This is a genomic window from Tindallia californiensis (genome assembly GCF_900107405.1).
GTDB classification, from domain to species: Bacteria; Bacillota; Clostridia; order Peptostreptococcales; family Tindalliaceae; genus Tindallia; species Tindallia californiensis.
The window spans coordinates 57672-173014 of sequence record NZ_FNPV01000002.1 but is presented as its reverse complement, the minus strand read 5'-3'; the positions used below and the strand labels follow the sequence as shown (position 1 = coordinate 173014).

Genomic DNA, 115343 nt, shown 5'->3' with positions numbered 1-115343 from the left:
GGGTATATGTAAATTCAGTAACGATAAGAAATGAGGAAGAAATGTTACTGTTTCCAAATATGTTTTTAGGATTATCTTCTTATCCGTACAAAGATAAAGAATGTGGAAAATTTATTTATGAGTGTGAATTGATAAAGTTCTATTAAGGGTTAATTAGATTTACAGAAAAATAAAAAATTCAAAATAGCCTAATCAGAAATAAAGGCTCGATAAGACGGAATCAATTGCAAAATCGCATAAATACAGGGAAAAATGAGGATTATGAAGATGTGTAAAATAGCCTAAGTATTTCATGTTGAGACGGTGGTATTGATGTCAAGAAAATAAAGAAGTGTGCTCGGGGAAGGCTTGATATAAGCCTTTTCGGGGTTTTTAGTGATAAATAAGTTTGTTAGAAAAACGATGATTTTTTACTCTGCGGAAACTAGTCCAAGAGGGGCTAAATGCCCCGTACAGAACGGATTAGATGTCAGTGTCCCCGTACATAACAGATTGAATGTCAGAGGGTCCGTACAGAGCAGAATGGATGTTTCGGTTGAAAGTTTAGGATTGAAAGAACAAGTTTTATAAAATAGAATGGTATTATAAAGGGGGGGAAGGTTTTGAAAGAGATTATTATAACGGATAAAAATATGATTGCGCAAAAAGTATATGATTCACCAGTAATTTTCAATGAAGTTAACAATTCTATTATTGATAGACAAAACAATATTGGAGCTCTGTTATCTGAAGTAGCATCTGGTATAAATAGCTTAAAAGATATTATTGACCCCGACAAAATTTATATAGCGAAATTCCCTAAAGATGTCCTAGATAAAATTAATAGTGGGCAGTTTGATATTATGAAAACTAAATCTGGAGATTTACTTTCGACAATAATTGATAAAACTGCTCCAGCAAATAAGAACATTGTCCATCAACTTCGGCTTGAACAAATTGATCCTACTCAATCTCAAAAGTTACAAAGTCTATCTACGAATGTTGCAAATATTGCAATTCAAAAACAGTTAGCTGATATATCTGAAATGCTTTCAGAAATTCAAGCAATTTCTAAAGATATAAAACGAGGACAAGTTATTGATAGAATTGGTTTAATTGTTTCTGGTAGGAATCAACTTGAACAGGCGTTAGAAATTTCAGAGAACAATCCGAGGAGAGAACAATTAATTCTTGGAGCAATAAGCAGCTTGAATAATGGTCGTTCTCAGCTAGAGTTGTATTTTCAAGAAGAGATGAAAAATCGTGTGTCAATACCAAATAACAAGATTCACTTGACTATTAAATGTCTCTTCGATGGCAAATTTTATGATAAAATTGATGATACTTTTAATGAACTGCAGGAGAGCTTCCAAGCATACATTTATGCAACTAATTTATTAGCAACCGCATACGAAAGATTGGGGAGTACGGAAGTGCTTCCAAAGGTATTCGAACCTGCTAAAGTACTAATTGAAAATTATGCTGAATCAATGATTCCTATGTCAAGAATTGTACTAGAAGGAAATGTTGATAATCAAAAATGTTGGTATACACATCCACATGATTATATTGACATTATAGAAAACTATAATCAGAAAGCTTTACTTAATAATGTAGATTATATATCGGTTGAAGTTCCGGGGAAGAAATTATTGGAGGAATATATATATGAGTAGATGCGTGGATTGTGGAAAAGAAAATGAAGGTTTTATTTGCGCCCACTGTTTAGCAAAGAGAGCTTCAAAGATTGGAAAAGGTGCAAAAAAAGTTGGAGGTTTTATTTTGGCCGCGGCTCCAGCTGTAATTACATTGATAGTGACTAAGGGTAAAGGAAACCCAAAAGCATAGTTTTCTATGTTGTATGATGTAACATAAAAAATAAATAAGAGAGGCACCCTACATTAACTTTGTAGAGTGCCTTACTTCATTCTATTCTTTAATATCAACGGTCAGTCCAGATTTGAACTCCACAGTGAACTTATCTTCGTGAACAGAGACCTTTTCAATCAGCCTCCTTACCAGAGCCTCATCGTATTCGGTAATGATGGTGGGCTGCTCTTTGAGGAAGGCGCTCATGTCAACGATACGTTTCTTGATTTCATCCTTGCTAGCGCTGTCCACTTGGACTCTTTGTTTTTCTTCTCTCAATGAGTAGATCTCATCCGCTACATCCTCATAATCAGATTTTGTGCTGGCCAGCTTGAGAAGCTCTGCCTGTAGTTCTCCTAGGCGTTTATCGATATCGGCTAGAGTCTGATTGTTCTCCTGGCTGATTACCGTGGCGATATTGTTTTCAAGGATGGATAGGAAGGTGTCCTTCTCACCTAAGGTTTCATTAATGGCTTTTATAAGAATCTGCTCAATGCTGCTTTCTTGAACCGTGCGAGCATCGCAGAATAGTCCAGTGTTTTCAAGGCGGCTGACGCATCTCCAAACGATGGACTTCTTGCCGCGGTTATTCCAGTGGACTCTTCGGAACACTTCACCGCATGTGCCGCAAATAATCATTTGAGAGAAGCAGTGGTTGCTGCTGAAGGTTCTCTTTTTGCCATTTGGACTGGTGTGGACAATGCGCCTTCTGATCAGTTCTTCCTGGACCTGCATGAAAATTTCACGCGGGATGATGGCTTCATGGCTATTTTCCACGTAGTACTGAGGGACAAGGCCATTGTTTTTGACACGCTTCTTCGTAAGAAAGTCAACGGTATAGGTCTTCTGAAGGAGCGCATCTCCGATGTATTTTTCATTCCGGAGGATTTGATTGATGTTGCTGGTGTGCCATTTGTCTCGTCCAGCTCCGTTCTTGATGCCATCAGATTCAAGTCCTCGGGCAATCTTTAGCATGCTGGCCCCTTCAAGGTACTCTCTATAAATGCGTTTTACAATCTCAGCCTCCTCTGGAACAATGACCAGCTTCTTATTCTCATCTTTGGTGTAGCCTAGAAACCATTTGCAGTTCACTTGGATCTCGCCTTGTTGGTACCGGTATTGAAGTCCAAGCTTTACGTTCTGACTTAGTGATTGGCTCTCCTGCTGAGCTAAAGAAGCCATAATGGTAAGCATGACCTCTCCCTTGGAATCCATGGAATTGATGTTTTCCTTCTCGAAAAATACCGCGATATTCTTATCTTTAAGCTGCCTGATGTACTTCAGGCAATCTAGTGTGTTTCTGGCAAATCGGCTTATGGACTTAGTTATCACCATGTCGATATTTCCTGCCATGCATTCATCTATCAGGCGATTAAACTCTTCGCGTTTCTTGGTATTGGTTCCTGAGATACCGTCATCCGCAAATATCCCTGCCAGCTGCCAGTCTGGATGACCGCTGATGAAGGCTGTGTAGTGTTCAATTTGTGCATCGTAGCTTGTGGCCTGTTCATCACTATCAGTAGATACTCTGCAATAGGCGGCTACTCGTAGCTTGGGCTTTTCTTCATCAGGACTTTTACGTTTATGCTTCCTTGCGGGTATTACTGTTACATTCGCATTGACCGCCATTCGCATTCACCTCCGTTTCTATCAGACTGTAGGCGTATTCTGCCTGCTTAAAAGGATCATCAAACTGTTTATTTCCCTCTGCAATGAAGAAGAAGGTGGGAGCAGGAGATTCTATTAGTGCTTTCTTTTCCCATATACGTCCAAGGTTTTCAGCCCGACGCATGCGTTCTATTTCCGCAGCTTCAAAGCTAGCTTTATCAATGATTGCAGGGTAGAATCCATCTCCGACATATCTCTTGTTTTTCAGTATGTTGCCGATTCCGGCATGGAAGGCTTTAATACCTGCTTTCTTTGCAGCGGTGGCCAGTGAATCGCCAGATAGATAAGCTTCAAAGAGCATTTTTATTTTTTCTGATTTTTCCTGATCGACAACCGCTTTACCATTTTCAATTCTGTAACCGTAGGGTGTGTGGCCCATTCAATTCACCAGCCTTTCTTTCAGTGTGATTCCGCATTTCAATTCAAACCCTATTTCATCCCTTGAGAATACAATGATGTGGTCCACAAATCTGTTGAAAACATCACTCTTAAATTCTAAGAGCATGGGAGATTTGCTCGTAAACCGCAGGAGTTCATTAACAACTTTTTGAGTCTCGTCATCACTACTCAGTAACCTCATCAAAGATTCTTTTTGCTGTTTCAGGCGTTCAAGTTCATTTAATAGCTCATTGTTGCCTTTCCTATAAACTGCTGGATCAAGATAACCTTTGGATCTAAGTCCACTAAGCACATTTTGTTGCTCACCGTTTTCTTCAATTTTCTTATCGATCTCTTGAATCTTTGCAAGGCTATCTTCAGAGTTCATTCCGGTCAGACTATCCAGTAGGGGCTTTAGAACAAACTTATGTCCAAAGATGAGCTTGTTGATCATCGTGACAAAGGCATGCTCAATTCGATCCTCAGGAATAGATTTCATTGAACAACTATCGATGTCTGAAATGTGAATGGAGCAGGACCATGAGATTTTGTGCTTTCCTGAGGTCATGACCCTTCGCTTAAATTTCCCGCTGCATTCACCACAGATGATTTTTCCTGAAAAGGCGTAGCGGTTAAGGTATTTAGAGGTATTTTTCTTTATACCTTTTTCCCGGCCGCGTTGGTCAATAATGGCCTGAGCAGCCTCGAAATTATCATGGCTAATGATTGCTTCATGATGGTCCTTGAACAGGTACTGATCTTTCTCCCCATTGTTTAGGTGTCTATTGAAGGAGCTGTCAGTATAAGTCTTTTGAAAGATAGCATCACCAGTGTATTTTTCATTGGTGACCATTCCACGTATGGTAGTCGATCTCCATTTGCCACCTTTTTGAGTTGGAACTCCACGCCGGTTCAAGTCATCAGCAATTTTCTGTGTGCCTTTTCCAGATAAAATCTCAGAAAAGATAAAGCGGACAATTTCAGCCTGTTCCTTGTTGATAATCAGCTTCCCATCGACACTGTCGTAGCCGTAGGGAGGAGAAGAGATTTTGTAGGTTCCATTTTGGAATCGTCTCTGTACAGACCACTTGTTATTCTCTGAAATGGAGATGGACTCACTTTCGGCCAGTCCACTCAGGATTGACAGCATGAGTTCGCTTTCCATTGAACCTGTGTTTATGTTTTCCTTTTCAAAATAAATGAAGATGCCAAGGTCAATTAGCTTTCGAACCAGTTCCAAGCAGTCTGTAGTGTTTCTGGCAAACCGGCTGATGGACTTGGTTACGATAAAATCAATTTTCTTATCCTCACAGTCGGAAATCATCCGAAGCAGTTCAGGTCGTTTTTCTTTTTTAGTTCCTGTGATGCCTTCGTCGTAGTATAGGCCAGCAAACTCCCAATCAGGATTTGCTTTAATATAAGCTTCGTAACCCCCTGTGTTAGGATAGTTGTCATAGCCCTCCAACTAAAGTATCGTGAGTACCAAGAAGAGTTGAAGGAGGAAAAACATGGCCCGCTACAGCGAATCATTCAAAATATCCATTATGCAGAAGATGATGCCGCCTGAAAATCAGAAAGTATCCACCATTGCTCAAGAAACCGGAATGTCAGAAGCCACTTTATATAAATGGAAAAAAGAAGCCAAAGCTAAAGGCATCGTCATCCCGGATGGTGAAACTAATGCAGAGCAGTGGAGTACCCAAGATAAATTTCAAGTGGTGCTGGAAACAGCCAGCCTTAATGAAACCGAACTGGCAGAATATTGCCGGAAAAAAGGCCTTTATGTCGAACAGGTCCAGAGCTTGAAAAACGCTTGTCTACAAGCCAATGGTGGCGTGGCCATGATTATGGCATTGGATAGAGCGATAAGGAATGAAGGGAATGATGGTGGGAATTCTGTTTATGATTCGAGGGGATTTTAGTGTTTTAGCTTGCGAATGTATTGCACAACGAAATACAAAATGATATGATGTAATTATCAAGAAGGAGGCGATATATATGGCTAAAACTACAAGTATCTTTGCTCGTGTTGAGCCGGAAATAAAAGAACAAGCAGAAATGGTGTTAAATAAACTGGGGATACCTATGTCAAGTGCTGTCAATATTTTTCTAAGACAGGTAGTTATACAAAATGGACTACCATTTGATGTTAAAATTAAGCAAAATAAACCTGTTGCATTTGAAGACTTAACAACGGAAGAGTTTAATAATGAAATTGAAAAAGGCTTTAATGACTTAAAGGCCGGTAGGGTTTTATCAGCAGAGAAGGTGGCCGAGCGAATTACTAAGGAATATGGACATGAGCTATAAAATTGTCTACACCGAAGAGTCAGAGCGAGACCTTTTGAATGTTTACAGTTATATTGCTATGGATTTACAAGTGCCTGAAACTGCAAAAAATCAAATTGATAGAATAGTGAACTCAATTCATACCCTAAATGAATTACTCCTCCGCTACAAACTATACCAAGATGAACCATGGCATAGTAGAGGACTTAGAGTTCTTCCGGTTGACAATTACCTTGTATTTTACACGGTCATTGAAGAAGAAAATACAGTAGCGGTAATAAGAATAATGTATGCTGGACGAAACATTGACCTACAACTTTCAAATATAAAATTATAGTTTAAACGCCAAACTTTTAAAGGCACCTTTAACCGGGTGCTTTTTTCAGGCCCAATTTTAGGAGGTGATCACACTTGAACATACCGATTTTATCAAAGTTTTTTAACTCAAGAGCAGATCCAAAGAACAGTATGTGGGGGAGTGCTCACAGTTTTTTCTTTGGACCAACCAGTAGTGGAAAGCATGTAGACGAAAGAACGGCCATGCAAACCAGTGCAGTCTATGCCTGTGTCAGAATTTTATCGGAGACCATCGCATCCCTGCCGCTTCACATCTATATCCGTACCGAAAAAGGCAAAGAGAAAGCCCTGGACCACCCGTTATACTCTATCCTTCACGATGCACCTAACGATGAGATGACTTCTTTTGTGTTCAGAGAAACACTGATGAGTCATCTTTTATTATGAGGCAATGCCTACGCCCAGGTGATTCGAGACGGTAGGGGAAAAGTGGTAGCTCTATATCCTTTAATGCCTGACAAAATGACGGTAAAAAGAAGTGAGGGTGGAGAGATTTACTATAGCTATGACAAAGATAATGAAGAGCATATTTTAAGAAGTTTTGATGCGTTACACATTCCGGGACTTGGTTTTGACGGCCTTGTGGGACATTCTCCCATTGCCATGGCAAAACAGGCCATAGGAATGGCCATTGCAAAGAGGAATATTGATGGTGCTGTGGCGATGATTATGGCACTTGATAGAGCGATTAGAAATGAAGGCAATCATGGCGGGAAGTCTGTTTATGATTCGAGGGGTCTGCTTGTTTTTTAGGAAAATGAAATAATAAGACCTGCAAGCGACTTTGGGCGATATCTTAGATCCTAAAATTGAGGAGAATACAAACCACCATGTTACTGATGTTGTAAACTATATTAAGGGCTCGCAATGTGCAACCAAAAGATTGAGAGAACTACCGATATGCAACCGCCTTATGAAAGAGACCCATGCTATATTGCTAAAGGATGTTCGAGGGGAAGAGAAGAACCCTGGAGAATTTCGTCGAAGTCAGAACTGGATTGGGCCTTCTGGAAGTACATTAAATACGGCTCTTTACATTCCCCCAAATGTAGAAGATATGGAAGAGGCAATGGCGGGCCTAGAAAAGTTTATTAATGAGGAAGACAATTTAGATTCATTAATAAAAATAGCATTAATCCACTACCAGTTTGAGACAATACATCCTTTTTTAGATGGAAATGGAAAGATTGGACGTTTGTTAAATAATCTATTTCTGATGGAAACCGGGATTTTAAGAATTGATGTAAAAAAAAACCAGCGAAGAGTTGGGTCTTTCCTACAATGCAGTATCAAATGCGGTAAATAAAATGGTGGATTTAGGGATACTTATACAGACTCAAAATGTTCAAAGGAACAGGCTTTTTTCTTATGAAAAGTATTTGAGTATTTTGAAACAAGACACATAGTGATGTCCCACATCCACACCTGATTGGGCCTGGTAGCAAAGTGGGTAGCAATTGGTTTTTTAACGGGCTTCTGACTATGTCCCCGGTTTGCGGTAGGCTTTTTCCTGTTCTTTCAGTTCCTTTTGTTTTTGAGCCGCTTCCTGAGCAATGGTGGATACTTTCTGATTTTCAGGCGGCATCATCTTCTGCATAATGGATATTTTGAATGATTCGCTGTAGCGGGCCATGTTTTTCCTCCTCCAACTCTTCTTGGTACTCACGATACTTTAGTTGGAGGTCTATGACGACTATTCTAACACAGGGGGACTTAAATTGCCCATGACTCTAGAGTGGAGTTGTGGGTTTTATTATGGCTATGAAATTATGAGAATATTGGCAATTTTATTGTGTATATCAACCAAATGGCTTATAATATATTTTAGTAGAATATGGAGGTGCTATATGACTACGGCCGATATGATCAAACAACTTTGCGAACAAATGAATATAAGCGTTTCTGAACTTGCTAGACGTATTGGTCAGACTCCACAGAACTTTAGCAAAAAGTTAAAACGCGAAACTGTAACCTTAGATGAATTGAAAGCTATAGCAAATACATTGGATATTAAGTTTGTGCAAGCATTTATATTGCCTGACGGCGATGAAATAAAGACGGGTAATGAGTAAAGGAGGCGGTCTAGTATGATGATTAGCCCAGAATGTTACTATGAAGAGTATCTTAAAGGAAAAACTAAAGAACAGATTATGACCGCTATTCGAGGACTTAAGCAAGAAATAGGTCGCCTCAAAAACTCAATGGAAAACCCGCATGGGGGCATAAAAACTGTTATGCATCCAAGTGAAGAAACTCGCCTATACTGGACTCGTGAATACTTGGAAAAAGCCAAACAAGCTTATGTTGCAGCTGGTGGGACTTATACTTTATCAAAATCTGAAGAAAAGGCTGTTGACTTTGATGTAAACATGGATGCCATCAGCAAGATAACTTTCAGTATTGGAGGGTATTTTGGTGGCTACCGTAATTATATTGTAGAACTAACTGATGTACTGAAAGCCTATACAAAATTATGGGAACATGAAGAACCTCTCTCATTATGGGATGATGATAGCCGGGAGCCGTATACAAAGGATACTTTCATAACCGCGCTTAAAGATCTTCATATTGGTGAATGGCGCAGGCGATATTCAACTAAGCGTTTTGGATACATGGTGCTTGATGGAACACAGTGGAATTTGGAATTTGAATATAACAATGGACATAAACCAGTAAGATTTAATGGTGACAATTCATACCCTTATAACTTCGATAAATTCCAGATGTTATTTGGAATTAACGAAGCTGGGGAGGAAGACGAGGATGAGTAGATTGATTTTGTAAAGGGGAGGTTCTACTTTACGAAATTGTACTAGCAGGTCTCCTTACACTTGTACAGGGTGGAGAAGGATTTATTGCCCGAATACCTATACAAATTGCAGATAAAGCATCATCTCAGGAGGAGTTTTGGGGTTTTGCTTCTGTTGTTTTGGACAGTGAGGCAATTATTGCTGGAGCAGGAATAAAAGAAGAGCATGATTTATTGAATATAGCCATCAGGGGCAGAAATGCCCTTGGAGCAAAGGGAGATGTTTTTTGGGGAGATGCATCGGTGTTCGAAAAAAACCCGTTACTCACTTGATAGATCTTCCCTATGGCAGCTGGCAAATTGGCGCATTACCCACTGCAGGTTGGAGCTCATACTCAGTGCTTTCTGCCTCTCTTATGAGGATCTATTTAATTGTTGCCCTTGCTATACTTGCTTTTACTGCGGTAATAATTTTTTTAATAGATAAAATTAAGAAAACGGAGCATGAAAGTATCATTTTAGCCCGTAGCCTCGGAGTTTTTTTGAAACAAACAAGTGATTTTGTTTACTATAAAGATAGTAATAGCAGATTCATCTTTTGCAGTCAAACTCTAGCGGATATTACTAATCATGAGCATTGGAGGGATATGATTGGAAAGCATGATTTTGAAGTGTTTCCTCATGATACCGCTACAATTTATAATGAAGAAGAAAAACCTGTTTTTAATGAAGGGAAACCACTTCTCAACAAGGTTAATCCATATTATTTAGCAAGTAGCGAAATAGGATATGTTCAGACAAACAAATGGCCTATTTTTGACGATAACAATAAGGTGAGCGGTATCTTTGGTATTAGCAGAGATATTACCGAGCTGAAGAATGCTACAGAGGACTGGAAAAGGAACGAAATATTTTTGCCGAGGGTCCTGTGTTTACAATGGAATGGGGTTTTGAATCTTGCGATAACCTACCTTTAAGGAGTTTTTCATCCAATGTTGAGCAGATTCTTGGATATAGTCCTGAAGAGTTGTTGCACCCTGGCTTTTCTTATAGCGAACTTGTTCATCCTGATGATTTGGAGGGTGTAATTGAAAAAATTAAGCATAATGTTGAAAATAAAATTGATTCATATGAAGAGTCCTACAGGTTAAAGACTAAAATTGGTCAGTACATATGGGTTTATGAGTTTACAATATTTGTTCGAAATGAAGAAGGTAACCCAACTACTATTCGTAGCTATATGTATGATCAGAGTGAACAAAAAAAGACAGAAGAGGCACTTCGAATAGCCGAGGCAAGGCTTGAGAAAACGGCTTACGAACTGACTGAGAATATCCCAGTTGGAACATGCACAATGGTGCAGCCTGCCCATGGAGGAATGGCTAAATTCGAATTCATGAGCCGTCGTTTTCTGGAGTTGACGGGATTGACCCGAGAGGAGGCGGCTTCAGATCCATTGAAAGCCTTCGCTTGCGTCCACCCAGATGACTTCGATGATTGGGTAGCACTAAATGTCCGGACTTTTCAAGAGAAAACCTCGTTTTTCGCTGAGACGAGATTGGTTGTAAATGGTGAAACCCGATGGGTAACTGCTGAATCCATTCCACGCAGATTTCCAGATGGTACTACTGTCTGGGAAGGCGTATTGGCCGACATTACTGACAGGAAGCGTGCCAAGGAAGCATTAAGCGAAAGTGTCAGACGCTTCAACGATTTGGTTGCACATGTGTCTGTGGGGGTTTATGTTTTTTGGATCCGGGCTGATGGGTGTGATGAATTTGAGTGTGTCAGTGACGGGTGGTGTAAGATGAATCAAATCCGACGTGAAGATGTGCTGGCTAATCCTGCGATTGCTTTTGATATAATACATCCCGAAGACCTAGAGAGATTTAAGGCACTTAATAAAGAGTGTGTTCGTGAACAAAAACAGTTTTCTTGGGAAGGTAGGATAATCATCGGTGACGATGTAAGCTTTGCGCTGATTGAATCTACCCCTGTTTTTTTGACAATGGCGATAGTCGATGGTTTGGTATACAGCAAGACATTACCGAGAGGAAGAGGAACCAAGAGAAATTAAGAATATTAGCCACCATCGATGAACTAAGTCAGCTGAATAATCGTAGGCACTTTATGGAACTGTCTATGAAGGAGTTTGAAGAGGCCACTAAGAATCAGGAGGCTTTTGCGGTATTAATCTTAGATATTGATCGATTTAAGATGGTGAATGATGGTTGGGGGCACTCTGCCGGTGATGCTGTGATTCGTGAGTTGGGTGGACTTATGAAAACATGGTTTCATGAAAGTAATGTTTTAGGAAGGCTAGGTGGAGAAGAATTTGGAGTTCTTATACCAAAGTGCTCTATGGCTGAAGCTATTGATATTGCTGATGGTTTTCGTGAGGAGCTTGCTAGAACTGATATAGCCTACGATAATCAAATTATCAAGGTGACAATTAGTGTTGGGGTTAGTGTTTATACCGAAGGGGTAGAAACTTTTGGGGAAATATTACGTAGTGCCGATGAAGCTTTGTATCAATCAAAGATTGATGGGCGAAATCGTGTATCTCAGAAGGTAGCAGGTTTGAGAGAACGGTAGTAATAGTTGGCGCAGATGCCACCTCGGTTACACTGCCATTTTTTAAGTTTAGTAGCACCTTTAACTGGGTGCTTTTTTCATGTAGGTAAGGGAAATCACAGAGGGATATTCACAGAGGTATATTCACAGGGAAACAGGTATTTCCCGAAAGGTGATTCAGAAGTATATTCGAAAAGATGAAAGCAAAAAAGAAAAAACCTCCTACTTAGAAGTGGAAGATAAAAATATACGTGTTTGAATAAAGCCTTGAAAAAACACGATTGGATTATCCGAGAGGATATGATCATACCAGGAGGATTTTTGTTGCCTAAAATAGGATTTTTAATAATAAGGATGGACTTGACATGTCAAACGAAACATATTATCATATGTATATAAGAGTATACGAAAAGGGGGATGCAAATGTTATCTGTTCAAAATTTTTTAAAATTGATTTCTGATGAGAGTCGACTAAGGATATTGATGTTGCTGACTGAAACGTCACTTTGTGTCTGTGAGTTAGAAGGTATTTTAAATCTATCTCAACCTAAAGTTTCAAAAGTCTTGTCAAAATTTAGAGATCTAGGACTTGTTACGGACCATCGAAAGGGGAAATTTATTTATTATGAACTGCACCTAACAGATCCTATTCAAAAATCTATGATTGAATCATTGAAAGGACATATTAAGGATTTACCTCAGCTTTATTCAGACTATCAAAGATTAGCATTAAAAGATCAATTTTCAACATCTTGTTGTAACAATATAGAAAAAAAGGGGGATTAAGATGACACTGTTTTTAGAAATGCTATACGGCGGACTTGAATCACTTAGTAACTATGTAACTGCAAGACGTTTAATGTCTTTAACCATTGCTTTTTTCTTATCTGGAGCCATTTCACAATTTATGTCTCAGGGGGCTATTCTTAAATATTTTGGTCCTAAAGCCGATAAAAAGTTAGCTTATGTTGTGGCTTCTGTATCAGGTGCAATTTTAACGGTTTGCTCATGCTCTGTTCTTCCAATGTTTGCGAGTATACGCAAAAAAGGAGCGGGAATAGGACCGGCAATCACTTTTCTTTTTTCTGGACCGGCTATCAATGTTTTAGCAATAAGTATGACTTTTTCAGCTTTAGGTTTACAGATTGGATGGGTAAGAGTTGTTGGAGCTGTTATTTTGTCATTAATAATTGGTATAATCATGTATGCACTTTACAATAAAAGTGAGATCGTTGATGAAAATGAAGCGATGTTTAGTATCGATGATGAAAATGGCCGAACGATGAAACAAAATATCTTCTTCTTCCTGAATTTACTTGCCATTCTCATATCAGGTGTCCGTAATCCTATACCTACTTTGTTTTTATTAGCTGCTTTGATCTTTCAGCTTAAAAAGAATTTTACAGTAAATGAAATCAAAGAATGGTGTTTAGAGACGGGAAATCTTGCGAAAAAAATAGCGCCTCTATTTTTAGTTGGTATTTTTGCAGCTGGTGTTATTCAAACGATTCTACCTCATGAATTTGTAGCTCAACATGTTGGTGATAATACTTACACATCCAATTTAGTGGCATCAGTCTTTGCAGCGTTTATGTATTTTTCAACATTAACGGAGATTCCAATTGTAGAAGCTTTTATGGAAATGGATATGGCTAAAGGACCCGCAACTGCACTCTTGTTAGCTGGACCTTCACTGAGTTTACCCAATATGATTGTTATATCAAAAGTTTTAGGTAAAAAGAAAACAGGAACTTATATTGTTTTGGTTATGGTGTTTTCTGCTTTAGTAGGTTTGTTAGCAGGCCATTATATCTATTAAATCAAGGGGAGGATTTTCATGGAAATTAAAATTTTAGGTACAGGTTGCGAAAAATGTTCGGTTTTAGAGTCAAATGCAAAAGAAGCAGCTAAATTACTGGGTATGGCAGCTCAATTTGAAAAAGTTCAAGATTTATCTGATATTATGTCTTATGGCGTAATGAAAACACCTGCTCTTGTCATCGACGGCAATGTAGAGGTTATGGGCAAGTTAGCAACAGTAGAAGAAATTAAATCAATATTGGAAAAAAAATAAAACAGTAACAGATTAAAACCTGAAAGAAATTTTTAAGATTATTCTTTCAGGTTTTATATTGCAAAAAAAGAGGATTAACGAGTGCTGCAATATTGGTAGTGCTTAGAGTTTTGAAACGGTTTTAAGGTGCCCACGGGGTATCACTCATCTCCTAAGAGAAACTGTAGGAATTGGTTTTAGTGCTGGAGCAGCGGTCTTCATCTGGGCCTTCTGCTTTGTTTTTCTCTGTTTCTCAGACATAAATGGAACACTTAGTGCTAAAATCAGTACATCTGGGTATCATGATGAAGAAGAACAAATCAAGGAGGGACATTATGTGGCATGAATGGGCATTTATTTTTTTATGCTATGGCGTGATGGGGTGGATCTGGGAAACGATGTACGTTTCCATTGAAAATAAAAAATTTGTGAACCGGGGTTTTTTGCGAAGTCCTTTTATTCCGATCTACGCATTTGCTGGGATTACAATGATGCCTACCATTCAATGGTTTGCCGGAGGGATGGAAATAGAATCAGTATATCTTTTTGCGATGACAGTGGTGCTTATTGCTTCAGTGGTGGCCACATTATGGGAATACACCGTTTCTTATCTGATGGAAAAAGCCTTTGAGACTCGCTGGTGGGACTATTCTGATTTCAGATTTCATTTGAATGGTCGGATTGCGCTGGGTCCTTCCATATTTTGGGGCGTTTTTGGGATGGTGTTTTTCCTCTATATACAACCCTTTTTAATGAATTACTACGAACGGATTATGGATCCCACAGTGATTCGTTTCATGATCATTTTATATATCTTGCTAGTTGTTGATGCTGCTTATACCATTTCGGAACTGATTCAGCTTAGGGGAATCATCACGCGGTTCCATGAAGTATCTGAAATCCTGGCTAAGCAACTGGCTCTAATACAGGAAGGGCAACAGGATCTTAAAACAATGATGGCCTACAGGAGGATGAGGGGATTCAAGGATTTGGAGGAGTTTGTTGACCTTGTTCGACAGAAGAAAAACATGCTTAAGCATGAACAGGAAAGAAAATTCGAAGAGTATTCCGTCACTCTTCAAAAAGCAAAGAAAATCCAACGTTTTTACAAAAAGTACCCGAAGGCACTCACGAATAAATTACCCTACGTTTTTTATGTAATTCGAAAGCGAAAAGATAACGGAAATCACCGATCTTCAAAGGAATAGACTTCGACTACCAGCTGTTTCACAAAGCTACGGGTTTCCTGGTGGGTGATTTCTCGAAAAGAACAGTATTTATCTACCCACAGTACCAGCAAAGAAGCTTTGTATCTGGGTAATTTGTGTATGGTCAAGGGCCACATGTGCTTTTCGATAATATCTGCCTCTACAGCATTGATGTCAAAATGATGTTTCGCATTATTCAGCGCCACTTTTGGATGTTTGAATCCATGGAGCTGAATGCCAGTTTTGCTCTCAGGATTTCGCTGGTGCCAGTCGTAAAGATAAAAATCGTGTAACAAAGCACCTCGGGCCGTGGAAGAAGGATCGATGGAAAGTTTTTTTGCCAGCAGATAGCTGCGAAAAGCAACGTGAATGGAATGCTCAAGAATGGAAATATGGCGATGATGCACAAAAGAATCCAGGGTTTTAAAGGTATCGTTAGAAAGGATGTCTTTTGTTATGGACTGAAAACTCGATATGGCTGAAGTGTTTTTTTTGACTTCTTTATACATGACCAACCTTCTCCTTCCATAACCATTCCAATATCTTTAGTCCATCGCATGACGGATGATACGGGAAAGACTCACCTTTAGAATAACATGATTTATGGGATCATATCAAACTGATTACCTTTTGCTTCCAGCGATACTTTTGATGCTTTGTCCACAAATGAAAACGGAGCGATTCAATGAACACTAAACAAGCATTTGCAAAATCCCTTGAGGAGTTGCTAACGAAAAAGAACCTTGATGATATTCAAGTTAGTGAGATAGTGTTAGGCACATCTCTTTCGAGGAAGACTTTTTATCGTCACTTTAGAGATAAATATGACCTCTCTAGCTGGTACTTTTTTCAATTTTTTGAAGAAAGTTTTGGTCGTATTACAGATAATTTTACGTGGGAAGAAGCCTTACTGCGCTATCTTGAGATTTACCAAGAAAAATACAATGTTTTGAAAAATGCTTATGCAAGTCGAGATATTAACGGACTTCGTGATTACGACATACAAGTTACCAGAAAAACATATGAAAAATACCTAACTTTTAAAGGTGTTGATATAACATCTGAAACAATGCAATTTACAATTGACATAGCTTCGCGCGGTGGCACAGACATGGTGATCGAGTGGCTGCACAGTGGAATGAAAATGGATAAGAAAAAACTGGTTGCATTACTTAAGCGGACATTACCAACAGATATATTAAAGTATATTGATTAAAGACACCTCCGTAAAGTCACACATGTGTCATTCTGTGACTTTACTTTCAATGGTGCCTGCATTAAACTTTAATTATATTCAAACAAAGAAGGTGATGAAAGGAAGAAGTAGGTTGGCATTAAGTCATTCAGAGAGCATCCGGTTGGTGAGAGGTTGCTGACGTGCTGATTCGAATACATCCAGGAGCTGCTATCTGAACTTACAGTAGGATATGATGGGTACGCCCAATATAGCGTTTGAGTGCTTCGGCACTCGTTGAGGGAAATTCTGCGAAGGGTTTCCAAATTAGAGGTGGTACCGCAAATTTTGCCCTCTGTTCCGAATGGAGCAGAGGGATATTTTTATTACCCAAAAGATGCAAAGGAGTTGTAATGATGAAAATCTATGATGAACTGCTAACTCGTGGCTTGATTGCCCAAGTTACTGATGAAGAAGAAATCAGAGAACTTATCAATGAAGGGAAGGCAACATTTTATATCGGATTTGATCCAACAGCGGATTCTTTACATGTAGGTCATTTTGTGGCTTTATGCCTAATGAAACGATTGCAAATGGCGGGAAACAAACCCGTTGTTCTTTTAGGAGGTGGCACAGGATATATTGGAGATCCTTCTGGCAGAACAGATTTACGTACCATGATGACGCCTGAAACAATTCAACATAACTGCAATTGTTTTAAAAAGCAGATAGAAAAATTTATAGAATTTGATAATGATCAAGCAATTCTGGTTAATAATATTGATTGGCTATTAGATTTGAAATATATCGAACTACTACGTGAAGTAGGCGCACATTTTTCTGTAAACAATATGTTGCGAGCCGAATGTTATAAGCAGAGATTGGAAAAGGGTCTTTCATTTTTGGAATTGAACTATATGATTATGCAGTCATTTGATTTTTACCATCTGTTTAAGCATTATGGTTGTAATATGCAGTTTGGTGGTGATGATCAGTGGTCTAACATGCTTGGTGGCAGGGAATTGATTCGACGAAAATTGGGCAAAAATTCTTACGCTATGACAAATACACTATTAATGAATTCTGAAGGTAATAAGATGGGAAAAACCGCAAAAGGTGCACTTTGGCTGGATCCTAGCAGGACGTCTCCTTTTGAATTCTATCAGTACTGGCGAAATGTTGATGATGCTGACGTATTGAAGTGCATTCGTATGCTAACATTTTTACCTCTGGAACAAATTAATGAAATGGACCAATGGGAAGGTAGTCAACTAAATGAAGCGAAAGAAATCTTGGCTTTTGAATTGACAAAGTTGGTTCATAGTGAAGAGGAAGCTCAAAATGCAAAAAATACTTCTCGTGCTTTATTTACAGCAGGAACGGACATTTCAAACATGCCTTCTACTGAGATAAGAGAAGATCAACTGGTTGACGGTGTTATTGGTATCATAGATTTAATGGTTGAATGTAAACTAACTGTTTCTAAAACTGAAGCAAGGCGAGTAATTCAACAAGGGGGAGTATTACTAAATGATGTTAAAATTGATTCCATTGATCTCGTTGTTACCTCTGAGGAATTGAAAAACGGTACTAAAATTCGCAAAGGAAAGAAAATATACCATAAGGCGTTTATGAATAATTAATAAGCAAGGTACCCTGTATTGTATTTGAAGAGGAAACTAGATATCCGCTTGAAAAGATATCTCTCTTGGCGTGTAAAGACGAGCACAACAAAAGACGAAAAATAATTCTACCTATACCAGTATTTAATTTCATTATACAAAACCGATTTATCATTCAGAAAATCTATTGTACTTCGGATTTAACCCTCCTTATAATGAGGATTGGAGTAGAGGTAAAATGAGCAAAAGGAGGAAGTGACAATGAGAAAACTTTTATTGATGATGCTGATCGTGGTATTGGCATTTAGTCTTATTGCTTGTGGAGGCGATAACGGCGAGGGAGATGCAAGTGTCAACGAAGAGGTGACAGAAGCTGAAAGCAACGATGTAGAGGAAATGGATGAGAAGCAGGAGCGTCCTTTTGAAGGAACAGTACTGGAACTATCCGTTGCTTATGGAGGAGCTGATGGATCCTTTGAAGCTTTTACAGAAGAAACTGGAATTGAAATCGAATGGGTTAGTTTATCAACAGGAGCAAAGCTTTCTCAGTTACAGGCAGAAGATGGAGAGACCACAACTGATGTATGGTTTGGTGGAGGGGTAGACAGTTACTTTGCTGCAAGAGACCTAGGATACCTTTATCAGTATCGATCTCCTGAATTTGACAACATTGATGAAAAATACCTCGATCCGGAAGGTTATTTTGGAGCATTGTCCTTAGTACCCTTTGGATTTATTGTTAATGAAGAATTAATTGAAGAGCTGGGTCTGGATATGCCGGAAACCTGGGAAGACCTTGCTGACTCACAGTATGATGGAGAAATTATCATGGCGGATCCGAGTATTTCCGGAGGTCAGTATGCCATTCTTAGTGGATTGATTCAAGTAATGGGTGAAGATGCTGCTTGGGAGTACTGGGAAGCTGTTAATGAAAATGTAGACTACTATGCTCAAAGTGGTGGAGAACCACAACAGAAGGTTGCAGCAGGGGAATTTGCTATTGGATTGACGGCTATTCATGGACAAACCTTTGGTCTGATGGAAACAGCACCGGTGGTAGGAATTTTCCCATCAGAAAACATTCCGTGGATTCCTGCGCCCATTGCAATCTTTGAAAACTCAGAAAACAAAGAAGCGGCAAAGGTTTTAGTGGACTGGTACTTGTCGGAGCATGGTCAAGATATTTTGATGGAAGCAGATGCACGAATCATGGCAAATCGAAATGTAGCACCTCCTGAAGAAATGGGTACCTTAAACATGGATCAACTTATTGATTTTGATCTGGAGCGAATGGGAAGAGAACGAGAAGCAATTCTTGGAAGTTGGAAGGAACTTATTGGTGAATAAAGGATATGTAAAGAGAAGGGGAGAGCGATCTTCCCTTTCTTTTAGCGTTTTTTTTGATAAAATCTTAATAGCGGGTATTGCAGGCACTCTGTTTCTGTTTATTCTATATCCGGTAGCAGGTGTGTTGATGAGAAGCTTAAAATGGAATAGTGAATGGTCTTTGTATCACTACCGGAACTTAATGACCATACGGAACCTAGAACTGATTAGGAATAGTGTTTTTGTTGCCACGTTTTCTTCCGTCAACGCAACCCTCTTGGCTTTCTTCATCGGTGTATTTGCTCATTTCAAAAAGCGGTTTGTACGAAACGCTATCTATCGGAGCCTGATGATGACTATGATCTCTCCTCCTTTTATTTCAGCAATAGCATTATTAACGCTATTTGGACGGAGAGGTTTCATTAGCTATGGAGTTTTTGGTGTAACCCTAAATCCTTACGGATGGCATGGAATTGTTATTTTACAGAGTTTAAGTGGCGTATCGCTTTCGGCTATGATGATGATGACCGGATTATCTCAAATCGACGGCAGACTCTTTTTGGCGGCAAGAGATTTAGGAGCAAATCCTTTGAGTACGCTAAAAGAAGTGGTTTTACCTTCTATGGTACCTACCATTCTGTCTGTTTTCTTTTTACAATTTACTATGAACATTTCAGATTTTACCACGCCTATTATCATCGGAGGTCGGTATCGGGTTTTAGCCACGGAGGCTTATTTGCGAGTATATGCTCAGGCTAACTTAAATGGAGCAGCGGCAATGACTGTATTGCTACTTCCGCCGGCGATACTGGCGTTTTACTTTTACCGCAGAAATATGAAGCGGGTACATACGCTTTCAGAGAGGGCAAAAATCCTTGAAATGGAGTCATTGAATTTTAAGCTTCCCAAGGGCGTACAGATGTTGACAGGGGGAGTGGTTGCTGTTTTTTTTCTGATCAACGTAGTACAATACGGAAATCTTTTCTTTACGGCTTTCACTAGAAATGTATCTGGAACACCGGTATTCACCTTGAATCATCTTGCTGTGTTTCAAAGCAGGCATGTGGATGCACTGATCAGAACCATATATATGGCTGTAGCAGCCGCTCTGTTGTCAACGATGATAGGGGTGCTACTGTCTTATTATCACCGGAGGCGAAAGGTGAAAGGATTTGGAATTCTCGAGTTTATTGGATCCATTCCCTATATTATTCCGGGAATTTTCTTTGGTTTAGCTTACGTAGTGGTTTTTCACCGAGGACCAATTTCACTGACAGGAACACTGATCATTCTAATTCTAAACTGTACTTTTCGACATATTTCCGTAGGAAATAAAGCGGCTAATGCGGCCTTTGAGAACTTAGATCATAAAATTGAATGGGCTTCTTATGATCTGGGAGCATCAAAAATAGGATCTCTTCTAAAGGTTACTTTTCCCATTTTGCGTCCCACTTTGTTAGTAAGCTTTATCAACAGTTTTACAGCATCTATGACCACAGTAGGACCTCTGCTGTTTCTGGTGTCACCGCGAAACCTGGTGACAAGTGTTTTAATGTTTAATGAAGTCAATAGTGGAAGGTACGGACAAAGTGCTGTCATAGGAAGTGCTTTGATTTTGATTACCTTTAGTGTGAATCTGATGGCTATTCGCCTATTGAGTGCTGAAAGGAGGAGTGGGAAATGATTCTGCAGATGAAAAACATGACAAAGCTGTATGAAGAAAATAAAGGAGTAAGGGACTTTTCTCTTGAGGTGAAAAAAGGTGAATTTATTAGCCTTTTAGGTCCTTCTGGTTGCGGAAAAACCACAACCTTGAATTTGATTGGTGGGTTTATTATTCCTGACAGGGGGCACCTTTTTATTAATAAAAAGGAAATTACATCACTTCCTCCAGAAAAGCGTCCAGTGTCTACGGTGTTTCAAAATTATGCTCTTTTTCCTCACCTTTCCGTGCTTGAGAACATTGCCTTTGGAGTTCGCTATTTCAAGAAATTTCAAAAACGAAAGGCATTAGTCCATGCTAAAGAATTTGTTGATCTTGTGGGGTTGGAAGGATATGAAGATGTTAATATCGGAAATCTTAGCGGTGGTCAACAACAACGGGTAGCCCTTGCAAGATCTATAGCTACTGGAGCAGAGGTTTTGTTATTGGACGAACCTCTCAGCAATCTAGATGCATCCTTACGGGGATCACTAAGAAGGGAACTGAAAGAACTTCAGAGAAGAACGCGAGTTACTATGATTTTTGTCACTCATGACCAGGGAGAAGCTTTGAGCCTTTCGGATCGGGTAGTTGTTATGGATCATGGGAGGATTGCGCAGGTAGGAAGACCAAGTGAGATTTATGATTTTCCTAAGAGTTCGTATGTTGCTAATTTTGTAGGTAAAACCAACAAGTTAACGGATAAAAGAGGAGAGTCTTTTTTTATCCGACCAGAGGAAATTAGGTTAAAAAAGAATGAACAGAGTCCTTATCAGATAGTAGAAAAAATGTTCCTCGGTCATCAAACGGAATTGACCCTTTCTGAGATGCCTGGTGATAAAAATAGAGTTGACGTCCTTCTTTTTGGTAAAGAAGGAAGGAGTTATGAAGTGGGAGATAGGGTAGACCTACTTCTGAATACAGATGCAAAGCTGAGAGTAGGCGAAAGATAAATGCCATTGAGAAAGATTCTTGTTGACACAGAAAATTTTTTTTGGTATCATTTATTCGAAAATGATTATCATTATCATTAAATCGGCATAAATTATCGCGGCAAAATTTATGTGATGGAGATGATTTGTGTGGCAAGAATGAGAGATCCAAGAGTAAAAAAATGCAGAAGGCTAGGACTGAATGTTATTGGACTTCCAAAAGCAATGAAAAGAGCTGACAATGGACAAGCAAGAAATAACAGAAAGTTATCTACTTACGGAATTCATCTTTTGGAAAAACAAAGATTACGAGCTTATTATGAAGTGATGGAAAAACAGTTTAGGATTTATGTAAAGGCAGCTATGAAAGATGCTGGAACAACAGGAGATTTTTTAATTAAAAGATTAGAATGTCGGCTAGATAATCTAGTGTATAGGATAGGTTTTGGCAGTAGCATCAGGCAAGCAAGGCAAATGGTTGTTCATGGGCATATATTAGTTAATGGGGAAAAAGTAGATAGACCTTCATTTGCTGTTTCAGTCGGTGATGTGATATCCCTTAAAGAAAAGTCGCGCAAAAATGAGATGTTTAAAGAAAATTTTCTTATGAATCCTGTTTCGGCTTATCCCTATCTTACAAAAGATGAAGCCGGTTATTCAGCGGAGTTGACAAGATTTCCGGAGCGCTATGAAGTACCAATAGAGATTAATGATCAATTAGTGGTCGAGTTTTATTCAAAAATAATGTAGCAAATCCTTATTTCTTTAATATTTTTACCTTACGCTGACTATTTCGGATTACGGAGAGTGAAAATAATCTGAAATAGTTTTTTTAAAAGAATTAGCTGAATGAGCCATGGATTAATCAGGTGAATAATATAAGTTAGGAGAATTATCATGAAGAGAGGGCATGCAAAAGATAATTTTCATTTTTGGGAAGATCAAATAAAAAAAACAGATCATCTTTTATTTGGTGGCGATGACGAGAGAAGAATCACTTCAAAATCTATCATTATGTACATAGAAATACTTGATAGGCAAAAGGATATATTAAAATCAGGATGGAGCAGTTACGAAGATGTTGATACAGCCCATGGTTTTCTACAGTATGTGTTTATACCGACAGCTTATTATACATGGATCGAAAGACAAAGTGAAGGATTGTGGATACCTTTATCACCGTTTGATGTTCTAAAGTACGAAGTACTTAAGGGGTTTGATGGGTTAGAAGACAGAGCAATGCTCGAATCGGATAAGATGGAAAGAGCATATGAGGTTCTGAGTGATATATGGGGGACAAGTCAAGAAGAAAAGCAAATAAAACTGGAAAAATTTTGTGACGATTTCAATAAAATGTGGAACAGAGAACCGGATCAAAAAATATATGTGCGGATTTTCAAGAAGCCTGTAGAGGTATATAAACATATCTGCTGGGGGGAATTTGAAGAAGTCATTGAAGAAGAAATCTCGATGCCTATCGAAGATTTTCGATTTATATGTGAAAGTGCTTACGATCAACCCTTTATAAATAAAAACCTGATTAAAATATTGAATAACATAATCCCTCTATGGTTCTAATATTTTTAAGAGAAGAAATCTGTGGATGGATTTAACATGACATTATCACAGAATAACCACAAAAATGGAGCATATATATTGACAAGTATATATATTGATGCTAAACTAAGGTCAATGATATCGATAATCATCGATATCATTGACCTTTATCGATGTCAAGGAGGGTTTTTATGGAATATTCCTATGCTCAATACGTATCTACGATGAAAGCGATATCTGATGAAACGCGTTTAAGAATCTTGGACATGTTATCATGTGGAGAGATGTGTGCCTGCGATATATTAGAAAAACTAAGCATCTCTCAATCAACACTTAGTTATCATATGAAAATATTATCTAAAAGTGGTCTTGTTAATGCAATACGTGACGGAGCGTGGATTAGATACACGCTGAACAAACAAAAAACAGATGAGATCATTGTTTTCTTAAAAAGAATAACAACTGAAAAAGAAAATTGTATTTGTCAACTATGCAGTGATCATCAATCAAAAAGATGTTAGAAAGGGGAAGGGATTAAAATGAGGAAAGAAAAAAACAGTGGCATTCGTTTTTTTGAACGATACTTAACACTTTGGGTGACGTTATGTATGGCGATAGGAATATTGATTGGAAAATACCTGCCGAGTATTCCTCGGTTTTTAGCTCGCTTTGAATATGCAGAAGTATCAATTCCGATCGCTATTCTCATATGGTTAATGATTTATCCAATGATGTTGAAGGTGGATTTTCAAAGTCTAAAAAATGTTAGTAAAAGCCCGAAAGGTTTATATGTTACATGGATTACAAACTGGTTGATAAAACCGTTCTCGATGTATATCATTGCATATGTATTTTTCTATGTCATCTTTAAGGGGCTGATATCTCCGGAACTTGCAGAAAGCTATTTAATCGGAGCTGTTTTGCTAGGAGCAGCCCCTTGCACGGCAATGGTTTTTGTTTGGAGTCATTTAACAAAAGGGAATCCAGCGTATACCGTTGTTCAGGTTGCTACCAATAATATTATTTTAATGTTCGCCTTTACTCCGATTGTTGCTTTACTATTAGGTCTTAGTGGGGTGACGGTTCCTTGGGATACGCTTATTATTTCTGTTATATTATTCGTGGTTATTCCGTTATCAGGAGGGATATTTACTAGACAGCAAGTGATAAAAAATAGAGGAGAAGCGTATTTTAAGAATCAATTTATCCCTAAGTTTAATAATGTTACCATAGGTGGGTTATTATTAACACTAATCATTATTTTCTCTTTTCAAGGAGATGTCATTCTTCAGAATCCGTTGCATGTTGCACTAATAGCAATACCGTTAACCATACAAACGTTTTTTATTTTCTTTGTCGCCTATTTTGCAGCTAAGCTTTTGAAACTTAATCATAGCGTAGCGGCACCGGCAGGGATGATTGGTGCTTCCAATTTCTTTGAACTTGCCGTTGCTGTTGCCATTACATTATTTGGTCCTACTTCGCCAGTTGCATTAGCTACGATAGTAGGTGTTTTAGTAGAAGTGCCTGTGATGCTTACGCTTGTTAAAATTGCCAATCGAACAACCGCCTGGTTCCCTTCCGATAGGATTAAAGGAGGTGTTATGCATGAACAATACCATTAAAGTTGCTTTTATATGTGTTCATAATTCTTGTAGAAGCCAGATAGCCGAAGCTCTTGGTAAGCATTTTGCAGCAGATGTTTTTGAGAGTTACTCAGCAGGAACAGAAACAAAACCTGAAATCAATAAGGATGCTGTGCGCTTAATGAAAAAAATGTACGGGATTGATATGGAAGAAACACAGCATTCAAAGTTGATTACAGAACTTCCTGAGATCGATGTAGTAGTAAAGATGGGTTGTAATGTAGTTTGTCCCTTTGTACCAAATGATCATGAAGAAGATTGGGGTCTGGAAGATCCAACGGGGAAAAGTGATGAAGAGTTTAAAAAGGTGATAGGTACCATCGAAAAAAATATATTAACCTTGAAAGAAAAAGTCAAAAGTATGTAATGAGCAATCGAATGGATCAAAAAAGTAAATACCAGATTAAATCTTGATGTTAGCCAAGAAAAAACCCTAAAAAGTGAAGTGTCATTACTTTTTAGGGTTTTTTTATTTTAAGTATGATAAATGTATTGCTCTGAATGGGGTATAACCATAAAAAAGGTAAAATAGGTAATGAAAAAAAGCTTGATGACTAGGAAAGGGTGAGAATATGAAGATTCAAGTACAAGGGTCGGGGGTACCGGTAGTCATGATACATCAGATTGGTTCATCTTCTGATGTATGGAAATTTCAAAGAGAAGAGCTGGCGAGTTCATATCAAATAATATCTGTAGATTTGTATGGACATGGAAGCTGTCCCTCGGGAAATGGAGTGGTGAGCATTAATGAAACCGTTAAAATGCTGGGTGAAAAGTTAACGGAAATGGGTGTTAATGGTGCCGTAATGATTGGACATGGGCTTGGTGGAATCATTGCAACGGAAGTAGCCTTTCATGATCAGGTAAAAGTGGCGCGGCTAGTAGTGATTGATATGTTTCCGAAAAGAAAAGACTTGAAACTCATTCGTCAACTGGACTTAGAACAACTGGAACGAAATCGAACAGCTGTAATACAGGCTCATTACAAACAGTTGATTGAAGATGCTGATCTTAGGGATGCGGTGGTTAAAGAAGCTTTACGAACAGACGAAAAAGCATACTATTTTTATATGAAGGATATGATTGAAAATGATTTTACACAGAAGCTAAACCTTCTTCATACTCCGGTTCATTATCTTTACTCTGGTATTGCTGCAAAGAGTGAAGAAGATATCAGGAATATGCTTGATAGAATGGGGGTTAAAAATGTGCAGGACAATAAACTCCACTATTACCCCCAAAGTGGTCACTTTTTAATGTTAGAACAGCCGCGAGAACTTACAGATGATTTGAAAAAAATAATTAGTTTAGAGGATCAGAATAACTATTAGCCTAAAAAAAAGAACCCGCTTGGTTTAGCGGGTTCTTTTTTGATCTACTTATTATTGAAAACATCCCAATGCATGACTTCGCTTAAAGGACGTTTAGGAGCTACGAAAGATTCATCACTGTAACCTAAAGATACAATAGAAATAACCTCCAGATCAGCAGGTGCCTTTACAATTTCCTTTAACTGCGAGCAGAGATCGTCATAGAGTGGCAGAATCTGACAAGGTTCACCTTCGCACATAGGAATGTCATCATTTTCGTAAAACGGACCTTTGCATCCGCCTATCCAGCAACTTTTTAATCCGTATACCCGGGCGGCTACAATGATGTTCTGGGTAGCTGCCGATCCATCTTCAATATAGTATTCTGTGTCCTTTTTACATAGCACCACGATACAAGCAGGAGCATCTTTCAAAAAACCTCCATTTGAATGAACTTCAGATAAACGTTTGAGAATGTTTTTATCAGTAACAACAACAAATTCCCAAGGCTGGATATTGCGTGCGGTTGGTGCCATTCGGGCTGAATCAACTAAGTCCATTAATATTTCTTTTTCAATAGGATCGTTTTTATACGATCGTATACTTCGGATATCTTTCAAAAACGATGTTTTTTCAGCATTGATACTCATAAAATCCCCTCCGTTTACTTGTCTACTTAGAAAAATGAGAATGTATGACGATTCACACATCGATACTTATGGTTTTGATACCCTTTATGATGGTTTTTCAAAACGAAATATTATTTCTTTCTAAAAAAAACGGAGGAAAATCTTTGCTATTTGACAAATGCATTGTAAATAGCGGTTACGGCTTTTTCGAAGTCTTTGTTTTCTACTCCTACAATAATGTTAATTTCACTGGATCCCTGATCAATCATCCGAACGTTTACGCCTGATTCATATAAGGCTGTAAACAGTTTAGCGGAAATACCAGGGGTATAAGCCATGCCATGACCAACGGTTGCTACTAGTGCCATATTGGGATGCACTTCGAGCAGGTCTGGTTTACAATGTACATGAATGTCCTCGATCAGCTTATCTAACTTACCGTTGAGCTCGCTGCTTTTTATGACAAGGGATAAACTGTCAATGCCAGACGGAGTATGTTCAAAACGTATCTGATGATTTTCTAAGGTGGATAGGAGTTTACGAACAAAACTGATATCATTTTTCATAAGATTTTTTTCAATGGCAAGGACCGTGAAATCTTTTCGGCCTGCGATTCCTGTAATTGATCCGGTTGAATTAATCGGTTCGCGATAACTGACGATCATCGTTCCTGGATTTTCTGGATCATTTGTATTTTTCACATTGATGGGGATTCCTGCTTCTAAAACTGGAAAAATTGTTTCTTCGTGAAGAACTTTTGCACCCATGTAAGACAGTTCGCGTAATTCTCGATAAGTAATGGTTTCGATGGGCTTACAGTTTGGTATAATGCTAGGATCTGTGACAAGGAATCCGGATACATCTGTCCAATTCTCATAAATGGATGCACTGACTGATTTAGAAACAACAGCTCCGGTGATATCTGACCCACCTCGAGGAAATATTTTTAAGGATTTATCCGGAAGGCTACCATAAAAGCCAGGAATCACATATTTTTGGTCATCATCCAAGTAAGGTGCTATTCTTTTTTGTGTTTCCTGTAGATCGATAGATCCATTTTTGTGAAACATAATAACTTCAGCAGCATCTAAAAATTGACAGCCCAGGTAATGAGAAAGAATGATTCCATTAAGGTATTCGCCTCGACTTGCTACATAATCTAATGAAGCGCCGGAGCCAATATGGTCTTGAATGTCTTGTAAGATAGCGTGTAAATCTACGGTGACAGACAGTTCCTTAGCAATGTGTAGAAACCGTTCCGAAATCACCTTGAATATTTCGTTAAAAGGAACGTGATGAGAAACCTGCGCATGGCAAAGATACAACAAATCGGTGATTTTTATATCTTCCCGATGTCTTTTTCCGGGTGCGGAAGGGACAATGAATTTACGCTCAGGATCTTTTTCAATTATTTTTTTTACCTTTTGAAATTGGCTGGCATCACAGAGCGAACTCCCGCCAAATTTAGCAACTTTTATGTTCATTTTCAGCAGCTCCCTAATAAAGTAATATATGCATTATAATTCAAATTTTCTGAATGGGTCAATGACTTTTTTTCAAAAAAATAGATTTTCTTCACCAGAACATATCATCAATATCGCATGATTGATAGATGCCGATAGCTTTGATATACTGTTATTGTAAGATAATAGTAGCGATCAAAAAAAGGGAAGTGAGATAAATTGTGGCCTGGGTATATATATTGAAATGCAACGATAATTCCTTGTATACGGGATGGACAAATTCCTTAGAAAAGAGAATCGCAAAGCATTCAAAGGGAAATGCGTCAAAATACACAAGAGCAAGGTTGCCGGTGCGTTTGGTTTATACTGAAAAGATGGAAAACAAACAGGAAGCCTTAAAAAGAGAGTTTTCCATAAAAAAGATGTGCCGCGAGGAGAAACTGAGTTTAATAAAAAACACTGCCAGGTAAACTGGCAGTGTCATTGTTTATTCTGGTTGTCTGGAACCCATTTCTTTGTCCAGAAGGTAAAGAACATGTCCTTTGTCACCAACACGAAGGATTTTAGATAGTAATTCCTGCATAGTAGCTTCTTCTTCAACTTGTTCGTCAACAAACCAGTTTAGAAAAGAAATGGCCGGATAGTTTTTTTCTTCAACAGCAATATCCATTAGCTGATGAATCTTTTTGGTTACAAATTGTTCATGCTCAAGCGCTAACTTTATGACATCTTTAACGGATTCGAAATCACTTTGAGGTTCGTCTAAGGCTGAAATGCGCACTCGACCATTCACCTCATCGATAAAGTCGAAAAATTTCATGGCATGCATGTTTTCTTCTTGAGCCTGGATACGAAAGAAGTTTGCAAAACCCGGCAAGTCCTTGTCATTAAAGTATGCGGCCATGGAAAGGTAGTAATTGGCAGAAAACATCTCGTGTTTCACCTGTTCGTTCATTTCGTGCAATAATTTTTCTGAAAGCATTTTTTTTCCTCCTGACATATTAATGGATCATTTCATTATTTATTCTCGCAATACATATATACTCTTTTATCAACGAACTTAAACATATCTTAAACAAAAGGAGACTACCATTTTGAAATATCAATTATTGGCTACAGATATGGATGGCACCTTGCTGGACGATAAAAAAGATCTTTCTTCAGAGAATATAAGAGCGCTAGAAAAAGCACATCATAGTGGAATGATTGTTGCTATTTGTACTGGAAGGCCAATTCATACCGTTATTCCCTATCTTAGTCAGATTAATTTTCCCTGCTGGCTGATTACAAATAATGGTGCTGTGATCAGAAATCCGCAGCAAGAAATTATTGAAACTTGCTATATTAGCGATACTTCTTTGGAACAGGTGATAGCCATTCTCAGACAAGATCCAGCTTTGTATTTTCATGGTTCGAATGAAAAACAAACTTACATCAACAGTCGGATGGAGCGATTGAAAAGTCTTTATCGTTTTGAAAGAAAGAGTCATAAAGGACATGTGAAATCCTTTCTTAAAGCAATGGAAGCAACCTGGCTATCCAAAGACTACCAGGTTGTTGACTTTAAGCGTTTCGTAAGTAGTGGTTATCAGTTAACTAATATTATTGCGATTTCATCCAATACAGAATTGTTAGAGCTAAAAAGAAGCCAAATGATTCAGATGAATGATGTTTTTGTTACAAGATCAGGAAACGATAATTTAGAAATATTGGATCACAAGGCAACAAAGGGAAATGCGCTTGAAAAATTGGCTCAACGGCTAAAAATACCAAGAGAAAAAACAGTTGCAATAGGGGATCATGACAACGATATCAGCATGCTAGCTTATGCGGGTGTTGGTATTGCTGTTGAAAATGCAACTCTTTCTCTTAAAAAACATGCAGACTTAGTGGTTTGTACCAATAATCACCATGCAGTGGATGATGCACTTAAAGAAATCAATGGATAAAATAGTTACTTCGATCCAATAGACCCTACAAAAGGAATAATCTTAGTAATACGGGAAGAATGGCTGAAACAACGACAATGATCGTAGCACTCCAAATAAAAAGGCGAGTAATTTTGGATACACTGCGTTGATCCATGTAATAATGAGCCCATATCAGAACGCCGATAGAGAATAGTTGGAGAAACCTTTGATATGGTGCTAGTACTGATACATAAGAAAGACCTAGGCCGCCTAACCCGAGGGACACAAAAAGGATAGGGACCACTCAGCAAAAAGCTGAAAGAACAGCTCCTCCTATAGCACCAAGGCTAAGTAGTTTTGTTTTTAATTCTTTCATAGAGATCAAACCTTTCATTGATTCATAAAATCGATTGCTTAAAGAAATTGCTTAAAGAATGAGGTGAAACGGAAGCATATAAAACATATATACCCACTATTTCAAGAAAAAATAGTGAATCTGTCCAATAATTCATATATAATGTAAAGCAAGAACTATTAACAAAAACTTATAAATATTTCCAAAATTAAGCAGTGATCGCTTTAGGAGGCAAATCGATGAACCCAAAAGATACAGTAAAGATACTGGATATAGATTTATACCATGAGACCATCCTTGAACGTGAAATTGAAAATGATGTTGCTAAGCTTTACCCGGACGGTGTTGCGTTTGGTCTTTACGTACTTCTTCAAGAAATGGATTCTAATGCAGAGCCATTGTCTCCGGCTAATATTCTTGTCTTCACCTATGATCGAAACGATAAAATTGGAGCTGATGGGAATCATCTTATTATAACCACTAAAAGCCCAATTAATGCAAAGGTAGGAGACAGCAAAGTGGAAAGTGATTTACCTCAGATCTTAAATAGCAAGGATATTGTTGCGATGATTATTAGAGGTAAAGCAAAAAAGCCGGTATTCATTTATATGAATGAGAATCAGTACGAGATGCGAGATGCTGCGAAGCTATGGGGAAAAGTTACCGGAGAATCGGAAAGAATGATCAGGGAAGAGTTTCACTCCGAGGAACTTGAAATGGCTCAAATAGGTCCGGCTGGAGAAAATATGGTGAGATACTCATGTATTATCACGATGAAAAATCGTGCCAATGGTAGAAATGGAACAGGGGCTGTGATGGGGTCCAAAAATCTTAAAGCAATAGTATCCAGTAAGGCGATATAACGCAACAAACAAGGCGCGGCTATTTTACTCCATGAAAACTCAGTGCAGGGTGGAGGGAGGTTGTGAAAATGGAAAAAGGCGTGAGTAATGATCGTAGAAACAGACGTAAGGGAAAAGATATTTGGTTAAAAATGATTCGCTGGATAGGGATTGTTTCTTGGACTTTGATGATTCCACTGCTTATTCTGATTGATCAGGCACAACCACAGTTTGAAACTTTCTTTGATAGGTATTTTGATATTCAAGTAAGTCCAAGATGGAACTACGAAGTGTTGCGTTATGCGTTTTATTTAATGATAGTGTTGCTTATTTTGTCTTCGATAGGGCTAATCATCAATAAAAAAAGAAGCAGAAGAAAAGGTGACTATTATAGGATTAATCTTATTATTGTTTTCGTATTGTCAATACTAGGTATATTCTATTATTTTTTCAAAATACTTTGATGTGATTTTACGTATCAGAGAATAAAAGTCAGAAAGCATGTGTTGGTTAAGGCTTGGAAGGAAGGTAGTGGAGTGAATGTTTACAGTTCAAGACGGTATTAACGGTAACGAAAAAAAGGCATTACCGATTCATATCTGGCTACCGGGTTTAGAGTGGATCGAAGAGGGATGTTTACAACAGGTGCGAAATCTTTCTCTTTATCCATATGCCGTAAAGCAGATCGCTTTGATGGCTGATGTGCACCAAGGATTTGGAATGCCTATAGGAGGAGTGATGGCAACAAAAGAGGTTGTTGTTCCTAATGCGGTTGGAGTAGACATTGGTTGTGGTGTAGCGTTTTGCGAAACGAAAATTGAGATGGATAGGTTGGATAGAAATGTATTAGAAAAAATCGTTCATACAGCGATGAATCGGATTCCTCAAAGTTTTAGTCATCATAAAACACCGCAGATATCCAACTGTGTAAAAGTCTTTATGAAAGAAAACCAAGAGGAAAAACGTCATCCAACAATCTGGAGTGAATTAAATGCTTCCTTTTATCAAATGGGTACGTTGGGTGGAGGGAATCACTTTATAGAGTTTCAACAAAATAATGAAGGAAAACTTTGTTTTATGATTCATTCGGGCTCAAGAAACATTGGGTACAAAATAGCCAATTACTTTAATCAAGTTGCCCGAAAAAACAGGAAACGGTGGGAAAGCAAGGTGCCGGATAAAATGGAGTTAGATTTCATCCCTGTTAAGAGTGAGGAAGGACAATCCTATATAAAATGGATGAATCTGGCACGGGACTTTGCAAGAGAAAGCCGACTTCATATGATGAAGGCTTTATGGCAAGTTTTTAAGGAAAAAGAGAATCTGATCGTAGAAGCACCTATTTTGGATGTCCATCATAATGATGTGAATAGAGAAACTCATGATGGAGAACTATTATGGGTTCATCGCAAGGGTGCTGTAAAAGCTTCGAAAGAAGAAAAAGCCATTATTCCCGGAGCTATGGGGATGAACTCTTATATTGTAAAAGGGTTGGCAAATCCCAGGTCATTTGAATCTTGCTCCCATGGTGCCGGTAGAAATATGAGCAGAAAACAAGCAAAGAAACAGTTTAGTCAACAGCAAGTAACCGCTAAGTTGGCTGAGAAGCAAGTGATTCTTGGGAAAAGAAAAATGAATGACATAGGAGAAGAAGCTCCAGAAGCTTATAAAGATATTGGATTTGTGATGGAACAGCAAAAGGATCTGGTCTTGCCATGGCAAACACTCAGTGGAAAAGTGGTTATTAAAGGATAATATGAATGTAAAAAGAAAAGGGGGGGCTTATCATGGAAAAACAATATGTTATTTTTAAGCTTGAAAAGGAAGAATATGGTGTTGAAATAAACCATGTACAAGAGATTACAGAACACAAGACCGTAACAAGTGTTCCGAATACACCGGCATTTATTGAGGGGATTATTAACCTAAGGGGCAGTATTGTTCCAATTGTAAGCATTAAAAAACGCTTTGATCTAGCCCAAGAAGAAGTTGGGGAAGATCACCGGATTATTATTATAAATCTGGAGACAAAACAGGTTGGCTTTATTGTGGATGATGCTTCTCAAGTGTTGACGATTAGCGAAGAGCAAATCGAAAATGCTCCTGAGATCATTGCAGGGGCAGAACGGGAATATATTACCGGTATTGGAAAAGTATCTGATAAAATTATTTTGTTATTGGATTTAGAGAAAATTTTAACAGAAAATGAAAAAAATGAAATCATTGAAATGGAAGAGTAAAAAAGTAGTTTGATTGCATTAAAAAACAACAGCCTGAGGCCGTTGTTTTTTAATGCTTAATAGGCAGAGAGAGTTAAGTGTACTTTTCACCTGTCTTGTTGTACAATGAAGAAAAATGAATCTTGTAATGGTGAGGTGGAATAGATGGTAAAAGAAACAAAAGTGCGAGAACCACGAAAAATGCCTGTTGAAAACAGATTAGCCTATGGTAAGCTTTTAGGCTTGATGATCTTATCTCAAAACAAGCCGGAAGCCATGACGATGAAAGAGTTTTATCGGGCGCTAAAAAGCATTGCATTGAAAGATAGAGACAGGCAAGTAATTTTTGAATATATGATGGATCCGGATGAATCCGCTACATCCTTAACTCAACAGATGATGAAGCATCTTAATGATCAAGAAGAAAACCTTATTCGTTTTTCGCTTCTGGAAGACTTGTACCGAGTGATGAAAGCTGATTATTATGAAGACGAAGGTGAAAAAAATTTTTTTAATGAAGTCATCCATCACTTAGAAATAAAAGAGCGACATATAGAACAAGTGCGACAAACCTATGAACGAGATAATTTGTATTTGCCAGAGAATGTAAAACCATCGATTTCCAGGATGGCTATGAATCAAATTGCAAGTATTTCGGCAGGCTTGGCTACGGCTGGTATTGTTTTTTACGTTACAAACACAAAAAGAAAAAAGCAATCACCAATAGAAAAAGCAGCTACGGTTTCAACGGCACTGGTGGTTTACAAAACCGTGGAAAGTTTGGCAAACTATAAAGCAAACCATCAGCTTCGTATGCAGAAAAAATTAAAAAAAGAAAATAGCATACTACTAATAGAGCTGGAAAAAGATATTGCAAAAGATATCCGTATGATCAAACAAATCATACGGAAAAAATCCAGTCAGTTTTCCGAAACCTTTACGTGGCAGGATGTATTAGTCCTATTAGAAAAAACAAAAGCTTATTTAGAAAAATCATAAACGACCTTGGAGAAAAGATGGAGTGTTGCCTTTGGGCAATAGGAATTTCTATTAGTTGGCAGTGTTGCTTCAAAAGGGTATAATATAGATAAAGCTTAGTTCAAGCTATTTTGATACTTTTAAGGTATCTTAAAAGAGTGGAGGATTGGAAATGAAAATTGGTATTCCACGTGCTTTGTTGTATCATTACTATTATCCTTTCTGGAAAACATATCTGGATTCACTAGGCATAGAAACAATAGTCAGCAGCCCAACCAATAAATGGATTATGGATAATGGAGCGAAACATTCGGTGCCAGAAATTTGCGTTCCGATAAAAGTATACTTAGGGCATGTACTGGAGCTAATGGAAAAGAAAGTCGATTATATCTTTGTGCCGCGATTTGTATCCATTCAGAAAGGTCAGTTTTTTTGTCCGAAATTTATGGGTTTACCAGATATTATTCGACATTCTTTTCCGGAAATAGAGTCAATTTTACTTTCTCCGTATATTGAAAGCACTACGGAAGATTTAGCAACTTCAATAAAACAATATCATATTTTTGAAGAAAAATGTGATATCAGAAGGAGCGATAATCGAAAGGCCTTAAAAAAAGCGGAAGCCGTATGGAAAAAATTCAGAGAGCTTAGCTTGAAAGGATATGATATACCGGAAGCCACAGAAATGGTTATGAACGATAACTGTAGAATATTAGAAGATAGACGATCAAAAAATACAGATGGAAAATCTGAGGATATAGAAATTACCATTGGTGTATTGGGTTATGTTTATAATATTTATGATTCTGTTATTAGTTTGGATATTCTTAATCGGCTAAAAGAAATGGGTGTACGTGTTAAAACCTTCGAAATGCTTAGTGAAGATAAACTGAAAGCCCAGTTGGCCAATATGCCAAAGACACTTTTTTGGACTTTTAGTGATAAACTGTTTGCTGCCGGAAATCACTTTTATCAAGATTCTGACATTGATGGAATGATTCATGTTACAGCTTTTGGCTGTGGACCTGATTCCATGTTAGGGAAATTACTTGAATTAGATTCTACCCGATACGAAAAGCCTTTTATGACGGTTAGAATTGACGAACACTCTGGCGAAAATCATTTACAGACAAGAGTGGAAGCTTTTGTAGACATGTTAAAGCGCAAAAAAAGAAACAGCAAAAAGGGGGCACTGGCATGAAAGTGACTTTTCCTTATATGGGAACAACAGTTGTTTACAAAAAACTTCTTGAAATGCTGGGGCATGATGTGATCATGGCTCCAAAGCCAACCAGACAAACCATTAACATAGGCGTGAAATATAGTCCGGAATTTGCATGTTTTCCTCTTAAAGTAATTATGGGAAGTTACTTTGAAGCCATCCAAAAGGGAGCGGAAGTAATTATAACTTCTGGTGGCAATGGACCATGCAGAGCAGGGTTTTATGAAAAAGTACATCAGAAGATTCTTGAGTCAGAAGGATATAACGTTGATTTTATTGTCTTTGATTCCATGTTTCGAGATCCCGGTACATTTTATAAAAACATGATAAAACTCAAGGGCAAAACTCCCTGGCACCAAGTGTTGAAAGCCATGACATTTATTTATGATATGATTGGCAAATTAGATTATCTGGAAAAAATGGTTCAGGGTATTAGAGCTTACGAAAAAAATCCTGGCGAAACGACCAGGTTATGGGAAAAAATTCAGCATGATTTTGATCAGGCCTTTACGTTTCGAGCCTTAAAAGAAGCTTTTGCTAATGGAAAAGACAAATTAAAGATGATTCCGACAAAAGAGGTTGAAGAAAGTGAACGGATTAGAATTGGTATCGTTGGGGAAATTTATGTTGTAATGGAAGATTCGATCAACATGAAAATGGAGCAACTGTTAAACAGCTTGGGAGCGGAAGTAGAAAGGTCTCAGTATTTGTCCCAATGGGTAACCTACAACATGCTTCCAAAATGGATGAACTGGACCCATGAAAAGGCCGTACTTAAAAAAGGTGAGCCGTACATACCGATTTTAATAGGCGGACATGCAAAACAAAGTGTTGGGCAGATCGTAGACTATGGGCAGAGAAAATTTGATGGCGTTGTTCACTTAATGCCCTTTGGTTGCCTGCCGGAACTTGTTTCTCAAAGTATTATTCCTAAAATAAGTGAAGACTATCATATTCCTGTACTCACCATTTCTTTAGATGAGCAGACCGGAATTGCAAATAATCAAACAAGGGTAGAAGCTTTCGTGGATCTAGTGAGAGGAAAACGAAGGCAAAAGATTGAAAAACAAAAAAAGGAAATCCAAGGAAATGAACCGAAACATTGCTGTTCTTCTAACTGAAGGTGCTTTTACACGAAACTAAAATACTTTGCTACAAAAGCGTGCTTCGTTTTTGTTTGACAGGAGGATGGATCATTTGCAGGAATTATTTATGGGAGTAGATGTTGGCTCTGTTAGTACCAATATCGTTGTTATTGATCATAATGCAAAAGTAATTTCAAGCCAATACATTAGAACCAATGGACAGCCTTTAGAGACAGTCAAAACAGGCTTAAGACAGCTGAAAAAAGATTTTCCCGAAAAAGCTGTGATACGTGGTGTAGGGACAACTGGCAGTGGTCGGCAATTGGTAGGAGTTATGATTGGTGCTGATGTAATAAAGAATGAAATAACCGCACATGCAACAGCAACAGCTCATTTTGTTCCGAATGTAAGAACAATTTTTGAAATAGGTGGTCAGGATTCTAAGATTATTATCATAGAAGAACAGATGGTGGTTGACTTTGCGATGAATACAGTTTGCGCTGCTGGAACAGGTTCTTTCCTGGATCACCAGGCAGAAAGGCTTGGTATTCCCATTGATCAGTTTGGAGGAAAAGCACTTTCTGCTCAGAGAGATGTAAGGATTGCGGGAAGATGTACTGTTTTTGCTGAATCTGATATGATTGCAAAACAGCAGTTTGGTTTTTCAAAAGCGGAAATAATTAAAGGGCTTTGCGAAGCATTGGTACGAAATTATATTAACAACCTTGGTCGTGGAAAAAAATTAGAGCCACCTTTTGTATTTCAGGGGGGAGTAGCGGCAAACGAAGGGATTAAAGCGGCTTTTGAAAAAGAGATTAATCATGAAGTGATTATACCGGATCATTTTGATATAATGGGTGCCGTTGGTGCTGCCATATTGGCAAAGGATGAAATAGAAGTATCTGGTGCTCAAACAAAATTCCGTGGTTTTGCAGCGGTAGATCTTGATTTTACGCCTAGAACATTTGAATGTGAAGATTGTCCCAACCATTGTGAAGTAATTGAAGTGAAGGTTGATAATGAAGTGGTTGCCCGGTGGGGAGACCGTTGTGGAAAGTGGACCAATACAATTAAGCATATTTAAGTAACAAGTTTTGATAAACTGTGTTAAATCTGATGACATAAACGACGATTATTTCGTCGTTTTTTCTAACGGAAGGAATTTTTCTTCTTCCTCGTCAAGTAGTTGCAAACAGATGGAAACTGATATAAACTGATTTAAGGGTTCCATTAACAAAGAATTCTATAGACAGAGACATTTGAGGTGAACGTATTGATAAATGATAGTAAATTGCTGAAGAAAATTGACTTTACCCTGGTAGTGATTGTTTTGTTAATCTGTGCTTACGGGGTGGTTATTATCTCCAGCTCAACCCTGAACCATCGATTAGGAGCACCACATTTTGTAAGGAGTCAGATAAAATCAGTTGCTATTGGATTGATGGCAATGTGTTTTATGCTTTCTATAAATTATAAAACCTTAAAAAGATTGGCACTTCCAATCTATCTGATCAGCAATGCTCTTTTACTGATGGTGCTTATTATTGGTGTAGGACAGGAAGATTGGGGAGCTAGTCGCTGGATTCGTATAGGGGGCATTGGTTTTCAACCAGCCGATTTTGTTAAGATTGGACTGATTATTTGTCTTGCGAAGATTGTTGATGATCAAAAAGAATATATTAATCAGCCAGCTACCCTATTTAAGATACTGGGGTTTATGTTTGCGCCCCTTGTTTTAATTATGTTACAGCCTGATCTGGGAACGACGCTCGTTCTGGGAGCAATTATTTTTGGGGTGTTATTTATAGCGGGATTGCGTTATAAATATATCCTTATGGGAGCCGTGCTAGGCCTTTTTACCATGCCGATTTTTTGGAATCTGTTAGAGGATTACCAGCGCACTCGTATTCTTATCTTTCTTAACCCTGAGATGGACCCTATGGGGGCAGGCTATCAAATTATTCAGTCAAAAAGAGCTGTTGGTGCAGGGATGTTAAGGGGACAAGGACTCTATAGTGGAACACAGAGTCAGTATGGATTTTTACCAGAAAGACATACAGATTTTGTTTTTTCTGTGATCGCAGAAGAGTTAGGCTTTATCGGAGCATCAGTTCTTTTATTTCTCTTTATTGCAATGTTAGTAAAATGCATCTATATTGCGATGAATGCAAAAGACGATTTTGGTATGTTTTTAGTGGTAGGAGTTATCTTTATGTTGGCCTTTCATATTTTTATAAACGTTGGAATGGCGATAGGACTTATGCCTGTAACAGGAAAACCACTTCCTTTTATTAGTCATGGGGGGACATTTATGTTAACAAACTTTATGGCCATAGGCCTTGTATTAAATGTTTACATGAGGAGAGATGTCATTAATTTTTAAGATGAGACTGCTTATTTGGGGTCTGTAAAAGTAAATAAAGGTGGTGACAAGTATGAATGAAGAAATGAAGCTTTTTTTTGACGAAGTCTTAGTACTTCTGGAGGAAAAAAAATACATCCAGTTGAGGGAGCTTTTTACTGAAGCGAAGGCAGCAGATTTAGCGGAATTGATAGAAGAAGTTGCAGAAGAATATCCTAATAATACAACCATTATTTTTCGACTCTTGCCAAAAGACTTAGCCGCTGATGTGTTTTCATACTTATCACCTACACAAAAAAGGAATATTGTGGATACACTTCATGAAAATCAACTTAGAAATATTGTAGAAGAACTTAATTTTGACGATAAAATTGACTTTTTAGAAGAAATGCCGGCAAACGTGGTTAAACGTATTCTCAAGAGAGTTACAGACGATGAACGCAAGCTGATCAATCAGTTTTTAAACTATCCTGAGTTTTCGGCAGGAAGCCTTATGACCATTGAATATGTATCCTTAAAAAAAGAAATGACGGTGGCGGAAGCGTTACAACATATTCGGATGAACGGCATTGACAAAGAAACCATTTATACTTGCTATGTCTTAAATGAAACAAGAAAGCTGGAAGGAATTATATCCTTACGAAAACTAATTTTAGCCGATGATCACCTTAAGGTAGCTGAAATAATGGATGTAGATGTTATTAGCACAACGACGCTGGACGATCAGGAAGAAGTTGCTGATTTGTTTAAGAAATATGATCTAATGTCTTTACCTGTAGTAGATCGGGAAGACAGACTGGTGGGTATTATCACCATCGATGACATTGTTGATGTTATTGAACAGGAAAATACAGAAGACTTTGAAAAAATGGCTGCATTGCTACCTAGTGAAGAAGAATACATGAATACAGGCATTTTTCTTCTTGCAAGAAGAAGGATTGTCTGGCTGTTGGTTCTGATGATATCAGCTACTTTTACAGAGAATATTATTGGGAGATTTGAAGACGTTCTTAGCGCGGTAGTGATTCTGGCGGCGGCTATTCCGATGTTAATGGATACAGCAGGTAATGCAGGCAATCAGACATCCACTTTAATTATCCGGGGGATTGCCCTTGGAGAAATTGAGCTAGATGATTACCTTAAAGTGTTGTGGAAAGAGTTTCGTATCAGTATCCTTGTTGGAATCATGCTGGCAAGCGTTAATTTTGTCCGCATGCTGCTGATAAGCAATGCTTCTTTAGCAATTGCCATAACCGTATCTTTAACATTGGCACTAACGGTCATTATGGCAAAATTGTTTGGTGGGATGCTGCCTATCCTTGCAAAAAGAATGAAGCTGGACCCAGCCATTATGGCAGGTCCGCTAATTACAACCATTGTTGATGCCATGGCTCTGGTGGTCTACTTTAATATAGCAGGAATTATTCTTGGACTCTATTAGCGTCAATGGATGAAAATTAATTAACAAAAAACTTGGAAAGTCGCTTAAAGCAATGTTTGAAGGGAGGAGAATGGTAGATGAAGTTTATTACGGTAAAAGCGGACGTGAAGGAAGTGCCTGGTGTATTAACAAAAGACGGAGAGCATTTTTATACGTTCGAGCAAATTTTTGGAGAAAAGGCACCTGTTTCTGTCCTGGAATTGATTCGTCAAGAAGATGAAGAGATGGTCAATAAAGTTCGGTATTATTTGAATATACCAGATCAAAAACCATATTCATTAAGAGAATTTAAACAGCTGGCACCGATTCCCAGGCCTTTTAGAAATATTATTTGTCTTGGTCTTAACTATCAGGATCATGCAGATGAGTTGAAAACTTCCTTTGCAAAAGGAAAAACAACACCCAAGGCACCTATTTATTTTGGAAAAATGGCAACAGAAATAATTGGAACACAGGCAGAAATTAAGGTTCAGGATGAAGTGACTAAAATGATTGATTATGAAGTAGAAGTAGTGGCTATCATCGGCAAAAGAGGAAAAAACATCTCGGTTGAAGACGCTTATCAGTATATTTTTGGATATACAATCATGAACGATTTAAGTGCCAGAGATCTGCAAGCCACTCATAGTCAATGGTTACGAGGTAAAAGCCTAGACGGGTTTACCGCTATGGGTCCGGCGATTGTACACAAAGACCTGATGGATCATCCTCTGAAACTGGATCTAAGCTGTCATGTTAATGACGAGATAAGGCAACAATCTAATACAAAAAACTTTATTTTTGATCTGCCATATGTCATTAGCGATTTTTCAAAAGGGTTTACGTTAGAGCCAGGTGATATGATAGCCACTGGAACACCCTCGGGTGTTGGGATGGCCTTTGATCCTCCCAAATACTTGCAAAAAGGAGACGAAGTTATTTGCAAGGTAGAAGGTCTTGGAACGTTAAAAAATACAGTGAGATAATGAGGAGGTTTGTATGAAATGAAAATCATTGATTTTGATATTAGTCAATCAGCAAGCCTTATAACCGATGATTCCATTCAAAAATTGCAACCTCACATAAATTTAGCCCATCAATTACTTCATGAGAAAACTGGCCCTGGAAAAGAATACCTTGGTTGGTTGGAGTTGCCATCAAAAATAAACAAAGAAGAAATAGAGAGAATAAAAGAAGCTGCCCTAGCTATCAGAGAACAGTCAGATGTTTTAGTGGTAATCGGGATAGGAGGATCTTATTTAGGTGCGAGGGCTGTGTTAGAACTGCTGCAACCAAGTCGTTTGTTTGGAACCCAAAAGGGAAGGGCAAAAGAACTACAAGTAGTTTTTGCTGGACATCAGATGGATGCCGACTATTTATATCATCTAAAGCATTGGTTAAAAGGGAAAGAATTTTCAATAAATGTTATCTCGAAATCTGGAACAACCACTGAACCTGCAATTGCTTTTCGGATTTTTAGGCAGTTATTGGAAGAACGTTATGGTGATATAGAGAGTCGGAAACGAATTTACGTGACGACGGATGCTAGAAAAGGTGCTTTAAAAAACCTGGCTGATGAAAAAGGATATCAATCTTTTATTATTCCTGATGATGTTGGAGGAAGATATTCTGTTTTTACACCAGTCGGAACGTTGCCGATTGCTGCTGCTGGTATTGATATCGACGAATTGCTTTGTGGTGCAGCAAAGGCAGAGAAAAGTCTTGAAACTCCTTGTCTTAAATCCAACGCCGCTTATCGATATGCGGCGTATAGATCTTTTTTATACCAACAGGGTAAGAGCATCGAAATACTAGCAAGCTTTGATTCACAGTATCATTATTTATGCGAATGGTGGAAACAGTTATTTGGGGAAAGCGAAGGAAAAGAAAAAAAAGGAATTTTCCCCACTTCTTTGCAATACACAACCGATCTACACTCGATGGGTCAATACGTTCAAGATGGCAGAAGAATTGTCTTTGAAACGGTCATCAAAACGGAAGAAAGCAAGGAAAGTGTTTTAGTTCCTGATACAGGTGATAATAATGATGGGCTGGAATATTTGAAGAACAAGGAATTAGGGATGATAAACAACAAAGCCCTTGAAGGAACGATTATGGCACATATCGATGGAGGTGTGCCTGTAGGTATTCTTTCAGTGCCGGAAAAAAGCGCTTTTTGGATAGGCTATTTAATGTACTTTTTTCAAAAGTCCTGTGCGATCAGTGGATATATGTTAGGGGTTAATCCTTTTGATCAACCTGGTGTGGAAGATTATAAAAGAAATATGTTTTCATTACTGGGAAAACCAGGGACGGAACAATTAAGGCAGGAGTTGGAAGTAAAGTGGAAGAAGTAAATCAGGGACCAATAGGCGTTTTTGACTCCGGATATGGAGGAATAAGCGTCTTAGCAAATTTAATTGAAGCAATGCCAAAAGAATCTTTTGTTTATATCAGTGATTCGATAAATGCGCCTTATGGAGAGTTGGAGTCCCAAGAGGTATTAAACCATGCCTTAAATCATATGCGGATATTAGAAAAACAATCAGCAAAAGCTGTTGTTATTGCTTGCAACACGGCTACTAGTGCAGCGGCAACTGCCTTGCGTGCAAAATATTCATTTCCAATAATTGGGATGGAACCAGCAGTAAAGCCAGCCATAACGAAATCAAGTTCAGGTAAAATACTGGTGGCGGCTACAGGGTTAACTCTGAAAGAGCGAAAATTCGCTGCACTTGTGAAAAAGATGGACCTTCAACATAATATTGTCACATTACCATGTCACGGTTTAGTGGAAATCATCGAAGAGTATGGACCGGAATCTAAAGAAGTAACAAAAAAACTTGACGAATTGTTAGCTCCGTTACAACCCTTAAATGTTGACGGTGTTGTTTTAGGGTGCACTCATTACGTACTGATTAAAAACCAATGGAAAGCTGCTTTGCCGGAAGGAACAAGGATACACGATGGAAATGAGGGCACGGTGAAGCAAACAATGCGAATGATCATGGAAAATACAACAATAACAAAGGCTCACTCTATGGGAAAAGTATCTTTGATGGACTCGAGTCAAGATGATGAACGTCTTGAAAAAAGCAAGCAGTTGCTGCAGAATCAACTGAGAATAAATGGGATTGTTTCCAGCGACCAACTAGAAATAGAATTGAGGAAAAACAATGAATTATGTAAGTCTTGAAGATGTGACACACCAGTATGGGATACAGCCCATACTTAAAGATGTAACACTCTATATTGGTTCAGAGACAAAATTGGGAATTATTGGAGCTAACGGTACCGGTAAAACCACGTTGCTAAATATTTTAGCAGGAAAAAAAGTTCCAGATTCTGGAAATGTAAGTGTTCATCCAAATTGCCGGGTGGAAATGGTTTCTCAGGAAACAGAAGAAAAAATAGATCATACGGTTTTAGAAGCGGTGATGAAAAGTGAAAATCCGGAAATGAAGTTGCTTTCTGAGTACAATAGAGTAACGGAACAACTGCAACACTTTCCCAATAATGTACAGTACTCAGAAGAATGGCAGCGACTTCATCAGCAGATTGAAGATAAAAACCTATGGAAACTAGAAACACAAGCAAAAACGATTTTAACAAAACTAGGTTTATCTGATTATCAGATGAAAGTACAACAGCTTTCCGGTGGACAGAGAAGACGGATTTCTTTAGCACGTTCTCTAATACAGCCATCAGAACTCTTAGTGTTAGATGAACCGACGAATCATTTGGATCTGGCAATGATTTCCTGGTTGGAAGATTGGCTATGCCAGAGAAAACAAGCGCTGGTTATTGTCACTCATGATCGATACTTTTTGGATAGGGTGACGAGTTCGATCGGTGAATTGGAAGAAGGAAAATGGACACTGTTTTCTGGTGCGTATCAATATTATTTGGAAAAGAAGCAAGAAATCATTCATGATCATAAAAAAGAACAGCAACGAATGAAAACCATATTCAAAAAAGAACTTGCGTGGATTAGGCGTGGTGCTAGGGCAAGAAGCACCAAGCAAAAAGCTAGAATTGACCGATTTGAAAATCTGGAAGAAAAAATGGTCAAAGACAGTGAAAAGCAGTTGGATATTCCACTTCTGCAAAAGCGGATGGGAAAGCAAGTATTAGAGGCGAAAGAAGTATCTTTCTCTTACGAAGAGGGAAAACCAATTCTTCAAAACGTAAATTTCTTATTAAAACCAGGGGAAATAGTAGGCATTGTAGGGAAGAATGGCACAGGTAAAAGCACGTTACTGCAATTAATGGCAGGCAACCTTGAACCCATAGCTGGGACCATGAAGTGGGGAAAAACGATTAAAACGGCTTATCTTGATCAAGAAAGTAAGGATCTAAACCCAGAATTGCGTGTGCTGGAGTATGCACGGGAAGGTAGAGAATATATGACGGTTGAAGGAAACCGAAAAATCTCTGCTTCACAACTATTGGAACGATTTATGTTTAGTCAGGAAAGACAATGGACAGAAATAGGCAAACTGTCTGGTGGCGAAAAAAGAAGGCTTTATTTAATGAGACAACTGATGGAAGAGCCTAACTTTTTGTTGTTGGATGAGCCGACAAATGATTTGGATTTATATACGCTTACGTTGTTAGAGGAATACCTGCTTTCTTTTGAAGGTACTGTGATCATATCTTCGCATGATCGATATCTGCTTGACAGATTAGTAGACCGACTGTTTATTCTTGAAGGAGATGGGACAGTACAAGAATATCAAGGATCTTGCAGTGAATGGATGGAAAGACAATCATCCGAAAAATCCTCAAAGCCTGACAAGGACCAAAGGAAAAGCAAGGACTTTACAACCAATGAACGAGACAATAAAAAACGAAAAGGATTAAAACTGAGCTTCAATGAAAAAAAGGAATACGAAACCCTCGAACCGGAAATTCAAAACATAGAAAAACAAATAGAGGTTGTTGAAAACCAGATGGAAGACCAACAGACAGATTTTGCTGCGCTTCAAAATAGTATGAAAGAAAAAGAAAAATTGGAAGCTTATTTGGAAGAAAAGCTGATGCGATGGGCAGAACTAACAGAAAAAATTGAAAAAATAAATAAGGATAAGGAATAAGATGGATTTCAATCTGGACCACCAAAATGGGGCTTTGGTTTCAAAAATACCAAAGCCTTTCACATGCAGTAATACCAGAGAGTGCTATTCATTAAAAAATTTGTCAATACGAGAAAAGGGGCTAGAAAAGAAATCCTTTTTAATTAGATGATAAAGAGTGAAAAAGGAAGAATACACTTTAAGAGTTCGTTATTTGACGAAATTTAAGGTTTTGAAATGCAAGGGATTTCCGTTAAATTATACTATATATTGTATTTAAGTAAATGATCGATACTAAATAAAGGGGGCGCTAAAGGTTGGCCATATCAAAAATACAAAAGAGAAACGGTGAAATAGTAGATTTTCAAATGACCAAAATAAAGGATGCCATATTTAAGGCTGTTCAGTCAGTGGGCGGCGATGATGAGATAAGAGCTGGTGTGCTGGCAAAAAAAGTCGTCGATATTGTTAATGAAACCTGCAGGGCCAGTATACCTTCTGTTGAAGACATACAAGATCTTGTGGAAAAGGTATTGATAGAAGAAGGACACGCAAAAACAGCAAAAGCATTTATTCTGTATCGCAAGAGAAGGGAAGAGTTAAGAGAAGTAAAAAACCTTTTTATGGATGCAGAAGAAATGGTAGAAGAATATGTTAGTCTGGATGACTGGCGTGTCAATGAAAATGCAAATATGGGTTTTTCGTTACAAGGGTTAAACAATCATATTGTTGAATCGATCAGTTCTAAATATTGGCTTAATAAAATTTATCGAAAAGAGCTACGAGATGCTCATATAAGAGGAGATTTACATATTCATGATCTGGGGTTATTGGCTCCTTACTGTTGCGGATGGGATATGGAAGATTTTCTGAGAAGAGGATTTAAAGGAGCAAAAGGGAAGGTTGAGTCACGACCTCCTAAGCATTTAGAGACAGCTTTAGGACAACTGGTTAATTTATTATATACATTACAAGGTGAATCGGCAGGTGCGCAGGCTGTTTCCAGCATCGATACGTATTTAGCGCCTTTTATTTATTATGATGGATTAACATTAAGTCAGGTAAAAAAAGCGTTACAACGATTTGTCTTTAACTTAAACATTCCGACAAGAGTTGGTTTTCAAACACCATTTACCAATATTACACTAGATATAGCTCCTCACCCACTATTAAAAAATCAGCCAGCCATCATAGGAGGAAAAAATGTAGACAAGAAATACGGTGAATTCCAGAAAGAAATGGATCTGTTTAACAAAGCTTTCTGTGAAGTAATGATGGAAGGTGATGGTGCTCAGCGAGCCTTTAGCTTTCCGATTCCTACAATAAATATAACTCCTGATTTTCCATGGGAGTCAGAAGTTGCCGACTCTATTATGGAAATGACGCGGAAATTTGGAACACCTTATTTTGCTAACTTCCTGAATTCTGATATGGCACCGGAAGACATCCGAAGCATGTGTTGCCGATTGAGACTTGATAATCGCGAACTAAGAAAACGTGGCGGCGGATTGTTTGGTGCTAATCCAATGACCGGATCTATTAATGTGGTAACCTTAAACATGGCAAGGATAGGTTATACATCCAAAAACGTAGAAGAGTTTAAGAAACAGGTTCGAAAATTGATGGAGCTTGCAAAAGAAATATGCGAAGAAAAACGTGTTGTATTAGAAAATTATATGGAAGCAGGATTATATCCTTACTCTCAATATTACTTGCAAAGCGTAAAAGATTCTACAGGAGAGTATTTTAAGAATCACTTCTCTACCGTTGGACTTAATGGAATGAACGAAGCATGTATAAACCTTTTGGGAGAAGATATTACCACAGAAGAAGGACAAGGCTTTGCGGTGGAAATAATGGAATTTATGAATCGTGTGATTCAGATTTTTCAAGAAGAAACAGGAAGCCTATGGAACCTGGAAGCATCTCCTGCAGAAGGTACTTCCTACCGATTTGCTCGAATAGATAAAGCGCTTTACCCTAGAATCATTGCACAGGGTCAGGAAGAACCTTACTATACTAATTCAACACAACTTCCTGTAGGTCACACAAAAGATATTTTTGAAGCAATCAAATCTCAGGAAGCTTTACAGACACAGTATACAGGAGGAACTGTCTTTCATGGGTTTATTGGCGAAGAAGTACAGGACATTGAAACCACGAAGCTGTTATTAAAAAGAAGCTTTGAAAATTCTCACATGCCCTATATGACAATTACCCCTACCTATAGCATATGCCAGCAGCATGGTTATATCAAAGGAGAACATTTTAATTGTCCTGAATGCAATGAAGAAACAGAAGTTTGGACAAGGGTAGTTGGATTCCATCGACCGGTACAATCATGGAACAAAGGAAAACGGGAAGAATTTAAGGATAGACTGGAATTTGTTCCAGAAGAAAGCCTAAAAGAGGATCACCTAGTAACGGCTAAAAAAGATTCCAAGGAAGAAATAGCTGGATAAGAGAAAAAACCTCCCTTGCATAAAAGGGAGGTTAGCTTTTTAATAAAATGAACTCAGGACGAATAGTCGTAGCGTGACGAAGGGTCAAAAACAGAGAAGAATATGTTATAATCGTACATGAATGAATCGTTAGTCAGTTAATATCACATCACAAGGAGAAGCTCAATGATAGAAAATATGTTTTTTAGTCTTGGCACCGCATTGCCTATTTTTTTGGTCATGTGTTCTGGCTATCTTATGAGGCAAAAGGAAATAATAGATGGCGACTTTGTAAAAAAAGCAAATCACATGGTTTTTTATGTGGCATTGCCGATTAAATTATTCTGCGATGTTTCTGGTGCGACATTTCAAGAGTACTTTGATATAGGATTTATTTTATTTATAACGGTGGTAACGGTTGGTGGAGCTATTTTATCCTGGATTTTAGGAAACACTGTTATAAAGAAACCGGACCAAATAGGAGCTTTTGCTCAAGGGGCATTTAGAGGAAATTTCTTGTACATAGGGTTTTCCTTAATGGAGAACATCCTTGGACACATCGCCATTAAAGGTCCGTTAGCTGTAGCGATTATCGTTCCGGTGTATAATGTTATGTCTGTTATTATTTTGTCATATGCAGGAAAAGACCGCACCAAGAAAATTCACCTTAAAAAGACCCTGTCAGATATTGCAAAAAACCCATTGATTGTTGCGATCACAGCCGGCATTATCATGTCCCTGATCCCAGTTCAAGTTCCTGTCGTAGCCGAGAGAACCATGGAGTACTTTGCTGTGATTGCTACGCCGTTAGCCTTAATTGCGATTGGTGCTTCTTTTAATATTAGTCATACATTGGAGAATTTACCAATAGCACTCATTGCCAGTGCGATTAAACTCGTGGCACTACCCATGCTATCCGTTGTTTCAGCCCTGTTTTTTGGCTATAGAGGAGAGGATATCATATTAATCTATGTACTGACTGGTGTACCGACAGCAACAGTGTCCTTTATTATGGCAGCAGCCATGAATGCAGACAAAGAACTGGCTTCAGATATTATTATGGTAAGTACATTGTTATCAATTGTAACCATGACATCTTTTGTTTTTGCTTTTAGAAGTATAGGGATCATTTAATAACCATCAAAAAGATGGAATGGAGTGACGAAATGCGTATTGGCGGAATTCAAAAAACATCGCTAATCGATTATCCAGGGCATTTATCAACGGTTATTTTTTTGCGAGGATGCAATTTTAGGTGCTCCTATTGTCACAATGCAGAACTGTTGAGTATCGAAGGTGTTCAGATAGAACGACAGAAAATGATGGATGAATTGATTACGAGACGTTCTTTTATTGATAGTGTGGTTATCTCAGGTGGTGAATGCACATTATCAGAAGATTTAAGAGGCTTTATACAAGAAATAAAATCCATTGGATATGGTGTAAAACTGGATACCAATGGAACAAAACCGGATATTATTGAACCACTTATCAAAGAAGGATTGATTGATTATATCGCCATGGATATAAAAGCGCCACCGGAAAAATATGATCAGATTGCAGGCGTTTGTGTAGATCTTGATGCTATCAATAAAAGCATTAGGGTTATTAAAAACCAGATGAAAAACTATGAATTCAGAACCACTGTATCACCAGAAATTTTGACGGAGACAGAGGTTTTGAAAATTGCTGATTGGATATCCGATGCTAAAAAGTACGTTCTTCAAAACTTTCGTGATAATGAAAATGTGCTTTGTGGAAGAAAAAAGCTTACGTCATATCCAGCGATAAGAATGACTTACTTAAAAGAACAATTAGAACCATTCTTTGAAGAAGTAATTCTTCGCTAAAAAACAAAAAAGAGAGGAGTAAGGTGAAATGACCGATAAAGAGCGGCTGGACGATATGGTAGAATATATAGAATCACTTCCAATAAACACCAAAGTGATCGTCTTTGAACCGGGGTCGACAAAAACAGCCCAAATGGCAGCAGATCAACTTGGTGTGTCGGTAGGTCAAATTGCGAAATCTATTTTATTTCTTGCAGAAGAAACTCCAGTGTTAGTAGTGACTAGCGGTGATGCAAAAATTAATACCAGTAAAATAAAGAAGCAGTTAGGAATAAAACCTAAAATGGCTTCAAAAGAAGAATGTATTGAAAAAACAGGGTTCCCTCCTGGTGGAGTTTGCCCTTTTGGTTTGACAAATGTCCAAATCCTTCTTGATTCAAGTATGGAGCGATTTGATACTGTATATGCAGCGGCAGGTACTTCTAATACGGCTGTTCCCATTACAATGGCACAACTTGCAGAAGTAACCGGAGGAAAGGTTGTAGATGTATGTAAATATGGAAAGGAGTTACCCAATGTATAAAATTGTTTTTAATATTCCCTCGCACGTCACTTTTTCTCAACAAAAAATAGAAGCGATGCTGGATCCGGAAAAGTTCGAAAAAGTATTGTTTGTCAATAAGCCAGAGCAATTAGAAGAAGTGATTGAAGATACAGATGTTCTGGTTACTTACCCTTGTGAAGCATCCATTATTCGAAAGGGTAAAAATCTGAAATGGCTTCAAGCAATTACCGTAGGAGTAGATGCATTTCCAATCAAAGAACTGCATGAAAAAGGCGTTATTATTACGAATGGAAAAGGCGTACACCGGATTCATATGGCTGAATATGCTATCGCAAGCATGATTATGATGGCTAGAAACATTCATTCAATGATCCGAAACCAGATGAGCAGTACGTGGGATCGTCAGATAGAACAAAATGAAATATTTGGTGCAACAGTTGGTATTTTAGGATTAGGAAGCATTGGTCAGGAAATTGCAAAAAAAGCATCTTTAATGGGCATGCGAGTGATCGGCATTAAAAACAACCCAGAGGAAATACCTTATGTGGATAATACTTTTGGAATGACTGAAATCGAAGCCCTTCTTAAAGAAAGTGATTATGTGATTAACCTCTTACCAGAAACAGTGAAAACAAGAAAAATAATAAATGCAAAAAACTTATCGGTGATGAAAAAAAATGCTTGCTTAATCAACATGGGACGTGGAGGTACCATTGATGAAGAAGCTTTAATAAAAGCCCTTAAAGAAAGGTGGATCCGCGGTTTTGTAGCCGATGTCTTTGAAGAAGAGCCATTACCTCAAAGCAGCCCTTTATGGAAACTGGAAAATGTTGTCATAACACCACATATATGTGGTGAATCTACGAAATACATGGAAAAACTCATGCCGATTTTACAGAATAACCTAAAAGTATTTCAAGGTGGTAATGGGAATATGATGAATGTGGTAGATTTAGAAAAAGGCTATTAAGAGAGGTTGTTATATGCATTTTCATTGTATTTTATGATATAATGATGAAAAACAGAAGATGAGAGGCAATGATGAAGAGGAGTAGGCATGACTAAAATCTACAGAGAGTAAAACCATTAGCTGAAAGGTTTTACGGTTGATAGGTGCTGAAGTAGCTTCAGAGCATCTGGACAGAAGCGATTAGTGAGTAAGTCCAGACGGTAAGAGACCGTTATCTCTCTTTTAAGAGCTCCTGCAAGCAGGAGAAATAGGGTGGTACCGCGAAGTCTTTTCGTCCTTATAATTTGTAAGGAGGAGAAGGCTTTTTTTGATTTTTGAAAAACAAGTGAGAAAACAAGATGCTATAGGAGGTTATTGTTATGGAAACAACATTGCAAAAGAATTATGATCCAAAAACATTTGAAAAGAAAATTTATGAAGATTGGATGGAAAAAGACTTATTTAAAGCTACTCCAAATTCTGGAAAAGAGCCTTTTTGTATTGTTTTACCACCGCCAAATATTACGGGACAACTTCATTTGGGTCATGCATTGGACCAGACACTGCAAGATATACTGACCAGATACAAACGAATGCGAGGGTACGAAACATTATGGCTACCCGGAACAGATCATGCCAGTATTGCAACGGAAGTGAAAGTAGTTGACAAAATAAAGCAAGAGCAAGGGTTAGATAAAAACGAAATAGGACGAGAAAAATTTCTTGAAGAAGCTTGGAACTGGCGCGATAACTATGGCCGCAGGATAGTGGACCAAATGAAACAGTTAGGAAATTCATGTGACTGGTCAAGAGAACGCTTTACCATGGATGAAGGATGCAACAAAGCTGTTAAGGAGTTCTTTGTGCGTTTATACGAAAAAGGGTTGATTTATCGGGGAAACCGAATCATTAACTGGTGTCCGGACTGTAAAACCTCTTTATCGGATATCGAAGTAGAGCATGAAGAAAAATCCGGGAAATTCTGGCATGTCAACTATCCGATAAAAGATGAGGATACTTATATTGAAATAGCTACTACCAGACCGGAAACAATCTTAGGAGATACGGCGGTTGCTGTGCATCCGGAAGATGAGAGATACAAGCATCTTATAGGAAAAACCGTTATTTTACCACTGTTAAACCGAGAGATTCCCATTATTGCGGATGAGTATGTGGATCCGGAATTTGGAACAGGAGCTGTAAAAATAACACCATCACATGATCCGAACGATTTTGAGGTAGGGACACGACATCAGTTACCACAAATACGAGTGATGAATGACGACGCTAGTATTAATGAAAATGGTGGCCCTTATTGTGGGATGAGTCGTTATGATGCACGTCATCAGATGGTGAAAGACTTAGAAAAGCTAGGCTTATTAGTGAGTGTGAAAGAACGGGTTCACAATGTAGGACAATGTTATCGATGCAGTACTGCTGTAGAGCCAATTACTTCGGAGCAATGGTTTTTGCATATGGAGCCGCTGGCAAAACCGGCCATTGATGCGGTTAAGAATAACCATACAAAGTTTATACCAGAAAGATTTAGTAAAATCTATTTTCACTGGTTAGAAAATATAAGAGACTGGTGTGTTTCTCGTCAGCTTTGGTGGGGACATCGAATTCCAGCCTATTATTGCCAGGACTGTGGAGAAATGATGGTGTTAAGAGAATCGCCAGAGGTTTGCACCCAATGTAAAGGAGATCACATTGTTCAAGATGAAGATGTTTTAGATACTTGGTTTAGCTCAGCCTTATGGCCTTTTTCCACACTGGGATGGCCAGATAAAACACCAGAGCTAGATTATTTTTACCCAACAAATGTACTGGTGACAGGATACGATATTATTTTCTTCTGGGTTGTCCGCATGGTGTTTAGCGGCTTGGAGGTTTGTGACGACATTCCTTTTGAGCATGTGTTAGTCCATGGGTTGGTTCGAGATGCTGAAGGTAGAAAAATGAGCAAATCTCTTGGGAACGGGGTTGACCCTCTTGAAGTGATTGAAGAGTACGGCGCTGACGCTTTACGATTCACTCTGGTTCAAGGGAATAGTCCGGGGAACGATTTGCGTTTTCACGAAGAAAGACTGGAAGCTAGTCGGAATTTTGCTAATAAGCTCTGGAATGCTACTCGGTTTTTATTGATGAATCTTGATGGTGAAGTGGCGACTCTAAGCCAAAAAGAACAACGATTAACCTTTGAAGATCGATGGATATTATCGCGACTTCAAAGAGTTGAGCAGGAAATAACCTCAAATTTAGACAAATTTGAATTAGGGCTTGCACAACAAAAAATCGTTGATTTCACTTGGAATGAATATTGCGATTGGTATATTGAAATGAGCAAAACCAGGCTGTATAGTGAGAATGAAGAAGCAAAGCATACGGCTCAGGCTGTGCTTGTGGAAGTATTAGAAAATATTTTGAAATTGTTACATCCATTTATGCCGTTCATTACGGAAGAAATCTGGCAAAGCCTTCCAGGAGAAAGAGATAACATAATGATTTCTCCCTGGCCAGTAACCAAAAACCAATGGATCAATCCAAAAGCAGAAGAAGAAATGGATCAGTTGGTACAGGCGATCAAAAGCATTCGGAACATACGGTCAGATATGAATGTGCCAGCATCGAAAAAAGCCGCACTAATGGTATTGAATGCACGAACGGAACTAAAGAGTCTGCTGGAAAGAGGGACGCCTTACCTTATGAGTCTGGCTTCTGTATCCAATGTAACGTTTTTTGAAGATCAAAACAAGATACCGAATCAAGCTGTTTCTGTCCCCTTTGCAGGTGCTGAAATGTTTATTCCTCTGGAAGAATTGGTTGATATCCAAAAAGAGCTTCAAAGGCTGGAAAAAGAGAAAGAGAAATATCAGGGAGAAATCAAGCGTGTTCAAGGAAAACTAAGCAATAAAGGGTTTATAGAAAAAGCTCCGGCTACATTAGTTGAAGAAGAAAAACAAAAACAAGTAAAATTTGAAGAAATGCTTCAAAACCTTGAAAAGCGAATTAAAGAGCTTCAATAAGATCGGGAACAGGATACTAAGGGAGAGGGAGGATGTGTCCGTGGATTACCAAGAGGCATTGAACTATATTCATGGAACGTATAAATTTGGAAGTAAATTAGGACTGGAAAATATCAAGACCCTATTACAAGAATTGGGAAATCCGGAAAAAGGCCTTAAAGTAATTCATGTTGCCGGAACCAATGGAAAAGGATCCACATGCTCAATGATCCAGTCAGTATTGATAGAAGCTGGTTACAAAGTGGGACTATACACATCCCCATATATAGAGCGGTTTAATGAACGAATAAGAATTAATACAAGAAACATTGAAGACCAGGAACTAGCCAATATAACAGAGCAGGTAAAAAAAGCCGTTGAAAGGATGCTGAAAGAAGGGTTTCAGCATCCAACAGAATTTGAGATAGTCACAGCCATTGCATTGCTTTACTATCAAGAACAAAAAGTTGACTTCGTAATTCTGGAAGTTGGACTTGGTGGCCGGCTAGATGCTACTAATGTTATTAGTGATCCATTACTAACCATTATTACGCCAATAGATTATGATCACATGACTTACCTTGGAAATACACTGGAAGCCATCGCTGGTGAAAAAGCTGGCATCATTAAAAAAGGAAAGCCGGTCATCACTGGATTTCAACATGAAGAAGCGTTGAAAATCATAGAGGAGAAAGCATTGTTATTAGAAGCACCTTTTTATCAGGTAGTTCCTAAACAGTTCGAGATTCACGAATCACATCTTAAAAGCCAGACTTTTTCTGTAACCTTATTCCAACAATCTTATCGTCAAATAACCATCGCCTTACCAGGTCTGCATCAAGTGGAAAATAGCATGCTGGCATTAACTGCCTTAAAGATATTAGAGAAAGAAGGGCACTTTGAAATCAGAGATCAGGAGTTGAGAAAAGGCCTGAGAAATGTACGTTGGATAGGACGTTTAGAAGTAATCCATGATGATCCAATGGTTCTCATTGATGGTGCCCATAACTTACAAGGAGCAAAAGCTCTTTCGAAAAGCATTGAGTTGCTATTAAAAAATAGATCTATTACATGGGTTGTTGGGATGCTGGAAGACAAGGACATTGATAGTGTACTTAACTTATTATTACCTAAGGTTGATCAGGTGATAGTGACAGAACCGGATTGTCATCGTGCAATGAGAGGAGAAATCCTTGCGGAGAAAATCAGGCAGAATCACTCAAAAGTATCCATAGAACCTAAAATTGAAAAAGCGGTCACAAAAGCTTTGGAAATAACCGATAAATCTGATGTAATACTTTGTGCAGGTTCTTTGTATATGTTAGGTGCCATACGTTCGTTATTTCAACCGGAAAATAATTGAGGAGGATTAAAGTGAGTGAAAAAAACCAAGAGATAAGGGAAATTTTACAGGATCTTGGTGCTGATGTAATAGGATTTGGAGATGTAGAAAACTATTTGCCTGCTTCTTTAAGAGATATGCCGAGAGCTATTTCTTACGCTGTTCGTTTGTCAAATCGGATTATAGAGGAGATAGATCCTGTTATCGGCCCTAGCCAAACCTATTTTCATCACTATCGAACGGTGAACACCCTAATTGATCAGATTAGCTTGAAAATAATGTTGAAAATTCAAAAAATGGGATATTCAGCCTATGCTATTCCAGCTTCTCAAAGCATCAATGAAAAACCGCCTCAATATAGAGGAAGAATTTCTCACCGTATGGCAGCAACCAGATCTGGACTTGGTTGGATAGGGAAAAGTGGCAACTTAATCACAGAAGCATTTGGACCGGAGGTTCGGTTAGGGACCGTTTTAACCTCTCTACCACTTACGGTTCATTCTCCCATAGAAACAAGCCGGTGTGGAAGCTGTAATATTTGCGTTAAAGCCTGCCCGGGATATGCTTTACCAGGAAATCATGACTGGAAACCAGGGATAGAGCGGGAACTTATTGTTGATCCGGTGCGTTGTAGCCAACATATGAAAAAGGCATATCAGCATATTGGGCGTGGTGCTGTTTGTGGAATATGCATGCGTGTTTGCCCCTACGGAAAAGAAAAAAAGCGATAAGGAGTTGTCGAAGATGAAGTGGAAAAAATACATTTCAATAGCAGCCGTCATTTTTTTGATGACAATAACCCTGGCTTGCCGTCATTCTGAAGATATTGACTCAGTACCAAAAGAAACGACAGAAGATACGTTAGCAGAAGAAAATTATGAGGATAATCATTCTCTGGAAGAAACAGAGGATGAAGAAGAAGCGGTTTATCCGGAGATGACGGAAAGTGATTTCAAAGCCCTTGAAGTCAATGAAATGGGCCAGGTGATGGTATTAATGTATCATCACATTAGAGAACCGGAAGCAGAATGGTCCCGTACGCCAGAAAATTTTCGGGAAGATTTGAAAAATTTATATGAAGCAAATTACAGGCCAATAAGATTAGAAGATTACGCTACTGGAAACATCAATACACCTGCTGGTAAAACACCAGTAGTACTAACTTTTGATGACGGAAATCAAAATAATTTCAATATGATAGAGGATGAAACAGGAGAATGGATCATTGATCCGGATTCTGCTGTTGGAATTCTAATGGAATTTCATGAAAAACATCCAGACTTTATGCCTCATGCCACTTTTTTTATTAATGGAGGCACTCCTTTTGGTCAGGCTGACTGGGTAGACTATAAATTGAATTTTTTGGTAGAGAATGGGATGGATATTGGAAACCATACAGAAACCCATCGGCATTTAGGTGATGTGGATGCTGATACCTTACAACGAGAGTTAGGAAGAATCGTTCAACTAGTACAAAAATATGTGCCGGACTATGAAGTGAATACTTTTGCCCTTCCTTTCGGTTCCAGACCCCAAAACGAAGCATTGTGGAACTACTTAGTATCAGGCGAATTTGAAGATGTTTCTTATCATCATGTAGCCGTACTGGAAGTAGGTTGGGATCCCTATCATTCGCCTTATCATAAAAACTTTGATGGCTCAGCCATCAGACGAGTCCGTGCCAGTGAAACAAAGGTAGACGGGGTAGGCATGTACGACTGGATGAATGCGTTTGAAAAAGGAAGCCGTCATCGGTTTATCAGCGATGGAAATCCGGAAAAGATCGTTGTGCCAGAGTCGTTTTCAGAAAATATAAATCCTGAACGATCAGAAAACGAGTTATTCATTTATCATCATCAGTAGTGGAAAAGCGAGGTGGATAAAAATGGGTCTGAATCAATTTTGGGTAGTTCCATTGGTAATCGTATTTATAATACTTATTTCCATCCAATATGCCCTAAATCGCGTGGTGCACCTGTTAAAAGAAATTAAAGATATCTTAAATCAAGATAAAGGCCAGCCGCCCTACATGTAAGATGAAATTGACAGTATATCCTTTTTTTAATAGAATAAAATTCACATAATTAACCGGTGTTGTAATGATAGGGAGGGTCGTTATGAATATTGATGATAAAAAGTGGGAAACATTATGTTCGAAGGAAGATATCAGAACAAAAACGCAAGAACTTGGAAAAATAATTACACAGGATTACCATAACAAAAACTTATATGTGATTTCCTTATTGAAGGGAAGCTTTATATTTTGTGCTGATTTAGTAAGAGAGATTGACTTAAAAGTAAAAGTAAACTTTATGATCAGTTCATCCTACGGCGATGGGTTTGAAACGAGTGGCAAGGTCGTCATCGATAAGGATGTTGAAGAAGATTTATCAGAATACGATGTGCTGTTAGTGGATGACATTGCGGATTCAGGACTTACACTGACCCATGTGATGAAACATCTTAAAACAAAAAACCCTAAAAGTCTGAAGTCCTGTGTTTTATTAAATAAACCTTCCAGAAGATTAGAAGATTTGGAGCCGGATTATATTGGTTTTACAATACCGGATGCTTTTGTGGTTGGTTATGGGCTGAACTATGGTGAACATTACAGAAATATACCTTATGTTTTTATTGTGACGGAAGAAGATAGACACTGAGGGTTAGGACGGGAGAGTACAATGATGAGATGGTTTTATGAAAAGCTACAATTGTCCGAAAGGTTGAAAAAACACAGACGGGATTTACATCGTATTCCGGAACTGGCATTTCAAGAAACAGATACAGCATCATATATTCAAAATTGCCTGGATGAACTGGGAATTCAATATGAAAGCCAAGTTGCAGGCACAGGCATTCTTGCCTATATTCCCGGGGAACCTGGTGGGAAAACCTACTGTTTTCGAGCCGATATGGATGCTTTACAAGTGGAGGAACAGACTGGGTTAGATTTTCAATCTCAAAAACCTGGGTGTATGCACGCTTGTGGACATGACGGACATATGAGCATTTTGTTAGGATTAGCGGCGGCGATAGCCTCTGATGATGTAAAAACAAAAGACCATATTGTTTTTTTGTTTCAGCCGGGAGAAGAAGGAACCGGTGGTGCTGATATTATTGTTCAATCGGGTATTCTTGATCAGTATGAGGTATGTGAAATATATGGACTCCATCTTTTTCCAGAGATTAATCAAGGTACCTTAGGGATAGCGTCTGGTCCAATGATGGCACAAAACAGTGAAATTGATATTACTGTGTGGGGTGAAAATGCCCATGGTGGAATGCCTCATACAGGTAAAGATGCCCTTATGATTGCCAGTCAATTATTAATCTCATTTCAATCGATCATTAGTAGAAATATCAATCCAATAGACCCTGCTGTCATTACCTTTGGAACCCTCAAAGGTGGAGAAGTACGGAATATGATAGCTCGAAAAGCCACGATGGAAGGAACCATCAGAACCTTTACAGAGGAATCATACCGCATATTAAAAAAACGTCTGCTATCGATTATTGAGGGGTTTGAACTTACCTATGATTGTCGTATCGATGTAGACCTAAGAGAGCTTTATCCAGCCGTTCATAATCCTGGAGATTTGGTGGAACAGTGGAAAGAGGCTCAAGGAGAAAAAGAGGTAATAGAAATAGCGCCGATCATGTTAGCGGAAGATTTTTCTTTTTATCAACGAAAATATCCTGGATTATTCTTTTTTTTAGGGACAAAGAATAGGGACAAAGACTTGATATATCCTCTTCATCATGGATGTTTTAATTTTGATGAAGAAGTTTTAATGATGGGAGTAGAAAGTTTTTTGAATATTCTTCTTAAAAAGAAGTCAATAGAATTCAATCATGAAAGCGAGCGTGTATAAATGATCCGGGAAGAGAAACTGCGAGTTGTTGATGCTAACCTGCTATTTTTGGCAGGATCAATTCTTTTTTTTACTATTGGTTTTTATGCTCAAACACGAGAAATATTTACCGGACTCTTAATAACCCAATTAGCTGTTGTTTTACTGCCAGCAATTGGACTTTTGGAAATAAAAAAAATGGATATTAAGTCTACTTTGAGGCTGTATCCTTTGACATGGAAACAAATCATATTGGTAATTCTTATTACCATATTCATGTATCCGTCAGCTGTGTTTGGAAATCTATTGGTGATGAATGTACTGATACAATTTGGAGAGATAAATATACCTCAAATTCCAGCGGCAACCAATATGACAGAATACCTTCGATTGGTATTCATTGTTTCTTTGGTAGCAGGAGTATGTGAAGAAGTACTTTTTCGCGGGGTCATTTTGAGAGGGTATGAAAAACTAGGCAATATAAAAGCCGTTATGTTTACCTCATTATTATTTGGAATTTTTCACTACAATATCTACAATTTACTTGGACCTATGGTACTGGGAATTGTTTTTGGTTCTTTGGTTTTGTTAACAAAATCTTTATGGGCAGGGATTATAGGTCATGTTTTTAATAACCTCTTAGCCATATCCATCGGCTACTTTTTTCTTCTCTTTGATGATTATATCCCTGATAAGGAAATAGCAGAGGCAGGAGCAACGATTCAAGAATCGCTTTATGCGAGTTTAATTGTATTTGGTGGGTTAGCTGTTTTAGGAATAGCGATCTCTTTTTTTCTATGGAGACATTTGAAATTAATATCACATACTCTTTTAGAAGAAGGGGTTGGATCAGAAAATTCCTTAGATCAGCAAGAAAGAACTTCTTTAATGGAGTTTATTCCTCTGACAGGGGCGATACCACTTTTTCTTTATATTATTGTGTGGCAAATTTCCATGGTGTTATCTTCTTCATAATGCCTCTCGTTCGTTGACAACAAGGCTTTTGATATGATAATATTTATGTTGATGGGAAAGATTAATATCTCATAAATTTATTTTAGCATTAGGAGGAATTTGCGAATGGAAAAAGGCACAGTAAAATGGTTTAATGCAGAAAAAGGCTATGGATTTATTTCCAGAGAAGATGGTGAAGATGTTTTCGTTCATTTCTCTGCCATTTCTATGGATGGATTCAAAACCCTTGATGAAGGACAAGAAGTAGAGTTTGAGATTGTTGAAGGAGATAAAGGTCCACAGGCAACCAATGTAAGTAAAGTATGATGCTGTTTAATTAATGTGTAATGTATGTCTAAAATCCCTGGAAATACCGAGAAGGGATTTCATATAGAAGGGGATAAAGCAGGCTGGCAATAGTCAGCCTGTTTTTCAATTGGTAACGTTGGAAAGGAAGTATATAATGGATAAACTAATAAGAGTAACAGCTGGTGAAGGGCAAATAAGAGGATTTTTTGTTCAAAATGCTGAGATGCTTGAGCAAGCAAGAACGATACATCAGTTAAGCCCTGTAGCTGCAGCGGCATTAGGAAGAAGCATGGCTGCATCGGCCATGATGGCTCAAATGTTAAAAGGAAAAGGTCAAAAAATAACACTTCGAATTAATGGTGGTGGTCCCTTAGGAACTATTCTTTGTGTTGCAAATATAGAGGGACATGTGAAAGGATTAGTGGATCATCCGCAAGTAGAAACAGAAAATCTTACACCGGAGAAGTTGAATGTAGGGGCGGCAGTAGGAAAAGAAGGTGAAATCACGATTATTAAGGACCTTAGCATGAAGGCTCCCTATATTGGTAAATATCCATTAACGAATGGAGAAATTGCAGAGGATCTTACCGCCTATTTCTTACATTCGGAACAGCAGCCATCCTCTGTCGGATTAAGCGTTAAGATAGATGTTGACTATACCATCATTACTTCTGGAGGATTTATGATTCAAGTGTTGCCGGAGATTTCAGAAGAACAGCTTAGGCTGTTAGAAGCGCGGTTGATGGGACTTCCTCCGTTAAGTCAGTTGTACGAAAATCTTAAGACTCCGGAGGCTGTTATGGAAGTAGTGCTGGAGGGCTTAGAGCCGAAAATAGTCGAAGAAAAAGAAGTTGTTTTTAACTGTGACTGCTCAAGAGAAAGAATGGAAGAAGCACTGATAAGTTTAGGGCATAAAGAATTAAAAGTCATGATTGAGGAAGATGGGGAAGCAGAGATAACCTGTCACTTTTGTAATAAGGCTTACCAGTTTAATGAAAGCCAGCTAAGAAAGCTAATAGAAGAGTTATAAATTCAATAAAAATAAGAATTTTGTAAAAAGTTTAGATAATTCTGTTGACATTCAATCTAAAGCCTGCTAAAATACGATTTAATTATTAATAAAAAATAAATGCAACGACAGAGACAGTAACGATGAATTATACAGGCTCAGAGAGTCGGTACATGCTGAAAGCCGATCCTGTAACACCGTTAAAATCCCTCTAGAGCAGTTATCCTGAATAAAAGTAAGGGTAGACGGGAAGTCCCGTTATAGGCTTAAGGTTTGATAGAACCTGAACAACAACTTTTCTTTATGAAAAAAGAAATGCGCTAACACGGAGTTAGTATTTTACGAAAGCAGTTTTAGAGAGCCAGTGGTTGCTGCAAACTGGTACTGCCATAAGATACGACTCGCTCCGGAGCATTTACCCTGAAAAGTAAGAGTAAGGGTAAACGGGAAGTCCCGTTATAGACAAAGGGTTTGATTGAACCTGATACGAGTGGTTTTTACTTTACACAAAGTGAAAACAATTAGGGTGGTAACGCGTGGATTAGTCCTCGTCCCTGCATACAGCAGGGGTGAGGGCTTTTTTAATGAATAAAAGGAGGCGAAAAAATGGACAAATATGTGTTGTCATTGCTGGTTGAAGATCAACCGGGAGTAACCAGTCGAATATCTGGTTTGTTTACGAGAAGAGGATATAATATCGAAAGTTTTTCTTCTGGCAGCACGGAATTGCCAGGAATGACACGCATCACACTGGTTCTAAAAGGCGATAAAGAAGTACTTGAACAGATTCAGAAACAATTAGGAAAACTGGTGGATGTAGTAAGTATCACAGAACTAAAACCAGCATTATCTGTTTATCGAGAACTAGCCTTGATTAAAGTAAACACAGATGAAAAAACAAGGGCTTCTATTATAGAAGTGGTCGAAATCTTTCGAGGAAAGGTTATCGATGTTGCTACGGACTGTCTTATCCTTGAAGTGACAGGGGATCATAACAAAATACAGGCTTTTATAGAGCTAATGGAGCCATACGGCATCCGGGAAATTGTACGAACCGGTTTGACAGCACTTGGTCGTAGAGACCACAAATAAAAGGAGGAAATGAAAAATGGCAAAAATGTTTTATGAAAATGAGTGTAAACTAGATGCGTTACAAGGGAAGAAAGTTGCTGTTATTGGATACGGAAGTCAGGGACATGCACATGCACTTAATCTGCATGAGTCAGGCATAGATGTTACTGTGGGATTATATGAAGGAAGTAAATCCTGGGCAAAAGCGGAAGAAGCTGGGTTAACAGTAGACATTGCTGGCAGAGCTACCGCACAGGCTGATGTTGTGATCATGTTAATCAATGACGAAAAACAGCCACAATTGTTTAAAGAAAGCATTGAACCAAACCTTGAAGCTGGAAATTATTTAGTCTTTGCTCATGGATTTAACATCCATTATGGGCAAGTAGTACCGCCGGAAGATGTGAATGTATTTATGGTAGCTCCTAAGGGTCCTGGACATACAGTAAGAAGCCAATATCAAGAAGGAAGAGGCGTTCCTTGTTTAGTGGCGGTTCATCAAGACATTACAGGGGATACGCTGGAAGTAGGTCTGGCTTATGCTGCTGCAATAGGTGGGGCAAGAGCCGGTGTTCTTGAAACTACCTTCAAAGAAGAAACGGAAACCGATCTGTTTGGAGAACAAGCTGTCTTGTGTGGCGGTGTTACAGCCTTGATGAAAGCGGGTTTTGAAGTGCTGGTAGAAGCAGGATATCAGCCAGAGAGTGCGTATTTCGAATGCTTACATGAAATGAAATTAATCATTGACCTGATTAATGAGGGTGGATTAAGCTATATGAGATACTCCGTTAGCGATACAGCCGAATATGGTGATTATCGTGTAGGTGAACGGATAGTCACAGAAGAAACGAAAGAAGAAATGCGAAAAGTTTTGAAAGAAGTTCAAGACGGAACCTTTGCGAAGGAATGGATCTTGGAAAACCAGGCAAACAGACCAAGTTTTACCGCAAAAAGAAAAATGGAAGCAGAGCATCCGGTGGAAATAGTAGGAAAAGATTTAAGAAAAATGATGAGCTGGCTTAAAAAGTAACTGTGAAGGGATTGAGTGTCATGAATGAAAGCAATATTAGCATTTTTGATACAACGCTACGTGATGGAGAACAGTCACCAGGTTGTAGCATGAATTTGAAAGAAAAGCTTGAAATGGCAAAACAACTGGAAAAGCTAAAAGTGGATGTTATTGAAGCAGGATTTGCAATCGCATCGCCTGGAGACTTTGAAGCAGTGAAAACTATTGCTGATACGGTAAAAGAGGTAAAAGTAGCCAGCTTATCTCGAGCTTTGCCACAAGACATTGATAAAGCCTATGAAGCGGTTAAAGGAGCAGAAGCTCCACGAATTCACACCTTTATTGCCACATCAGATATTCATATGAAATATAAATTAAAAGCAGCGCCGGAAGATGTATTGAATCGTGCTGTTGAAATGGTTACGTATGCCAAAAAGTACTTAAACGATGTGCAGTTTTCAGCAGAAGACGCAACCCGTAGTCAACCCGAATTCTTATATAGAGTGTTTGAAGCTGTCATAAAAGCTGGAGCTACGGTTATTAATGTACCAGATACTGTCGGGTATACAACCCCGGAAGAATTTACAGCGCTGATTAAAGGTATTAAGGAAAATGTTCCGAATATTGACAAAGCAACCATTGCGGTTCATTGTCATAACGACTTGGGCATGGCGGTGGCAAACACCTTAGCAGCGGCGAAAGCAGGAGCAAGACAACTGGAATGTACTATCAATGGTATTGGTGAACGTGCAGGAAATGCGGCAATGGAAGAAATTGTCATGGCATTACAGACAAGGTATGATTTTTATCAAAGTAAAACAAATATTGAGACCCAACAATTATATCCAACCAGTCGACTGCTCACCCAAATCACAGGCATGAAAGTACAACGAAACAAGGCAATTGTAGGTGAAAATGCTTTTGCTCACGAATCGGGCATTCATCAGCATGGCGTACTTGCTAATAAAAGCACTTACGAAATCATGACACCAGAATCTGTAGGACTTCATCAACATCAGCTGGTACTTGGAAAGCATTCTGGCAGACATGCTTTTGAAGACCGTATGAAGTCGATGGGATATGATTTAGATAAAAAAACACTAGATAATATCTTTCAATCATTTAAGGAACTTGCAGATAAAAAGAAAGTGGTTTACAACAAAGATCTTGAAGCTTTAATTAAAGACAAAACCCTTAAAATGGAAGAGTTCTTCCAGTTACAGCAGTTTGTTATCAATTGTGGTAATTTTATGACAGCAACGGCGACGGTGAAATTAAAGAACAAAGAAAAAGAATTAGAAGCAGTGTCAACAGGTTCCGGACCTATTTATGCCGCTTTTGGAGCGATTGATCAATTAGTGGGAAAAGAGTATAAACTGGATGATTATTCTTTACAGGCTATTACAGAAGGCGAAGATGCTCAGGGAGAAGCCTTTGTGCAGATCAAGAGACATGATGAACTTTATCATGGTAGCGGAATCAGTACAGATGTTATTGAAGCAAGCATGAAAGCCTATATCAATGCCATTAACCGAATGCTTAGCAATGAACAAGAAATGGATGCCTAGAGTAGAACATAATGATAGAGGGAGTGATCAGAATGAAAAAGAAAATTGCTGTTATACCAGGTGATGGAATTGGTCCGGAAGTGATGAAACAAACCTTACGTATTCTTTGCTTTATTGAAGAAAAGTTTCATCATGAGTTTGAAATGGAAGAATGCTTCGCTGGTGGAGTGGCAATAGATAAGGAAGGTACCCCACTCCCTGATCACACCCTGAAAACCTGTGAAAATGCGGATGCTATTCTGTTAGGGGCGGTAGGCGGGCCCAAATGGGATCATCTTGAAGGAACTGACAGACCAGAAAGAGCGTTGCTGACGATCCGAAAAGAGCTGGGATTTTTTGCTAACCTAAGACCAGCTATGTTGTTCCCGGCGATGAAAGACGCTTGTCCCCTAAAACCATCGTTAATAGAAAAAGGATTGGATTTGATGGTTGTTCGCGAGCTGACAGGCGGTATTTACTTTGGCGAGCAGAAGACATTTACTGACAAAGCTGGAAAAAAGTCAGCCTATGATACGATGTTTTATCACGAAGATGAAATTCGCAGAATTGTTAGAATCGCCTTTGAAATTGCTTCTAAAAGAAAAAGAAAACTACTTAGTGTGGATAAAGCAAATGTCTTGGAAAGTTCAAGGTTATGGAGAAAAACGATTATTCAGGAAGCAAAAAACTATCCCGATATCTGCCTTGAGCATATGTATATCGATAATGCAGCCATGCAGCTAATTCGCGATCCTAATCAATTTGATGTGATTGTTACTGGCAATATGTTTGGTGATATTCTTTCTGATGAAGCAAGCATGATTACTGGATCAATAGGGCTACTTCCTTCTGCTAGTCTTGATGCCGATCAAAAAGGCATGTATGAGCCAATTCATGGTTCGGCACCGGATATAGCAGGACAGAATAAAGCGAATCCTTTAGCAATGATTTTATCCGCAGCAATGATGTTCAAAAATTCCTTTGATTTAACCCGTGAAGCTGACATGATTGAAAGCGCAGTAGAGAAGGTTTTAGATGAAGGGTACCGTACGGCGGATATTTATTCAGAAAATACAGTAATGCTAACAACGGAAGAAATGGGTCAGCAGGTTCTTGATACAATGAAAAAAATGTAAAAGAAAGGTGTGTCAGCCTAATGCGATTAAATGGATCTCAAATCTTAATGGAATGCTTACTGGAACACAACGTCGACACCGTATTCGGCTATCCAGGGGGCGCCGTCATTAATATTTATGACGCAATATATGAATACCAAGATCGGATAAAGCATATTTTAACGGCACATGAACAAGGGGCTTCTCATGCTGCTGATGGCTATGCACGATCGACAGGAAAGGTTGGCGTATGCATTGCAACATCAGGACCTGGTGCTACAAACTTAGTAACTGGAATTGCTACTGCTTATATGGATTCTGTACCAATGGTGGCGATTACAGGAAATGTGCCAGTTGCTTTACTTGGAAAAGATAGTTTTCAGGAAGTTGATATTACAGGAATTACCATGCCTATTACAAAACACAATTTCATTGTAAAAAAAGTGGAGGATTTGGCACCAACCATCCGAAGGGCTTTTTATATTGCTCAAGAAGGCAGGCCTGGACCCGTATTGGTTGATATCCCCAAAGATGTTACCGTAGCTCTAGCTGAATATAAGAAAGAGACAATGAAACCTGCTTTTGAACATACAGACTCCATTTGTGAAGAAACATTAGATGCTGTGGTTGAACTCATTAACGCATCAAAGAAACCTTTTATACTCACTGGCGGGGGTGTGATTAGATCTGATGCATCACAAGAAACCCTTGCGCTGGTAGAAAAAATACAGTCACCTGTTGCTTCGTCCTTGATGGGGCTGGGAGGAATCCCTACTAATCACGAATTATTTACCGGTATGATTGGCATGCATGGAAGTAAGACATCGAACCTTGCCTCCTCGGAATGTGATCTTTTTATTGCTATTGGATCAAGGTTTAGTGATCGGATAACCAGCAATATAAAGCTGTTTGCTTCGGAAGCAAACATTGTGCATATTGATATTGATCCTGCGGAGATTAATAAAAACATACAAACTTTTTACCATATGGCTGGTGATGTCAAAGCATCCCTAAAAAGGTTAAATGAAAAACTGAAGGAAAAGGTAAGTAAAGAACGATACCAATGGAAAGAACAAATTATCCAATGGAAAGAACAATACCCGTTGGAAAAAAATCAGAACGGCGCTATTAAACCACATTATGTGATTCGAAAGTTAAGTGAACTTACCTCTGGAAAAGCCATTATCACAACGGAAGTAGGTCAAAGTCAAATGTGGTCAGCTCAATATTATGATTATGTTTTACCAAGAACCTTCTTATCCTCCGGTGGTTTGGGGACAATGGGGTATGGACTGGGAGCCAGTTTAGGTGCAAAACTAGGAAACCCTGATAAAATAGTAGTAAATATTGCTGGTGATGGTAGTTTTTGTATGAACAATAATGAATTAGCCACGGCGGTGCATTATCATTTGCCGGTCATTGTACTGGTGCTAGATAATCAGGTATTGGGAATGGTTAGACAATGGCAGGACTTGTTTTTCGATAAACGCTTTTCTCAAACAGATAGGAATCGTTGTACCGATTTTATTAAGTTAGCGGAAGCTTACGGTGCAAAAGGATATCGAATGGAGAGGGTGGAAGATGTCGAACCGATTCTAAAAGAAGCTTTAACACAAACGGTTCCCGTAGTCATACATTGTCCTATTGATCCTGATGATAAAGTATTTCCGATGGTTCCTCCGGGAGCGGCTATTAAAGATTTAATTATGGAAGAATCTCAGGAATAAATGAAATAAAAATGATAAAAGCCACAGTCTGATACACTGTGGCTTTTCATATAAAGAGGTAGAGGTAAGTTCTTTTATTTATTTCTAAAAACGGTTACATATAACTTTTCATCTTCATATAAAACGTCGGCACAGTCTACTAAGGATCCAAGAAGATTAAGCTCCTGATAACTTCTGCTTTCGCCTAACAAAGACCAATAATAGTCTTCCAACTCATCCTGTCTCGGAGCGTTTAGCACTTCGTCCAATTGATCCAAATCATCCGGTTGATGTAAGCAAGTACCTTGAAGCATAATTTTTACTTGTTTTTGACCGTAGTGAACATCTACAGAAAAGTTATCAATCTGATGCGAAAAAAAATAGGCAATTAATTCATCGATCACCTTGATTGTTTTCATGCGTTCTTTTCTCAAGATTCAGCATCTCCTTTAAAACGATTTAGTGAGTCGAAAAGAGGTGTTAAAATAGCTGCAACAAATCCACCTGAAAAACCATTGTTGTATAGATTCATTCCTCCGTGCAAAAAACCAACATTCATGACCATGGTCATATGAACAATACCGGCGATGATTCCAAAGGACCAGCCATAAGCACCGGCAATAGGGGCTAAGGTTGTTCCGAAAAGAGCGGCAAGCAAAGCGCCTGTAGAATTTGCATCCCATATCTGAAAAAGAGATGCGAGGTAAACACCTAAAAACAAAGGGAGCACATTTTTGGTGTGTTTACCGAAAGCACCAAAACCAACAATGGTAAAAATACCTCCAATAATAGGGCCATTCAGTTCACCGCCTACGATTAGTACGTAGCCCATAGATAGATACCCTAATAAGGCCATGTTGATGAGAGAAAGACCAAAACCATTTAAGGATACAAAGTCTGAAACCAATCTTCCGGAATGCTTCAGTACCCAAGAGTATCTCTTAAAAGAACGGTTATTAGAAAAGAATCCGGCAATAAGCATGATTCCAAAAAAGAGACTTAGGTAAATAGTGAAGGTCTTGTTAAAACCTTCAGCAACAATTAAAGTAGCAGGATTTTCCAGATCAAAGGAACGAAAAAATGCCATAAAGAGCATACCAACAATTCCACAGGTAAAGCCTATGTTGTACAGATTAAACCCTTGATGAAACTTAATAAAATGATTTGCCAGAGGTGGCAGTAAAAAACCCGCCGATACTCCAATGGCACATCCCAACAGAATAGCAGGGATGTGGCCTAAATCGTATCCAAAAGAAACCTGACTGACAAGAGGTCCAAGGGCTGTACCAAACAAAGCTGGTAAAATAAATTTGCTAAACTTTTCTTTTGCGTATAAGGACCGCAGGTAAACACCAATAATCACGGGCCAAATATTGAAAATATTTTTTCCGAAAAGTGCAAAACCTGCAACTGTGAAAGCGGCTGCCATAATAGGACCATTCATATTGACCTTATTTTTATAGGCTAGGTAAATCGAGAGTAACATTAATATTCCGGCATTAAAGAAAGAAGCACCGACATTTCCAATTACCATGTAGTCTGATACAAGTATGCTTGGAGATACGACGATGTCAAGGAAACCTTGAACAATTTCAGAAGGGTGATTAAAAAGAAAAGAAGATAACAATAAAATAATAGCAAAGCCAGTCATGATAAAATACTTTACTTTTTCTTCCGTTTCTACAACGCACACCTGCTCTTTTTCAAAGACACTGGACTTAGCGTGTGATTTTAGCTCAACAGATTTTTCCAAGGATGATACCTCCTGCATAAATTTAGTCAACAAAAAACGAATTAATTCTTAAATAGTATACCAATTATCTGGACAAAGTTAAAGAAAAAACCTATTTATCATGACAAAAAAGCAATAAAGAAGAAAAAAACTGGGTAACAGGTAAAGCATAAGCGATAAAAAACAAATAAACAAGAAGACGTAAAGGAGTTGAAAAAATGAAAGCAATGGTGATTAATGAATTTGGCAGTGCGCATTGTTTCCAGGAGCATTCTTTGGAAGAACCAAGCCTACTACCAGGTCAGGTGAAAATTCATGTAAAAGCCTCAAGTGTCAACCCCATTGATATTAAAATCAGAAGTGGACTGGTGCCAGCGTTAACGCCTGATTTTCCGGCTATTTTACATGGAGATGTAGCAGGAACAATCGTAGAAGTATCTCCTGATGTAAAACGATTCAAAAAAGGTGACGAGGTTTTTGCGCTTGGCGGAGGTGTCAAAGGTCACGGTGGTGCGCTTGCAGAATATATGGTGATAGATGAAAGACTGGCGGCTCGAAAACCGGAGGGTTTATCCATGGAAGAAGCCGCCGCGCTTCCTGTAGTATCTTTGACGGCGTGGGAAGCTTTGATGGAAAGAGGGAACATAAAAAAAGGGGATAAAATCTTGATACACGGTGCGGCTGGTGGTGTTGGCCATATAGCTGTCCAACTGGCAAAAAAACAGGGAGCTCACGTGACCACAACGGTATCAGATAAACATAAAGCGGATATAGCATTAAAGCTAGGTGCAGATGAAGTAGTGTACTATAAAGAAGAAAAGGTAAAGGACTATGTTGAAAGAGTAACAGGTGGAAAAGGATTTCATCTAGTCTTTGATACGGTTGGCAAAGAAACCCTTGACCATTCTTTTCAGGCCGCTGCTGCTAAAGGCACGGTCATATCAACTAACACCAGATCTACCCATGATTTGTCGTTGTTACACGGGAAAGGGCTGACGCTTCATGTTGTATTCTTGCTTTTGCCCTTGATATCAGATGAAGGAAGGGAAAAAATGGGAGAAAATTTATCAAAAATTGCTGGTTTGGTTGAACAAGATAGAGTCAAACCAATGCTTCATCAGTCTGTTTATGGTTTTTCAGAAGTAAAAGAAGCACATCAGCTATTAGAAAAAGGAAAACATATCGGAAAAATATCTTTGCTGAATGATTTGAAGTGAAAAAGGCAAAAACTAAATGAAAACTAGTGAATTGACAGGCTGTAAAGAATCTGATACATTCTTTATAGTATAAGCACATATTTTTTAAGACGATGAAAAAGAAGAGTAGCGTTCTTGAAAGTATAAGCGAGTCGGGGATAGTGGGAGCCTGATACTGGAAAGGTGTGAAAGGCACTTTGGAGTCTTGGTGACAAAAGAGGACACAGGTTCTGTGTCAAATAGGGTGGAACCGCGGAAGTGAAATGTCTTTCGTCCCTAGATTGATAGGGATGAAAGGCATTTTTTTTGAATTTATTTTAAGGAGGAATTGAATTGAGTCAAGAGAAAAGCATGGAAAAAATTGTTGCAATGGCTAAGAATAGAGGGTTTGTTTTTCCGGGTTCGGAGGTGTATGGAGGATTAGCAAATACGTGGGATTACGGCCCATTGGGAGTAGAGCTTAAAAATAATGTAAAAAAAGCCTGGTGGAAAAAGTTTATTCAGCAAAACCCACATAATGTAGGGTTGGATGCAGCCATATTGATGAATCCGAAAACATGGGAAGCATCGGGACATGTAGGTGGATTTAGTGATCCTTTGATGGACTGTAAGGAATGCAAAAGTAGGTTTAGAGCCGATAAAATAATAGAAGATGTTTTACAAAAAAAAGCCGACGAAACACCTGTAGATGGGTGGGCACCAGAAAAAATGAAATCATTTATAGAAGAGAATCAAGTATCTTGTCCGGAATGTGGAGCAAAAAACTTTACTGATATTCGTGAATTCAACTTAATGTTTAAGACCTTCCAGGGAGTGACCGAAAACAGCAGTACACAAATTTACTTACGACCAGAAACGGCGCAAGGCATTTTTGTGAACTTTAAAAATGTGCAAAGATCATCTAGAAAAAAAATTCCTTTTGGAATCGGTCAGGTAGGTAAAGCTTTTCGTAATGAAATCACACCAGGAAATTTTACGTTCAGAACAAGAGAATTTGAACAAATGGAGTTAGAGTTTTTCTGTAAACCGGGTACGGATATAGAATGGTTTCACTATTGGTCAGATTTCTGCAAAAACTGGCTTTTGAACCTTGGATTAAAGGAAGAAAGCATAAGAATGAGAGAACATGGGCAGGATGAATTATCTCACTACAGTAATGCAACGACAGACATCGAGTTTCGATTTCCTTTTGGATGGGGAGAACTTTGGGGAATTGCCGACAGAACGGATTTTGATCTAAAGCAGCATCGTGACCATTCAGGAACAGATTTTAACTATCTTGATCCTGCTACAAATGAAAAATATATCCCCTACTGTATTGAACCGTCAGTAGGCGTGGATCGTGTAGCCTTAGCCTTCTTAGTAGATGCCTATGAAGAGGAAGCGATAAGCGAAAAAGATAGCCGGGTAGTCCTTCGTTTACATCCTGCTTTGTCTCCTTTTAAGGCAGCTGTCTTGCCACTGACAAAAAAATTGTCAGAAGAAGCAGAAAAACTTTTCAGTGAGCTATCGAAAGAGTATATGATTGATTATGATGAAGCAGGAAGCATCGGTAAACGGTATAGACGCCATGACGAAATAGGAACACCTTTTTGTATTACCGTTGATTTCGATACATTGGAAGACAAAGCCGTTACGATTCGCCATAGAGATTCAATGGATCAGGAGCGGGTATCTATTGATAAACTAAAAACATATTTAGCAGAAAAACTTGATTTTTAACAACAGGATAGAGAGGAGAACAAACTATGCAGGATATTCCGGCTGAAAAAACCAAAATACTCATTATATCTGACTCTATTGGAGAAACGGCAGAACAAGTAGCAAAAGCCGCATTAAGCCAGTTTAATTTACAGGAATATGATATTCGTAGACATTCTTTTGTGTCGGAAATAGGACAGATAGATGATATTTTAGAAGAAGCGATGGCAAAAGATACGATTATCATGTTTACGCTTGTCATTGAAGAAGTTAAAAAATACTTGGTAGCAGAGACAGAAAAAAGAAATATTTTGAGCATCGACCTTATGTCCTCGATTATGGATGTTTTGGAAAAAAGATTTGGAACAAAACCAATCGGAGAAGCAGGAATGATTAGAAAGCTAGATGAAGAATACTTTAGAAAAATCGAAGCAATAGAATTTGCTGTAAAGTATGATGATGGAAAAGATCCGAGAGGTTTGAAAAAGGCAGATATTGTTCTTATTGGTATTTCCAGAACTTCTAAAACGCCCTTGAGCATGTATTTAGCTCATCGAAACATAAAAGTAGCCAATGTGCCCTTGGTACCAGAAGTAAAGCCACCGAAGGAACTATATGAAGTTTCTTCCCAAAAGATCATTGGATTAACAACAGATCCATACAAACTAATCGAAATCAGAAAAGAACGAATAAAAGCATTGGGATTGAAAGATGGTGCTAACTATGCAAGCATACAACGAATTATTGAAGAGTTAGAGTATGCAGATGAAATCATGCGTAAACTGAGTTGTCCTGTTATTGATGTTTCGGCACGTGCGGTTGAAGAAAGTGCCAGTATTATTTTAGAGATTTGCAGAGAAATCGGTTATAATGTAGGTAAACTAAAATAATAAAATGGAGGTGTGTAGCTTGAAAAAGTATGTTTACGCTTTTCATGAAGGATCAACAGATTTGAAACCACTCTTAGGTGGGAAAGGATCCAACTTAGCTGAAATGACTAGAATTGGACTTCCGGTACCCGGAGGCTATACAGTTACAACAGAAGCTTGCATCGAATATTACGAAAAAGGAAATATCATTTGGGATGAACTACGTCATCAGATTGAAGAAAAACAGCTGGAACTTGAAAAAATGATGGAAAAAACCTTAGGAGATATCAAAAACCCACTTCTTGTATCGGTACGATCTGGAGCTGCTGTATCGATGCCAGGAATGATGGATACCATCTTAAACCTTGGATTAAACGATGAAACAGCTAAGGGGATGGCGGAGATAACAAAGAATCCTCGCTTTGTTTTTGATAGTTATAGAAGATTGATACAAATGTTTAGTGATGTGGTATTGGAAATTCCTAAATATAAGTTTGATAATTTATTAGAAACAAAAAAGCGAGAAAAAGAAGTGAAATCAGATACGGACCTTACAGAAGAAGACCTGCGAGAGCTGGTAGAAGCATTTAAAAAGGTGGTTAAAAAAGAAACAGGGAAAGAGTTTCCTCAAAACCCTAAAGACCAGCTTATGATGGCGGTGGAAGCTGTTTTTAGATCTTGGAACAATCCTCGTGCTCGTGTTTATCGGGACTTGAATGATATATCCCACACAATGGGTACGGCGGTTAATATTCAAGTGATGGTTTTCGGAAATACAGGAGAAGATTCCGGAACAGGTGTTGCCTTTACAAGAAATCCTTCTACAGGAGAAAACAAATTATATGGCGAATTTTTAATGAATGCACAGGGAGAAGATGTAGTAGCAGGTATTAGAACACCGAGAGATATTGAAGAACTGAAAGAAATTTTACCAGAAGCCTATGAACAATTTTGCGAAGTAGCAAAGTCCTTGGAAATTCATTATCGTGATATGCAAGATATTGAATTTACGATAGATTCAGGAACGTTGTATATGTTACAGACAAGAACAGGTAAACGGACAGCCAATGCCGCTATTCAAATTGTTGTGGATATGGTGAAAGAGGAATTAATTACAAAAGAAGAAGCCATTCTTCGTTTAAATCCCAATGATCTGGACCAACTATTACACCCTACCTTTAACGAAAAGGCACTTAATGACGCTTCTTTCATTACGAATGGGTTGCCGGCATCTTCCGGAGCCGCTTCTGGAAAAATATATTTTTCTCCTGAAGATGCGGTTAAGGCTAAAGCTGATGGTGAATCTGTCATTTTAGTTAGAAATGAGACTTCGCCCGAGGACATTGAAGGGATGGTTGCTTCGGTTGGCATCTTGACAGCTAAAGGCGGAATGACATCTCATGCAGCTGTTGTAGCGAGAGGTATGGGGAAATGCTGTGTTTCTGGTGCGGGTGAATTAAACATCAATGAATCAGAAAAAGTGATGAGCATTGATGATCAGCACTTTGGAGAAGGGGACTTTATTTCTTTGGACGGTAATACCGGTCATGTGTATGCTGGACAAATTGAAACCCAAGACGCCAGCTTAGGGGGTGAATTCCTAACCCTTATGAAATGGGCAGATAGTGTAAGGAAACTAAAGGTAAGAACAAATGCGGATACGCCTAAAGATTCAGCCAAGGCAGTGGAATTTGGAGCAGAAGGAATAGGCCTTTGTCGTACAGAGCATATGTTTTTTGAAGATAATCGCATCTCTGTTATGCGTCGGATGATCCTTTCTCGTTCGATAGAAGATCGAAAAAAAGCCCTTGATAAGTTGATGCCGATGCAAAAAGAAGACTTTATCGGCATTTTTAAGGCAATGGGATCCAGACCTGTGACCATAAGGTTACTGGATCCTCCATTACACGAATTTTTACCCTCGGAAAAAGCAGACATAGAAAAATTGGCCTTAGAAATGGAAGTTCCATACAGTCGCTTAAAAGAAACTGTGTTTGAGTTAAAAGAAGTAAACCCAATGCTGGGTCACCGTGGATGCCGACTGGCTGTTACTTATCCAGAAATATACGAAATGCAGGTCAGAGCCATTATGGAGGCAGCGGCGGAGTTGAAACAAAAAGAAAATCAAGAAGTAATTCCAGAAATTATGATACCTCTGGTTGGAGAAGTTAAAGAGTTTGACTACGTAAAAGAACTTGCAGAAAATGTTATTGAAGAAGTATTTGAAGATTATGGCATAACAGTCCCCTACCTGATTGGAACGATGATAGAAATTCCAAGGGCTACTATTATAGCAGATGAAATTGCCAAAGGTGCTGAGTTTTTCTCTTTTGGTACCAATGATTTAACACAGATGACTTATGGATTCTCAAGAGACGATGCTGGTCGCTTTATTAAAGAGTATAGAGAAAAAGGAATTCTGGAAAAAGACCCCTTCCAGCAGATTGATCGAAAAGGGGTTGGCGAATTAATGAAAATGGCCATTGAAAGAGGTCAGCAAACACGTAAGGATATTAAACTTGGAATATGTGGAGAACATGGTGGCGAGCCAAACTCTGTGGAATTCTGCCATATCATAGGCTTGGATTATGTATCTTGCTCTCCGTTTCGAGTTCCGATTGCCAGACTGGCAGCCGCTCAGGCAGCACTGAGGTATTCTTGATAAAACAACCACAATAAACATTAGCTTTTCTAAAAGAGAACGCCCAACAGGTGTTCTCTTTTTATGAAGATTACCTTTGGGAATGGATTTTTTGGGTATTTAATACATAGATAGAAAAAGCCTTAAGAGAGAAGGGATAAAATTGATAGAATCTTGTCAAAAGAAAAAGACATTGATTATATGGATCGTAGTAATCACCATCTTTTCTTCCCTCATCGTGTTAGCAAAAGATTTTGAGTCAGATCCAGTTGTATACACCGTAAAGGTGGAAGGGATGGTTACGGCCGGAACGACTAATCATATAAAAAGAGCTATCGATATGGCCGAAAATGACGGAGCTGAGGCGCTGGTGATTCTTCTTAATACACCCGGAGGGTTAGTGAATGCAACCCTAGATATCATCGGAGATATGATAAGCGCCGATGTTCCAGTTGTCACCTATGTATACCCGCAGGGTGGAATTGCGGCATCAGCAGGCACTTTTATTATGCTTGGCGGACATAAAGCGGCAATGGCGCCCGGAACTACTATTGGTGCTGCGATGCCAGTGATGATAAGACCTGATGAAGAGGGTAGTACAGCAGCTGATGATAAAACAGTTTTATTTTTGGCAGGACATATGAAAAGCATCGCAGAAGCCAGAGGTCGACCTGGTGACATTGCGGAAAAATTTGTGACAGAGAATTTGACCTTGAGTGGGCAGGATGCATTAGAAAAGGGAGTGATCGATAAAATAGAGAGTAATCTTGCGAATCTTTTGGATAGCCTTCATCAAGAAAAAATCGATTTGGAATCAGGGATCGTTACCCTGAACACCCAAAATGCCGTTATTTATGAATTGGATAAAACGACTCAGGAAAAGATGACACATCTTATTAGTAACCCGCAAATAACATTTATTCTCCTGTTAGTGGGAGTTTATGGTCTGATTATTGGATTTAGCTCACCGGGGACCTTTGTACCGGAAGTTGTCGGAGTCATATCGCTAATATTGGCGCTTTATGGCTTAGGTCTTTTTGAAATCAATATACTGGCGTTACTACTAATGCTTCTGGGAGTTGGCCTATTAATCGCAGAAGCCTTAACACCTACGCTTGGAGTGTTAGGCATTGGAGGGGTGGTTAGTATTGTTTTTGGGATACTTTATCTTCCTGTAGAACCACTCGTATCGGAGCGATGGCTATCCCAGTTTCGTTTTATGGCTTTCGGGATAGGGGTCATTGCTTCTACGCTTCTTGTGATTATGTTAGCAGGGATATATCGCTTGAAAAAAGCTCCTGTGGTTCATGGAAGGAATGAATTTACCGCCGAACAAGGCACGGTGGTAGAAACTATCGATCCAGAAGGATTTATTATGGTTCGTGGTGAATTATGGAAAGCAAAGTCGGAAAACGAGGAGAGTATAGAACAAGGTTCCATTGTTCAGATTGTTGATAGGAACAATATGGTTTGTGTCGTTAGAATAGATAAAACAAGGACGTTGCATAAGGAGGATGAAAAGATATGACAGAAATACTCATGCTTATAGAAAATATGGTGCCTTTCGCTGGTTTAATAGTGCTGATCTTATTCTTACTCAAAATGGCGATTAAAATCATACCCGAGTATGAAAGAGGAGTGCTTTTTCGATTAGGAAGATTAGTGGGTGTCAAAGGTCCAGGGCTTATTCTAATCATTCCTATCATTGATCGGATTGAAAAAGTTTCATTAAGAATTATTGTGGACAATGTACCTCCACAGGAAGTAATCACCAGAGATAATGTAACCTGTAAAGTAAATGCCGTCCTATATTACCGTGTAACAGCTCCGGATAAAGCGGTTGTCAATGTCGAAAAATTTCATGAAGCGACAAGTCAGTTTTCACAAACTACCATGAGGAGCGTAGTGGGGCAAGCGGATTTAGATGAATTGCTTTCTCAGCGAGAAAAGCTAAACAAACAAATACAGGCCGTTGTGGATCAGGCGACAGACCCCTGGGGTATAAAAGTAACAGCGGTGGAACTTCGAGATGTCATCATTCCAGAAACCATGCAAAGAGCAATAGCTCGTCAAGCGGAAGCAGAAAGAAATAGAAGAGCTGTTGTCATACAAGCGGAAGGAGAGAAGCAAGCGGCTGTGAAAATTAGCGAAGCGGCTGAAATTTTAGGAGAAAAAGAAGGTGCACTGACCTTGAGAACGCTGAGAACCATTTCGGATATGTCCAACTCAGAAAACACAACAGTGTTATTCCCTGTACCAATGGAGATGAGAAGGTTATTACCAGATTTAGAGAAAGTGATGGCGACTGCGAAAGAGCATAAGCAAAATCAAAGCGAAAGAAAGAATCATGAATAGCTATTGTTATTCAGAAGGTAATTTGATATAATTACGTATTTGTCAGGAAAGATTTTCTGACGCTGATAGGAGGAATGAAAATCCTTGAAAAACGATCTTGAAATAAGAAAAATATCAGAAGAATATGAGAAAATCAGTTTATGCCAGCATGCTCAGGTAAGCATGGATACAAAAGGCAGAAAACGAGAAGAAGATGAGTGTGATATTCGAACAGCTTATCAGCGTGACAGAGACCGTATTATCCATTGCGAATCTTTCCGAAAGTTAAAAGGAAAAACACAAGTATTTATTAGTCATGACGAAAACTTTCGTACCAGATTAACCCATACGTTAGAACTAAGTCAAATTGCTAGAACCATTGCAAGGGCCCTTAGACTAAATGAGGATTTAATAGAGGCGATCGCTCTTGGTCATGATTTAGGTCACACGTGTTTTGGGCATAGTGGTGAAGAAGTTTTGGACCGCTTAACAGGACATTTTGCACACAATGAGCAAAGTCTCAGAGTGGTCGATCAACTGGAAAACGGAAAAAAAGGATTAAACCTTACTTTTGAAGTACGGGATGGCATATTAAATCATACAGGCGATGGAATACCGGTGACAATGGAAGGGAAGTTAGTGAAAATTACAGATCGCATTACCTATCTTTGTCATGACATTCAAGATAGTCTTGTGGTAGGAATACTATCGGAAGGAGATATTCCTGAACGGTTTAATCAAATTCTGGGTACTAGTCACAGTAAGCGAGTGAATGCCTTTGTTCAAGATATGATTACAGAGACGGCTCGAAGATTGAAGATGGGTGATGAAGCTCAGGTATATCAAAGCGACAAAATGAAAACAATGATGATGGATCTGAGATCCTTTATGTTTCAAAAGGTCTATAATGGTGATGTCTGTATGAAAGAAAAAGAAAAAGCGACATTGATTGTTGAACATCTATATCATTATTACCGACAAACCTATTCAGCAGCAGAATCAGCTGATCGAATTGCAGGATGCACAGATCAGTTTGCGATAAATTTATACAAAGAGCTGGTTATCCCACAGCCAGGATTAAAATAAACTTTCTTCACAAAAGAAGGAATTGGTTAAAATGTGTCGAATTAATATATCAAAGATTTTTAAAAGCCTAAAATCTTGTTTATGATGAAGAACGTTGGTGGATTATGAAAGGTCGAATACCTGAAGAATTAGTAGATGACATTATTCAGCATAATGATATTATTGATGTGGTTAATGAATATGTACCTCTAAAACCAGCAGGTTCAAATTATAGGGCGTTATGTCCTTTTCATAATGAAAAGACACCCTCATTTATGGTTAGTCGTGAAAAGCAACTTTATAAGTGCTTTGGATGCGGACAGGGTGGAGGCGTAGTTCAATTTATTATGGAAAAAGAAAATTTAGACTTCGTTGAGGCTGTTCATCATCTTGCAAGGCGTGTTGGTATTCATATACCGGAGAAAAATATAACGCAAGAAGAAAAACAAAGGCTCGAAAACAATCGCAAGATGACCGAGATAAATCGAGAAGCAGCTAATTTTTTTTATCGTTGCCTAACATCTCGTTCAAACAAAGGATTTGAATACCTTAAGAGTCGTGGTTGGAAAAAGAAAACCATTCAACAGTTTGGAATAGGATTTGCACCAGATCAATGGGATGCACTATTAAAGCACTTAACGTCTAAAGGTTATGAAACCCAACTGGCTCATCAAGCAGGACTTATTACGAAAGGAAAAACAAAAGATACCTACTATGATCGATTTCGAAAACGATTGATGTTTCCTATTTTTAACAGTCGTGGAGAGATCGTTGGTTTTGGAGGTCGGGTGATTGATACAGAGGATCAGCCAAAATATTTGAATTCTCCAGAAACATCCCTTTTTAATAAAAGAAAATTACTATACGGGCTGAACTTAGCAAGGGTTCATGTTCGGGAAAGTGGAAGTATTCTGGTGACGGAAGGGTATACGGATGTCATCTCCTTACATGAGAAAGGCTATGGAAACGCTGTAGCAACCCTTGGGACATCCTTAACAGCAGACCATGTTCACCTATTATCCAGGTATACCAAGTTAGCAATTTTGTGTTTTGATTCAGACTCGGCTGGCAGTTCGGCTGTGTTAAGAAGTATTGACTTATTTGCGAAAACCGACTTGAAAATAAAGATATTAACCTTACCTGAAGGAACAGACCCTGATCAATATATTAGACGAAAAGGACAAAGAGCATTTGAAAGCCTTATAACAGAAGCACCAACTTCTGTGGAATATCAAATTAATCTAATAAGAAAAAAACATTCATTGGCTACTGTTGAAGGAAAAATTCATTTTGCTCGCGAAGTAACACAGATATTATCAAAATTGAAAAGTGCTGTTGAAAGAGAAGCTTATGCAGCACGGTTGGCAGAAGAAATGGGTATTTCTAAAACAGCACTTTTATCAGAAGTTAAGAGTTCTGGGTTTAGATTGGGAAAACAGAAACGAGATGATAAATGGAATCAGAAGAATGGCCAGACAAGATCAATTAATTCAATGCAACCAATAAAAGATGAATCAAGTTATTTACATGCTGAAAGGCAATTGTTGAAATGGATGATAAGGAATATGGAAGCTTTAGATAACATCGAAAATCAAATTGATGAAGCTTATTTTTTTGATGAGTCTCATAAAATGTTATTTAAAATAATGATTGAGCAACAAGATTTATTAAAAAGTTCTCCTGAAGATGTGCGTTTTTTTGAAGGATTTGAGAAAGATTTCCAGAAAGTATTACAAACGGAAATTGGAGAATTATCGAAGGAGCGAATCATTAAACATTTTCGTATCAGTTACAAGAAAAAACAATTAACCGAAGAGTTGAAGTTTTGGATGGAAAAACAAAAAGAAATTGAAACTCAAGAGGATATTGAAACAGATGAAAAGGAAGATGAAATGTTGAAAATAGGTGTGGAAGTGCGAAGAATCAACATAGAACTGCAAAAAATATCTTTGCAGAAAGGAGGCGGTGACCATGGGAAATAACAACGTAATAGATCTGACCAAAGAAGCTCTAAAAAAACTATTGGAAAAAGGGCAAAAAGAAGGCTCTTTATCTTATAGTGAAATAATGGATACGCTTGAAAAATTTGAATTGGATAAAGATCAAATTGACGAATTGTATGAACAGTTTGGGACTTTGGGGATTGATGTTATCAGCGACAAAGATGAAATTGAAATAGATGATCCTATAGAAGCTGATATAGATCCGGATCTTAAAGTGGATGAACCGATACAGGAAGATTTATCTTTCTTGAAAGGTGTTAACATTGATGATCCGGTAAGAATGTACTTGAAGGAAATTGGAAAAGTACCATTGTTGACCAGCGATGAAGAAATAAGGCTGGCGAAAGCGATGGAAGCTGGCGATGAGTATGCCAAAAAGCAACTGGTAGAAGCAAACCTAAGACTGGTAGTGAGTATTGCGAAAAGATATGTTGGGAGAGGCATGTTGTTCTTGGATCTTATCCAAGAAGGAAATTTAGGCTTGATAAAAGCAGTAGAAAAATTCGATTATCGAAAAGGTTATAAGTTCAGTACTTATGCAACTTGGTGGATTCGTCAGGCCATCACAAGAGCCATTGCTGATCAGGCCAGAACCATTCGGATACCAGTGCATATGGTGGAAACCATCAATAAGTTAATTAGAGTCTCGCGTCAGTTGTTACAAGACTTGGGGAGAGAGCCAAAACCAGAAGAAATTGCAGCGGAAATGGATATACCGGTAGAAAAAGTAAGAGAAATACTAAAGATTGCTCAAGAACCAGTTTCCCTAGAAACTCCCATAGGAGAAGAGGAAGATAGTCATTTAGGCGATTTCATTCCTGATGAAGATGTGTTAGCGCCTGCTGATTCAGCTGCGTTTTCTTTACTGAAGGAGCAGTTGGTGGAGGTTCTTCACACCTTAACAGTGAGAGAACAAAAAGTTTTACGTCTGCGTTTTGGTTTGGATGATGGTAGAGCCAGAACCTTGGAAGAAGTGGGAAAGAAATTCCAAGTAACCAGAGAGCGTATCCGCCAAATTGAAGCGAAAGCCTTAAGGAAGTTAAGACATCCAAGCAGAAGTAAAAAACTTAAAGATTATCTAGAATAAAGAAGACCGCCCTTGGCGGTTTTCTTTCAATAAAAAGGACGTGCAGAAGTGATGATCAACCTTCCTGATAGGTTAAAAGCCATTGCAAATAGTATTGAACCAGTATCTGTTGTTGCGGATATTGGAACGGATCATGGATTATTACCGGTGTATTTGTTACAGCGAGGGATTGTTTCGCGAGCAATCCTTTCGGATGTTAATCAAGACCCTTTGGATAAAGCGAAAAAAACAGCTGAAAACTATGGATTTACAGAGCGTATAGATTTTAGGCTAGGAGATGGACTTCTTGTGTTAGCTCCGACAGAAGCGCCAGTTATTGTCATTGCTGGGATGGGTGGAATATTGATTAACTCATTGCTTCAATCGGCGTCCTCTGTTGCGAAAAAAGCCGAATACTTGATTTTGCAACCTATGCAGGCGGTACCAGAAGTTAGGAGATTTCTGTTAATGAATGGATACCAGATACTTTCGGATCAAATGGTAAAAGAAAAAAATCATTTTTACCATATTCTTAAAGTGACTTATCAAGAGTTAAAACCCGTTACCATTAGTCCTTTAGAATCCCTCATAGGCCTTTATTGGAAAGATAACTCTCCAGAATTGATGACGGAATTTGTGAAGGAACAACTTCAAAGGTATCAAAAGAAGCAAGCTGGACTATCAAAGAGTGCGAATCCAGATAAAATGCACATTCAAAAATGCCAAGAAATCATTAATGAGTTGAAAGAGGTGGTAAAATGGCTACAACAGTGAGGGAAGTTATTGATGCGTTGGAAGGTAAAGTTTCTGCTAAGTTAGCTATGAAATGGGACAAAGTTGGCTTGCAAATTGGATCAATGGATAGCAGGGTGGAAAAAACGCTTACCACACTGGACATAACTTCTGAGACGCTAGATGAGGCAATCCGTCAGAAAGCTCAATTGATTATTACGCACCATCCCTTTATCTTTGATCCGCTCAAGGCCATCAGAACAGACGAAGTGAAGGGTGATATGATCGCACGGATCATAAAACACGATATTAATGTTTACGCTGCTCATACGAATATGGACATTGCGAAAGACGGACTGAATGACTGGGCATCGGATTTGTTAGAACTTCAAAATGTAAAAATATTGGAAGAAACAGACACTGAATTATTAGAAAAGCTGGTAGTTTTTATTCCTTCGGAGCATGTTCAGCAAGTCTCGGATGCAATTATGAATGCGGGCGCCGGACATATTGGAGAGTATAGCCATTGTGGCTACTACCTAGAGGGTACTGGAACTTTTATGCCTTTGGAAGGGACTAATCCTTTCATAGGAAGGACGAACAAAATAGAAAATGTAGAAGAAGTAAGACTGGAAACGATTCTTCCTGTTTCTATCAGGACTCAAATTATACAAAAAATGACGGAAGCCCACCCTTATGAAGAAGTTGCTTATGATCTTTATCCACTCAATAATCAAGGAGAAAAAAACGGCATTGGTAGAGTGGGAGACCTATCGTCAGCGATGTCTCCGGAGATGTTTATCGAAAAACTTAAACAAGCATTCCAAATACCTTTTCTTCGATGGACGCCAGGTTTGTCGGAATCTATTAGTCGTGTTGGCATACTGACAGGGAGTGGAGCAAGTGCTATTGGATCGGCGATAGCTAAAGGTTGTGATTGTTTGGTAACAGGTGATATTAAATATCATGATGCACAGTATGCTCATGAACAAGGGATTCATCTTTTTGATATTGGTCATTTTGAATCAGAAATCACTTTTGTGCCATTAATGAAAAAAATCCTTCAAAATCAAGCGGAAATATGCGGTTTAGACATAGAGGTACTAGGAGCGACAACACAAAAAAAGCTGCTAATAACTAAATAAGTCTTAGCCAACCACTTTTGACAGAAAAATAGAAGAATGATAAAATGTAGTTAAGGAAACTAGTAATGAGCGAGTAAGTCAGATAGTCGCGGCATCTTTTATAAGATGACGAGGAAAGTCCGAGCTCCGCAGGGCAGGGTGCTGGGTAGCTCCCAGTAGAGGTGACTCTAAGGAAAGTGCAACAGAGATATACCGCTCAATAACTAAAGGCTGTCTTTTAGAGATTGCTTTGATGTTGAGTAAGGGTGGAAAGGTGAGGTAAGAGCTCACCAGCGGTCAGGTGACTGGCTGGCTATGTAAACCCCATCCGGAGCAAGACCAAGTAGGGATAAGGTAGCGATTGCCCGTCGTGTCCCGTGGTAGGTTGCTTGAGCCTATTGGTAACAATAGGTCTAGATAGATGACTATCGAATACAGAACTCGGCTTATAGATTTAACTCGCTCCTGTAGGTTCTGAACCCCTTGAAACTTAATTGTTTCGGGGTTTTTCTTTTTGAAGGAGAGAATATTCTGATTTATTTGCTCTTATCTATTGACATCCTTGGGAAAACCTGTTATTGTATATTTTAATAAATTTCTGAATCTTATAAAATATAATATTAGCCAATGATGGAGATAAACGTTAACTATGTTTTTTCAGAGAGTCGGTGGGTGCTGCGAACCGATAAACTGGTTAATAATACGCTCACTCCGGAGGCGCAGACCTGAAAAAATAGTAGGGCTGCCGGTTGCTTCCGATAAAAAGCTAGAGTTAATACTCGTTGAGATTTGCGCTGTAAAGCGCAAATGAATACAGGTGGTACCGCGAAAAAGCCTTTTCGTCCTGAGATATGGATGAGGAGGTTTTTTATTTTTATTAATATGAGGAGGGTTAAAAATGAAGATAACTGGTGCTAAGGCTGTGATAAAAGCACTTGAAAAAGAAGGTGTGGAATATATATTTGGATATCCGGGAGGAGCAATTTTGCCGGTTTATGATGAGTTGAATACATCAACATTAAAACATGTCTTAGTTCGACATGAACAAGGAGCTGCGCATGCGGCCAGCGGTTATAGTCGCGTTACAGGAAAGGTAGGGGTATGTCTTTCGACATCAGGGCCAGGAGCTACTAATTTAATTACGGGGATTGCTACGGCATATATGGATTCCATTCCTATGGTTGCTATAACAGGTCAGGTTTCAACGAATGTTATTGGCCATGATGTGTTTCAAGAGGTGGATATTACAGGAGCAACAGACCCGTTTACCAAAAATAATTATTTAGTAAAAAAAGTAGAAGACTTACCAAGAATACTGAAAGAAGCTTTTCATATTGCGACTACAGGAAGGCCGGGCCCTGTATTAATTGATATTCCAAAAGACATCCAAATGGCAGAGTTAGATTTTCTGTATCCAGAAAAAGCAAATCTGTTAGGATATAAACCAACTTATAAAGGACATCCTCGGCAAATAAAAAAAGCGGTAGAAGCGATCATGAGTAGTGATAAACCAATGATTATTGTTGGTGGCGGTGGTGTTATGAGTGATGTTAAGGAGGAAATAATAGAACTGGCTGAAAGAATTGATGCACCAGTAGCGACAACCATGATGGGCATTAGTGCGTTTCCTGCCAGTCATCGGTTATACTTAGGGATGTTGGGTGGTGATCATGGTGTGTTTGCGGCTAAAAAAGCGATTGAGGAAGCAGATCTTCTGATTGTTATGGGGGCAAGAATGGCTGATCGTTCTACTGGAAAAACAGAAGAATTTGCGAAACGTGCTCAAGTAATACACATTGATGTGGATCCGGCTGAAATTGGTAAAAATATCTTAATAGATATCCCGATTGTAGGAGAGTTAAAGCAGGTACTTAAAGATATGCTGAAAAAAGATTTCAGTAAAAACAATCCAACGTGGTGTCAGCAGAGTGAAGAATGGAAACAGGTGATCAATGGTGTAGGAGAAAAAGTAGAGGGTTTAAACCCCATGGTTATTATTAAAAGTCTTTCGGATCAGGCGAATAAAAACACTATCATTGCAACTGATGTTGGACAACACCAGTTATGGGTTGGGAGATATTACGCCTTTGAAAAACCTCGAACTTTTCTAACATCAGGTGGCCTTGGTACCATGGGTTACGGACTACCGGCGGCGATAGGTGCGAAGCTAGGAAAACAAGATCAAGAAGTGGTGCTGGTAACAGGTGACGGAAGTTTTCAAATGAACTTAACGGAAATGGCGACGGCAGTGCAGGAGGGATTGACGATAAAAATTATTATCTTAAATAATAGTTGTTTAGGCATGGTTCGTGAGCTTCAACAGCATTACTGCGAGGAAAGATATAATCAAGTAGCGATGAAAGGAAATCCGGACTTTTGTCAACTGGCGAAAGCCTATGGATTTAAGGCAAAAAGAGTAAATAAACCGGATGAAATAGAAGAAAGCATTAAAGAGTTGTTATCGGAAGAAGGATCATTCGTAATGGAATTTCAAATTTGTGATTCAGCAAATGTAATTCCGAAGGAAGGAGGTTGTTTAAGATGAAACATGTACTAGCGATCCTTGTGGAAAACAGACCGGGTGTTTTGTCTAAAGTTGCTGGATTGTTTGGGCGGCGAGGATTTAATATTGATAGCTTAGCTGTTGGCACAACAGATCATCCGGATATTTCGCGTATCACTATTGCAGTAACTGGCGACGAATATCTAGTTGAACAATTATCAAAACAATTGAACAAATTAATTGATGTTATTAAAGTATCGAACATTGGGGATGATTGTGTTGCCAGAGAGCTAATCCTTATAAAGGTACATGCATCACCAGCAACTCGGAACGAAATAGTAGAAATAGTAAATATTTTTCGTCAAAAAATTGTTGATATTACCAAAACTTCTGTCACTGTTGAGGCAACAGGGGACATAAAAAAAGTAGAAGCACTAATAGAAATGCTACGTGACTTTGGAGTGAAAGAAGTTGTTAAAACTGGAATGATTGCCATTGATCGCGGTGCAAAAGCGATAGATATAAAGCAGGTGGAGAAAAAGGTAAATCACTATGAATAAAGGATTGTTTATATCATCATTGTGAATTTGAAGAGCAATTGCGAATAAAAAATATTTTTGGATAAAGAGTTCATTAACAAAAGAAAAGGTGGTATGATGATGGTGTACCGTTGGTGAATCTGAATATAAATAGCAAATGATAGGAGGCTTACGTGTATGTTCAGGGGTATTTACACTCCCATTGTAACACCCTTTGATGAAAAGGAAGAGATTGATTATCAGAAATTATTGGTTAATCTAAGCAAATTAGCGGATACGCCTTTAGAAGGATTGGTGGTGTTAGGGTCGAACGGTGAGTTTCCCTATCTTACAGAAAGAGAAAAACTGGATATATCTACCTTTGTTCTCAAAGAAAAAGCGGAAAAGCAAAAGGTGATTGTTGGTGCGAGTCATGAGTCTGTTTTTCAAATGAAACGATTTATTGATAAGATTCAACCCTTTGAACCATCTGCTTTGTTAGTATTGCCGCCACATTACTATAAAAGCAGCATGAAAGAGGAGGCACTATATCAATTCTTTGTTGATATTGCTGACTACTCACCAATGCCGATTATGTTATATAATATGCCGGGTAACACAGGGATTAATATGCCGGCATCGCTGGTTGTCAAACTTTCTTGTCACCCCAATATTCTGGGGATTAAAGATACAGCCGGAAACATTGTCCAGTTATCTCAAATCGTTGGGGAGACAGAAAAAGATTTTTCTGTATTTGCTGGAAGTGCCAGTTATCTGTTGCCTGCCCTTGCAATAGGGGCGAAAGGGGCGACCTTGGCTTTGTCGAATGTTTTAGCGGAAAAGTGTTGTGAAATTTATCAATTATTTAATGAAGGTGAAATGGTTAAAGCTCTGGAGCAGCAACAAAAGATAATTCGAATTAATACGCTTGTGACAGCAGGCATCGGTGTTCCGGCTCTGAAATATGCAATGGACTTGAAAGGATATCAAGGGGGAATGCCAAGAAAGCCAATGCAACTCTTGACTGAAGATGAAAAAACTAGGGTTAGAAAAGCTTTAGCGGAAGCGGAAGTATAATGGTAACATAGGCAATAAAAAGGTGATAATTATTTTTTATAGAATACTCTACTAAAAAGTCTGCTTTAAAGCAGGCTTTTTATGATATAATGAAATGTCGTATGAATCGGGTACTCCGAAATTTGGTAAAAAAGAAAGAAGGAACGAGTTATGGTTAGAGAAGACTTAAGAAATGTTGCTATTATAGCCCATGTTGATCACGGGAAAACAACTTTGGTGGATCAGCTATTGAGACAAAGTGGAACTTTTAGAAAGCACGAAAATATTGATGAGCGGGTAATGGACTCCAGTGATATCGAGCGCGAACGTGGCATTACTATTTTATCAAAAAACACCGCCATTCAATATGATGATATACGTATCAATATTGTTGATACACCCGGTCATGCTGACTTTGGTGGCGAGGTAGAAAGAATAATGAAAATGGTGGATGGGGTCTTGTTGCTTGTAGATGCAGCTGAAGGACCAATGCCTCAGACTCGATTTGTACTAAAGAAAGCATTAGGACAGAAACTGAAGCCTATCGTAGTGATCAACAAGATTGATCGTCCGGAGGCTAGGGTAGAAGAAGTAGTAGACGAAGTATTAGATCTTTTCATTGAATTGGGAGCTGACGAAGATCAATTGGAATTTCCTGTTGTTTATGCATCAGCAAAAGCTGGTATCGCAACGAGAACAATGGAAGAGGAGAAGAAAGATATGAAGCCTCTTTTTGAAGCGATTGTTCAGGAGATTCCAAGTCCTGAAGGCGATGCGGAAGATGGTTTGCAGCTATTGATTTCAAATATAGATTATGATAAATATACAGGCAAAATAGGAATAGGGAGAATAGTACGCGGTAGGCTGACAAAGGGACAACAGGCTGTTCTGGTAACGACAGACAAAGAAGAAATAAATGTAAAGATTAATAATTTATTTATGTTTCAAGGTCTTAAACGCACAGAGGCAGACGAAGCTTTTGTAGGAGAAATTGTATCGGTTTCAGGTATTGAAGAAATTAGTATAGGAGATACCATTTGTTCACCGGAGAAAGTCGAAGCATTGCCTTTTATTGCTATTGATGAGCCGACCATCTCCATGAATTTCATGGTGAATGACAGTCCTTTTGCCGGAAAGGAAGGAAAGTTTGTTACCAGCAGACACCTTAAAGACCGACTGGAAAGAGAAATGCTGTCCAATGTGGCGATGAAAATGGAGGTAGTTACCACAGAATGTTTCCGTATATTAGGGCGTGGAGAGCTTCACATTTCGATTCTGATCGAAACTATGCGTCGTGAAGGCTATGAATTTGCTGTATCCAGACCTGAAGTTATTATGAAAAAAACGGAAAATGGTTTAATGGAGCCGATGGAGATGCTTTATGTCGATGTTCCTGAAACACATATGAGCAGTGTGATAGAGAAACTGGGACAAAGAAAAGCAGAAATGATCAATATGATTCCCTCGGGGACAGGCACAACCAAACTTGAGTTTCGAATACCGGCCAGAGGCCTTATTGGATATCGCTCAGAATTTTTGACAGATACAAAAGGCTATGGGACTTTTCACCATCTATTTGATGGCTATGAAGCCTATAAGGGTGAAATAAGAGGAAGAAACAGAGGTTCTTTAATAGCACATGAATCAGGTCAGGCGGTAGCTTATGGAATTTACAATGCACAGGAAAGAGGCGTTATCTTTATAGAGCCAGGGATGGATGTTTATGAAGGCATGGTAGTGGGTGAAAGTTCGAGATTAGAAGACATAACGGTTAATGTATGCAAGAAAAAACAAATGACAAACATAAGATCTTCAGGTGCCGATGATGCACTTAAGCTGGTTCCTCCTGTTCGGATGTCTCTGGAGCAGTCGTTAGAGTTTATTACAGACGATGAGCTGGTTGAAGTTACTCCTCAAACGATTCGACTAAGAAAAAGAATTTTGCAAAAAGTTCAACGAGAAAGAAGTCAAAGACAGAAGAATGTATAAAATCCGGTTTTTTTAAGCCGGTTTTTTTCTATTCTCAAGATGTATAAATAAAATGATTTTTAATGTATTAAGATAAGATTTTAATATAGAAATTATTTGAAAATCAAAAAATACTTAAATAAAATATAGAAAAATTGCTTTTATTTGACTTAAACAAAAATAATTGGATATACTGTAAAATAGAGCTAAAAGTGAGGAGGAGAAAAAATGGCTAGGCCTAAAAAAGAGCGCATCGTTTGTTTTGTTCCATCGATAAAAGCCTTTGGACCGGTGGAACAATGTTCAGAGGCAATGAATCGAGTTGACATGAGCATAGAGGAGTTTGAAAGTATTCGTTTGATGGATTATGAAAATCTTGGTCAAGAAACAAGTGCTGAAGTGATGGGAGTCGCTCGTTCAACTTTTCAGCGTATTTATAATGATGCAAGAAAAAAAATAGCCTATAGTCTTGTTCAAGGAGCTACTATTCATATTGAAGGTGGTAACTATAAACTGTGTGATGATTTTACAGGGAAAGGTCATTGTTTTCCAAAAAATCATAAGGAAGAGAAAGTATGAAATCGAATATTAACTGGAACCATTTAATGAAAGCGTCCAAAACCTACGGAATTATTTTTCCTGCATGTCTTGATATGGATGAAGTGGATTTTGCTGGGAGGCATCTGGGGAGAAGCACTTATGAAAGTTATCTTCATGGAAGTGATTTCAGTAGAGTACATTCTCTAAAATGGAAACATATTGAAACAGCTGAAAATATAGGAGGTATCCTCTACCCGCCTCCGTTCGATATCGAAAATGCCGATTTTACTAAACGAGATATTTCGAAAAGTGATTTTAGTAGAGTGGGTTATTTATCATGGGAAATGATGAGAACGGCCACTGAGATCTGGGGTATTCGTTATCCCAAAAAGTTTCAGATTGAAAACTTAGATTGGGATGGACGTTTTATTGCTGGTAGTGATTTTTCTAAAGTAGAGCACTTAAGATGGAAACATTTAGAAGCGGTTTGGGGATTGACGGATCTTGTTTATCCTGAGACATTTGATATAGAGAAGGCTGATTTTAATGATAAAAACATTAGTGGAAGTGATTTGAGTCATGTAAGGAAATTAAAATGGAACCAAATGGCTAAGACTGAGTTTTTATTTCGAATCATATTTCCGGAAACCTTCGATATAGAAAATGCTGATTTCAATGAAGATAGGATGGGAAAGCCGAGGGATTTGACAGACTGTGATTTCAGGAATGTTAGTTCTTTAGATTGGATACAGATGAAGGATGCGGCGGAACATAGTGGTATCAAATATCCGGAAAGCTTTGATGTGAAATCCGCTGATTTTACTGGGAAAGATATTAGCAGAAGTGATTTCAGTTTGGTGCAAGAACTATCTTGGGAAGATATTATGTGGGCGGAAGATGCCAGTGGCATTATCTTTCCTTCTACTTTTGATCCTGCATCGATAGAGTCTGAAGGAAAAAACTTTAGTGGAAATGATTTTAGTCAAGTGAAAGGCTTAAGATGGAAACACATAAAAGATGCCAGGTATTTAGCGGGAATCGTGTTTCCTGAAGATTTTGACATCGAAAATGCAGACTTCACCGGAATTGACTTGCGTTTTTCTGATTTCAGTCGAGTGGAAAAGCTGGAATGGGATCACATCAAAGTAGCGGGAAAAGATTTGAGAGGCATTATTTATCCGAATGGAATGGATATGTCGGGAGCTGATTTTGCTGGAAGAGAAATTGGTGGCAGTGATTTTTCAGGTGTTAAAGGACTGGAATGGCGTCAGCTTATAAAGCAAACAGGGTGGAAAAAAATGCTTGGAATAAAAAAATCAATGAGAGGAATCATATACCCTCCCGATATTGATATGAAGAGGGTGGATTTTGAAGGGTATGATGTTAGTTACTCTGACTTTAGTCACTTCAAGTAAAAAGACAGTTCTGGGGAAGCTTGTGGACGCTTAAGATTTAGCCTTCTGAAGGAAGGCTAAATCTTAGAAAGATCGATATGCTGTTTTGTACTCTCTAAAAAATAGTGCAACATTTTAGCTGTCATGCCCCAAATGACATGGTGCTGATAATAATAAAAAAGAACTTTATAAGTTCCTGTTCGCCATCCATATTTTTTTCCGTTAGGAATGGCATGATAGGGAAACTGATCATCCATTTTCATCTCAAAGGTTAAGGTATACTCTTCGGGTTTTTGAGTAGCAAAATAGGAGAGTGGGACGGTGAAAATGGAATGAACTTCATCGGTGGAATAATTAATATCTTCAAAAGAAACATGCTGCAATACACCGCAATATGGAAAAATTGAAAATTGAAAAGGCGTTGTATAAGGAGGAAGTTCGCCGATGATTTTAATTTGATTTTGAGAAATATTAAGTTCTTCCATTGTCTCTCGCAGAGCTGTATTGGAAGGGTGTTCGCCATCCTCCATTTTTCCGCCAGGGAAACATATCTCACCAGGTTGGCTTTCTAAATCAAAGGAGCGAACCTCGAAAAGGATATGCAATTTATTATCGATGTGGATAAGAGGCAACATGACGGCGAACATGGCACTATGATCATAACCTCTAGCACGGCTTTTGGCTAAAGCATTTGATATTTGCTGATAGTTCATTATAACACCTCATCTTCTGTTACCAATCATCATAACATGATAAAAAGAAAAATGAAACGGATATTAAAAAGACAGGAGGATTATTCATGAAAATATATACGAAAACCGGTGATAAAGGTGAAACAAGTCTTTATGATGGCAAAAGAGTAAAAAAAGATGAAGTTAGAGTTGAAAGTTATGGAACCATTGATGAGTTAAACAGCTATATAGGATTTGCGAGACATTTTATTGAGGATAATGAAATTTCAATGATATTGCTTCGCATTCAAAGAGAGTTATTTGATGTAGCAGGTGAACTGGCCACAACAGACAGAGAATTATTTCCTGAAAAGATTGAGCAAAAGCATATTGATGATCTTGAAAAAATCATTGATCAATACCTGGAAAAAATTGATAAAATGGATGCGTTTATTGTTCCTGGAAGCAGTAAAGCCTCGGCAAGCTTGCATGTTGCAAGAACGATTTGCAGAAGAGCTGAAAGAAGAGTTTTGAGGCTTAGTCGAGAAGAAGATGTCAGTGAACTTCTGATGAAATATATTAACCGGCTATCGGATGTATTATATGCCATGGCTCGCTTTTTAGAGACAGACTTGAATTATGTAGTATTTGAAAAAAATCAAACCACTTCGTAGGCTGACGCGGAAAGGAGAAAAAACATATGGATAAAAAAATTGACGGTGTTTTATTGAGCGAGGAAGTAATAGAAAAAAAAGTAATAGAGCTTGCACAGCAAATCAAAGCAGATTATCGGCAGGAGGATGATTTGTTGGTAGTTGGTGTTTTGAAAGGTGCCAATATTTTTATGGGAGATTTAATCAGAAAAATTGACCTCCCTCTAGAAATTGATTTTATGGCTGTTTCCAGTTATGGAGCTTCAACAGAAAGTTCGGGTGTTGTAAGAATACTGAAAGATCTTGATGCTGATATAAAAGGAAGGCATGTGTTGATTATTGAAGATATTGTGGATACGGGTTTGACCCTACAATACTTAACAGATATTCTAAAAAGAAGAAAAGTAGATTCTTTAAGAATATGCACCTTGCTAGACAAGCCCTCCAGAAGAAAATGCGACCTTCATATTGATTATGTAGGGTTTGAAATACCGGATCGTTTTATTGTGGGATATGGAATTGATTATGCTGAAAAATATAGAAATCTTCCGTATATTGCGACTGTTGAAGAATAACTGTCTCAACCTTGATTTTTCTATCAATGATTATTATAATGATGTATAATGATTGCTATGGTGATGTGTGAATAGTTTATCAAAAATGATTTAGGGAGGTTTTTTATATGGCGATGCAAGTGCCCATTGCATTATCAAATAGGCATTTACATGTAAGCAAAGAAGACTTAGAGGTTTTATTTGGTGAAGGATACGAATTGACTAAATTAAAAGATCTAAAGCAGCCGGGACAGTACGCTGCAGAGGAAAAAGTGGATTTAGTAGGACCTAAAGGGAGTATTAAAGGAGTGCGCGTGCTTGGGCCGACCCGTAGCAAGACGCAAATAGAAATATCATTTGCGGATAGCTTTGTTCTTGGTGTGAAGCCACCTGTCAGAGACTCTGGAGATCTTACTGAATCACCGGGAGTTAAAATTATCGGGCCTAAAGGTGAAGCAGTGTTGGACGAAGGTGTGATAGCAGCGGCTCGACATATCCATATGACACCGGGAGACGCAGAAAAGCTAAACCTGAAAGACAAAGATACCGTCAAGGTCAGAACGGGTGGAGAACGAAGCGTTGTTTTTGAAAATGTGCTAGTAAGAGTGAACGAAAACTATGCGTTAGAAATGCATGTCGACATGGAAGAAGGAAATGGTGCAGGTGTAATTAATAATCAATTAGTAGAGATTATTGCTGAATAAGCCATTTCAACGGCTGGTGTAAAAGTCGCATCAATATCATTACAATTGTTGCGACTTTTCTTGTGTTTTTTGGGTAATATATGCTAAGATGATCAGATCATAAACAGAATTCTTGGCCGTAGCAGTATCGAAAAATGGAGAAAATGGAGGTGGAAAGGTGGATCCTATTGCGTTTACAATTTTTGGAATTGAAGTAGCATGGTATGGCATTGCCGTTGCGATGGGAATGTTAGCGGGAGTCTGGTTAACTCAAAAGCGTGCACAAGATCAAGGTTTTCATGAGGATGTCATCTTTGACATCGCGATTTGGGCAATCCCTTTTGGTGTTTTGGGAGCAAGAATATACTATGTGTTATTTAATTGGGATTATTATGGCGGAGATTTAACGAGGATCTTACAGTTTAGAGAAGGCGGACTGGCGATTCATGGTGGTATTATTGTGGGATTTGTGGTTGGTTATTTTGTTTGCATAAAAAAAGAAATTCCCTTTTGGAAAATGGCGGATATTGCGGCGCCTGGATTTATCTTAGGACAAGCTATAGGCAGGTGGGGAAACTATTTTAATCAAGAAGCTCATGGTGGACCAACGAATTTGCCATGGGCAATCACGGTAAACGGAGAGCTGGTTCATCCTACCTTTTTATATGAATCTCTTTGGAATGTAATGGTCATGGTCTATTTAATACGATATTCGCCGAAAAAAAAGAGTGATGGAGAAGTTTTCTTTCTCTACTTAATACTCTATTCTATAGGTAGGTTTTTTATTGAGGGGTTAAGAACAGATAGTCTAATGATTGGCCCTCTCAGAACAGCGCAACTCATTTCGATGCTCATGATTTTAGGTGGAACAGTCGCTATTAAAGTAATGCGGAGAAAAAATACTTTTAAGAAATAATAACAAGATAGTGAAATAAAAAGAAACTTCTGCTGTTAAGGCAGGAGTTTTTTTGAACAAAAAACGAACGAACGTTTTAGAAGAACATGAGTTCGTAGGCAATAAGCCTCAAAGCCTTCATTTTGCTGGAAAGATTTGATTATTTATTTGGAAATAAATCCGAAAACGGTTGAATATTTCATGAAAGTGGTATAAAGTGGTATAAAGTGGAAAGAAAATCCACAGTAGCAAGGGAAGTGGGTTGCCAATGTTTATCGGAGAATATGCACACACGATTGATACAAAAGGTAGACTCAGCATGCCTGCTCGTTTTCGTGAAGAGTTAGGAGAATCTTTCATTGCTACGAAAGGATTGGATCAGTCTCTATTTGTTTATCCAATGAATGAATGGAAAACATTGGAAAGCAAATTGAAGCAGTTGCCATTAACGAATCAAAATGCGAGGGCTTTTGTGCGGTTTTTTTTCTCGGGAGCTACAGAATGTGAATTGGATAACCAAGGGAGAATCCGCTTACCTGCTAATCTTAGAGATCATGCAAAACTAGAAAAAGAAGTAATGGTAATAGGGGTAGGGACTCGGGTAGAAATTTGGAGTCAACCTATCTGGCAGGAATATAATAGCGATGAAAATCTGAGTTATGATGAAATTGCCAGCAAGATGCAAGAGTTAGGAATTTGATCGGTTGAAGCGATGAATGACGAGGGGGCATGCAGGGTGAGCTTAAATCACGAATCTGTATTACTATCAGAATCTTTGCAATACTTAAACATAAAACCTTCTGGAATTTATGTAGATGGAACCTTAGGTGGTGCAGGTCACACAAGTGCCATTGCACAGCAGTTGGGAGAAGAAGGTCTTATAATAGGCATTGACCGGGATGAAGTGGCCATACAAGAAGCGTCTAAAAAAATGAAGGGTTTAAATCTTTCTTGTCGGTATGAGATTATCCATGATGAATTTGCCAACATAAAACATATTCTTAATGAGTTGTCGGAACCCTTGGTAGATGGCATACTTCTGGATTTAGGAGTATCATCTTTTCAGTTAGATGAAGGATCCAGAGGTTTTTCGTATATGCAGAACGCATCGCTTGATATGAGGATGGATCAAAGACAATCCTTTAATGCAAGCGATGTCGTTAACCAATACTCGGAAGAGAAGCTACATCAAATTATAAAAGAGTATGGAGAAGAAAAGTGGGCAAAACGTGTTGCTTCCTTTATCGTTGAAAGTAGACAAAGGGCTCCTGTTGAAACAAGTTTTGAACTTGTGGAGATCATTAAAAATGCAATTCCTGCAAAAGCTAGAAGAGAGGGGCCACATCCGGCAAAAAGAACTTTTCAAGCGATAAGAATGGAAGTTAATCAAGAACTACAGCAGATAAAGTCACTATTAATGACAGCGATAGATCATTTAAAGCCAGGAGGCAGGTTGTGTGTCATTTCCTTTCATTCCTTAGAAGATCGAATGGTTAAAAGTGCTTACAAAGAATTTCAAAAGGATTGTGTTTGTCCTGTGGAATTCCCGGAATGCAAATGCCAGCAAAAACAACAAATTAAAATAATAACAAGAAAACCAATTGTATCTGGAGAGGGCGAATTAGCACATAACCCACGTGCGAGAAGTGCAAAACTGAGAGTAGCTGAAAAAATATGATTTTGAAAGGGGTGTAAAACATGCATGCAGCCCAGCAGTTACCTTATGAATACCCGTATGAAATACCGGCTACGAAGGAAAAAAAAGGTAAGCAGAACAAAAAAAAGAAGGCAGAAAAGAAAAAATATGCGCTAGAGTTGGTTGTTCTAATGGCTTGCTTAGGTGCTGTCTTAGCACTAAACTTATTTCTGGTGGGCCGATATGCTGACATTACTAGCACCAGACATGCGGTGACAACTTTGGAGAAAAAGACGGAACAACTTCAAAATCAAAGGGAACAATTAATGGTTGAGATAGAAAGAGCTTCCAGGTTAGAATGGGTTGAAGCGGAAGCGAAGACAAGGCTATCAATGAAATACCCTGATAAAGATCAACTTATTTATATCAGTGTGGATCCGGATAGAGTGAATCAAGTGTCTCAAAGAATAGAAACGCATTGTACTGAAGAAGAACACAATGGAACCTTGCCTCAGCCGATAGAAAAAATAATTCATAAATTTGCGGGCATTTTACGCATCTAAAATGGTATACTTTCTACGGGAGGTGCGTTAGCTTGAATGCTTCAATTAATGGATGTCGAAAAAGAATTTTCATAGTACATATCCTTGTGTCACTGGCACTGTTTGTTTTGATTGTTAGACTTGGTTGGCTTCAAATTGTTGAAGGTGAGCATTACCAGTCAATGGCAAATCAACAACATACCAGTGATTTTGTTGTGCCATCCAAAAGAGGAACCATCTATGATAGAAATGGAAAAGAGCTGGCTTTGACAACTGTTAAAAGTAGAATCTGGGCAAATCCAATGATTATAAATGATCCGGAAGAAACAGCGCGAGTATTGGCCGAGGCTCTCGAATTAGATGAAGAAGAAATTTTATCAACAATAACGAGGGAAAACAGCACCTTGGTCAGTGTTGCAAGAAGGGTTAATGATGATGTCAGAAAAGAAATCGCAGAACATAAAATTCGAGGCATTTGGTTTGTTGATGATAATGAACGCAATTACCCTTATGGAAACTTTGCGGCTTATATTTTAGGTCATACAACAGATGACGGAATGGGAATTGCGGGTATTGAGCAACGCTATGAAAAAGAACTTTCAGGTAGTTCTGGGCGCTCCATTCTTCACTTGGACGGAGCGAGAAGACAACTACCTTTTTATATGGAAACACATTATCCACCATCTAATGGGAAAGATATTATCCTGACTATCGATGAAGTAATTCAACACTATACAGAAAGAGCGGTTGTTAAGGCTTTGGAGGAAAATAAGGCGAAGAGAGTAATAGCGATTATGATGGATGTAAATACGGGTGAAATTCTTTCCTTGGCTGCGAAACCTGATTATGATCCTAACACGCCCAGAGAATCGCTGGATCCAGAAAAAAGAGATGCGTTAAAAGAGTTGAGCTCTGAAGAAAGAATGAATTCTTGGTTTGAAATGTGGCGAAATCCGGTTTTTCAAGAAGTGTATGAACCGGGGTCTGTCTTTAAGGTTATTACAACGGCAGCAAGTTTAGAAGAAAACATAGCAACTCCATATACCAATTTTTATTCAGAGGGGCGGATAGAGGTAAGCGGAACAACTATTAGATCTTGGCGGTGGTACAATCCATTTGGCGATCAGTCTCTAAAAGAAGCTGTGAAGAATTCTGATAACCCTGTTTTTGTGAAACTGGTACAGGCGCTAGGCAAAGAGAAAATGTATCAGTATTTGTATTCTTTTGGTTTTAATGAACTGACCGGAATAGATTATCCTGGAGAAATCAATTCATTGATGCATCGGGAAACTAACGTAGGCCCTGTTGAACTTGCTACAACCAGCTTTGGTCAAGGGATATCGGTTACACCTATAAGAATGCTGACTTCGGGGGTGGCAACCATTAATGGAGGATACCTTTTAGAACCAAAGCTGGTTCGAGGTACCCGATCGGAACAGGGCGAGCTAGAGGAGTTTTTTGAACCAACCATTATTAGACAGGTAATCTCAGAGAAAACGTCTGATGAGATGAGGTACATTTTAGATTATGCTATTTCAGAAGATTCGCTTGCTCATGTACCTGGGTATCAGTTTGGTGGAAAAACAGGGACGGCACAAAAAATTGTGGATGGCGGATATGCCCCAGGAAAATATGTATCTTCTTTCTTTGGTTTTTTTCCTGTAGAGGAGCCTGAGATAGCTTTGCTGGTGTTGATTGATGAGCCAAGTGCTGGAGATTATTTTGGTGGAGAAGTGGCATCGCCTGTTGCTGGAGAAATTTTCAGAGAAACATTGAGGTACTTGGATTACAAACCAGTCTCTCATAGGGATGAAGATCATCGTAAAGATATTATTGTTCCAGAAATTCGCGACCTTACCGTTCGCGAGGCCAGGAACTTATTACAGGAACACGGTTTGGAAATGAATCTGGAAACCGCATCAACACTTGGTGATGATGCGGTTGTGATCGACTTATTTCCTAAGCCTGGCACAAAGGTACCGAACAATTCTAATATTATTGTATATACAGGTCATGAAGCGAATGAAAGCGGCCTTGTTCTGGTTCCTGACTTGAGAGGGAAAACCATTCGCGAGGTCAATACGATAATTGGAAATAGAGACTTGCAGCTAAAAATTACTGGCAGTGGGTTAGCGATAGAGCAAAGCCCCTCACCCGGCACTTTTTTAGAACCGGGATCGCTGATAAATGTTCGTTTTGCACCAGAATAATTCTTTTAAACTGGTAATTTAGCTAAAAAAAAATTATAATGATGAAGGTTGTTTTATCTGATAAAAAAGCTATAGGTTATGAGGAGGCAAATATGAGATTGCAAGATATGCTTTTTAATATAGAGTTTGAAATATTGCAACAAAGCCATGAAGAAGAAATAACACATATTGCTTATGATTCCAGAAAAGTGGTGCCCGGTTCCTTATTTATTTGTATTTCAGGAATGGAAACGGATGGACACCAGTTTGCTAATGAAGCTATTCGAAAAGGAGCAATTGCACTAGTGGTAGAGAAAGCGGTGCCGAAGGTTCAAGGTGTTACGATGATCCGTGTGAACGATTCTCGTAAAGCAATGGCCGTCATTGCGGCTGCTTTTTATGGAAATCCTTCCTCTGAACTTGATATGATAGGGGTTACAGGAACTAATGGAAAAACAACTGTTACGTATATGCTGAAAAATATCTTTGAGCAAGCGCGGTGCAAAACGGGTGTTATTGGTACTATAAGTAACTGGATAGGTGAACAGGAACTTGAATCTGTAAGAACCACACCTGAATCTCCGGACTTTCAATTATTGCTTAAAAAAATGGTGCAAGAGCATGTTAATAAATGCATCATGGAAGTTTCTTCTCATTCCCTATGTCTGCAACGAGTATATGCCACCAAATTTCAAATAGGTATCTTTACGAACCTTACAGAAGATCATATGGATTTCCACCCAACTCCTGAACACTATTATCAGTCCAAGAAAAAACTTTTTCATATGACGGAGAAAGCCAATCTAATTAATATCGATGATTCCTTTGGTTGGAGATTGACAGAGGAACTTACTCATTCTGAAGTTCCTTTCTTTACTTATGGTATTGAAAGAAAGGCTGATCTTAAAGCTTCAAATATAGTAATGGACTATAGAGGCGTATGTTTTGAGGTTCAAGGAATGGGTATGAATAATTTTATTTCTTTACCAATAGCTGGTAAATTCAGTGTTTACAATGCATTGGCAGCTATTGGAACGGCTAGAATTATGGAGGTGTCGCCAAAGGAAATCGTTGATGCATTAGAAAATATGGGAGGAGTTCCCGGACGTTTTCAAAGAATTAAAGAAATTGCTGAGTTTGGAATCATTATTGACTATGCACATACGGCAGATGCGTTAATGAATGTATTGGAATCCATAAAAGGGTTTTCTGAAAAAAGAGTCATTACCGTTTTTGGTTGTGGTGGAGACCGTGATAAGAGCAAGAGACCTAAAATGGGAGAAGTCTCTGGGAAATATAGTGACTATACGATTATTACATCAGACAATCCAAGGTCTGAAAATCCGGATGAAATTTTGCAATCAATAGAGGTTGGTATTAATAAAGTGCATGGAAGTTATGAAAAGATAGAAAACCGAAGAGAGGCGATTAAGCGGGCGATTTCCATTGCAAAAAAAGGGGATGTTATATTAATTGCGGGAAAGGGTCATGAAAAAACGCAAACGGTAGGCAGTAAAACTGTTTCTTTTGATGATTATGAAGTGGCGCTGGAAGCAGCTAGAGAGGAAAATGTTTTATGAAGCCAATGGTGATAAGCAAAATTGCCCGTTATACGGAAGGTAATATCAGTGGAAGCTTAGAGAAAGATAAACTTATTAATCATGTTACTATTGATTCGAGACAAAGTCGAAAAGGAAGTCTTTTTATTCCATTGAAAGGAAATCAATGGGATGGACACTCTTTTATAAAAGATGCTGCAAAGCAGGGGGCGACAGCGTGTTTGTATGAACCCGCCCTTTATGCAAAAGAAGATATTCCTTCCAATATGATAGGAATTGCTGTGGAAAACTGTCAAAAGGCTTTGGAGTGTTTGGCGAGCCATTATAGAGAAGAGTTTTCGATACCCTTTATTGCGATTACTGGCAGCAATGGTAAAACAACAACGAAAGATATGACAGCGGCTGTTTTATCATCCAAATATCAAGTGTTGAAAAATCCTGGGAATTACAACAATCATATAGGGTTGCCCTTAAGCATTCTGGGTCTTGACCATAACCATCAGGTTGCTGTGTTGGAAATGGGTATGTCTGGTGCCGGTGAAATTGGCCTTCTTAGCAAAATTACAAAACCGGATTATGCAGTTGTTACCAATATAGGCATGGCTCATGTGGAGAATTTGGGAAGTAGGTTAAATATTGCTTATGCTAAGAAAGAAATTACAGAAGGACTTTGTTCGAAAGGAACACTTTTACTCAACAAAGAAGATGATTATTATGATGTTTTATACAATGACCATGCAAAAGACTATGAAATTACAAGTGTGGGACTAAAAGATAAAACAACATTCCATGCTTGCGATATAGAGGACCTAGGTCAGGATGGTTTCAAATTTAGAACCAATGAAACCGGTGATTTCTTTTTTTATGTTAGACAGCCTGGGATGCATAATATTACGAATGCTCTTTTTGCAATAAAAATAGCCTTGCTCTTTGGTTTGAAAAATAAAGAAATACAAAATGGTTTAAATAATTTGAAACCAGCAGCAATGAGGATGGAAATATGTCGGCTTCATCATGCGGATGTGGTGAATGATGCGTATAACGCCAATCCGGACTCGATGAAAGCGGCAATACAATTTATTAGCCAATATCCTGCTGAACGAAGAATAGCTGTTTTGGGGGATATGTATGAGCTGGGAGAACATTCAGAATCAGCCCATAAAGAAATTGGAAATGAAATGGTGAAAAAACAGATAGACCATTTGATCACCGTCGGAGATTTTGCTTCATGGATAGCATCGGAAGCGATAGCCCAGGGAATGGATTCTCGAATGATTAATAACACGAAAGATTATAAGGAAGCAGCCAATATTCTTAATAAAATGATTCGAAAAGGTGATGTGGTATTGTTAAAAGCATCTAGAAAAATGGCGCTAGAAAAAATGATTCGTTTATTACAGGAAGGAGAAAAATAATTGATATTGCAAAGATCATTGATTCTTTCAATCCTGCTAGGATTTGTTTTTTCAACAATGATAGGCCCTTTGATGATACCTGCCTTAAGAAGAGTCAAGGCTGGGCAAAGTATACGGGAAGATGGCCCTCAGACACATCTGATTAAAGCAGGGACACCTACAATGGGCGGGCTCATCATGATCCCATCTAGCATTCTTGCCGTCATAATTTTAACAGAAATAACCTATGAATTGAAAGCGGCATTCTTTTCTTTTCTGGGTTTTGCGATCATCGGACTCATTGATGATTATTTAAAGGTAGTATTAAAGCGACCTTTAGGACTAAGAGCTTATCAAAAAATGGGTCTTCAGATTTTTGTTACAACGATTTTTATTGGCCTTGCGAATCACTTGTGTATCTTGCCAGAAAAACTATTTGTTCCATATGCAAGAGTGTATATAGATTTGGGGATACTATGGATTCCATTTCTTTTCTTTGTTATCATAGGAACAGTAAACAGTGTGAATTTAACCGATGGACTTGATGGGTTAGCTTCGGGAATAACTGTTATTGTTACTGGATTCTTTAGTCTTGTAGCATGGCATATGGGGTATCAGGATCTAGCTTGGTTTGCTGGTGCTGTTTCGGGATCCTGTATTGGGTTTCTGGTTTACAATATATATCCTGCCAAGATCTTTATGGGTGATACTGGATCTCTTGCCCTTGGAGGTGCGATCGCCGCTTTAGCTGTCATTACAAACATGACCCTTCTTTTGCCAATTGTAGGTGGGGTTTTCTTTATTGAAACCTTGTCTGTTATGATACAGGTTGCTGGATATAAGACAACAGGGAAACGAGTTTTCAGAATGAGTCCACTTCATCACCACTTTGAATTGTGCGGATGGTCGGAGACTAGAGTAGTAACCGTTTTTTGGGGTGTGACTATTATCCTGTGCCTGGCTGGTATTCTAGGCATACAATGACAAGAGAAAGGTTATGATTAGAATGAATCCTATATTAAATAAAGATCTGGACGGAAAAAAAGTGTTGGTGATAGGGCTTGGGATAACAGGTGTTTCTTTAGTAGAATTCTTAGCCCGTCAAAAGGTTGATATTATTATTAATGACTGTAAAGATGAAGCAGCGCTTTCGCCTATTCTGGAAAAATTGCAAGATATCCGCTGTCGGTATATCTTGGGAAAACATCCAGAAACATTGAAAGAAGCAGGAGAACCGGACATGCTTATTCCATCACCGGGAGTTCCTTTAGATATTCCTATTATTTCTGAAGCTAAACTAAAAAAAATTCCTGTACTGGGTGAAATAGAGCTGGCCTATAAGCATATGCAAGCTCCCATTTTAGCTATTACAGGAACGAATGGAAAAACAACTACTACCGCTTTGGTAGGTGATATGTTAAAACGAGCGAAGATGAAAACGGAGATAGTGGGCAATATTGGAACGGCAGCTATTTCAAAAATTGAACAGCTTGGTCAAGAGGCACATTGCGTGATGGAGGTAAGTAGTTTTCAGCTGGAAACGATTGAAGCATTCCGGCCAAAATCAGCAGCAGTACTTAATATAACACCGGACCACTTAAATAGGCATAAATCTTTTGAAAAATACGCTCAATTAAAATTTGATGTTTTTTCTAATCAAACGGCAAAGGATTATGCTGTTATTAATGCTGATGATGAGACTTGCTTGAAAATGTTGACGAAACAAGAAGTGAAATCAAAAGTTATTTTATTTAGTCGTTTAAGAGAATTAGAAGAAGGGGTTTTTCTAAAAGAAGGTAAAGTTTTGATTAAAGAAAAGCATCAAGACACTATTGTGATCGATCGAGACAGGATTCTATTACCAGGGGATCATAACCTTGAAAATGCTATGGCAGCTATTGGGTTAGCCTGGTCTGCAGGAGTTCCATTAAAAGCGATTAGAGACTCTTTGGAAGAGTTTAAGGGTGTTGAACATCGCATAGAGATGGTGGATTGCGTAAATGAGGTGACTTACATTAATGATTCAAAAGCCACCAATCCAGATGCAACTGAAAAGGCTGTTTTGTCAGTGAAAAGACCAATTATTCTTTTAGCTGGTGGCATGGACAAAAAAAGTAACTTTGGGGGATTGATTGATAGATTTGACGACAGAGTTAAGCAGCTTGTTGTATATGGAGAGACAGCTGATAAATTGGTAGAAGATTGCCGTGAAAAAAATTTTTATTCGGTAACTAAAAAAAGGGATTTGGAAGAAGCGGTAAGATATGCCTATCAGGTAGCGAGTCCTGGTGACACAGTATTACTTTCGCCGGCATGTGCCAGTTGGGATATGTATAGTGACTACGAAGAACGAGGAAATCACTTTAAGCAACTTGTCAGCCAAATCAAAAGAAAATGATGAGATAAGGCGGTGAAGTAATGAGGCCAAATAAAGGAATAGATATTCCGCTGCTAATATCCGTTATACTACTGGTTGTGATAGGTATTATTATGGTATTTAGCTCAAGTTATTCTTATGCTCTCATTCATAATCATGATGGTGCTCATTATCTCAAGCGGGTATTACTATGGTCTGTTTTAGGTGCAGGGGCGCTTGTGTTTTGCAGTTATTGTCCTTACCGACTTTGGGCAAGGTTTTCCAATGCAATCATGGTTGTTGCTTTAATGACATTAGTCGCTGTGTTGACACCATTAGGGAAAGAAGTGAATCATGCACAAAGATGGTTAGAAATTGCAGGGATCAATATAATGCCTTCGGAAATTGCTAAAGTTGCTATTATTATTTATATGGCCGCTATTATGGAAAAAAATAAGTATAAGTTAAAAAATTTTAGAGAAGGATTTGCGCCACATTTAATCATGGGTGGGATTGTATTTGTCTTAGTGTATCAGCAGCCTGATTTTAGTACAGGACTTATTATTCTAAGTATGATGATGATGATGCTCTTTGTAAGTGGTGTAAATATGGTTTATTATACAGGCATTCTATTTTCTGGAACGGCGCTGGCGGCTTCAGCTCTTATATATATCTTTATGAGTGGACAAGGGTATAAAGCGAGGCGATTAGTAGCTTATATAGACCCTTGGTCAGACCCTTTAGATGCAGGTTTGCAAACGGTTCAATCGCTTCTTGCCATTGGTTCAGGTGGGCTAGCAGGCAGAGGGATAGGGCGTAGCATACAAAAACATCTGTATTTGCCTGAGCCACAAAATGATTTTATCTTTGCGATTATAGGTGAAGAAGTTGGGTTTATCGGTGCATCCATAGTGGTATTATTGTTTGGTGTTTATATTTGGAGAGGAACATGCATTGCTATTAATGCTCCGGATATGTTTTCTTGTCTTACGGCAACGGGTATTACATCGATGATTGCAATCCAGGTAATTGTTAACGTAGGAGTTGCTACATCCTTGCTTCCAGTGACAGGTATTCCCCTCCCTTTTATTAGTTATGGAGGAAGTTCGCTCTTGATGATGCTTGCTTGTACCGGGATTTTGCTTAACATATCAAGATATTCAGAAATACAGGGAGGATAATATGAGATATATTATTAGTGGCGGTGGCACTGGAGGACATATATATCCAGCTATTGCAATTGCTGAGGAGATAAAAAAAAGAGATGCAGAAGCGGATATATTGTTTGTTGGCGCTAAAGATCGGTTAGAGTGCCGGTTGGTTCCAGCTGCAGGATATAAGATGAAAGTAATACCTATATCTTACTTGAAACGCAAAATTTCTGTCCATAATCTTAAAAGCGCAGCAATGTTGATGCGAGGGTTGGTTGCTGTGAAAAAAATAATTGAAGAATTTGAGCCTGATTATGTTATTGGAACGGGTGGATATGTCTCTGCTCCAGTAGTTTATGTGGCCGCTAAAAAAGGGATTTTTACGTTAATCCACGAGCAAAATGCCTATCCCGGATTAACGAATAGGTTTCTGAATAAACATGTTTCGGTAGTTGCTCTGAGTTTTCAAGAAGCAGCTCAATATTTCAAAAGGAAAGATAATCTTACATTAACCGGGAATCCTATTAGGGCAGCGTATTACACTTTAAGCCGGGAAAAAGCAAGGGGTTACTTCCCGGAATTTGAGAACCGAAAAATGGTCTTAGTTTCCGGAGGGAGTGGCGGGTCTTTATTAATAAACAATGCAATCATATCATTGCTCAAAAAAAAGAATAACCTTGGTTATTCTTTTTACTGGGCAACAGGAAAAGCTCATTATGAAAAAGTTATAAAAAAATTGGAAGAAGAAAAAATCCCCCATTCCATGCATTATATAGCACCATATATCGATACAATGCCTGAAGCACTTATCGCATGCGATCTTGTTATTGGAAGTGCAGGGGCTATTACAATTGCAGAGATTCAAGCAGCGAATCGTTATGCTGTATTAATACCTAAAGCATATACGGCAGGAAATCATCAGGAAAAAAATGCATTTTTGCTTGAAAAATCAGGGCAAGCTACAGTCATTAAAGAAAAAGATCTAAGCCCTGAAACCTTGCATGAATCTATTGTAAACGGCTTGCAGACAACAAGTAACATTGCTCGGGAGGTGCCGCTTAAACTTCCGGTTGAACAAATTGTGGAAAAACTAGGCATATAGTCGCATTGTCATTAAGTACATCTGTTGTAGATAATGTTACGATAACGTGTGGGGTGGGATTTCTTAATGACTCAACAAAAATACCGAAAGAAAAATAGTCGGTCTTGCTTAATCTCTTTATGTTTACTTCTATTTACAATACTTATCATCGGTGGAGGTATTTACTATATAGTATTTGAATCACCTTTGTTTACGGTGAAAAGCATTGAGGTACAAGGATTAGATTCTATTGATCAAGAGGTAATCGTAAGTTTCTCTCAAATTCATATTGGCGATAGCTTTTTTAAGATAAGAACGAAACAAGTAGAAGATCAAATAGAAGAGCATCCTTATGTAAAAGAAGCTCGTGTTAAAAGAAAAGGGATTAGCCGCATAAATATTGTTGTCAGAGAAAGGCGAGAATATGCTATAATACCATATATGGGTTCTTTTATATACCTAGATAGAGAACAGGTTGTACTAAGAGTATCTGACGGTGTTATTGATGAAAATCTTAGCATTGTTACAGGTGTGGAATTTGAAAGTTTTCATGTTGGAAAACCCGTTTCAGTAAAAAATCAGGAAATACTTGATGCTGCTTATGAGGTTCTAGTTGCAGCGCAAGAAGCTGAAATGATGGATCATATTTCTGAAATTCATATAACAGAAGCTCAAGAAGTGAGGTTAATAACCTTCAATGGAATAGAAGTTCTCATGGGAAAAATTGATCAGCCGGCTTACTCAGTGCTGGCGTTAAAGGAAGCGCTTATAACGCTTCATACTCGTGGTATGAATGATGTGATTTTAGACATGCGGTATCAAGATCATATTACGGTGCGCCCAAGAGTACGTCAGGAGGAAGAGGAATGAAAGAATTAAAAGGAAAAATAGCCATTGGTATTATTTGTGCATTATTGGGCTTGATTGTTTCTATGCAGATTAAGTCTGTACGAGAAGTTGCTGGAGGTGGTTTTCTTTCAACACAACAAGCACAAAAGATGGCGGCAGAGCTAAGAAATCTTAGGACAGAAAAAGAGCAGTTAACAGAAGAACTTACTGATCTTGAAAATCGCTTGAGAGATTATGAAATTTCTGAGGCTGATGAAAACCTGATGATTAAAAACCTTAAAAATGATCTTTTGCGATATCAACTTTTAGCAGGCTATATAGAAGGAAAAGGTCCTGGTGTGATGATTGAAGTAAGTGATCCTCCATCAGCCTTTAATCAGACAGAATCTGAAAGTTTTATTATGTACAACTATGAAATTATACTTGCTTTAATCAATACATTGAATGCGGCAGGAGCCGAAGCAATATCGATTAATGAACAGCGATATGTCGCAACAACAGAAGTATATTACTCCAACAATGCACTATATATAAATGATGTGGCGACATCGGCGCCATATACGATTAAAGCCATAGGCAATCCAGAGACGCTTGAAGCGGCTTTAAACATGAGATATGGTATTGTGTGGGACATGAGGAATTATGATAATTTACAGGTGAGTGTAGAAAAAAAACAGGACATGACGATGCCAAGATATAATAGAGTCTATGAGTTTGAATATGCAAGGCCTTTGGAAATGGTAGAATAACAACCTGGTAGGAGCGATGATGATGCAAAGTTTTTTTGGAAAAAGTATGTTACTCGTCATCAGTATATTAATTGGTTTAATACTAGCGATTCAAGTAAAAAACCTAGATGATGATTATCGCTTTATCAGTGTTAAAACAATCAGTGATCTTAATGCAGCAATCAGGCAGGAAACAGAAGAAATTGATCATCTCAAAGAATTAATAGATCAGCAAGAGAAACGGCTAAGAGAGTATCAATTCGCAATAGCTTCTGAGGGTAGTATAGATGAAATACTTATACAAGATATTGAACATATGAGAATGAGAAGTGGCCATTATGATTTGGAAGGACCAGGAGTAATTGTAGTGCTGATGGATAGTGAAAGAGAATTATACAAAGGAGAAAATCCTAACAATGTGATTGTTCATGATGAAGATGTGCTGAGAATTGTTAATGATCTTAAAATAGCTGGAGCAGAAGCTCTTTCCATTAACGGCCAGCGATACCTGAATACTTCTGAAATTCAATGCACTGGTCCGACGATCACCATCAATCAAATGACTTACGCACAACCCTTTGTCATTAAAGCGATAGGAAACCCAGATACATTAAATGCAGCCATTAAAGCGCCGGGAACATATTCCAGAGAAATAAAAGAAGTTTTTGGGATACAGGTTGAATCACACGTAAGTGAAAGAATACGAATACCAAAGTTTCAAGGGGATTTTACACTACACTATGTTACAGCTAAGGATGGTGAAGACCAGTGATCATAATAGCCATTATAGGATTGATAGTAGGAATTGTATTGGGACTCTATTTACCAGTTAGTTATCCTGCCGCATTATCGCTTTATATATCGGTTGCGATCCTAGCTTCTTTAGACTCTGTTTTTGGAGGGTTTAGGGCTAGTCTTGAAAATAAATTTGACACAGAAATTTTCGTAACAGGTTTTTTTAGTAATGCCATTTTAGCTGCCTTCTTAGCTTATATTGGCGACAAGTTAGGAGTACCATTGTACTATGCAGCTGTATTCGCGTTTGGGGGCAGGTTGTTTCAAAACTTTGCCACGATAAGAAGGCATCTGATTAACCGAATACACCATGAGTCAGCACATGAATCGCAAAATAATAACTAACTCACAACCTTATGTTCGTGGTGTATAAATATAAAGAGTTAGGGTGATTCTGAAATAATTAGTCGGAGGACTATTGAATCCAAGATGGGGAGGGAATGCTGTGTTAGAATTTGATATGGATATGGATAGCGTTGCGCAAATAAAAGTGATTGGTGTTGGCGGAGGTGGTAATAACGCTGTAAACCGTATGATTGACGCCGGGATGAAAGGTGTTGAGTTTATTGCGGTTAATACAGACAAACAAGCGTTGCTTACATCAAAGGCCGAGCAAAAACTTCAAATAGGCGAAAAACTGACAAAAGGTCTTGGAGCTGGAGCTAATCCGGAGATTGGTCATAAAGCGGCTGAAGAAAGTCGCGACGATATTGCTAAGCTTTTAAAGGGAGCCGATATGGTTTTTGTTACCTCTGGTATGGGTGGCGGAACAGGAACGGGTGCTGCACCTGTTGTTGCTGAAATTGCCAGAGAAATGAACATTTTAACCGTGGGAGTTGTAACAAAACCCTTTACTTTTGAAGGAAAACGCAGATGGAAACATGCTGAACAGGGAATAAAAGACTTAAAAGATCGTGTTGATACCTTGGTTTCGATACCGAATGATCGATTGCTTCAAGTAATAGAAAAGAAAACATCTATTATTGAAGCTTTTCGTCTTGCTGATGATGTACTGCGGCAAGGCGTACAGGGAATTTCTGATCTTATTGATGATGCAGGATTGGTAAACTGTGATTTTGCAGATGTAAAAACCATTATGTTTGATCAAGGACTTGCTCATATGGGTATCGGAAGATCTTCTGGTGAAAATAGAGCTACAGAGGCGGCTAAACAAGCAATTCAAAGTCCTTTACTGGAAACGTCTATTGTTGGAGCCAGAGGGGTTCTTATTAATATTACTGGTAGTTCTAACCTAAGCCTGTTTGAAGTTCATGAAGCAGCCGAAATGGTTTCTCAGGAAGCGGACGAAGATGCTAACATTATTTTTGGTGCGGTTATTAACGAAGCAATGCAAGATGAAATTCAAATTACTGTGATCGCTACTGGTTTTGATGAAGAGCGCCAAAAAGATGAGTTTGTGATAAAAGGCAAGAAAGCCAAGAAAGAAAGTACATCAGAGAAAGAATCACAAACAGGGCCAAAAGAAAAAGAAGAAGAGCTACTGCCAGATGATGAGCCGCAAAGTGATGAGTTGGATATACCCGTGTTTTTAAGAAAGAAAAACTAAAGATAGCACAGAATATTACATCTAGAAATAGGTAAGAAAGTAGGTGTTTGTGCTGAACTGTCCATTTTGTGGAAAATTTGATTCAAAAGTAATTGATTCCAGACCGACGGACGAAGGGCAAGCAATTCGAAGAAGACGTGAGTGTAACGAATGTCAAAAAAGATTTACTACTTACGAAAAAGTGGAAGAAATTCCGTTAATCGTTATTAAAAAATCTGGCAATCGGGAACCCTTTAATCGGAACAAGTTGATGAAAGGGGTTATAAGGGCCTGTGAAAAACGGCCGGTACCACTTAAATCAATAGAGTATATCGTTGAAGAAATTGAAAAACAGTTGCAAAACGATATGATTAAAGAGGTTCATACAGATAAAATAGGTAATATGGTAATGGATCGGCTAAAAGATTTGGATGAAGTGGCATACGTGCGGTTTGCCTCTGTATATAGAGAATTTAAGGATTTGAATACTTTTATGGAAGAATTAACAAAAATTTTGAAAGAAAAAAAGACTGATCTCGATAACTCATCATAAAAATGATGAGTTTGTCGTGTTTATAGTAATAGAGGAATATTGGAGTGTGAATCATTGAAAAAGATAGGGAAAAATATTATTAAACACATAGAGTCAGGCAGTATTGCCGAGGAAATGGGAGTAATGCCTGGTGACTTTCTTGTTAAAATTAACCAACAAATAATTGAAGATAGGTTGGATTATGAGTTTTTATCAGCAGATGATTTTTTAGAGGTAGAACTAGAAAAAATGGATGGCAGTCAGTGGGTATTGGAAATAGAAAAAGAAGTAGATGAAGAGCTAGGCATTATTTTTACGAATGAAGAAGCAGATAAAACAATACAATGTCACAATAAATGCATCTTTTGCTTTATTGATCAAATGCCTCCTGGTATGAGGGAGAGTCTTTATGTGAAAGATGACGATGCTAGATTATCGTTTTTACAAGGGAACTATATCACTTTAACAAATTTGACAGAGAAAAATATTGATAAAATACGGCGTTATAGAATTAGTCCTCTTAACATATCGGTTCACACAACAGATCCAGAACGACGTATTCAAATGCTAAATAATCGGTTTGCAGGAAATGCATTAACCCTTCTGAAGAAGTTTCATGAAAATCATATTTCTATGAATCTTCAGATTGTACTTTGTCCCGGATGGAACGATGGAGAGATGCTGGATCAAACCTTAAAGGATTTTAAGAAAATAATTCATTCGGTTGTGAGCATTGCTATTGTTCCTGTTGGAAAAACCAAATTTCGAGAAGGCTTGCCAGAAACTGGTTCTATAACAAAGGAAATTGCTAAGAAAACACTTAATCAAATTAGTGAATGGCAACAGATATATATAGAAATGACAGGTGAAAAAAAAGCATATGCATCGGATGAACTTTATCTTTATGCAGGAGAGGATATTCCGGAAGCGTCATTTTATGATTCTTTTTCTCAACTAGAAAATGGCGTAGGAATGATGGCGCTTTTCAAAAAGAACTTCAGTGATTATCTGAAGAAAATGCCTGTTGTTAGAAAAAAAGAACCAATAAAAATTTCTGTGGCTACCGGAACCTTGGCAGCGGAATACATCAATAAAATAGCAAAAAAGTTAGAACAAAAAGTTTTAGGTTTGAAAATAGAAGTATTTCCTATAGAAAACAACTTTTTTGGAAAGACAATAACCGTAAGCGGACTTATCACCGGCAAAGATCTTATAGAGCAATTAAAAAATAAACCTTTAGGAAAATATCTGTTAATACCGGAGAATATGCTTCGTGAAGGTGAGAATCTATTTTTAGATGATGTAACAACCGATGTAGTTTCTTCAGAGTTGGGAGTAGCCGTTATGGCGTGTCCAATAGATGGAATTGCATTTATTAGAAAAATATTGAGGATTTCAGCATTGAATCCTAAGATCAGGAGTGTTGAGAAAAATGGCAAAACCCATTGTTGCAGTAGTAGGTCGTCCCAATGTAGGGAAGTCAACTTTTTTTAATCGAATAGCGGGTAGAAGAATTTCGATTGTTGAAGATACGCCAGGAGTGACACGTGATCGTATATACGCCGAAGTGGAATGGCTTCGATATCAGTTCACGATGATTGATACAGGAGGCTTAGAACCAGCCTCGGAAGAGCCCATCCCAAGGCAAATGAGAAATCAGGCTGAATTGGCGATGGAGATGGCCGATGTCATCATTTTCATGGTAGATGGAAGAGAAGGGTTAACATTACAAGATCGAGAAGTAGCGGATATACTTCGAAAGAATAACAAACCAGTTTTACTGGTACTGAACAAAGTGGATACCAGCAATCAGTCAGAACATTTCTATGATTTTTACGAACTTGGTATCGGAGATCCGATAGAGATTTCTTCAGAATTAAGTTTAGGCATAGGTGATTTGCTTGATGAAGTGGTGAAATATTTTCCGGATACTGATGAAGAATATCAGGATAGTGATTCAATACGTGTTACTGTGATTGGAAGACCAAATGTAGGAAAATCGTCGTTGATCAATCGAATACTGGGAGAAGAACGTGTTATTGTCAGTGATATTGCAGGCACAACAAGAGATGCAATCGATACGCCGTTTAGTCATGATGGCCAAAAGTATGTGTTTATTGATACAGCCGGATTAAGAAGAAAAAGCAAAATTCATAGCAATGTGGAACATTATAGTGTTATTCGTGCGATTGCAGCTATTGAGCGATCCGATGTGTGTATTTTAATGATTGATGCCCAAGAGGGTGTTACGGAACAGGATAAAAGAGTAGCAGGTTTAAGTCATGACAATGGTAGAGCTTTAATTATTCTGGTAAATAAATGGGATTTAATTGAAAAAGATAATAAAACAACGAATAAATTTCTGAAAGATATTCGTAGAGAACTAGGGTTTTGTCAGTATGCACCGGTAGTTTTTGTTTCTGTACTTAATGGTCAGCGAATCAATAAGATTCTTCCTATGATTCAATATG

At 38.4% G+C, this 115343-nt stretch carries 112 protein-coding genes, 1 other RNA gene, 1 pseudogene and 5 other annotated features (2 of these 119 cut by a window edge); of the genes and pseudogenes, 103 read left to right on the top strand and 11 right to left on the bottom strand.

The window, feature by feature from the left end:
- Together BLV55_RS02990 and BLV55_RS02985 are read left to right on the top strand one after the other, a co-directional pair.
- On the top strand, positions 1 to 146 hold the end of the coding sequence (locus BLV55_RS02990) for an ADP-ribosyltransferase (protein ID WP_242870028.1). Its footprint begins 529 nt before the window's first position; only the last 146 of its 675 coding nucleotides appear in the window; its start codon lies off the left edge, out of view; the stop codon is at positions 144 to 146.
- Positions 147 to 602: 456 nt separating this feature from the next.
- Entirely contained in the window at positions 603 to 1655 is a 1053-nt protein-coding gene (locus BLV55_RS02985) for a hypothetical protein (RefSeq protein ID WP_093310942.1), read from the top strand.
- A gap of 253 nt (positions 1656 to 1908) precedes the next feature.
- On the opposite strand, the gene BLV55_RS02975 is transcribed toward BLV55_RS02985, so the two are convergent.
- From BLV55_RS02975 to BLV55_RS02965, 3 genes are read right to left on the bottom strand one after another with little or no spacing between them, the layout of a single operon-like run.
- Positions 1909 to 3477: a recombinase family protein gene (locus BLV55_RS02975; RefSeq protein WP_093310938.1), complete on the bottom strand. Its 1569-nt coding sequence runs from the start codon at positions 3475 to 3477 to the stop codon at positions 1909 to 1911.
- Entirely contained in the window at positions 3431 to 3895 is a 465-nt protein-coding gene (locus BLV55_RS02970; RefSeq protein WP_093310936.1) for a serine integrase family protein, read from the bottom strand. The genes BLV55_RS02975 and BLV55_RS02970 overlap by 47 nt, the downstream gene beginning before the upstream one ends.
- On the bottom strand, positions 3896 to 5359 hold the full coding sequence (locus BLV55_RS02965; protein ID WP_093310932.1) for a recombinase family protein: 1464 nt from the start codon (positions 5357 to 5359) through the stop codon (positions 3896 to 3898).
- A 43-nt stretch (positions 5360 to 5402) separates the two neighbouring features.
- Between BLV55_RS02965 and BLV55_RS14915 the strand changes: the two genes are divergently transcribed.
- The 5 genes and pseudogenes from BLV55_RS14915 to BLV55_RS14910 all read left to right on the top strand — a co-directional run bounded on the left by BLV55_RS14915 (position 5403) and on the right by BLV55_RS14910 (position 7846).
- On the top strand, positions 5403 to 5816 hold the full coding sequence (locus BLV55_RS14915; protein WP_093310929.1) for a transposase: 414 nt from the start codon (positions 5403 to 5405) through the stop codon (positions 5814 to 5816).
- A 76-nt stretch (positions 5817 to 5892) separates the two neighbouring features.
- The gene (locus BLV55_RS02955) at positions 5893 to 6204 is read left to right on the top strand and encodes a type II toxin-antitoxin system RelB/DinJ family antitoxin (protein WP_093310926.1); all 312 of its coding nucleotides are present in this window, start codon (positions 5893 to 5895) and stop codon (positions 6202 to 6204) included.
- A complete protein-coding gene (locus BLV55_RS02950) occupies positions 6194 to 6520 on the top strand; it encodes a type II toxin-antitoxin system RelE/ParE family toxin (protein WP_093310924.1) in 327 nt (108 codons plus the stop codon). The genes BLV55_RS02955 and BLV55_RS02950 overlap by 11 nt, the downstream gene beginning before the upstream one ends.
- Before the next feature lie 131 nt (positions 6521 to 6651).
- Positions 6652 to 7293 (top strand): annotated as a pseudogene (locus tag BLV55_RS02945) (phage portal protein).
- A 160-nt stretch (positions 7294 to 7453) separates the two neighbouring features.
- The gene (locus BLV55_RS14910; RefSeq protein ID WP_330386563.1) at positions 7454 to 7846 is read left to right on the top strand and encodes a Fic family protein; all 393 of its coding nucleotides are present in this window, start codon (positions 7454 to 7456) and stop codon (positions 7844 to 7846) included.
- 174 nt (positions 7847 to 8020) lie between these two features.
- Here the strand turns inward: BLV55_RS14910 and BLV55_RS14535 are convergent, their stop codons facing one another.
- Complete coding sequence (locus tag BLV55_RS14535; RefSeq protein WP_176968229.1) at positions 8021 to 8173, bottom strand: hypothetical protein; 153 nt, start codon at positions 8171 to 8173, stop codon at positions 8021 to 8023.
- A 214-nt stretch (positions 8174 to 8387) separates the two neighbouring features.
- Here BLV55_RS14535 and BLV55_RS02935 point away from each other — a divergent pair, with 214 nt between their 5' ends.
- The 9 genes from BLV55_RS02935 to BLV55_RS02895 all read left to right on the top strand — a co-directional run bounded on the left by BLV55_RS02935 (position 8388) and on the right by BLV55_RS02895 (position 15124).
- A complete protein-coding gene (locus BLV55_RS02935; RefSeq protein WP_093310920.1) occupies positions 8388 to 8612 on the top strand; it encodes a helix-turn-helix domain-containing protein in 225 nt (74 codons plus the stop codon).
- A gap of 15 nt (positions 8613 to 8627) precedes the next feature.
- On the top strand, positions 8628 to 9311 hold the full coding sequence (locus BLV55_RS02930) for a hypothetical protein (RefSeq protein WP_093310917.1): 684 nt from the start codon (positions 8628 to 8630) through the stop codon (positions 9309 to 9311).
- Between the two features lie 265 nt (positions 9312 to 9576).
- The gene (locus BLV55_RS02925) at positions 9577 to 10266 is read left to right on the top strand and encodes a PAS domain-containing protein (protein ID WP_207646011.1); all 690 of its coding nucleotides are present in this window, start codon (positions 9577 to 9579) and stop codon (positions 10264 to 10266) included.
- Positions 10227 to 11366 carry a PAS domain-containing protein gene (locus BLV55_RS02920; protein WP_093310914.1) on the top strand — a complete coding sequence of 380 codons (1140 nt, stop codon included), beginning with the start codon at positions 10227 to 10229 and terminating at the stop codon, positions 11364 to 11366. The genes BLV55_RS02925 and BLV55_RS02920 overlap by 40 nt, the downstream gene beginning before the upstream one ends.
- Entirely contained in the window at positions 11276 to 11884 is a 609-nt protein-coding gene (locus BLV55_RS02915; protein ID WP_093310911.1) for a GGDEF domain-containing protein, read from the top strand. Before BLV55_RS02920 ends, BLV55_RS02915 begins: the two co-directional genes overlap by 91 nt.
- Positions 11885 to 12286: 402 nt before the next feature.
- Complete coding sequence (locus BLV55_RS02910) at positions 12287 to 12649, top strand: ArsR/SmtB family transcription factor (RefSeq protein ID WP_176968228.1); 363 nt, start codon at positions 12287 to 12289, stop codon at positions 12647 to 12649.
- A gap of 1 nt (position 12650) precedes the next feature.
- Positions 12651 to 13682: a permease gene (locus tag BLV55_RS02905; protein ID WP_093310905.1), complete on the top strand. Its 1032-nt coding sequence runs from the start codon at positions 12651 to 12653 to the stop codon at positions 13680 to 13682.
- A gap of 18 nt (positions 13683 to 13700) precedes the next feature.
- Positions 13701 to 13937, top strand: coding sequence for a thioredoxin family protein (locus BLV55_RS02900; RefSeq protein WP_093310904.1), 237 nt, complete (start codon positions 13701 to 13703; stop codon positions 13935 to 13937).
- A 314-nt stretch (positions 13938 to 14251) separates the two neighbouring features.
- Positions 14252 to 15124, top strand: a complete 873-nt coding sequence (locus tag BLV55_RS02895) for a putative ABC transporter permease (RefSeq protein WP_176968227.1) — start codon at positions 14252 to 14254, stop codon at positions 15122 to 15124.
- Here BLV55_RS02895 and BLV55_RS02890 read toward each other — a convergent pair.
- Positions 15103 to 15633 (bottom strand): HD domain-containing protein, encoded by a 531-nt coding sequence (locus BLV55_RS02890; RefSeq protein WP_242870012.1) that lies wholly within the window; start codon positions 15631 to 15633, stop codon positions 15103 to 15105. The two genes, BLV55_RS02895 and BLV55_RS02890, sit on opposite strands and share 22 nt — an antisense overlap.
- Before the next feature lie 176 nt (positions 15634 to 15809).
- Here BLV55_RS02890 and BLV55_RS02885 point away from each other — a divergent pair, with 176 nt between their 5' ends.
- The 11 genes from BLV55_RS02885 (at position 15810) to BLV55_RS02835 (ending at position 26414) form a co-directional block, all read left to right on the top strand.
- Positions 15810 to 16340 carry a TetR/AcrR family transcriptional regulator C-terminal domain-containing protein gene (locus tag BLV55_RS02885; protein ID WP_093310899.1) on the top strand — a complete coding sequence of 177 codons (531 nt, stop codon included), beginning with the start codon at positions 15810 to 15812 and terminating at the stop codon, positions 16338 to 16340.
- 85 nt (positions 16341 to 16425) lie between these two features.
- Positions 16426 to 16657: a binding site (T-box leader), on the top strand.
- A 57-nt stretch (positions 16658 to 16714) separates the two neighbouring features.
- A complete protein-coding gene (tyrS, locus tag BLV55_RS02880; RefSeq protein ID WP_093310896.1) occupies positions 16715 to 17941 on the top strand; it encodes a tyrosine--tRNA ligase in 1227 nt (408 codons plus the stop codon).
- Between the two features lie 240 nt (positions 17942 to 18181).
- Positions 18182 to 19267, top strand: coding sequence for an ABC transporter substrate-binding protein (locus BLV55_RS02875; protein WP_093310893.1), 1086 nt, complete (start codon positions 18182 to 18184; stop codon positions 19265 to 19267).
- A complete protein-coding gene (locus BLV55_RS02870; RefSeq protein ID WP_143033158.1) occupies positions 19260 to 20930 on the top strand; it encodes an ABC transporter permease in 1671 nt (556 codons plus the stop codon). Before BLV55_RS02875 ends, BLV55_RS02870 begins: the two co-directional genes overlap by 8 nt.
- Positions 20927 to 21901, top strand: a complete 975-nt coding sequence (locus BLV55_RS02865) for an ABC transporter ATP-binding protein (protein WP_093310888.1) — start codon at positions 20927 to 20929, stop codon at positions 21899 to 21901. The genes BLV55_RS02870 and BLV55_RS02865 overlap by 4 nt, the downstream gene beginning before the upstream one ends.
- Positions 21902 to 22030: 129 nt before the next feature.
- Entirely contained in the window at positions 22031 to 22630 is a 600-nt protein-coding gene (rpsD, locus tag BLV55_RS02860; protein ID WP_093310885.1) for a 30S ribosomal protein S4, read from the top strand.
- Between the two features lie 147 nt (positions 22631 to 22777).
- Positions 22778 to 23458 carry a hypothetical protein gene (locus BLV55_RS02855; RefSeq protein ID WP_093310882.1) on the top strand — a complete coding sequence of 227 codons (681 nt, stop codon included), beginning with the start codon at positions 22778 to 22780 and terminating at the stop codon, positions 23456 to 23458.
- 170 nt (positions 23459 to 23628) lie between these two features.
- Entirely contained in the window at positions 23629 to 23958 is a 330-nt protein-coding gene (locus BLV55_RS02850; RefSeq protein ID WP_093310880.1) for an ArsR/SmtB family transcription factor, read from the top strand.
- 18 nt (positions 23959 to 23976) lie between these two features.
- A complete protein-coding gene (gene arsB / locus BLV55_RS02845; RefSeq protein WP_093310877.1) occupies positions 23977 to 25062 on the top strand; it encodes an ACR3 family arsenite efflux transporter in 1086 nt (361 codons plus the stop codon).
- On the top strand, positions 25046 to 25450 hold the full coding sequence (locus BLV55_RS02840; protein WP_093310876.1) for an arsenate reductase ArsC: 405 nt from the start codon (positions 25046 to 25048) through the stop codon (positions 25448 to 25450). Before arsB ends, BLV55_RS02840 begins: the two co-directional genes overlap by 17 nt.
- Positions 25451 to 25655: 205 nt before the next feature.
- A complete protein-coding gene (locus tag BLV55_RS02835) occupies positions 25656 to 26414 on the top strand; it encodes an alpha/beta fold hydrolase (RefSeq protein ID WP_093310874.1) in 759 nt (252 codons plus the stop codon).
- 44 nt (positions 26415 to 26458) lie between these two features.
- Here the strand turns inward: BLV55_RS02835 and BLV55_RS02830 are convergent, their stop codons facing one another.
- Both BLV55_RS02830 and BLV55_RS02825 read right to left on the bottom strand, forming a co-directional pair.
- A complete protein-coding gene (locus BLV55_RS02830; protein ID WP_093310872.1) occupies positions 26459 to 27043 on the bottom strand; it encodes a nitroreductase family protein in 585 nt (194 codons plus the stop codon).
- A 146-nt stretch (positions 27044 to 27189) separates the two neighbouring features.
- Positions 27190 to 28506, bottom strand: a complete 1317-nt coding sequence (locus tag BLV55_RS02825; RefSeq protein ID WP_093310870.1) for an aspartate kinase — start codon at positions 28504 to 28506, stop codon at positions 27190 to 27192.
- A 200-nt stretch (positions 28507 to 28706) separates the two neighbouring features.
- On the opposite strand from BLV55_RS02825, the gene BLV55_RS14955 reads away from it, so the two are divergent.
- A complete protein-coding gene (locus BLV55_RS14955) occupies positions 28707 to 28955 on the top strand; it encodes a GIY-YIG nuclease family protein (RefSeq protein ID WP_093310868.1) in 249 nt (82 codons plus the stop codon).
- Positions 28956 to 28972: 17 nt separating this feature from the next.
- Here BLV55_RS14955 and BLV55_RS02815 read toward each other — a convergent pair whose 3' ends face one another.
- Positions 28973 to 29467, bottom strand: coding sequence for a ferritin (locus tag BLV55_RS02815; RefSeq protein ID WP_093310867.1), 495 nt, complete (start codon positions 29465 to 29467; stop codon positions 28973 to 28975).
- A 112-nt stretch (positions 29468 to 29579) separates the two neighbouring features.
- Here BLV55_RS02815 and BLV55_RS02810 point away from each other — a divergent pair, with 112 nt between their 5' ends.
- The 35 genes from BLV55_RS02810 (at position 29580) to ilvB (BLV55_RS02645) (ending at position 68637) form a co-directional block, all read left to right on the top strand.
- The gene (locus tag BLV55_RS02810; protein WP_093310865.1) at positions 29580 to 30434 is read left to right on the top strand and encodes a Cof-type HAD-IIB family hydrolase; all 855 of its coding nucleotides are present in this window, start codon (positions 29580 to 29582) and stop codon (positions 30432 to 30434) included.
- Positions 30435 to 30989: 555 nt separating this feature from the next.
- A complete protein-coding gene (locus BLV55_RS02805; protein WP_093310863.1) occupies positions 30990 to 31613 on the top strand; it encodes an aldehyde ferredoxin oxidoreductase N-terminal domain-containing protein in 624 nt (207 codons plus the stop codon).
- Positions 31614 to 31681: 68 nt separating this feature from the next.
- Positions 31682 to 32056 carry a hypothetical protein gene (locus tag BLV55_RS02800; protein WP_093310861.1) on the top strand — a complete coding sequence of 125 codons (375 nt, stop codon included), beginning with the start codon at positions 31682 to 31684 and terminating at the stop codon, positions 32054 to 32056.
- A gap of 76 nt (positions 32057 to 32132) precedes the next feature.
- A complete protein-coding gene (locus BLV55_RS02795) occupies positions 32133 to 33347 on the top strand; it encodes an RtcB family protein (protein WP_093310859.1) in 1215 nt (404 codons plus the stop codon).
- Positions 33348 to 33379: 32 nt separating this feature from the next.
- Positions 33380 to 33832, top strand: a complete 453-nt coding sequence (locus BLV55_RS02790) for a chemotaxis protein CheW (RefSeq protein ID WP_093310857.1) — start codon at positions 33380 to 33382, stop codon at positions 33830 to 33832.
- 144 nt (positions 33833 to 33976) lie between these two features.
- Positions 33977 to 34810: a TerB family tellurite resistance protein gene (locus BLV55_RS02785; protein ID WP_093310855.1), complete on the top strand. Its 834-nt coding sequence runs from the start codon at positions 33977 to 33979 to the stop codon at positions 34808 to 34810.
- A 151-nt stretch (positions 34811 to 34961) separates the two neighbouring features.
- Positions 34962 to 35990 (top strand): acyl-CoA dehydratase activase-related protein, encoded by a 1029-nt coding sequence (locus BLV55_RS02780; protein ID WP_093310853.1) that lies wholly within the window; start codon positions 34962 to 34964, stop codon positions 35988 to 35990.
- Positions 35987 to 37132: a 2-hydroxyacyl-CoA dehydratase gene (locus BLV55_RS02775; RefSeq protein WP_093310851.1), complete on the top strand. Its 1146-nt coding sequence runs from the start codon at positions 35987 to 35989 to the stop codon at positions 37130 to 37132. The genes BLV55_RS02780 and BLV55_RS02775 overlap by 4 nt, the downstream gene beginning before the upstream one ends.
- A gap of 76 nt (positions 37133 to 37208) precedes the next feature.
- Positions 37209 to 38180, top strand: a complete 972-nt coding sequence (locus BLV55_RS02770; protein WP_093310850.1) for an acyl-CoA dehydratase activase — start codon at positions 37209 to 37211, stop codon at positions 38178 to 38180.
- A 189-nt stretch (positions 38181 to 38369) separates the two neighbouring features.
- Complete coding sequence (rodA, locus tag BLV55_RS02765; RefSeq protein ID WP_093310848.1) at positions 38370 to 39479, top strand: rod shape-determining protein RodA; 1110 nt, start codon at positions 38370 to 38372, stop codon at positions 39477 to 39479.
- A gap of 52 nt (positions 39480 to 39531) precedes the next feature.
- Complete coding sequence (gene mgtE / locus BLV55_RS02760) at positions 39532 to 40899, top strand: magnesium transporter (RefSeq protein ID WP_242870011.1); 1368 nt, start codon at positions 39532 to 39534, stop codon at positions 40897 to 40899.
- 77 nt (positions 40900 to 40976) lie between these two features.
- Positions 40977 to 41864, top strand: coding sequence for a fumarylacetoacetate hydrolase family protein (locus tag BLV55_RS02755; RefSeq protein ID WP_093310845.1), 888 nt, complete (start codon positions 40977 to 40979; stop codon positions 41862 to 41864).
- Positions 41865 to 41882: 18 nt separating this feature from the next.
- Positions 41883 to 43235, top strand: a complete 1353-nt coding sequence (locus BLV55_RS02750; RefSeq protein ID WP_093310843.1) for a glucose-6-phosphate isomerase — start codon at positions 41883 to 41885, stop codon at positions 43233 to 43235.
- On the top strand, positions 43223 to 44074 hold the full coding sequence (gene murI, locus BLV55_RS02745; protein ID WP_176968226.1) for a glutamate racemase: 852 nt from the start codon (positions 43223 to 43225) through the stop codon (positions 44072 to 44074). Before BLV55_RS02750 ends, murI begins: the two co-directional genes overlap by 13 nt.
- Entirely contained in the window at positions 44055 to 45974 is a 1920-nt protein-coding gene (locus BLV55_RS02740; protein ID WP_093310838.1) for an ABC-F family ATP-binding cassette domain-containing protein, read from the top strand. The genes murI and BLV55_RS02740 overlap by 20 nt, the downstream gene beginning before the upstream one ends.
- Positions 45975 to 46270: 296 nt before the next feature.
- A complete protein-coding gene (locus BLV55_RS02735; protein WP_093310837.1) occupies positions 46271 to 48415 on the top strand; it encodes a ribonucleoside triphosphate reductase in 2145 nt (714 codons plus the stop codon).
- A 165-nt stretch (positions 48416 to 48580) separates the two neighbouring features.
- Positions 48581 to 49528, top strand: coding sequence for an AEC family transporter (locus BLV55_RS02730; protein ID WP_093310835.1), 948 nt, complete (start codon positions 48581 to 48583; stop codon positions 49526 to 49528).
- A 32-nt stretch (positions 49529 to 49560) separates the two neighbouring features.
- Positions 49561 to 50244, top strand: coding sequence for an anaerobic ribonucleoside-triphosphate reductase activating protein (locus tag BLV55_RS02725; protein ID WP_176968225.1), 684 nt, complete (start codon positions 49561 to 49563; stop codon positions 50242 to 50244).
- 28 nt (positions 50245 to 50272) lie between these two features.
- Positions 50273 to 50767 (top strand): YbaK/EbsC family protein, encoded by a 495-nt coding sequence (locus BLV55_RS02720; RefSeq protein WP_176968224.1) that lies wholly within the window; start codon positions 50273 to 50275, stop codon positions 50765 to 50767.
- Positions 50760 to 51719 (top strand): D-2-hydroxyacid dehydrogenase, encoded by a 960-nt coding sequence (locus tag BLV55_RS02715; RefSeq protein WP_176968223.1) that lies wholly within the window; start codon positions 50760 to 50762, stop codon positions 51717 to 51719. Before BLV55_RS02720 ends, BLV55_RS02715 begins: the two co-directional genes overlap by 8 nt.
- 59 nt (positions 51720 to 51778) lie before the next feature.
- Positions 51779 to 52001 (top strand) — a binding site (T-box leader).
- A gap of 77 nt (positions 52002 to 52078) precedes the next feature.
- Entirely contained in the window at positions 52079 to 54724 is a 2646-nt protein-coding gene (locus BLV55_RS02710; protein WP_093310829.1) for a valine--tRNA ligase, read from the top strand.
- 40 nt (positions 54725 to 54764) lie between these two features.
- Positions 54765 to 56066 carry a bifunctional folylpolyglutamate synthase/dihydrofolate synthase gene (locus BLV55_RS02705; RefSeq protein WP_093310826.1) on the top strand — a complete coding sequence of 434 codons (1302 nt, stop codon included), beginning with the start codon at positions 54765 to 54767 and terminating at the stop codon, positions 56064 to 56066.
- A gap of 11 nt (positions 56067 to 56077) precedes the next feature.
- Positions 56078 to 56776 carry a 4Fe-4S double cluster binding domain-containing protein gene (locus BLV55_RS02700; RefSeq protein ID WP_176968222.1) on the top strand — a complete coding sequence of 233 codons (699 nt, stop codon included), beginning with the start codon at positions 56078 to 56080 and terminating at the stop codon, positions 56774 to 56776.
- A gap of 13 nt (positions 56777 to 56789) precedes the next feature.
- Entirely contained in the window at positions 56790 to 57908 is a 1119-nt protein-coding gene (locus BLV55_RS02695; protein WP_093310824.1) for a polysaccharide deacetylase family protein, read from the top strand.
- 22 nt (positions 57909 to 57930) lie between these two features.
- Positions 57931 to 58080 (top strand): hypothetical protein, encoded by a 150-nt coding sequence (locus BLV55_RS14530; RefSeq protein WP_176968216.1) that lies wholly within the window; start codon positions 57931 to 57933, stop codon positions 58078 to 58080.
- Between the two features lie 82 nt (positions 58081 to 58162).
- Positions 58163 to 58705, top strand: coding sequence for a hypoxanthine phosphoribosyltransferase (gene hpt, locus BLV55_RS02690; protein ID WP_093310822.1), 543 nt, complete (start codon positions 58163 to 58165; stop codon positions 58703 to 58705).
- 24 nt (positions 58706 to 58729) lie between these two features.
- Positions 58730 to 59917 carry a M20 metallopeptidase family protein gene (locus BLV55_RS02685; protein WP_093310819.1) on the top strand — a complete coding sequence of 396 codons (1188 nt, stop codon included), beginning with the start codon at positions 58730 to 58732 and terminating at the stop codon, positions 59915 to 59917.
- Positions 59918 to 60871: a type II CAAX endopeptidase family protein gene (locus BLV55_RS02680; RefSeq protein WP_093310817.1), complete on the top strand. Its 954-nt coding sequence runs from the start codon at positions 59918 to 59920 to the stop codon at positions 60869 to 60871.
- A 105-nt stretch (positions 60872 to 60976) separates the two neighbouring features.
- A complete protein-coding gene (locus BLV55_RS02675) occupies positions 60977 to 61177 on the top strand; it encodes a cold-shock protein (RefSeq protein ID WP_093310815.1) in 201 nt (66 codons plus the stop codon).
- Between the two features lie 136 nt (positions 61178 to 61313).
- Positions 61314 to 62189 carry an Hsp33 family molecular chaperone HslO gene (gene hslO / locus BLV55_RS02670; protein WP_242870010.1) on the top strand — a complete coding sequence of 292 codons (876 nt, stop codon included), beginning with the start codon at positions 61314 to 61316 and terminating at the stop codon, positions 62187 to 62189.
- Between the two features lie 292 nt (positions 62190 to 62481).
- Positions 62482 to 62727 (top strand) — a binding site (T-box leader).
- Positions 62728 to 62774: 47 nt separating this feature from the next.
- Positions 62775 to 63260: an acetolactate synthase small subunit gene (gene ilvN, locus BLV55_RS02665; RefSeq protein WP_093310812.1), complete on the top strand. Its 486-nt coding sequence runs from the start codon at positions 62775 to 62777 to the stop codon at positions 63258 to 63260.
- Positions 63261 to 63276: 16 nt separating this feature from the next.
- A complete protein-coding gene (gene ilvC, locus BLV55_RS02660) occupies positions 63277 to 64269 on the top strand; it encodes a ketol-acid reductoisomerase (protein ID WP_093310810.1) in 993 nt (330 codons plus the stop codon).
- Positions 64270 to 64289: 20 nt separating this feature from the next.
- Positions 64290 to 65816 carry a 2-isopropylmalate synthase gene (locus tag BLV55_RS02655; RefSeq protein WP_093310808.1) on the top strand — a complete coding sequence of 509 codons (1527 nt, stop codon included), beginning with the start codon at positions 64290 to 64292 and terminating at the stop codon, positions 65814 to 65816.
- A gap of 32 nt (positions 65817 to 65848) precedes the next feature.
- Positions 65849 to 66931, top strand: a complete 1083-nt coding sequence (leuB, locus tag BLV55_RS02650) for a 3-isopropylmalate dehydrogenase (protein WP_093310805.1) — start codon at positions 65849 to 65851, stop codon at positions 66929 to 66931.
- A 20-nt stretch (positions 66932 to 66951) separates the two neighbouring features.
- Entirely contained in the window at positions 66952 to 68637 is a 1686-nt protein-coding gene (ilvB, locus tag BLV55_RS02645; RefSeq protein WP_093310803.1) for a biosynthetic-type acetolactate synthase large subunit, read from the top strand.
- 74 nt (positions 68638 to 68711) lie between these two features.
- Here the strand turns inward: ilvB (BLV55_RS02645) and BLV55_RS02640 are convergent, their stop codons facing one another.
- Positions 68712 to 69050, bottom strand: coding sequence for a hypothetical protein (locus BLV55_RS02640; protein WP_093310800.1), 339 nt, complete (start codon positions 69048 to 69050; stop codon positions 68712 to 68714).
- Entirely contained in the window at positions 69047 to 70369 is a 1323-nt protein-coding gene (locus BLV55_RS02635) for a DUF1576 domain-containing protein (protein ID WP_242870009.1), read from the bottom strand. The genes BLV55_RS02640 and BLV55_RS02635 overlap by 4 nt, the downstream gene beginning before the upstream one ends.
- A 197-nt stretch (positions 70370 to 70566) precedes the next feature.
- On the opposite strand from BLV55_RS02635, the gene BLV55_RS02630 reads away from it, so the two are divergent.
- The 18 genes from BLV55_RS02630 (at position 70567) to BLV55_RS02545 (ending at position 93079) form a co-directional block, all read left to right on the top strand.
- Positions 70567 to 71565: a zinc-dependent alcohol dehydrogenase family protein gene (locus tag BLV55_RS02630; protein ID WP_093310799.1), complete on the top strand. Its 999-nt coding sequence runs from the start codon at positions 70567 to 70569 to the stop codon at positions 71563 to 71565.
- 83 nt (positions 71566 to 71648) lie between these two features.
- Positions 71649 to 71825: a binding site (T-box leader), on the top strand.
- Between the two features lie 52 nt (positions 71826 to 71877).
- Entirely contained in the window at positions 71878 to 73266 is a 1389-nt protein-coding gene (locus tag BLV55_RS02625; RefSeq protein ID WP_093310796.1) for a glycine--tRNA ligase, read from the top strand.
- A gap of 26 nt (positions 73267 to 73292) precedes the next feature.
- The gene (locus BLV55_RS02620; protein WP_093310793.1) at positions 73293 to 74135 is read left to right on the top strand and encodes a pyruvate, water dikinase regulatory protein; all 843 of its coding nucleotides are present in this window, start codon (positions 73293 to 73295) and stop codon (positions 74133 to 74135) included.
- A gap of 19 nt (positions 74136 to 74154) precedes the next feature.
- Entirely contained in the window at positions 74155 to 76776 is a 2622-nt protein-coding gene (ppdK, locus tag BLV55_RS02615) for a pyruvate, phosphate dikinase (protein WP_242870008.1), read from the top strand.
- Between the two features lie 142 nt (positions 76777 to 76918).
- A complete protein-coding gene (locus BLV55_RS02610; protein WP_093310788.1) occupies positions 76919 to 78283 on the top strand; it encodes an NfeD family protein in 1365 nt (454 codons plus the stop codon).
- Positions 78280 to 79110: a slipin family protein gene (locus BLV55_RS02605; RefSeq protein ID WP_242870007.1), complete on the top strand. Its 831-nt coding sequence runs from the start codon at positions 78280 to 78282 to the stop codon at positions 79108 to 79110. Before BLV55_RS02610 ends, BLV55_RS02605 begins: the two co-directional genes overlap by 4 nt.
- Before the next feature lie 84 nt (positions 79111 to 79194).
- On the top strand, positions 79195 to 80175 hold the full coding sequence (locus BLV55_RS02600) for a deoxyguanosinetriphosphate triphosphohydrolase (RefSeq protein ID WP_093310785.1): 981 nt from the start codon (positions 79195 to 79197) through the stop codon (positions 80173 to 80175).
- A gap of 104 nt (positions 80176 to 80279) precedes the next feature.
- A complete protein-coding gene (dnaG, locus tag BLV55_RS02595; protein ID WP_093310783.1) occupies positions 80280 to 82136 on the top strand; it encodes a DNA primase in 1857 nt (618 codons plus the stop codon).
- Positions 82126 to 83244 carry an RNA polymerase sigma factor RpoD gene (gene rpoD / locus BLV55_RS02590; protein ID WP_093310780.1) on the top strand — a complete coding sequence of 373 codons (1119 nt, stop codon included), beginning with the start codon at positions 82126 to 82128 and terminating at the stop codon, positions 83242 to 83244. The genes dnaG and rpoD overlap by 11 nt, the downstream gene beginning before the upstream one ends.
- 51 nt (positions 83245 to 83295) lie before the next feature.
- Positions 83296 to 83997 carry a tRNA (adenine(22)-N(1))-methyltransferase gene (locus tag BLV55_RS02585; protein ID WP_242870025.1) on the top strand — a complete coding sequence of 234 codons (702 nt, stop codon included), beginning with the start codon at positions 83296 to 83298 and terminating at the stop codon, positions 83995 to 83997.
- A complete protein-coding gene (locus BLV55_RS02580; protein ID WP_093310775.1) occupies positions 83982 to 85100 on the top strand; it encodes a Nif3-like dinuclear metal center hexameric protein in 1119 nt (372 codons plus the stop codon). The genes BLV55_RS02585 and BLV55_RS02580 overlap by 16 nt, the downstream gene beginning before the upstream one ends.
- A 70-nt stretch (positions 85101 to 85170) precedes the next feature.
- An RNA gene (gene rnpB, locus BLV55_RS02575) (RNase P RNA component class A) lies at positions 85171 to 85545 on the top strand.
- 152 nt (positions 85546 to 85697) lie between these two features.
- Positions 85698 to 85929: a binding site (T-box leader), on the top strand.
- 48 nt (positions 85930 to 85977) lie between these two features.
- The gene (ilvB, locus tag BLV55_RS02570) at positions 85978 to 87624 is read left to right on the top strand and encodes a biosynthetic-type acetolactate synthase large subunit (RefSeq protein WP_093310772.1); all 1647 of its coding nucleotides are present in this window, start codon (positions 85978 to 85980) and stop codon (positions 87622 to 87624) included.
- Complete coding sequence (gene ilvN, locus BLV55_RS02565; RefSeq protein WP_093310770.1) at positions 87621 to 88142, top strand: acetolactate synthase small subunit; 522 nt, start codon at positions 87621 to 87623, stop codon at positions 88140 to 88142. The genes ilvB (BLV55_RS02570) and ilvN (BLV55_RS02565) overlap by 4 nt, the downstream gene beginning before the upstream one ends.
- Positions 88143 to 88298: 156 nt before the next feature.
- Positions 88299 to 89177 carry a dihydrodipicolinate synthase family protein gene (locus BLV55_RS02560; RefSeq protein WP_093310767.1) on the top strand — a complete coding sequence of 293 codons (879 nt, stop codon included), beginning with the start codon at positions 88299 to 88301 and terminating at the stop codon, positions 89175 to 89177.
- Between the two features lie 150 nt (positions 89178 to 89327).
- Positions 89328 to 91145, top strand: coding sequence for a translational GTPase TypA (gene typA, locus BLV55_RS02555; protein ID WP_093310765.1), 1818 nt, complete (start codon positions 89328 to 89330; stop codon positions 91143 to 91145).
- Between the two features lie 207 nt (positions 91146 to 91352).
- Complete coding sequence (locus BLV55_RS02550; RefSeq protein WP_093310762.1) at positions 91353 to 91703, top strand: DUF134 domain-containing protein; 351 nt, start codon at positions 91353 to 91355, stop codon at positions 91701 to 91703.
- The gene (locus BLV55_RS02545; RefSeq protein WP_093310760.1) at positions 91700 to 93079 is read left to right on the top strand and encodes a pentapeptide repeat-containing protein; all 1380 of its coding nucleotides are present in this window, start codon (positions 91700 to 91702) and stop codon (positions 93077 to 93079) included. Before BLV55_RS02550 ends, BLV55_RS02545 begins: the two co-directional genes overlap by 4 nt.
- A gap of 56 nt (positions 93080 to 93135) precedes the next feature.
- Here the strand turns inward: BLV55_RS02545 and BLV55_RS02540 are convergent, their stop codons facing one another.
- The gene (locus BLV55_RS02540; RefSeq protein WP_093310757.1) at positions 93136 to 93771 is read right to left on the bottom strand and encodes an NUDIX hydrolase; all 636 of its coding nucleotides are present in this window, start codon (positions 93769 to 93771) and stop codon (positions 93136 to 93138) included.
- A gap of 86 nt (positions 93772 to 93857) precedes the next feature.
- Between BLV55_RS02540 and BLV55_RS02535 the strand changes: the two genes are divergently transcribed.
- From BLV55_RS02535 to der, 22 genes are all read left to right on the top strand, one after another.
- Entirely contained in the window at positions 93858 to 94403 is a 546-nt protein-coding gene (locus BLV55_RS02535; RefSeq protein ID WP_093310754.1) for a cob(I)yrinic acid a,c-diamide adenosyltransferase, read from the top strand.
- Between the two features lie 26 nt (positions 94404 to 94429).
- Complete coding sequence (hpt, locus tag BLV55_RS02530) at positions 94430 to 94957, top strand: hypoxanthine phosphoribosyltransferase (RefSeq protein WP_093310751.1); 528 nt, start codon at positions 94430 to 94432, stop codon at positions 94955 to 94957.
- Positions 94958 to 95070: 113 nt separating this feature from the next.
- Positions 95071 to 95640, top strand: a complete 570-nt coding sequence (gene pduL / locus BLV55_RS02525) for a phosphate propanoyltransferase (RefSeq protein ID WP_093311459.1) — start codon at positions 95071 to 95073, stop codon at positions 95638 to 95640.
- A gap of 157 nt (positions 95641 to 95797) precedes the next feature.
- A complete protein-coding gene (gene lgt, locus BLV55_RS02520; protein WP_093310748.1) occupies positions 95798 to 96535 on the top strand; it encodes a prolipoprotein diacylglyceryl transferase in 738 nt (245 codons plus the stop codon).
- A 247-nt stretch (positions 96536 to 96782) separates the two neighbouring features.
- Positions 96783 to 97214 carry a division/cell wall cluster transcriptional repressor MraZ gene (gene mraZ, locus BLV55_RS02515; RefSeq protein WP_093310745.1) on the top strand — a complete coding sequence of 144 codons (432 nt, stop codon included), beginning with the start codon at positions 96783 to 96785 and terminating at the stop codon, positions 97212 to 97214.
- Between the two features lie 36 nt (positions 97215 to 97250).
- Positions 97251 to 98192: a 16S rRNA (cytosine(1402)-N(4))-methyltransferase RsmH gene (rsmH, locus tag BLV55_RS02510; RefSeq protein ID WP_093310743.1), complete on the top strand. Its 942-nt coding sequence runs from the start codon at positions 97251 to 97253 to the stop codon at positions 98190 to 98192.
- 20 nt (positions 98193 to 98212) lie between these two features.
- Complete coding sequence (locus BLV55_RS02505) at positions 98213 to 98713, top strand: FtsB/FtsL family cell division protein (RefSeq protein WP_093310740.1); 501 nt, start codon at positions 98213 to 98215, stop codon at positions 98711 to 98713.
- A gap of 32 nt (positions 98714 to 98745) precedes the next feature.
- Positions 98746 to 100902, top strand: coding sequence for a PASTA domain-containing penicillin-binding protein (locus BLV55_RS02500; RefSeq protein WP_093310738.1), 2157 nt, complete (start codon positions 98746 to 98748; stop codon positions 100900 to 100902).
- Positions 100903 to 100994: 92 nt separating this feature from the next.
- Complete coding sequence (locus tag BLV55_RS02495; protein ID WP_093310736.1) at positions 100995 to 102461, top strand: UDP-N-acetylmuramoyl-L-alanyl-D-glutamate--2,6-diaminopimelate ligase; 1467 nt, start codon at positions 100995 to 100997, stop codon at positions 102459 to 102461.
- Positions 102458 to 103855, top strand: a complete 1398-nt coding sequence (locus BLV55_RS02490) for a UDP-N-acetylmuramoyl-tripeptide--D-alanyl-D-alanine ligase (RefSeq protein WP_093310733.1) — start codon at positions 102458 to 102460, stop codon at positions 103853 to 103855. The genes BLV55_RS02495 and BLV55_RS02490 overlap by 4 nt, the downstream gene beginning before the upstream one ends.
- Positions 103856 to 104818, top strand: a complete 963-nt coding sequence (gene mraY / locus BLV55_RS02485; RefSeq protein ID WP_093310731.1) for a phospho-N-acetylmuramoyl-pentapeptide-transferase — start codon at positions 103856 to 103858, stop codon at positions 104816 to 104818.
- Between the two features lie 13 nt (positions 104819 to 104831).
- Complete coding sequence (gene murD / locus BLV55_RS02480; protein WP_242870006.1) at positions 104832 to 106232, top strand: UDP-N-acetylmuramoyl-L-alanine--D-glutamate ligase; 1401 nt, start codon at positions 104832 to 104834, stop codon at positions 106230 to 106232.
- A gap of 20 nt (positions 106233 to 106252) precedes the next feature.
- Positions 106253 to 107371, top strand: coding sequence for a putative lipid II flippase FtsW (gene ftsW / locus BLV55_RS02475; RefSeq protein ID WP_093310728.1), 1119 nt, complete (start codon positions 106253 to 106255; stop codon positions 107369 to 107371).
- Between the two features lies 1 nt (position 107372).
- Positions 107373 to 108443 (top strand): undecaprenyldiphospho-muramoylpentapeptide beta-N-acetylglucosaminyltransferase, encoded by a 1071-nt coding sequence (gene murG / locus BLV55_RS02470; protein WP_093310726.1) that lies wholly within the window; start codon positions 107373 to 107375, stop codon positions 108441 to 108443.
- Positions 108444 to 108509: 66 nt separating this feature from the next.
- On the top strand, positions 108510 to 109292 hold the full coding sequence (locus BLV55_RS02465) for a cell division protein FtsQ/DivIB (RefSeq protein WP_093310723.1): 783 nt from the start codon (positions 108510 to 108512) through the stop codon (positions 109290 to 109292).
- Complete coding sequence (locus BLV55_RS02460; protein WP_093310721.1) at positions 109289 to 110020, top strand: DUF881 domain-containing protein; 732 nt, start codon at positions 109289 to 109291, stop codon at positions 110018 to 110020. Before BLV55_RS02465 ends, BLV55_RS02460 begins: the two co-directional genes overlap by 4 nt.
- 22 nt (positions 110021 to 110042) lie before the next feature.
- The gene (locus tag BLV55_RS02455) at positions 110043 to 110771 is read left to right on the top strand and encodes a DUF881 domain-containing protein (protein WP_093310718.1); all 729 of its coding nucleotides are present in this window, start codon (positions 110043 to 110045) and stop codon (positions 110769 to 110771) included.
- Positions 110768 to 111139, top strand: a complete 372-nt coding sequence (locus BLV55_RS02450; protein ID WP_330386561.1) for a small basic family protein — start codon at positions 110768 to 110770, stop codon at positions 111137 to 111139. The genes BLV55_RS02455 and BLV55_RS02450 overlap by 4 nt, the downstream gene beginning before the upstream one ends.
- A gap of 115 nt (positions 111140 to 111254) precedes the next feature.
- Positions 111255 to 112361 (top strand): cell division protein FtsZ, encoded by a 1107-nt coding sequence (gene ftsZ / locus BLV55_RS02445; protein ID WP_456300629.1) that lies wholly within the window; start codon positions 111255 to 111257, stop codon positions 112359 to 112361.
- A 52-nt stretch (positions 112362 to 112413) separates the two neighbouring features.
- Positions 112414 to 112893 carry a transcriptional regulator NrdR gene (gene nrdR, locus BLV55_RS02440; RefSeq protein ID WP_093311455.1) on the top strand — a complete coding sequence of 160 codons (480 nt, stop codon included), beginning with the start codon at positions 112414 to 112416 and terminating at the stop codon, positions 112891 to 112893.
- 54 nt (positions 112894 to 112947) lie between these two features.
- A complete protein-coding gene (locus BLV55_RS02435) occupies positions 112948 to 114366 on the top strand; it encodes a DUF512 domain-containing protein (RefSeq protein ID WP_093310715.1) in 1419 nt (472 codons plus the stop codon).
- Positions 114305 to 115343, top strand: the 5' portion of a protein-coding gene (der, locus tag BLV55_RS02430; RefSeq protein WP_093310713.1) for a ribosome biogenesis GTPase Der. Its footprint extends 287 nt past the window's final position; the window shows 1039 of its 1326 coding nt (coding positions 1-1039); the start codon lies at positions 114305 to 114307; the stop codon falls past the right edge of the window. Before BLV55_RS02435 ends, der begins: the two co-directional genes overlap by 62 nt.

What these genes read in the sequence shown, in the direction of transcription:
- BLV55_RS02620 (WP_093310793.1), top strand. Translation starts at nt 73,293, where the DNA reads ATGCAGGATATTCCGGCTGAAAAAACCAAAATACTCATTATATCTGAC.
- mraZ (WP_093310745.1), top strand. Translation starts at nt 96,783, where the DNA reads ATGTTTATCGGAGAATATGCACACACGATTGATACAAAAGGTAGACTC.
- BLV55_RS02815 (WP_093310867.1), bottom strand. Translation starts at nt 29,467, where the DNA reads ATGCTTTCAGAAAAATTATTGCACGAAATGAACGAACAGGTGAAACAC.
- leuB (WP_093310805.1), top strand. Translation starts at nt 65,849, where the DNA reads ATGAAAAAGAAAATTGCTGTTATACCAGGTGATGGAATTGGTCCGGAA.
- BLV55_RS02580 (WP_093310775.1), top strand. Translation starts at nt 83,982, where the DNA reads ATGGCTACAACAGTGAGGGAAGTTATTGATGCGTTGGAAGGTAAAGTT.
- pduL (WP_093311459.1), top strand. Translation starts at nt 95,071, where the DNA reads ATGCAAGTGCCCATTGCATTATCAAATAGGCATTTACATGTAAGCAAA.
- rpoD (WP_093310780.1), top strand. Translation starts at nt 82,126, where the DNA reads ATGGGAAATAACAACGTAATAGATCTGACCAAAGAAGCTCTAAAAAAA.
- BLV55_RS02465 (WP_093310723.1), top strand. Translation starts at nt 108,510, where the DNA reads ATGACTCAACAAAAATACCGAAAGAAAAATAGTCGGTCTTGCTTAATC.
- BLV55_RS02725 (WP_176968225.1), top strand. Translation starts at nt 49,561, where the DNA reads ATGCGTATTGGCGGAATTCAAAAAACATCGCTAATCGATTATCCAGGG.
- BLV55_RS02750 (WP_093310843.1), top strand. Translation starts at nt 41,883, where the DNA reads ATGAAAATCATTGATTTTGATATTAGTCAATCAGCAAGCCTTATAACC.
- BLV55_RS02905 (WP_093310905.1), top strand. Translation starts at nt 12,651, where the DNA reads ATGACACTGTTTTTAGAAATGCTATACGGCGGACTTGAATCACTTAGT.
- BLV55_RS02910 (WP_176968228.1), top strand. Translation starts at nt 12,287, where the DNA reads ATGTTATCTGTTCAAAATTTTTTAAAATTGATTTCTGATGAGAGTCGA.
- BLV55_RS02930 (WP_093310917.1), top strand. Translation starts at nt 8,628, where the DNA reads ATGATGATTAGCCCAGAATGTTACTATGAAGAGTATCTTAAAGGAAAA.
- BLV55_RS02685 (WP_093310819.1), top strand. Translation starts at nt 58,730, where the DNA reads ATGAGATGGTTTTATGAAAAGCTACAATTGTCCGAAAGGTTGAAAAAA.
- mgtE (WP_242870011.1), top strand. Translation starts at nt 39,532, where the DNA reads ATGAATGAAGAAATGAAGCTTTTTTTTGACGAAGTCTTAGTACTTCTG.
- hpt (WP_093310751.1), top strand. Translation starts at nt 94,430, where the DNA reads ATGGATAAAAAAATTGACGGTGTTTTATTGAGCGAGGAAGTAATAGAA.
- BLV55_RS02975 (WP_093310938.1), bottom strand. Translation starts at nt 3,477, where the DNA reads ATGGCGGTCAATGCGAATGTAACAGTAATACCCGCAAGGAAGCATAAA.
- BLV55_RS02825 (WP_093310870.1), bottom strand. Translation starts at nt 28,506, where the DNA reads ATGAACATAAAAGTTGCTAAATTTGGCGGGAGTTCGCTCTGTGATGCC.
- murD (WP_242870006.1), top strand. Translation starts at nt 104,832, where the DNA reads ATGATTAGAATGAATCCTATATTAAATAAAGATCTGGACGGAAAAAAA.
- ftsZ (WP_456300629.1), top strand. Translation starts at nt 111,255, where the DNA reads ATGGATATGGATAGCGTTGCGCAAATAAAAGTGATTGGTGTTGGCGGA.
- BLV55_RS02850 (WP_093310880.1), top strand. Translation starts at nt 23,629, where the DNA reads ATGGAATATTCCTATGCTCAATACGTATCTACGATGAAAGCGATATCT.
- BLV55_RS02920 (WP_093310914.1), top strand. Translation starts at nt 10,227, where the DNA reads ATGGAATGGGGTTTTGAATCTTGCGATAACCTACCTTTAAGGAGTTTT.
- BLV55_RS02790 (WP_093310857.1), top strand. Translation starts at nt 33,380, where the DNA reads ATGGAAAAACAATATGTTATTTTTAAGCTTGAAAAGGAAGAATATGGT.
- BLV55_RS02490 (WP_093310733.1), top strand. Translation starts at nt 102,458, where the DNA reads ATGAAGCCAATGGTGATAAGCAAAATTGCCCGTTATACGGAAGGTAAT.
- BLV55_RS02900 (WP_093310904.1), top strand. Translation starts at nt 13,701, where the DNA reads ATGGAAATTAAAATTTTAGGTACAGGTTGCGAAAAATGTTCGGTTTTA.
- tyrS (WP_093310896.1), top strand. Translation starts at nt 16,715, where the DNA reads ATGAAAATCTATGATGAACTGCTAACTCGTGGCTTGATTGCCCAAGTT.
- BLV55_RS02775 (WP_093310851.1), top strand. Translation starts at nt 35,987, where the DNA reads ATGAAAGTGACTTTTCCTTATATGGGAACAACAGTTGTTTACAAAAAA.
- BLV55_RS02795 (WP_093310859.1), top strand. Translation starts at nt 32,133, where the DNA reads ATGTTTACAGTTCAAGACGGTATTAACGGTAACGAAAAAAAGGCATTA.
- dnaG (WP_093310783.1), top strand. Translation starts at nt 80,280, where the DNA reads ATGAAAGGTCGAATACCTGAAGAATTAGTAGATGACATTATTCAGCAT.
- BLV55_RS02755 (WP_093310845.1), top strand. Translation starts at nt 40,977, where the DNA reads ATGAAGTTTATTACGGTAAAAGCGGACGTGAAGGAAGTGCCTGGTGTA.
- BLV55_RS02935 (WP_093310920.1), top strand. Translation starts at nt 8,388, where the DNA reads ATGACTACGGCCGATATGATCAAACAACTTTGCGAACAAATGAATATA.
- BLV55_RS02505 (WP_093310740.1), top strand. Translation starts at nt 98,213, where the DNA reads ATGCATGCAGCCCAGCAGTTACCTTATGAATACCCGTATGAAATACCG.
- murG (WP_093310726.1), top strand. Translation starts at nt 107,373, where the DNA reads ATGAGATATATTATTAGTGGCGGTGGCACTGGAGGACATATATATCCA.
- BLV55_RS02695 (WP_093310824.1), top strand. Translation starts at nt 56,790, where the DNA reads ATGAAGTGGAAAAAATACATTTCAATAGCAGCCGTCATTTTTTTGATG.
- ftsW (WP_093310728.1), top strand. Translation starts at nt 106,253, where the DNA reads ATGAGGCCAAATAAAGGAATAGATATTCCGCTGCTAATATCCGTTATA.
- BLV55_RS02875 (WP_093310893.1), top strand. Translation starts at nt 18,182, where the DNA reads ATGAGAAAACTTTTATTGATGATGCTGATCGTGGTATTGGCATTTAGT.
- BLV55_RS02710 (WP_093310829.1), top strand. Translation starts at nt 52,079, where the DNA reads ATGGAAACAACATTGCAAAAGAATTATGATCCAAAAACATTTGAAAAG.
- BLV55_RS02950 (WP_093310924.1), top strand. Translation starts at nt 6,194, where the DNA reads ATGAGCTATAAAATTGTCTACACCGAAGAGTCAGAGCGAGACCTTTTG.
- ilvB (WP_093310772.1), top strand. Translation starts at nt 85,978, where the DNA reads ATGAAGATAACTGGTGCTAAGGCTGTGATAAAAGCACTTGAAAAAGAA.
- BLV55_RS02970 (WP_093310936.1), bottom strand. Translation starts at nt 3,895, where the DNA reads ATGGGCCACACACCCTACGGTTACAGAATTGAAAATGGTAAAGCGGTT.
- BLV55_RS02895 (WP_176968227.1), top strand. Translation starts at nt 14,252, where the DNA reads ATGTGGCATGAATGGGCATTTATTTTTTTATGCTATGGCGTGATGGGG.
- BLV55_RS02550 (WP_093310762.1), top strand. Translation starts at nt 91,353, where the DNA reads ATGGCTAGGCCTAAAAAAGAGCGCATCGTTTGTTTTGTTCCATCGATA.
- arsB (WP_093310877.1), top strand. Translation starts at nt 23,977, where the DNA reads ATGAGGAAAGAAAAAAACAGTGGCATTCGTTTTTTTGAACGATACTTA.
- BLV55_RS02730 (WP_093310835.1), top strand. Translation starts at nt 48,581, where the DNA reads ATGATAGAAAATATGTTTTTTAGTCTTGGCACCGCATTGCCTATTTTT.
- BLV55_RS02535 (WP_093310754.1), top strand. Translation starts at nt 93,858, where the DNA reads ATGAAAATATATACGAAAACCGGTGATAAAGGTGAAACAAGTCTTTAT.
- BLV55_RS02455 (WP_093310718.1), top strand. Translation starts at nt 110,043, where the DNA reads ATGCAAAGTTTTTTTGGAAAAAGTATGTTACTCGTCATCAGTATATTA.
- BLV55_RS02865 (WP_093310888.1), top strand. Translation starts at nt 20,927, where the DNA reads ATGATTCTGCAGATGAAAAACATGACAAAGCTGTATGAAGAAAATAAA.
- hpt (WP_093310822.1), top strand. Translation starts at nt 58,163, where the DNA reads ATGAATATTGATGATAAAAAGTGGGAAACATTATGTTCGAAGGAAGAT.
- BLV55_RS14910 (WP_330386563.1), top strand. Translation starts at nt 7,454, where the DNA reads ATGAAAGAGACCCATGCTATATTGCTAAAGGATGTTCGAGGGGAAGAG.
- BLV55_RS14915 (WP_093310929.1), top strand. Translation starts at nt 5,403, where the DNA reads ATGGCCCGCTACAGCGAATCATTCAAAATATCCATTATGCAGAAGATG.
- BLV55_RS02785 (WP_093310855.1), top strand. Translation starts at nt 33,977, where the DNA reads ATGGTAAAAGAAACAAAAGTGCGAGAACCACGAAAAATGCCTGTTGAA.
- ilvN (WP_093310770.1), top strand. Translation starts at nt 87,621, where the DNA reads ATGAAACATGTACTAGCGATCCTTGTGGAAAACAGACCGGGTGTTTTG.
- BLV55_RS02655 (WP_093310808.1), top strand. Translation starts at nt 64,290, where the DNA reads ATGAATGAAAGCAATATTAGCATTTTTGATACAACGCTACGTGATGGA.
- BLV55_RS02605 (WP_242870007.1), top strand. Translation starts at nt 78,280, where the DNA reads ATGACAGAAATACTCATGCTTATAGAAAATATGGTGCCTTTCGCTGGT.
- BLV55_RS02560 (WP_093310767.1), top strand. Translation starts at nt 88,299, where the DNA reads ATGTTCAGGGGTATTTACACTCCCATTGTAACACCCTTTGATGAAAAG.
- ilvC (WP_093310810.1), top strand. Translation starts at nt 63,277, where the DNA reads ATGGCAAAAATGTTTTATGAAAATGAGTGTAAACTAGATGCGTTACAA.
- BLV55_RS02800 (WP_093310861.1), top strand. Translation starts at nt 31,682, where the DNA reads ATGGAAAAAGGCGTGAGTAATGATCGTAGAAACAGACGTAAGGGAAAA.
- BLV55_RS02545 (WP_093310760.1), top strand. Translation starts at nt 91,700, where the DNA reads ATGAAATCGAATATTAACTGGAACCATTTAATGAAAGCGTCCAAAACC.
- ilvN (WP_093310812.1), top strand. Translation starts at nt 62,775, where the DNA reads ATGGACAAATATGTGTTGTCATTGCTGGTTGAAGATCAACCGGGAGTA.
- BLV55_RS02840 (WP_093310876.1), top strand. Translation starts at nt 25,046, where the DNA reads ATGAACAATACCATTAAAGTTGCTTTTATATGTGTTCATAATTCTTGT.
- BLV55_RS02680 (WP_093310817.1), top strand. Translation starts at nt 59,918, where the DNA reads ATGATCCGGGAAGAGAAACTGCGAGTTGTTGATGCTAACCTGCTATTT.
- BLV55_RS02740 (WP_093310838.1), top strand. Translation starts at nt 44,055, where the DNA reads ATGAATTATGTAAGTCTTGAAGATGTGACACACCAGTATGGGATACAG.
- BLV55_RS02495 (WP_093310736.1), top strand. Translation starts at nt 100,995, where the DNA reads ATGAGATTGCAAGATATGCTTTTTAATATAGAGTTTGAAATATTGCAA.
- BLV55_RS02630 (WP_093310799.1), top strand. Translation starts at nt 70,567, where the DNA reads ATGAAAGCAATGGTGATTAATGAATTTGGCAGTGCGCATTGTTTCCAG.
- typA (WP_093310765.1), top strand. Translation starts at nt 89,328, where the DNA reads ATGGTTAGAGAAGACTTAAGAAATGTTGCTATTATAGCCCATGTTGAT.
- BLV55_RS02715 (WP_176968223.1), top strand. Translation starts at nt 50,760, where the DNA reads ATGTATAAAATTGTTTTTAATATTCCCTCGCACGTCACTTTTTCTCAA.
- BLV55_RS14530 (WP_176968216.1), top strand. Translation starts at nt 57,931, where the DNA reads ATGGGTCTGAATCAATTTTGGGTAGTTCCATTGGTAATCGTATTTATA.
- BLV55_RS02830 (WP_093310872.1), bottom strand. Translation starts at nt 27,043, where the DNA reads ATGAGTATCAATGCTGAAAAAACATCGTTTTTGAAAGATATCCGAAGT.
- BLV55_RS02955 (WP_093310926.1), top strand. Translation starts at nt 5,893, where the DNA reads ATGGCTAAAACTACAAGTATCTTTGCTCGTGTTGAGCCGGAAATAAAA.
- BLV55_RS02805 (WP_093310863.1), top strand. Translation starts at nt 30,990, where the DNA reads ATGAACCCAAAAGATACAGTAAAGATACTGGATATAGATTTATACCAT.
- BLV55_RS02720 (WP_176968224.1), top strand. Translation starts at nt 50,273, where the DNA reads ATGACCGATAAAGAGCGGCTGGACGATATGGTAGAATATATAGAATCA.
- BLV55_RS02585 (WP_242870025.1), top strand. Translation starts at nt 83,296, where the DNA reads ATGATCAACCTTCCTGATAGGTTAAAAGCCATTGCAAATAGTATTGAA.
- BLV55_RS02890 (WP_242870012.1), bottom strand. Translation starts at nt 15,633, where the DNA reads ATGTATAAAGAAGTCAAAAAAAACACTTCAGCCATATCGAGTTTTCAG.
- BLV55_RS02855 (WP_093310882.1), top strand. Translation starts at nt 22,778, where the DNA reads ATGAAGAGAGGGCATGCAAAAGATAATTTTCATTTTTGGGAAGATCAA.
- BLV55_RS02460 (WP_093310721.1), top strand. Translation starts at nt 109,289, where the DNA reads ATGAAAGAATTAAAAGGAAAAATAGCCATTGGTATTATTTGTGCATTA.
- hslO (WP_242870010.1), top strand. Translation starts at nt 61,314, where the DNA reads ATGGATAAACTAATAAGAGTAACAGCTGGTGAAGGGCAAATAAGAGGA.
- ilvB (WP_093310803.1), top strand. Translation starts at nt 66,952, where the DNA reads ATGCGATTAAATGGATCTCAAATCTTAATGGAATGCTTACTGGAACAC.
- BLV55_RS02835 (WP_093310874.1), top strand. Translation starts at nt 25,656, where the DNA reads ATGAAGATTCAAGTACAAGGGTCGGGGGTACCGGTAGTCATGATACAT.
- BLV55_RS02780 (WP_093310853.1), top strand. Translation starts at nt 34,962, where the DNA reads ATGAAAATTGGTATTCCACGTGCTTTGTTGTATCATTACTATTATCCT.
- BLV55_RS14535 (WP_176968229.1), bottom strand. Translation starts at nt 8,173, where the DNA reads ATGGCCCGCTACAGCGAATCATTCAAAATATCCATTATGCAGAAGATG.
- BLV55_RS02540 (WP_093310757.1), bottom strand. Translation starts at nt 93,771, where the DNA reads ATGAACTATCAGCAAATATCAAATGCTTTAGCCAAAAGCCGTGCTAGA.
- BLV55_RS02885 (WP_093310899.1), top strand. Translation starts at nt 15,810, where the DNA reads ATGAACACTAAACAAGCATTTGCAAAATCCCTTGAGGAGTTGCTAACG.
- BLV55_RS02675 (WP_093310815.1), top strand. Translation starts at nt 60,977, where the DNA reads ATGGAAAAAGGCACAGTAAAATGGTTTAATGCAGAAAAAGGCTATGGA.